At 41.5% G+C, this 115,343-nt stretch carries 93 protein-coding genes, 1 pseudogene and 1 other annotated feature (2 of these 95 cut by a window edge); of the genes and pseudogenes, 36 read left to right on the forward strand and 58 right to left on the reverse strand.

The features are described 5' to 3' along the window. Positions 1-434, forward strand: partial view of a disulfide bond formation protein DsbB gene (gene dsbB, locus MSG37_RS10135; RefSeq protein ID WP_248470555.1) — the 3' portion only. 76 nt of this gene lie to the left of the window's left edge; 434 of the gene's 510 nt are visible here — the last part of the coding sequence; the start codon falls outside the window, past its left edge; its stop codon occupies positions 432-434. A gap of 84 nt (positions 435-518) precedes the next feature. On the opposite strand, the gene MSG37_RS10140 is transcribed toward dsbB, so the two are convergent. From MSG37_RS10140 to MSG37_RS10150, 3 genes are all read right to left on the reverse strand, one after another. Further along, on the reverse strand, positions 519-959 hold the full coding sequence (locus MSG37_RS10140) for a YcgN family cysteine cluster protein (protein WP_248470556.1): 441 nt from the start codon (positions 957-959) through the stop codon (positions 519-521). Positions 960-1,188: 229 nt separating this feature from the next. Beyond that, positions 1,189-2,184 (reverse strand): lytic murein transglycosylase, encoded by a 996-nt coding sequence (locus MSG37_RS10145; protein ID WP_248470558.1) that lies wholly within the window; start codon positions 2,182-2,184, stop codon positions 1,189-1,191. 40 nt (positions 2,185-2,224) lie between these two features. Further along, a complete protein-coding gene (locus tag MSG37_RS10150; RefSeq protein ID WP_248470697.1) occupies positions 2,225-2,506 on the reverse strand; it encodes a YcgL domain-containing protein in 282 nt (93 codons plus the stop codon). 120 nt (positions 2,507-2,626) lie between these two features. Here MSG37_RS10150 and minC point away from each other — a divergent pair, with 120 nt between their 5' ends. The 3 genes from minC to minE are packed head-to-tail and all read left to right on the forward strand — an operon-like array spanning position 2,627 to position 4,394. After that, positions 2,627-3,292 (forward strand): septum site-determining protein MinC, encoded by a 666-nt coding sequence (minC, locus tag MSG37_RS10155; protein ID WP_248470559.1) that lies wholly within the window; start codon positions 2,627-2,629, stop codon positions 3,290-3,292. 29 nt (positions 3,293-3,321) lie between these two features. Next, positions 3,322-4,131, forward strand: coding sequence for a septum site-determining protein MinD (gene minD, locus MSG37_RS10160; protein WP_248470560.1), 810 nt, complete (start codon positions 3,322-3,324; stop codon positions 4,129-4,131). A gap of 2 nt (positions 4,132-4,133) precedes the next feature. Next, positions 4,134-4,394 (forward strand): cell division topological specificity factor MinE, encoded by a 261-nt coding sequence (gene minE / locus MSG37_RS10165; RefSeq protein WP_248470561.1) that lies wholly within the window; start codon positions 4,134-4,136, stop codon positions 4,392-4,394. A 68-nt stretch (positions 4,395-4,462) separates the two neighbouring features. Here the strand turns inward: minE and rnd are convergent, their stop codons facing one another. The 8 genes from rnd to MSG37_RS10205 all read right to left on the reverse strand — a co-directional run bounded on the left by rnd (position 4,463) and on the right by MSG37_RS10205 (position 13,495). After that, positions 4,463-5,572: a ribonuclease D gene (gene rnd, locus MSG37_RS10170; protein ID WP_248470563.1), complete on the reverse strand. Its 1,110-nt coding sequence runs from the start codon at positions 5,570-5,572 to the stop codon at positions 4,463-4,465. An 89-nt stretch (positions 5,573-5,661) separates the two neighbouring features. Then, positions 5,662-7,335, reverse strand: a complete 1,674-nt coding sequence (fadD, locus tag MSG37_RS10175) for a long-chain-fatty-acid--CoA ligase FadD (protein WP_248470564.1) — start codon at positions 7,333-7,335, stop codon at positions 5,662-5,664. Between the two features lie 184 nt (positions 7,336-7,519). Further along, positions 7,520-8,401, reverse strand: a complete 882-nt coding sequence (locus MSG37_RS10180) for an alpha/beta hydrolase (RefSeq protein WP_248470565.1) — start codon at positions 8,399-8,401, stop codon at positions 7,520-7,522. 8 nt (positions 8,402-8,409) lie between these two features. Next, positions 8,410-9,252 carry a methyltransferase gene (locus MSG37_RS10185; RefSeq protein WP_248470566.1) on the reverse strand — a complete coding sequence of 281 codons (843 nt, stop codon included), beginning with the start codon at positions 9,250-9,252 and terminating at the stop codon, positions 8,410-8,412. A 130-nt stretch (positions 9,253-9,382) separates the two neighbouring features. Continuing rightward, complete coding sequence (locus MSG37_RS10190; protein ID WP_248470568.1) at positions 9,383-10,081, reverse strand: M50 family metallopeptidase; 699 nt, start codon at positions 10,079-10,081, stop codon at positions 9,383-9,385. Next, positions 10,074-10,385, reverse strand: coding sequence for a hypothetical protein (locus tag MSG37_RS10195; RefSeq protein ID WP_248470569.1), 312 nt, complete (start codon positions 10,383-10,385; stop codon positions 10,074-10,076). The genes MSG37_RS10190 and MSG37_RS10195 overlap by 8 nt, the downstream gene beginning before the upstream one ends. Before the next feature lie 150 nt (positions 10,386-10,535). Then, positions 10,536-11,252, reverse strand: a complete 717-nt coding sequence (gene tsaB, locus MSG37_RS10200) for a tRNA (adenosine(37)-N6)-threonylcarbamoyltransferase complex dimerization subunit type 1 TsaB (RefSeq protein WP_248470570.1) — start codon at positions 11,250-11,252, stop codon at positions 10,536-10,538. Between the two features lie 317 nt (positions 11,253-11,569). After that, entirely contained in the window at positions 11,570-13,495 is a 1,926-nt protein-coding gene (locus tag MSG37_RS10205; RefSeq protein WP_248470571.1) for an ATP-dependent DNA helicase, read from the reverse strand. A gap of 475 nt (positions 13,496-13,970) precedes the next feature. Further along, positions 13,971-14,090: a sequence feature (His leader region), on the forward strand. Positions 14,091-14,145: 55 nt separating this feature from the next. On the opposite strand from MSG37_RS10205, the gene hisG reads away from it, so the two are divergent. The 10 genes from hisG to MSG37_RS10255 all read left to right on the forward strand — a co-directional run bounded on the left by hisG (position 14,146) and on the right by MSG37_RS10255 (position 24,126). Beyond that, positions 14,146-15,045 carry an ATP phosphoribosyltransferase gene (gene hisG / locus MSG37_RS10210; RefSeq protein ID WP_248470572.1) on the forward strand — a complete coding sequence of 300 codons (900 nt, stop codon included), beginning with the start codon at positions 14,146-14,148 and terminating at the stop codon, positions 15,043-15,045. Positions 15,046-15,048: 3 nt separating this feature from the next. After that, a complete protein-coding gene (hisD, locus tag MSG37_RS10215; protein WP_248470573.1) occupies positions 15,049-16,416 on the forward strand; it encodes a histidinol dehydrogenase in 1,368 nt (455 codons plus the stop codon). Beyond that, the gene (hisC, locus tag MSG37_RS10220) at positions 16,413-17,495 is read left to right on the forward strand and encodes a histidinol-phosphate transaminase (RefSeq protein ID WP_248470574.1); all 1,083 of its coding nucleotides are present in this window, start codon (positions 16,413-16,415) and stop codon (positions 17,493-17,495) included. The genes hisD and hisC overlap by 4 nt, the downstream gene beginning before the upstream one ends. A 79-nt stretch (positions 17,496-17,574) precedes the next feature. Further along, positions 17,575-18,666: a bifunctional histidinol-phosphatase/imidazoleglycerol-phosphate dehydratase HisB gene (hisB, locus tag MSG37_RS10225; RefSeq protein ID WP_248470575.1), complete on the forward strand. Its 1,092-nt coding sequence runs from the start codon at positions 17,575-17,577 to the stop codon at positions 18,664-18,666. Beyond that, positions 18,663-19,376, forward strand: coding sequence for an imidazole glycerol phosphate synthase subunit HisH (gene hisH, locus MSG37_RS10230; protein ID WP_248470576.1), 714 nt, complete (start codon positions 18,663-18,665; stop codon positions 19,374-19,376). Before hisB ends, hisH begins: the two co-directional genes overlap by 4 nt. Then, positions 19,373-20,110, forward strand: coding sequence for a 1-(5-phosphoribosyl)-5-[(5-phosphoribosylamino)methylideneamino]imidazole-4-carboxamide isomerase (hisA, locus tag MSG37_RS10235; RefSeq protein ID WP_248470577.1), 738 nt, complete (start codon positions 19,373-19,375; stop codon positions 20,108-20,110). Before hisH ends, hisA begins: the two co-directional genes overlap by 4 nt. After that, positions 20,092-20,865, forward strand: coding sequence for an imidazole glycerol phosphate synthase subunit HisF (gene hisF, locus MSG37_RS10240; protein WP_248470578.1), 774 nt, complete (start codon positions 20,092-20,094; stop codon positions 20,863-20,865). Before hisA ends, hisF begins: the two co-directional genes overlap by 19 nt. Before the next feature lie 37 nt (positions 20,866-20,902). Beyond that, complete coding sequence (hisIE, locus tag MSG37_RS10245) at positions 20,903-21,544, forward strand: bifunctional phosphoribosyl-AMP cyclohydrolase/phosphoribosyl-ATP diphosphatase HisIE (protein WP_248470579.1); 642 nt, start codon at positions 20,903-20,905, stop codon at positions 21,542-21,544. Between the two features lie 525 nt (positions 21,545-22,069). Next, the gene (locus tag MSG37_RS10250) at positions 22,070-22,849 is read left to right on the forward strand and encodes a transporter substrate-binding domain-containing protein (protein WP_248470580.1); all 780 of its coding nucleotides are present in this window, start codon (positions 22,070-22,072) and stop codon (positions 22,847-22,849) included. Between the two features lie 173 nt (positions 22,850-23,022). Further along, positions 23,023-24,126 (forward strand): phosphoribosylaminoimidazolesuccinocarboxamide synthase, encoded by a 1,104-nt coding sequence (locus MSG37_RS10255; protein WP_248470581.1) that lies wholly within the window; start codon positions 23,023-23,025, stop codon positions 24,124-24,126. Between the two features lie 92 nt (positions 24,127-24,218). Here MSG37_RS10255 and lpxM read toward each other — a convergent pair whose 3' ends face one another. The 4 genes from lpxM to pheS form a co-directional block, all read right to left on the reverse strand. After that, complete coding sequence (gene lpxM / locus MSG37_RS10260) at positions 24,219-25,157, reverse strand: lauroyl-Kdo(2)-lipid IV(A) myristoyltransferase (RefSeq protein WP_248470582.1); 939 nt, start codon at positions 25,155-25,157, stop codon at positions 24,219-24,221. A gap of 77 nt (positions 25,158-25,234) precedes the next feature. Next, entirely contained in the window at positions 25,235-25,531 is a 297-nt protein-coding gene (gene ihfA / locus MSG37_RS10265) for an integration host factor subunit alpha (protein ID WP_012142935.1), read from the reverse strand. Between the two features lie 4 nt (positions 25,532-25,535). Continuing rightward, positions 25,536-27,923, reverse strand: a complete 2,388-nt coding sequence (pheT, locus tag MSG37_RS10270; protein WP_248470583.1) for a phenylalanine--tRNA ligase subunit beta — start codon at positions 27,921-27,923, stop codon at positions 25,536-25,538. A gap of 16 nt (positions 27,924-27,939) precedes the next feature. Next, entirely contained in the window at positions 27,940-28,923 is a 984-nt protein-coding gene (pheS, locus tag MSG37_RS10275; protein WP_248470584.1) for a phenylalanine--tRNA ligase subunit alpha, read from the reverse strand. A 439-nt stretch (positions 28,924-29,362) separates the two neighbouring features. Between pheS and MSG37_RS10280 the strand changes: the two genes are divergently transcribed. Together MSG37_RS10280 and MSG37_RS10285 are read left to right on the forward strand one after the other, a co-directional pair. Next, entirely contained in the window at positions 29,363-30,859 is a 1,497-nt protein-coding gene (locus tag MSG37_RS10280) for a methyl-accepting chemotaxis protein (protein WP_248470585.1), read from the forward strand. Positions 30,860-31,700: 841 nt separating this feature from the next. Then, positions 31,701-34,280 carry a PAS domain-containing protein gene (locus tag MSG37_RS10285; RefSeq protein WP_248470586.1) on the forward strand — a complete coding sequence of 860 codons (2,580 nt, stop codon included), beginning with the start codon at positions 31,701-31,703 and terminating at the stop codon, positions 34,278-34,280. Between the two features lie 659 nt (positions 34,281-34,939). Here MSG37_RS10285 and MSG37_RS10290 read toward each other — a convergent pair. From MSG37_RS10290 to speA, 7 genes are all read right to left on the reverse strand, one after another. Then, on the reverse strand, positions 34,940-35,815 hold the full coding sequence (locus MSG37_RS10290; RefSeq protein WP_248470587.1) for a RimK/LysX family protein: 876 nt from the start codon (positions 35,813-35,815) through the stop codon (positions 34,940-34,942). 890 nt (positions 35,816-36,705) lie between these two features. Beyond that, positions 36,706-37,059, reverse strand: coding sequence for a DUF3802 family protein (locus tag MSG37_RS10295; protein WP_248470588.1), 354 nt, complete (start codon positions 37,057-37,059; stop codon positions 36,706-36,708). Positions 37,060-37,453: 394 nt separating this feature from the next. Next, entirely contained in the window at positions 37,454-38,029 is a 576-nt protein-coding gene (locus MSG37_RS10300; protein ID WP_248470589.1) for a YceI family protein, read from the reverse strand. A 466-nt stretch (positions 38,030-38,495) separates the two neighbouring features. Continuing rightward, positions 38,496-39,134: a pyridoxamine 5'-phosphate oxidase gene (gene pdxH, locus MSG37_RS10305; RefSeq protein WP_248470590.1), complete on the reverse strand. Its 639-nt coding sequence runs from the start codon at positions 39,132-39,134 to the stop codon at positions 38,496-38,498. Positions 39,135-39,289: 155 nt separating this feature from the next. Continuing rightward, complete coding sequence (gene speB / locus MSG37_RS10310; RefSeq protein WP_248470591.1) at positions 39,290-40,219, reverse strand: agmatinase; 930 nt, start codon at positions 40,217-40,219, stop codon at positions 39,290-39,292. A gap of 24 nt (positions 40,220-40,243) precedes the next feature. Continuing rightward, positions 40,244-41,164: an S-adenosylmethionine decarboxylase proenzyme gene (locus MSG37_RS10315; RefSeq protein WP_248470592.1), complete on the reverse strand. Its 921-nt coding sequence runs from the start codon at positions 41,162-41,164 to the stop codon at positions 40,244-40,246. 157 nt (positions 41,165-41,321) lie between these two features. Next, positions 41,322-43,235 (reverse strand): biosynthetic arginine decarboxylase, encoded by a 1,914-nt coding sequence (gene speA / locus MSG37_RS10320; protein ID WP_248470593.1) that lies wholly within the window; start codon positions 43,233-43,235, stop codon positions 41,322-41,324. A gap of 629 nt (positions 43,236-43,864) precedes the next feature. Between speA and MSG37_RS10325 the strand changes: the two genes are divergently transcribed. The 4 genes from MSG37_RS10325 to MSG37_RS10340 all read left to right on the forward strand — a co-directional run bounded on the left by MSG37_RS10325 (position 43,865) and on the right by MSG37_RS10340 (position 47,302). After that, the gene (locus tag MSG37_RS10325) at positions 43,865-44,698 is read left to right on the forward strand and encodes a S1-like domain-containing RNA-binding protein (RefSeq protein WP_248470594.1); all 834 of its coding nucleotides are present in this window, start codon (positions 43,865-43,867) and stop codon (positions 44,696-44,698) included. A gap of 115 nt (positions 44,699-44,813) precedes the next feature. Beyond that, positions 44,814-45,470, forward strand: coding sequence for a DUF480 domain-containing protein (locus tag MSG37_RS10330; protein ID WP_248470595.1), 657 nt, complete (start codon positions 44,814-44,816; stop codon positions 45,468-45,470). Between the two features lie 126 nt (positions 45,471-45,596). Further along, a complete protein-coding gene (locus MSG37_RS10335; protein ID WP_248470698.1) occupies positions 45,597-46,406 on the forward strand; it encodes an ABC transporter permease subunit in 810 nt (269 codons plus the stop codon). Further along, the gene (locus MSG37_RS10340; protein WP_248470596.1) at positions 46,403-47,302 is read left to right on the forward strand and encodes an ABC transporter ATP-binding protein; all 900 of its coding nucleotides are present in this window, start codon (positions 46,403-46,405) and stop codon (positions 47,300-47,302) included. Before MSG37_RS10335 ends, MSG37_RS10340 begins: the two co-directional genes overlap by 4 nt. Before the next feature lie 847 nt (positions 47,303-48,149). Here MSG37_RS10340 and MSG37_RS10345 read toward each other — a convergent pair. Further along, positions 48,150-48,356: a cold-shock protein gene (locus tag MSG37_RS10345; protein WP_011865413.1), complete on the reverse strand. Its 207-nt coding sequence runs from the start codon at positions 48,354-48,356 to the stop codon at positions 48,150-48,152. Positions 48,357-48,659: 303 nt separating this feature from the next. Then, a complete protein-coding gene (rlmA, locus tag MSG37_RS10350) occupies positions 48,660-49,466 on the reverse strand; it encodes a 23S rRNA (guanine(745)-N(1))-methyltransferase (protein ID WP_248470597.1) in 807 nt (268 codons plus the stop codon). 375 nt (positions 49,467-49,841) lie between these two features. On the opposite strand from rlmA, the gene sbcB reads away from it, so the two are divergent. Together sbcB and cdd are read left to right on the forward strand one after the other, a co-directional pair. Next, the gene (sbcB, locus tag MSG37_RS10355) at positions 49,842-51,254 is read left to right on the forward strand and encodes an exodeoxyribonuclease I (RefSeq protein ID WP_248470598.1); all 1,413 of its coding nucleotides are present in this window, start codon (positions 49,842-49,844) and stop codon (positions 51,252-51,254) included. A gap of 97 nt (positions 51,255-51,351) precedes the next feature. Then, complete coding sequence (cdd, locus tag MSG37_RS10360) at positions 51,352-52,242, forward strand: cytidine deaminase (protein WP_248470599.1); 891 nt, start codon at positions 51,352-51,354, stop codon at positions 52,240-52,242. Between the two features lie 132 nt (positions 52,243-52,374). Here cdd and MSG37_RS10365 read toward each other — a convergent pair whose 3' ends face one another. From MSG37_RS10365 to MSG37_RS10420, 12 genes are all read right to left on the reverse strand, one after another. Next, positions 52,375-53,250: an NAD(P)-dependent oxidoreductase gene (locus tag MSG37_RS10365; RefSeq protein WP_248470600.1), complete on the reverse strand. Its 876-nt coding sequence runs from the start codon at positions 53,248-53,250 to the stop codon at positions 52,375-52,377. 145 nt (positions 53,251-53,395) lie between these two features. Then, positions 53,396-53,896 (reverse strand): acyl-CoA thioesterase, encoded by a 501-nt coding sequence (locus tag MSG37_RS10370; protein ID WP_248470601.1) that lies wholly within the window; start codon positions 53,894-53,896, stop codon positions 53,396-53,398. A gap of 65 nt (positions 53,897-53,961) precedes the next feature. Continuing rightward, on the reverse strand, positions 53,962-54,330 hold the full coding sequence (locus MSG37_RS10375; protein WP_248470602.1) for a hypothetical protein: 369 nt from the start codon (positions 54,328-54,330) through the stop codon (positions 53,962-53,964). 240 nt (positions 54,331-54,570) lie between these two features. Further along, positions 54,571-55,809: a beta-ketoacyl-ACP synthase II gene (fabF, locus tag MSG37_RS10380; RefSeq protein ID WP_248470603.1), complete on the reverse strand. Its 1,239-nt coding sequence runs from the start codon at positions 55,807-55,809 to the stop codon at positions 54,571-54,573. A 242-nt stretch (positions 55,810-56,051) separates the two neighbouring features. After that, a complete protein-coding gene (acpP, locus tag MSG37_RS10385) occupies positions 56,052-56,285 on the reverse strand; it encodes an acyl carrier protein (RefSeq protein WP_011496723.1) in 234 nt (77 codons plus the stop codon). 159 nt (positions 56,286-56,444) lie between these two features. Next, positions 56,445-57,191 carry a 3-oxoacyl-ACP reductase FabG gene (fabG, locus tag MSG37_RS10390; protein WP_248470604.1) on the reverse strand — a complete coding sequence of 249 codons (747 nt, stop codon included), beginning with the start codon at positions 57,189-57,191 and terminating at the stop codon, positions 56,445-56,447. A gap of 9 nt (positions 57,192-57,200) precedes the next feature. Further along, the gene (fabD, locus tag MSG37_RS10395; RefSeq protein ID WP_248470605.1) at positions 57,201-58,127 is read right to left on the reverse strand and encodes an ACP S-malonyltransferase; all 927 of its coding nucleotides are present in this window, start codon (positions 58,125-58,127) and stop codon (positions 57,201-57,203) included. Positions 58,128-58,180: 53 nt separating this feature from the next. After that, complete coding sequence (locus MSG37_RS10400; RefSeq protein WP_248470606.1) at positions 58,181-59,140, reverse strand: beta-ketoacyl-ACP synthase III; 960 nt, start codon at positions 59,138-59,140, stop codon at positions 58,181-58,183. 10 nt (positions 59,141-59,150) lie between these two features. Then, entirely contained in the window at positions 59,151-60,179 is a 1,029-nt protein-coding gene (gene plsX / locus MSG37_RS10405) for a phosphate acyltransferase PlsX (RefSeq protein WP_248470607.1), read from the reverse strand. A gap of 15 nt (positions 60,180-60,194) precedes the next feature. Continuing rightward, positions 60,195-60,365: a 50S ribosomal protein L32 gene (rpmF, locus tag MSG37_RS10410; RefSeq protein ID WP_020913118.1), complete on the reverse strand. Its 171-nt coding sequence runs from the start codon at positions 60,363-60,365 to the stop codon at positions 60,195-60,197. 17 nt (positions 60,366-60,382) lie between these two features. After that, positions 60,383-60,907 (reverse strand): 23S rRNA accumulation protein YceD, encoded by a 525-nt coding sequence (yceD, locus tag MSG37_RS10415; RefSeq protein ID WP_220767556.1) that lies wholly within the window; start codon positions 60,905-60,907, stop codon positions 60,383-60,385. A 327-nt stretch (positions 60,908-61,234) separates the two neighbouring features. Continuing rightward, a complete protein-coding gene (locus tag MSG37_RS10420; RefSeq protein WP_248470608.1) occupies positions 61,235-61,426 on the reverse strand; it encodes a hypothetical protein in 192 nt (63 codons plus the stop codon). 330 nt (positions 61,427-61,756) lie between these two features. Here MSG37_RS10420 and MSG37_RS10425 point away from each other — a divergent pair, with 330 nt between their 5' ends. Both MSG37_RS10425 and MSG37_RS10430 read left to right on the forward strand, forming a co-directional pair. Then, complete coding sequence (locus MSG37_RS10425) at positions 61,757-62,338, forward strand: nucleoside triphosphate pyrophosphatase (protein ID WP_248470609.1); 582 nt, start codon at positions 61,757-61,759, stop codon at positions 62,336-62,338. A 225-nt stretch (positions 62,339-62,563) separates the two neighbouring features. Beyond that, positions 62,564-63,928: a sensor domain-containing diguanylate cyclase gene (locus MSG37_RS10430; RefSeq protein ID WP_248470610.1), complete on the forward strand. Its 1,365-nt coding sequence runs from the start codon at positions 62,564-62,566 to the stop codon at positions 63,926-63,928. Between the two features lie 405 nt (positions 63,929-64,333). On the opposite strand, the gene MSG37_RS10435 is transcribed toward MSG37_RS10430, so the two are convergent. Together MSG37_RS10435 and rluC are read right to left on the reverse strand one after the other, a co-directional pair. After that, entirely contained in the window at positions 64,334-64,981 is a 648-nt protein-coding gene (locus MSG37_RS10435) for an HAD-IA family hydrolase (RefSeq protein WP_248470611.1), read from the reverse strand. Further along, the gene (gene rluC, locus MSG37_RS10440) at positions 64,978-65,937 is read right to left on the reverse strand and encodes a 23S rRNA pseudouridine(955/2504/2580) synthase RluC (protein WP_248470612.1); all 960 of its coding nucleotides are present in this window, start codon (positions 65,935-65,937) and stop codon (positions 64,978-64,980) included. Before rluC ends, MSG37_RS10435 begins: the two co-directional genes overlap by 4 nt. Positions 65,938-66,535: 598 nt before the next feature. Here rluC and rne point away from each other — a divergent pair. After that, the gene (rne, locus tag MSG37_RS10445; protein ID WP_248470613.1) at positions 66,536-69,757 is read left to right on the forward strand and encodes a ribonuclease E; all 3,222 of its coding nucleotides are present in this window, start codon (positions 66,536-66,538) and stop codon (positions 69,755-69,757) included. Between the two features lie 130 nt (positions 69,758-69,887). Further along, positions 69,888-71,447, forward strand: a complete 1,560-nt coding sequence (locus tag MSG37_RS10450) for a SulP family inorganic anion transporter (protein WP_248470614.1) — start codon at positions 69,888-69,890, stop codon at positions 71,445-71,447. 112 nt (positions 71,448-71,559) lie between these two features. Here the strand turns inward: MSG37_RS10450 and MSG37_RS10455 are convergent, their stop codons facing one another. After that, positions 71,560-72,468, reverse strand: a complete 909-nt coding sequence (locus MSG37_RS10455; RefSeq protein WP_248470615.1) for a bifunctional methionine sulfoxide reductase B/A protein — start codon at positions 72,466-72,468, stop codon at positions 71,560-71,562. Positions 72,469-72,961: 493 nt separating this feature from the next. Between MSG37_RS10455 and MSG37_RS10460 the strand changes: the two genes are divergently transcribed. Next, positions 72,962-73,801 carry a 2OG-Fe(II) oxygenase family protein gene (locus MSG37_RS10460; protein ID WP_248470616.1) on the forward strand — a complete coding sequence of 280 codons (840 nt, stop codon included), beginning with the start codon at positions 72,962-72,964 and terminating at the stop codon, positions 73,799-73,801. A 117-nt stretch (positions 73,802-73,918) separates the two neighbouring features. After that, on the forward strand, positions 73,919-74,857 hold the full coding sequence (gene ylqF, locus MSG37_RS10465; RefSeq protein WP_248470617.1) for a ribosome biogenesis GTPase YlqF: 939 nt from the start codon (positions 73,919-73,921) through the stop codon (positions 74,855-74,857). Positions 74,858-74,993: 136 nt separating this feature from the next. On the opposite strand, the gene MSG37_RS10470 is transcribed toward ylqF, so the two are convergent. Then, complete coding sequence (locus tag MSG37_RS10470) at positions 74,994-75,482, reverse strand: low molecular weight protein-tyrosine-phosphatase (protein ID WP_248470618.1); 489 nt, start codon at positions 75,480-75,482, stop codon at positions 74,994-74,996. Positions 75,483-75,694: 212 nt separating this feature from the next. Between MSG37_RS10470 and MSG37_RS10475 the strand changes: the two genes are divergently transcribed. The 3 genes from MSG37_RS10475 (at position 75,695) to MSG37_RS10485 (ending at position 77,938) form a co-directional block, all read left to right on the forward strand. Beyond that, complete coding sequence (locus MSG37_RS10475) at positions 75,695-75,985, forward strand: hypothetical protein (RefSeq protein ID WP_248470619.1); 291 nt, start codon at positions 75,695-75,697, stop codon at positions 75,983-75,985. Between the two features lie 396 nt (positions 75,986-76,381). Next, the gene (locus tag MSG37_RS10480) at positions 76,382-76,783 is read left to right on the forward strand and encodes a hypothetical protein (RefSeq protein ID WP_248470620.1); all 402 of its coding nucleotides are present in this window, start codon (positions 76,382-76,384) and stop codon (positions 76,781-76,783) included. Between the two features lie 291 nt (positions 76,784-77,074). Further along, a complete protein-coding gene (locus tag MSG37_RS10485) occupies positions 77,075-77,938 on the forward strand; it encodes a hypothetical protein (protein ID WP_248470621.1) in 864 nt (287 codons plus the stop codon). Positions 77,939-78,081: 143 nt separating this feature from the next. On the opposite strand, the gene MSG37_RS10490 is transcribed toward MSG37_RS10485, so the two are convergent. From MSG37_RS10490 to MSG37_RS10570, 17 genes and pseudogenes are all read right to left on the reverse strand, one after another. Further along, complete coding sequence (locus MSG37_RS10490; protein ID WP_248470622.1) at positions 78,082-80,256, reverse strand: ADP-ribosylglycohydrolase family protein; 2,175 nt, start codon at positions 80,254-80,256, stop codon at positions 78,082-78,084. Between the two features lie 133 nt (positions 80,257-80,389). Beyond that, positions 80,390-81,715: an McrC family protein gene (locus MSG37_RS10495; protein WP_248470623.1), complete on the reverse strand. Its 1,326-nt coding sequence runs from the start codon at positions 81,713-81,715 to the stop codon at positions 80,390-80,392. 1 nt (position 81,716) lies between these two features. Continuing rightward, on the reverse strand, positions 81,717-84,443 hold the full coding sequence (locus tag MSG37_RS10500; protein WP_248470624.1) for an AAA family ATPase: 2,727 nt from the start codon (positions 84,441-84,443) through the stop codon (positions 81,717-81,719). 334 nt (positions 84,444-84,777) lie between these two features. Continuing rightward, entirely contained in the window at positions 84,778-85,455 is a 678-nt protein-coding gene (locus tag MSG37_RS10505) for a hypothetical protein (RefSeq protein ID WP_248470625.1), read from the reverse strand. Then, positions 85,452-86,888 (reverse strand): asparagine synthase-related protein, encoded by a 1,437-nt coding sequence (locus MSG37_RS10510; protein ID WP_248470626.1) that lies wholly within the window; start codon positions 86,886-86,888, stop codon positions 85,452-85,454. The genes MSG37_RS10505 and MSG37_RS10510 overlap by 4 nt, the downstream gene beginning before the upstream one ends. Further along, on the reverse strand, positions 86,876-87,934 hold the full coding sequence (ribA, locus tag MSG37_RS10515; protein ID WP_282446635.1) for a GTP cyclohydrolase II RibA: 1,059 nt from the start codon (positions 87,932-87,934) through the stop codon (positions 86,876-86,878). Before ribA ends, MSG37_RS10510 begins: the two co-directional genes overlap by 13 nt. Beyond that, the gene (locus tag MSG37_RS10520) at positions 87,924-91,274 is read right to left on the reverse strand and encodes a glycosyltransferase (protein ID WP_248470628.1); all 3,351 of its coding nucleotides are present in this window, start codon (positions 91,272-91,274) and stop codon (positions 87,924-87,926) included. The genes ribA and MSG37_RS10520 overlap by 11 nt, the downstream gene beginning before the upstream one ends. Positions 91,275-91,406: 132 nt before the next feature. Then, complete coding sequence (locus MSG37_RS10525) at positions 91,407-92,138, reverse strand: NYN domain-containing protein (RefSeq protein WP_248470629.1); 732 nt, start codon at positions 92,136-92,138, stop codon at positions 91,407-91,409. A gap of 184 nt (positions 92,139-92,322) precedes the next feature. Further along, positions 92,323-95,604: pseudogene (locus MSG37_RS10530) on the reverse strand (type I restriction endonuclease subunit R). 15 nt (positions 95,605-95,619) lie between these two features. Then, complete coding sequence (locus tag MSG37_RS10535; protein ID WP_248470630.1) at positions 95,620-97,071, reverse strand: hypothetical protein; 1,452 nt, start codon at positions 97,069-97,071, stop codon at positions 95,620-95,622. After that, complete coding sequence (locus MSG37_RS10540) at positions 97,071-99,893, reverse strand: AAA family ATPase (RefSeq protein WP_248470631.1); 2,823 nt, start codon at positions 99,891-99,893, stop codon at positions 97,071-97,073. Before MSG37_RS10540 ends, MSG37_RS10535 begins: the two co-directional genes overlap by 1 nt. Before the next feature lie 70 nt (positions 99,894-99,963). Next, positions 99,964-100,545, reverse strand: coding sequence for a hypothetical protein (locus MSG37_RS10545; RefSeq protein ID WP_248470632.1), 582 nt, complete (start codon positions 100,543-100,545; stop codon positions 99,964-99,966). Continuing rightward, positions 100,542-101,747: an ankyrin repeat domain-containing protein gene (locus MSG37_RS10550; protein ID WP_248470633.1), complete on the reverse strand. Its 1,206-nt coding sequence runs from the start codon at positions 101,745-101,747 to the stop codon at positions 100,542-100,544. The genes MSG37_RS10545 and MSG37_RS10550 overlap by 4 nt, the downstream gene beginning before the upstream one ends. A 302-nt stretch (positions 101,748-102,049) precedes the next feature. Continuing rightward, complete coding sequence (locus tag MSG37_RS10555) at positions 102,050-102,655, reverse strand: hypothetical protein (protein ID WP_248470634.1); 606 nt, start codon at positions 102,653-102,655, stop codon at positions 102,050-102,052. 35 nt (positions 102,656-102,690) lie between these two features. After that, a complete protein-coding gene (locus MSG37_RS10560) occupies positions 102,691-103,089 on the reverse strand; it encodes a hypothetical protein (protein ID WP_248470635.1) in 399 nt (132 codons plus the stop codon). Positions 103,090-104,093: 1,004 nt separating this feature from the next. Beyond that, a complete protein-coding gene (locus MSG37_RS10565) occupies positions 104,094-106,223 on the reverse strand; it encodes a DUF3883 domain-containing protein (RefSeq protein ID WP_248470636.1) in 2,130 nt (709 codons plus the stop codon). Continuing rightward, positions 106,199-108,190 carry a hypothetical protein gene (locus MSG37_RS10570; RefSeq protein ID WP_248470637.1) on the reverse strand — a complete coding sequence of 664 codons (1,992 nt, stop codon included), beginning with the start codon at positions 108,188-108,190 and terminating at the stop codon, positions 106,199-106,201. Before MSG37_RS10570 ends, MSG37_RS10565 begins: the two co-directional genes overlap by 25 nt. 142 nt (positions 108,191-108,332) lie before the next feature. On the opposite strand from MSG37_RS10570, the gene MSG37_RS21330 reads away from it, so the two are divergent. After that, a complete protein-coding gene (locus tag MSG37_RS21330; RefSeq protein ID WP_282446636.1) occupies positions 108,333-108,461 on the forward strand; it encodes a hypothetical protein in 129 nt (42 codons plus the stop codon). Between the two features lie 865 nt (positions 108,462-109,326). Here the strand turns inward: MSG37_RS21330 and MSG37_RS10575 are convergent. Further along, positions 109,327-110,220, reverse strand: a complete 894-nt coding sequence (locus MSG37_RS10575; RefSeq protein ID WP_248470638.1) for a hypothetical protein — start codon at positions 110,218-110,220, stop codon at positions 109,327-109,329. A gap of 783 nt (positions 110,221-111,003) precedes the next feature. Between MSG37_RS10575 and MSG37_RS10580 the strand changes: the two genes are divergently transcribed. From MSG37_RS10580 to MSG37_RS10595, 4 genes are all read left to right on the forward strand, one after another. After that, positions 111,004-111,231, forward strand: coding sequence for a hypothetical protein (locus tag MSG37_RS10580; RefSeq protein WP_248470639.1), 228 nt, complete (start codon positions 111,004-111,006; stop codon positions 111,229-111,231). Positions 111,232-111,862: 631 nt separating this feature from the next. After that, positions 111,863-112,765 carry a WYL domain-containing protein gene (locus tag MSG37_RS10585; RefSeq protein WP_248470640.1) on the forward strand — a complete coding sequence of 301 codons (903 nt, stop codon included), beginning with the start codon at positions 111,863-111,865 and terminating at the stop codon, positions 112,763-112,765. Next, positions 112,758-113,660: a dynamin family protein gene (locus tag MSG37_RS10590; protein WP_248470641.1), complete on the forward strand. Its 903-nt coding sequence runs from the start codon at positions 112,758-112,760 to the stop codon at positions 113,658-113,660. The genes MSG37_RS10585 and MSG37_RS10590 overlap by 8 nt, the downstream gene beginning before the upstream one ends. Before the next feature lie 57 nt (positions 113,661-113,717). Further along, positions 113,718-115,343, forward strand: partial view of a dynamin family protein gene (locus tag MSG37_RS10595; RefSeq protein ID WP_248470642.1) — the 5' portion only. 675 nt of this gene lie beyond the right edge of the window; the window shows 1,626 of its 2,301 coding nt (coding positions 1-1,626); it begins with the start codon at positions 113,718-113,720; the stop codon falls past the right edge of the window.

Genomic DNA, 115,343 nt, shown 5'->3' on the forward strand with positions numbered 1-115,343 from the left:
TCGCCGCCCTATTCTTTCAATACATTATGGAACTGAGTCCGTGTGTAATGTGTATCTATCAACGCGTAGCGGTATTCGGCTTAGTGTTTGCGGGATTAATTGGCGTGGTTGGCCATAAGTCTCGAATTACACGTGCTATTGGCTTAGCCACATGGGGGATCAGTGCAGGTTGGGGCCTTAAACTCGCAATTGAGTTAGTTGATATGCAAACTAACCCGTCACCTTTTGCAACCTGCTCATACTTACCAGAGTTTCCAAGCTGGCTGCAGCTGCACGAATGGCTGCCATCGGTATTTATGCCTACAGGAATGTGTACGGATATCCCTTGGGAGTTTATGGGTGTGACAATGGGGCAATATATGATTATCGCTTTCGCTGCTTATCTGTTAGCCCTACTCGTATTTATTGTTCCAGCTCTAAAAAAATCCGTTTAGCCAGCAACGTTAAATTAATCCCATAAAAAACGCCCTACCAAATAGGGCGTTTTTATATATATCTTGAGCAAAGCTCACTACAGTTTATTCAACATCTTTCATTGGCCAAAGCACAATGTGATCTTCAATATCTCGAATTTTAGTTTCGCATGTCACCTTACCCGCAACCGACATACCCGCTAAAATCATTGCTTCTTTCGAGCCTGTTTTTAAAGGGTGCCAAGTTGGTAAGTCTCTCCCAACAAATAAACGGCGGTAGGCGCAGCTGTCCGGCAACCAAGTCAAGGATTCAATATTATCAACAGTGACTTTGGTGCAGCTTGGCACAAACTTAAATCGCTCTGAGTAGTTTTGGCAATGACCGGCTTGATTATCGAGTAACTGACACGCTGCATTGGTGTAATATAGCTCTTCGGTTTCATCGTCGATAAGCTTATTCAAACAACACTTACCACAACCATCACATAATGACTCCCACTCTTGAGTATTCATCTGTGCTAAGGTTTTTTCGTTCCAAAATGCCATGTTTACGTCTTCACTCACACCAATCAATTAGCGGCGCATTATACAGGGATGGAGCAATACTGCCCAGCAGACATTACTGCGATATAGCAAGTCCAACACACCATTTTTTGATTTTGTGAGCTTGTTTGAGGTATTAACAAGCCGCTTTTGCCGCGTTAAAAATAGCGACTACCTTGGCCTACTCCAAATTAGGCAGAGTTCAATTTACCAGTAGACTAACGACTATGACTTAAATAATGGCGGGATTTTTAATACGTTCAGATAGATAAACGACTGTAATTGCAAAATAATTAGCATCATTCCAAGTGGTTAATCTGCGGTAATTATCGTAAACCAAGTATTTACGACCACTTTCACCATCAGGCATTACCATTGATATCAACATGTCATCACGCTTGGGTAAGTTTGTACCGTTAAATCGGCGCACACCAAGATTTTGCCAATCGCTAAAGCTCTTTTTAGTATCAAAGCCTGTCAACATGTACTCAAACGATGTAGGCACTTTAACTTGTCGTCCCCAAGTTTGTTCTGCATTCCAGCCTGCTTGCTGTAAAAAGTAAGCTGTTGATGCAAATGCGTCACTTGTGTTGCTCCAAGGCTGCTTTTTGCCATCGCCATCGCCATCTTGTGCGTAGGTCTGATAGTCGTTTGCTCGAAGTATTGACAGCCCCAATTCGCCTTTAGCATTACTTTTAAGATCTGCGTACTTGAGATCCTCTCGCTCAACAATTTCAAGCGCGTTAATGAACTGATCTCGATAAAAGGCTTCATCCTCACCTTTATAAGCCAATGAAGCCGATACCGATAACGCCGGATAATCTGCAGTTGATTGACCAAAGTTAGAATCTACGGCCCAAAGTGCAACGATAAAGCGTGGCTGCACACCGTAGCGCTGACTTATCTCGTTGAGTTGTTGACTGTATTTTTCATAGAAAGCGCGTGTCCAATCAACTTTCGATTGCGACACGGCTTGCGGTAGATAGGTGTCAAGCGTCACCGGGACTGCCTTTGTTTGCGGCAATTGTCCCTGAGCTTTTTTAAACATTTTTATTTTAGGGAAAACATCATCAACTACTCGTTGACTCACGCCGCGCTCAATTGCTTCTTGTTTAAGTAGAGCAATATAGTCACTAAAAGAGCTTTGACTTGGCTCTTGTGCGGTAACAGCTACTGGCATAACACTTAAACAACTAACTAATACTAGTGCTGGTTTTCCTGAAAGCATAAATATCCTTGTAAACACCTTTAATAGCTTATATCACGAATTATTCAGGATTAAAGCCGATGTCTTTTTTATGTTGTTCTAATAAATTAACAACAGGAGGCGGTAACTGTAAATAAAATCCTTTTTCTTTCAGTTCAGATCTCACTTTTTTAATATCGGCAAAGCCTAAATGGTCACGCTTTTCTATTGGCAGCATCATCACTAACTGTGGCTCACCAAACATGGCCATTAATGCTTCAGGAACGCGTTCAAAATCATTACGTTTTTCAACGAAAAGGTAACTTTCAGCCTTTCTAAGGCTTTTATACACTGCACAGATCATATACGACTCAATTTCCAAACTATTCAACTTGCCAGCTAAGGATGCACACTATACCATGGTCCGTTAGGAATATAATGGATATCGGCGTTGCGCTGAACTTTTCTAGAGAGCAATACAGGAATGCAAACACCTAGCCTAGAATTAAAAGGCTCTTCTTTTACTCTTTCTGTACTGCATATCAATAATGATGATATGGCAGTTATAGCAGCTGAGTTAGATGCAAAGCTCGCCATCGCACCTCAATTTTTTATTGGTGCACCTTTAGTGGTAAATCTTAGTGCAATACAAAACGATAATTTTGACATTTTAGGTTTAAAAGAGATTTTAACCAGTCGTCAATTAATCGTTGTGGGTATTACTAGTGCATCTGCAGCGCTAACCAAACACGCAAAAGCAATTGGTTTAGCGATTGTAAAGTCTGGAAAAGAAGCCGCTTCACAACCTCAATTACCTAAAACCACCAAAATCGTTAAGCAAAATGTCCGTTCCGGACAGCAGATTTATGCGCAAAATGCTGATTTGATCATCATAGGTGCAGTAGGTAATGGGGCCGAAGTTATCGCCGATGGCAGTATCCATATATACGGAACATTGCGTGGTAAAGCGATGGCTGGCGCCGCTGGCGACAGAAACGCAGTTATCATGGCACAAAAAATTGAAGCAGAACTGGTATCGATCGCAGGTCAATATTGGTTAACTGAAAATCTTCAGCAAAACGGAGCCGCTCCAAGCGGTTGTATTCGTCTAGAAGGCGAATCGCTTACGGTTGAATCATTGCCTCTGTAAGAGCGCAGATATTGAAAGGATTAGTATAAATGGCGCAAATTATTGTTGTCACATCGGGTAAAGGCGGCGTGGGTAAAACCACTTCTAGTGCTGCAATTGCCACAGGTCTTGCGATGAAAGGCCATAAAACCGTGGTTATCGACTTTGATATTGGTCTACGTAACTTAGACTTAATCATGGGCTGTGAGCGCCGAGTGGTGTATGACTTTGTTAACGTAATCAACGAAGAAGCCAATCTTAATCAGGCACTAATTAAAGACAAACGCACAGCAAACCTTTTCGTATTGCCAGCTTCGCAAACGCGCGACAAAGACGCTTTAACAAAAGAAGGTGTGGGCAAAGTATTAGAAGATCTTGCTAAAGAGTTTGAATACATCATTTGTGACTCACCTGCAGGTATCGAAACTGGCGCAATGATGGCGCTTTACTTTGCTGATGTTGCAATTGTAACCACAAACCCAGAAGTGAGCTCTGTGCGTGATTCAGACCGGATCTTGGGTATGTTACAAAGTAAGTCTAAGCGTGCAGAAGAAGGGTTAGAGCCAGTAAAAGAGTTTTTACTGCTAACTCGCTATTCTCCTGCTCGTGTAACAACCGGTGAAATGCTAAGTGTGCAAGATGTAGAAGAGATCTTAGCGATTCCATTAATCGGCGTGATCCCAGAATCACAAGCCGTATTAAAAGCCTCTAACTCTGGTGTACCTGTGATTATCGACCAAGAAAGCGATGCAGGTATGGCCTACAGTGATGCTGTAGAAAGGTTATTAGGCCAAGAACTGCCTTTCCGATTTCTTACGGAAGAGAAGAAAGGTTTCTTAAAACGAATTTTTGGTAGCTAAATATGTCTTTACTTGATTACTTTAAAACAAATAAAAAGCCCAGTACGGCTGTCACTGCTAAAGAGCGACTGCAAATCATTGTCGCCCACCAGCGTGGAGAGCGTGACGCGCCGGACTATTTCCCACAAATGAAGCAAGAGATCATCGAAGTGATCCGCAAGTATGTTCAAGTAGGACCAGATCAAGTTTCTGTCCAGCTTGATCAAAATGACGAAAACTTGTCAGTACTTGAGTTAAATGTCACGCTTCCAGAGCAAAACTAAAAACCTGTTTAAACTAACGTCCGTTTAAGTAAATAAAAAGCCCGCTATCGCGGGCTTTTTAATATTTATTATAGCTTTAACTTGCTCAGGGGATCAGCAACAATAGCTTCACGCCACCCAGTTAAAATCAGTGGCTTATCGCCTTGTTTACCGGCCCAGATCCACTCTAAATATTCGTGTATAAACTTCTTCGAACCTAGTAGCTCAATTGGAATATTGTTAGCTTCTGCTTGCTCTGTAATACAGTTTTTAATGCTTTTAAACGCAATTTTATAGCCAGTCTTAAGGGCTATTACATCTAACGGTTTAGGCGGGTTATCAAAACTCACATTGGCAATTATCCGGCAGATTTCTTTGCCATGAATACGCTTTTCTTGCTCTGTTAGTTCTGTCAGCTTATAGAGATCATTACTATTTTTAGGCTGCTTTTTAGCAAGACCAATTAGCGCATGATCTTTAACAACAAAGCCCAACGCTAAATCTTTTTGTAGTGCACGCTTTAAACGCCAGCTTGCAAGATCGCGTAATACAGCGAGTTGATTACTGGTTAACTGGAAGGCATTTTTAACTTTTAGGTAAGCTGTCTCAGGATCCGGTTGCTCAAGACGACCCTGCGTCATACGCACGCCCTCTTCATAAATCCAATCGAGTCTGCCCTGCTCTTCTAGTTTCTGCACTAGTTGCGGATATAGCTTATAAAGATAATAAACGTCATTAGCCGCATAGTTTAGCTGAGCCTCAGTTAACGGGCGCTTGATCCAATCTGTACGCGACTCACCTTTATCAAGGCTGACTTCTAATGTCTGCTCAACAAGTTTGGCGTAGCCTAAACCATGGCCCATACCTGCGAGGCTAGCAGCTATTTGGCTATCAAATAGGTTTGTTGGTTGGCACTGACCATAATGTGCAAACACTTCTAAGTCTTCACTGCATGAGTGCAGTAATTTGACACTGCTTTCTTTTTTAAGCAGTTGCCAAAATAGATCAAGATTACTCACAGCCAATGGATCGATTAACGCCAGTGTTTTACCGTCATAAGCTTGAATAAGACCTAATCTTGCATAATAGGTGCGAGTACGAACAAATTCTGTGTCTAGCACCAATAAATCAGCTTCTTGGTATTGCTCTACAAGGGCCGCTAAACTGGCATCATCTTCAATATATTGAAACGCTAACAAAGTTGTCTACTCCATAAATATGCAAAAGCCGGCTGTCGCCGGCTTTAGTCTAATCAAAAGTGGCATTCACCACATTATGATTCATGAGGTTAATCTTGCTTAGCCTCATCTCTCAATTCCCGACGTAAGATCTTACCTACGTTGGTTTTAGGCAGTTCATCTCTAAATTCTACCAGCTTAGGAATTTTATAGCCCGTCAAATGCACGCGACAATGCTTAATTACGTCCTCTTTGGTTAAAGATTTGTCGTTTGCAACCACAAATACCTTAACTAGCTCGCCAGAAACCTCATGCGGTACGCCAACAGCGGCCACTTCGATAACTTTAGGATGCAGAGCAACGACTTCTTCCACTTCATTCGGGAACACGTTAAAGCCAGAAACAAGGATCATGTCTTTTTTACGGTCAACAATAAAGAAGTAACCTTGCTCGTCCATGTAACCGATATCACCTGTAGCCAAATAGCCATCTTTATCAATAACATTGCTCGTTTCTTCTGGACGCTGCCAATAACCCACCATAACCTGTGGACCTTTAGCAAATAGCTCACCTGTTTCGCCTTGTGCAAGCACATTACCTTCATCGTCACGTACTTGAATATCAGTGTTGGCTACAGGGAAACCAATTGAGCCATTGTAACCATCAAGGTTGTATGGACAACAAGTCACAAGTGGCGCGGCTTCCGTTAGACCGTAACCTTCAAGTAGACGAGTTTTGGTTAAACCTTGCCACTTATCAGCAACTGCACGTTGAACCGCCATACCGCCACCGATTGAAAGCTTTAACTCGCTAAAATTAAGCTTTGCGAAATCTTCGTTATTCACTAATGCGTTAAATAACGTATTTACACCTGTTAATACTGTAAATGGGTGTTTTTCTAGCTCGCTAACAAATGCTGGTAGATCACGTGGGTTAGTGATCAATAGGTTATTCGCACCTTTATGAATAAACAGCAAGCAGTTAACCGTTAATGCAAAGATATGATAAAGCGGCAATGCCGTTACCACGAACTCTTTGCCTTGCTCTAACATTGGGCCGTATGCTGCGTCGGCTTGAAGTAGGTTACTGACCACATTGCTATGACTGAGCATCGCGCCTTTTGATACGCCGGTAGTACCACCAGTGTATTGCAGGAAGGCTAAATCATCTTTCTTAACCGTTGGTTTAACATACTGCATGCGTCGGCCTTTAGATAAAGCCTTACGCATTGAGATAGCTTGTGGCAAATGGTACTTAGGCACCATTTTCTTAATGTATTTAACAACAAAGTTAACGACTGTGCGCTTTGGTGCGCTCAGTAAGTCGCCTAAACCAGTTAAAATGACACTTTCAACAGGCGTGTCGGCAACCACTTTTTCAAGCGTATGAGCAAAGTTAGACACTACAACAATGGCTTTTGCGCCGGAATCGTTAAGCTGATGTTTGAGTTCACGTGGCGTGTATAGCGGGTTTACGTTAACGACCACCATACCTGCGCGCAAAATACCAAACAATGCGATAGGATATTGTAATAGGTTCGGCATCATAATAGCGACGCGGTCGCCTTTATTTAGCTTCAATTCATTTTGGAGGTATGCCGCAAAGGCTCTACTGCGCTCTTCTAGCTTGCGGTAGGTCAAAACAGCGCCCATGTTTACAAAGGCTGGTTGATCCGCGTTTTTAGCGACTGAGGTTTCGAACAAATCAACAAGTGATGCATATTGCTCTATATCAATCTCAGAAGGCACGTCATCTGGTAGATTATTAATCCAAAGTTGGTCCACAAAAATCTCCTAATCTCTCCACCTGCGGTAAAACACCCGCAAAGCTTGTTAGCAGCTTGCCAAGTAAGCAAGCTAAAACACTGTCTGGTCTTTATATTTTTTTAGTCAACGCCAATAAATCATACAAGCGTTTAAATTTTGATTATCATCACATAAATGACACAAAAAACCTAGCCTCTTTTTTCTAGGCGGTTAAGAAGTCTCTAATCGCCTCAGAAACTTGTGCCGCATTCCCCATATGCAGATGATGATCACCATCAAGCTCTACAGTTTGTAACCGCTCAAACCAGCGATGCGCCATCGGGATCGCCTCTCGCAACTGAGGAAAACCTCCGCTACCAGAAATTAATAGAGTATTGACTGTATGGGCTTGCATTAAGGCATCGACTTGAGAAAAAGTCAGTCTTAAAGGGGAATCTAATTTTAAGCGAGGATCACTGCGCCAGCATACCCCAGAATCAAGGTTTTGCATATTGCGCTGAGTCAATAATTCGCACCATTGCAGGTCTAGTGCGGTTAATTTGTGCCGTGCATTGGCTGCAATAGCCATATCACGATAAATACTGGCAGGTTTAGCTTGTGTTGCTAAAAATCGTCTATGTCCAGCAAAGCTATTTTGCAGGCGTGTTTTAGATTTAGACTCGCTCTCATAAAGAGGAGAAAGCGCTTCAATAAGCACCAATTTGTCAACTTTGTCGGCAAACGCTGCTGCATAAGCTGAAGCAATAATGCCGCCTAATGAGTGACCAACAAGAGCGAATGGTTTGCGCTTAACAACATGAGTTAACACTTCAATAAGCGCATCTAAGTCGTAAAGGTAATCAACCCAATGCAGCGGGTAACTACCAGGTCTATGCTGAGAGCCGCCATGACCCGGCCAATCAATAGCTAAAACTTGGTAATCGGCGAGATAGTGACTCAGTGGCTCAAAGCTATTGGCATTATCTAGCCAACCATGTAATGCCAATAACAGTGGTTTGTCCGGCGAACCCCATAATCGTCCCGCTAAGGTAATATGGGGTAACTTAAGGGTTATTTCGTTATCGGGTTCGCAGACTAAGTGCATCTATACAATTACTTTTTGATAAATTTAAGCGTCATTCTATCGCTTTCACCAATATCGAGATACTTTTGTTTATCTTGCTCATCAAGCGCTAAACGTGGTGGTAATGTCCACACCCCTTTCGGATAATCTTTAGTATCTTTTGCATTGGCATTAACTTCTGAGCTCGCAACAAAAGTAAAGCCCGCTTTTTCAGCAAGTTTAATCACTTCGGCCTGTTCCATATAACCGGTTTTAGCGTCCATTCCAGGGTTGGCTCTGTGCTCAACAATACCAAAAGTACCGCCTGACTTTAACACTTTGTAGGCTGAGTCAAACACTGGCTCTAAATACCCTTTCATCGCCCAGTTATGCAGGTTTCTAAAAGTAAGTACTGCATCGACGCTATCATCTTTACCCATAGCATAATAAGTTGGAGGATCGAATGTGACAGTGCTCGCCGCTCCGAGCTTTGCTTGATTATCTATTAGCCAAGCTTCAAACTTTTTACCTGATTTAGCGCGGTAGCCATTTTTTAGCTTTTCATCACTTGGATTGGTGTCGAAATTACCTGCAACATAGTGGCCTTCTGCAGCTAAATACGGCGCTAAGATCTCAGCGTACCAACCGCCACCAGGCCATAACTCAATCACCGTATCGGTAGGTTTAATGTCAAAAAAGCTTAATGTTTGCTGTGGATGACGATATTCATCTCGAGCGCTGTTTTTCGCTTGTCTAAAATCACTATCCACTGCGGTTTGTAATGCTGAATTACTATGTGTCTCATCACCATGAGCGCTAACTGTGGTGCTTAAAAGTGATAAACTGCAGGTGCTAGCAAGTGCAATACTTGCTGCAATAAATGTCTTTTTCATTGTCTTTCTCCCTTATATGACAGGCATCAACCTAGCAGTCGATTAACAAAAATCCAACCCATATAAACAGAGATTTACATTTTTATATAATATTACAGCTCGTTAAAATGTATTTAAAAATAACAAGGGACTATTTTTGCTTTAATGCGGCACTATCCACCCTGCGCCAACATAAAAATAGCATTGCAGCACTGGTTGCTAACCATACAAAAACCCAGAACCATGCAGGCAGCCAGCTTTCACCAGCCAGCATATTGGCATCTCCCTGCCCTTCTAAGCCTAGTAACACCATGGGGCTGGCTAATGCATTCAGTATGATCATCAGTGCCATGACTCTTAAACTACTGGCTAAAAAGCGGTTTTGCTTAAGCTTTAATGGCAGTAAAAATAATATCGCTAAACAAGCTAAAATTGCGATGGTTAAAAAGTCACGTGCCCAAAGTAATATTGTTAATACGACTACGCTGCCCAGCAAAGCAAAACTTAAGCGAATACCTTTAGGCCAAGTGGCGAACATAAAAATGAAATATCCCCAAAGCGCTGCACCAAAGTATCCAGCAAAGCCAATAACCATCGGCCAACCGCCTTGACTAAAGCATAGTCCAGCACCGTTGGGAAATAACTGAATATGACTGACCACACCGCCTGAAAACACGGTAGCTAAAGCATGTGAAAGCTCGTGAAAATAACTCTCTAACCATTTAAATGGCACACTGACAAAAGGAATTCGTGTAACGATAAAAGCGAGGAAAAGTTCAATAAGAAAGCGAGTACGGCTGGGAGCGCCAGATGTGGGTTGTGAATGAGTAACGCTGTCAGAGTTAAGCATAGGTATCTATGCCTACCATCTGCTGGATCTCCTCGCGTTTAGCAGCATGCTGATGAATGAGATACTCAGCAACTGCGCCTCTTTGCCCCGCAGTTTGATTTTCATATTCCACATGAGCGCCAAGTCTAGATTGCAAGGCTGCGGCATCTTCTTGATATGCATTAATGGTTAACGACTGAGCAGCAATCGGCAGTGACGTCTCAACGCTATCGGCAGCATTAGTACCAATATGGCTGACAGCCTTATTAACATCTACTTTAGTCGTGGAGTGAGCCGCTGTTAAATGACTCGAATTAACCTGCATTCAATTGTCCTTAATGTCGCTAAGCATAGCTTAAGGCTATGCTTTACCAGCAGATGACTTATCGTTTTATATGACTATAAGCGTTAAGTCATCGTTCATTAGTGAGCTTATTTAACTGACTTAACTAGAGTTGCTCCTCTATTTTAGTCATTACTCTCTGCCCGGCAACTTTTGCCAAGTCACGGTATCTCGAAGATACACAGGCGTTAAGTCATCAACACTTGTGCTTAGCCCCTTGTTAACACCATCTTGTGCCAAGGCTAGCATATATTTGGCTTCAGGAAACTTAGCTTTATCATTGATAGTTAACGTATCTGTCAGCGCTAGCAGTTGCGGGAAAGCATCAAAGCCTGTGCCACAAGCGGTAATTGGCTGCTCTACATCTAAGCTTAATACTATTGCTTCTGGAGCACTAACAACTTCATCGTTCACTAAGGTCGCAATACCATTAACCTCGATATATTGGCCCCAGTAAACTTCGCCCATGCGAGCGTCAATTGCAGCAAGCACTTGCTTAGCACCATCTTCAATCGCTGATTGCGCCATGGCTGCTAGCGTTGAAATACCAATAACAGGCAGCTCTTGCCCGAGAGCTAAACCTTGAGTAATGCTGGTACAAATACGGATCCCAGTAAAACTTCCAGGTCCTCTACCGTAAGCGACTACATCAACATCTTTAAGCGCTAACTCTGCTTGAGCCAACACCGACTTCACCATTGGTAATAAACGTTGGCTATGCTCACGCGGCGCATCAGCTTGCTCGCTGTAGATTACACCCTTATGACTTACCGCTGCTGAACAAGACTCTGTACAGGTATCGAGTGCAAGAATACTTAGTGAAACCGCTTCTTTGGTTGTATCTGTCATTTAATTAGTTACCAAACTTTATAATTACGCGTATTAAATCTTCAGGCGCCGATAATACTTGAGATTTTAAGCTGACTTTAGCCCCCAATAATTACCGAACTGTTAACTAGGCAGTTGCTCGCGACTCATTTGGCACGTGTAATGCTGTTGCAATATCGCCTGTTTAATATGCTACGGCCTTTGTTTCTGCGGGCTTATGGTTATAATAAACACCGCATTAAGGCAAATGAATGCCGCGATTATACCCCAACTCTTGCTCTAGCTTTAAGTGTTAATAGCCAAACTTATTAATCGAAATCCATATCTAAGATTGAAGGTTAGTTAATTTGCTCCAAAAACGCTGTGGCTTTATCTAAATCTCGTGTTCTTGCCATAGGTGGTAGAGAATTTAAAAAAGCTTGGCCATAAGGCTTATTGACGATGCGGTTATCACACAATATCAGCACACCTTTATCTTTTTCATCGCGGATCAAACGTCCCACACCTTGATTAAGGGTAATCACGGCTTGTGGCAATGAGATTTCACTAAAGGCATCTTTACCTTCTCGTTCAATCGCTTCGCTGCGTGCCCTAAATAAATTGTCATCAGGAGAGATAAACGGCAGTTTATCAATAATCACGCAGCTTAACAGTTTGCCGCGCACATCAACGCCTTCCCAAAATGCGCCGGTGCCTAGTAGTACCGCATTGCCCAGTTGCCGATACTTTTTTAATAAACTCTGCTTACCCGCCTGCCCTTGCACTAACAATGGATAATGAACCCGCCGCTGCAGTATTGGCGCAACCGCATTTAACATTCGATGACTGGTAAACAAAATAAACGTGCGGCCTTTGGCTGCATTAACTGCTTTTACGCACACATCGACAAATTGGCTTAATGCAGCATGGTGATTATTAACGCTGGCTAGATGGCGTGGCACGCAAAAAAGGGCGTTATTTTGATAATCGAAGGGACTTTCAAGCAACATCTCTTTAGATTGGCTTAAACCAAGTTGCCGAGTAAACAAACTTAAATCTCGGTTGATTTGTAATGTTGCTGAAGTAAAAATCCAAGCAACATTAGAATCAAATAATTTGCGGCACTCTTTAGCAACATCAATTGGTGCGATACGTAACACGAGATATCGATGACCGTAGTCAATACTGTAAGCAGCCTGATTGTTCTCACATAAGAAAAATGACTCTAACTTATTGGCTAATATTTCGAGTTTCTCAATCTCATCATCAAGATCATCACTGCGACCAACATGGCCTAACAATACACTTTGCAGCGCCTTGATCTCTTTAACTAAACCCCAAGAAAGCACAGACAAAGCTTTGTTTGATTGCAATCGACGCCAATCCGTATCACCAAGCTGATATAGCGCTTGCTGCCATTCGTTAAGCTGCGCTGCACAGCGAGCACTGAGCAACTCTATTTGCTTAGCATCTCTGAGCTCAAATCGATAAATATCAATAAGTTTATTAAATACATCAGCAAGCTGCCGAGTTGCGCACTGCTGACCAAAATACGTAACCGCAATATCTGGTAAAAGGTGCGCCTCGTCAAAAACCACCACATCTGAATCAGGCAATAACTCTGCAAAGCCTGTTTCTTTTAAAATTCTATCGGCCAGAAAAAGGTGATGATTGACCACGATAACGCGCGCATCTTTGGCTCTATTGCGAGCTTTACGGGTAAAGCACTCGTCATAATAATCACAGCGCTGACCAACACAAGTTTCTTTAGCGCTGACAACCAGCGGAATAGCAGGCGAGTTTTCAGATACCGCGGTTAAACCGCCAATATCACCATCTGTGGTTTGCCCTGCCCATTGGTTAATCCTGAGTAAATCATCCAGTACTTGAGTTTCCATCGAGCTTGCGCCTGACAGCTCCTTTTCCATCAAGTGCTGACACAGATAATTATTACGCCCTTTGAGCAAGGCCACCTTTGGCGTTAAGCCAAACATATCCAGTAGTGCGGGTAAATCTTTGTAAAACAACTGCTCTTGTAGATTCTTACTGCCTGTGCTCACTATCACTTGCTTGGCGCTTAACAGCGAAGGAATAAGGTAGGCAAATGTTTTACCTACACCGGTACCCGCCTCAACAACCAGATTGTTGCGGCTTTCTATCGACTCTGTGACAGCCTTCGCCATTATGACTTGCACATCACGGCAACTAAATCCTTTGATCGATCGAGCTAATGCGCCATCGGTTGAAAATGCAGATGCGACTTGTTGGAGTAATTTGCTGCTCAAGAGTGCAAGAACCTACTGTGGTAAAAGATAGCGATTAATGGACGTCAGTTTAACTTAATTCAAATCACAACATGAGCTTTTGTTTTGCAGAGCCTATTTTACGCCGATAAAAACTGCAGGCATGGCAATGTTGAAATCAAGATTAATTGTTCACGATATAAAACAAATACTGACTACAAACGACAAGAAGCAGCTTTCATGGTATTCAATGGCGCTGAATTTCACTAATATTTAGTTCAGTTATTGGCCTAAATGACATTTAGATGAAGTTTACTCATCTGCTCAAATAAGCGCTTGCAATCATTTTTAAAACTGATTAGTTTAAATAACAGGTTAGCAAATGAGCTGCTTTAAAACAGTAGCCTTGAATGTTCAGCCTTTGAATACTCATATAGCATTTAGCTGCGCATCGAAATATTAAGCAGCATTTAAACTGATAAAGAGACACGAATATGACACAGCTTCTGAACTCTATCCATCATCACCACCATATGCGGTAGCCTTCGGAAGCTTACTGCCGGAGGACTATTTCCTTCCGGCGGTTGATTTAAAAATATCAAAAACCCTTGGAAGGAATTCTAAGGGTTTTTTGGTTTTATCTTAACAAATTGTTTTATAAGAATTTTTAAATTAACTAGTAGGAACATTCCATGTCACAGTCAACAAGATTACGTATAGCGATTCAAAAATCAGGCCGCCTTTCAAAAGAGTCACAGAAGCTTTTAAAAAGCTGTGGCGTTAAATTTAACGTTAATGAACAGCGCCTTATCGCCCACTCAGACAATATGCCAATCGATTTATTACGTGTTCGCGATGATGATATTCCTGGCCTAGTGATGGACGGCGTCGTCGATTTAGGCATCATTGGCGAAAACGTATTAGAAGAGGAGCAGATTGAGCGCCAAAGCTTAGGTAAGCCAGCTGATTGCGTGAAATTACGTGAACTTGATTTCGGCGCTTGTCGGCTATCGCTAGCGGTACCCAATGAGTTTAGCTATCAAGATGCTAGCTCTTTAGAGGGCCTACGTATTGCAACCTCTTACCCCAACCTGCTACGTCGCTACATGCAAGAAAAAGGCATTAACTACCGTGATTGCATGCTAAAAGGTTCAGTAGAAGTTGCCCCTCGTGCAGGTTTATCTGACGGTATTTGTGATTTAGTATCAACAGGCGCAACACTTGAGGCGAATGGTTTATATGAGACCGAAGTGATATACCGCTCAATGGCTTGCATCATCCAATCAACACAATCACAGCCAGATGATAAACAAGCCTTAATCAACAAAATCTTATCCCGCATTAACGGTGTAGTTCGTGCCAAAGAAAGTAAATACATTTTGCTACACGCGCCAACTGAAACCTTAGATCAAATAGTTGCCTTGCTACCAGGTGCTGAAAACCCAACAGTTTTACCACTCAATGATGACACTAACCGCGTTGCCATCCACGCTGTCAGCACTGAAGATCTGTTCTGGGACACTATGGAGCAACTCACCCAACTCGGCGCTAGCTCTATCTTGGTTATGCCAATTGAAAAAATGATGGGGTAAATCATGCAGATCCTCAATTGGCAATCACTCACCCCACAAGAACAAGTTACCGCCCTTGAGCGTTCGCCGCTCATAGGCGATAACACGCTTGAACAAAGCGTTGCAAAAATCATTGATACGGTTGTTAGCGAGCGCGATGCGGCATTGCTCAACTTTAACCTCAAGTTTGATGATGTTGCCTTAGATAACTTAGCGCTATCTAAGCAGCAAATAGCACAAGCCAGCGCCAAAGTCCCAAACGAGTTAAAACAAGCTATCGCCCAGGCAAAAGCCAATATCGAAAAGTTCCACCTTGCGCAAGTACAGCAAAATATTGATGTTGAGACTCAAGCGGGGATCCGCTGCGAGCTAAGAAGCGAGCCAATTGAGCGAGTTGGGCTTTATATCCCAGGCGGCACAGCGCCATTAATTTCTACCGTACTGATGTTAGCAATGCCAGCCAAAATAGCAGGCTGTGCTAAACGCGTTCTAGTGAGCCCGCCCCCCATTAACGACGCGATTATTTACGCGGCTAAAGAATGCGGTATAGATGAAATATTTCAAGTGGGCGGCGCCCAAGCTATTGCCGCATTAGCATTTGGTACAGAGACAATCCCTCAAGTAGACAAAATATTCGGCCCTGGTAATCGTTTTGTCACTGAAGCTAAGCGAGCAATTAGCCAAGATAACCGCTGCAAAGTCAGTATCGATATGCCAGCAGGTCCATCAGAAGTGCTGGTTATCGCAGACGGTAAAGCAAACCCTGAATTCGTTGCAGCCGATCTGCTATCACAAGCTGAGCACGGTGCTGACTCGCAAGTGATGCTAGTGACCGATAGTGAGCGATTAGCTGACAAAGTAAACCAAGCGCTAACGATGCAATTGGCAAAGCTACCTCGGGCAGAGATTGCAACTGAAGCACTACAGTGTAGCCGCACCATTATTGTCGATGATATGAGTAAAGCAGCAACGGTTTCTAACTTATATGGGCCAGAGCACTTAATCATTCAAACCGAGCAGCCACGGCAGGTACTTAACAATATCCGAGCGGCAGGCTCTGTCTTTCTCGGCGCTTATACACCTGAATCTGTTGGCGATTATGCCTCAGGCACTAACCACGTATTACCCACTTATGGCTACAGTAAGACCGTATCAAGCTTGTCACTTGCTGATTTTAGTCGCCGCTTTACCGTCCAAGAGCTAAGTGCAAAAGGACTGCAGACCTTAGGGCAAAGTGTCATGACCCTAGCAGAAGCTGAGCAACTTGATGCCCACAAAAATGCCGTCGCTATTAGGCTCGAGAGCTTAAAAGCACGAGGTGATAGTTACAATGATTGTCGTGATGCCGATAATGATGGTGTTCAGCAAGTAAAGAAGCCGGAGGCGGTATGAGCAGTACAAATGCGACCAATAAAAATGTAAGTAATATGAGTTCACTTAATTTTGCTGAGCGCCTTGCAAGACCTGAACTGCTAGATCTGCAAATTTATCAATCTGCACGCCGTATTGGTGGTCAAGGTGATATTTGGATTAACGCTAATGAATCACCGTTTAATAACAGCGAGTTTGCAAACTTAAACCGCTACCCAGAATGTCAGCCGCCAGAGTTAATTAACGCTTATAGCCAATACAGTGGCGTAGAAAAAGATTGCATCATTAGTAGCCGCGGCGCAGATGAAGCTATTGAATTACTGATCAGAGCGTTTTGCATTCCGGGTAAAGACAGCATTGCCACCTTTGGCCCAACCTATGGTATGTATGCCATTAGTGCCAAGACCTTTAATGTTGGCGTAAAACCATTATTGCTCACTGAGGACTTTCAATTGCCCACTGATTATTTGGATCAGGTTACTGGCGCAAAATTGATTTTTATCTGTAATCCGAATAACCCAACTGGCAGCGTTATACCAAAAGATAAGCTGATTGAAGTGATTAACAATTGCCCCAATGCCATAGTGGTTGTTGATGAAGCTTATATTGAATTTAGCCCTGAGTACAGCGTGGCAGATTTAGTTGCAGACTCGACAAACCTTGTGGTGCTGCGAACCTTATCTAAAGCCTTTGCCTTGGCGGGTGCACGCTGCGGTTTCTTGCTTGCTAATGCCAACATTATCGAGATCTGCATGCGGGTTATCGCTCCTTATCCTGTGCCCTTGCCTGTTAGCCAAGTCGCCGTTCAGGCACTTAGTGATAACGGCCTTACCACGATGAAACTACAAGTCAGTGAAATGAAAAGCCAAGGTGCACGTTTAGCTGATGCACTGCAGCAATTTGGCGCTAAAGTCGTCACCCCTTTTGGAAATTACGTACTTGCTGAATTTGACGATATTGAAAGCGTACAGCAAATGCTTACAAATGCAGGCGTGATAGCAAGATCGTATAGCGACCCGCGTCTTAGCCAAGCAATTCGTTTTAGCTTCACGAATAAGGCGCAAACCGATTATCTAATTAAGCTGTTTTGTTCAATCTAAATTGTAACAGCTACATACAACTATAAAGAATAACAAAAGCTTGACCTAGTTGAGCAACAGTCTGGAAGGTATACCTGCAATGAAACAGAAAATTTTATTTATCGACCGCGATGGCACATTAATCGAAGAGCCTGTCACCGATAAGCAAGTCGATAGTTTAGCTAAATTGGTGTTTGAGCCCAATGTAATCCCTGCTTTACTTAAGCTACAAAATGCGGGGTATCGCTTAGTCATGGTCAGTAACCAAGATGGCTTGGGCACACCGTCATTTCCAAAAAACGACTTTGATGCACCACAAAACATGATGATGCAGCTCTTTAATAGCCAAGGTGTACTGTTTGATGACGTATTGATTTGCCCGCACTTTGATGATGAAAACTGTAGCTGCCGCAAACCTAAACTTGGCCTAGTCAAAGATTACCTGACTTCTGGCAAAATAGATTTTACTCAGTCAGCAGTGATTGGTGACCGTGAAACCGACCTAGGCCTTGCCGATTCAATGGGCATATTAGGCTTGCAATATAATCCGGAAACACTGAACTGGAACGCCATTGCCGCAAAGCTACTGAGTAAAAACCGCAGTGCAACTGTGGTACGCACCACAAAAGAGACCGATATTTGTGTTAGCGTCGATTTAGATTCCAATGCCAAAGGCGAGATCAATACCGGCATCGGCTTTTTTGACCACATGCTTGAACAAATATCTACCCACGGTAACTTTAGAATGGATGTCAAAGTTGACGGTGATTTAGAAATTGATGATCACCACAGTGTTGAAGATACCGCGCTTGCTATCGGCGATGCACTGCGCCAAGCCCTTGGCGATAAACGCGGTATTGCGCGTTTTGGCGACACACAAGATGATGTTTTTAGGCAAGCGATCCCAATGGACGAAGCCAGCGCAAGCTGCTTACTGGACCTTTCAGGCAGACCATTTATCAAATATAGCGGTGAATTTGACCGTGAATATGTCGGGCAAATGGCCACTGAAATGGTGCCACACTTCTTCCGCTCGTTTGCTGACGGTTTGCGCTGTACCTTACACATCAGCACCCAAGGTGATAATGCGCACCACAAAGTAGAAAGTCTATTTAAGGTGCTTGGTCGTACATTAAGACAAGCAGTAAAAATTGAAGGTGACGCATTACCGTCAAGTAAAGGTGTGTTATGAGCCAATTAGCGGCAAAGGCCAACCAAACAGCAATAGTAGGTAACACAGTAATTATAGATACAGGCTGCGCTAACCTAAGCTCAGTGCGTTACGCGGTTGAGCGCTTAATGACTGAACTTGAACGTGAATCCCTGTTTGTTAGTGATGACATCGACTTAATCAAAAATGCCGAACGTGTGATCTTGCCGGGTGTAGGCACTGCTGCTGCCGCTATGAATGCGCTAAAAAGTAAAGGCTTAGTTGATGTAATAAAGTCACTACAACAACCTGTGCTTGGAGTGTGTTTAGGTATGCAAATGCTCACTCGCTCTTCAAAAGAGCGCGGCGCACAATCACAAGATTGCCCTTGTCTAGATATTATCGCCACGGAGATTGAGCAACTAGATAGTAAAGGTTTGCCTCTGCCACACATGGGGTGGAATCAAATAACCCCTAGCGATCACCCTATTTTTGATGGGGTTAGCGCTGGCAGTTATGTGTATTTTGTGCACAGTTATCGCGCGCCAATCAGCGAATACACAATAGCCAGTGCGCAGCACGGTGAAACTTTTAGTGCCGCAATTGCCAAAGACAATTTTATTGGCTTGCAGTTCCACCCAGAAAAAAGCAGTCAAGCTGGTGCAAGAATGCTAAAAAACTTCCTAAATATGACAAAAGAGACGTTTGCAAATAATGCAGCGAATACTCCCTTAACTGAGGATTTATTATGATTATTCCTGCAATCGATTTAATCGACGGCCAAGTGGTTCGCCTTTATCAAGGTGACTATGCCCAGCAAACCACATTTAATTTAAGCCCATATGAGCAGCTAAAGTCCTATCAAGCACAAGGGGCCAAATTACTGCATATTGTTGACTTAACTGGCGCGAAAGATCCAACTCAACGTCAAACAGAACTAATAGCAAAGCTTGTTAATAGATTAGATACACCGATTCAAGTTGGCGGTGGTATTCGCACTGAGGCCCAGCTAAATGAGTTATTAGAAATCGGTGTCAGCCGCGTAGTCATCGGCTCGTTAGCAGTCAAAGAACCTACGCTAGTCAAAAGCTGGTTTGAAAAATATGGCGCTGATGCGATATGTCTGGCACTTGATGTCAATATCAACGACCAAGGTGAGAAGATTGTTGCGGTATCTGGCTGGCAAAGTGGTGGCGGTAAAACGCTAGAGTCCTTGGTTGAAGAGTTTAGCACTGTTGGACTTAAACACGCACTTGTTACCGACATTAGCCGTGACGGCACACTTCAAGGCGCAAATACCCAGTTGTATCAAGAGATAGCTGAATGCTACCCGGATATTTTATGGCAAGCTTCTGGCGGCATAGCCAGCTTAGATGATGTTAATGCCGTTAAACAAAGCGGCGCTAGCGGGATTATTATCGGTAAAGCTTTGCTGATTAATCAATTTGACGTTGAGGAGGCAATTACATGTTGGCCAAACGCATAGTTCCTTGCCTTGACGTTAAAGAAGGCAAAGTAGTAAAAGGAGTTCAATTTCGTAACCACGAAATTGTCGGTGATATCGTTCCCCTCGCCCAGCGTTATGCTGAAGAAGGCGCCGATGAATTGGTTTTTTATGATATTACCGCAAGCGCGCACGATAGAGTGATCGATAAGTCGTGGGTGAGCCGTGTAGCTGAACGTATTGATATTCCATTTTGCGTTGCTGGCGGCATAAGAAGCATCGAGCAAGCAAGAGAGAAGCTCGCTTTTGGCGCAGATAAAATCTCTATTAACTCGCCAGCATTAACTGACCCGAGCTTAATTGCACGCTTACAAGATGAGTTTGGTAGACAGTGCATTGTAATAGGCATTGACTCTTATTATGACGCTGCAACAGATAGCTACAAAGTAAAGCAGTTTACCGGTGATGAAGCGGCAACTAAAGATACGCAATGGTTTACTCAAGACTGGGTTAGCGAGGTGCAAAAGCAAGGTTGTGGCGAAATAGTCTTAAATGTAATGAACCAAGATGGCGTAAGACAAGGCTATGACCTTAAACAACTCTCGATGATTAGGGCTATTTGTGATGTGCCATTAATTGCCTCTGGCGGCGCTGGTAATATGGAGCATTTTAGGGATGTGTTTGCCGAGGCTAACGTTGACGCAGCCCTCGCTGCAAGTGTGTTTCATAAAGGCATTATCGATATCCAAGATTTAAAGCGCTATTTGAAAGACAATCACATTGCCGTACGCCTTTAAACTTACGCCAATATTGAATCGAATTTAAGGATGTAACATGAACAAACTTGAGCAAAATGAATCACAAGCAAGTGATCTTATTGGCCAGCTGGATTGGGATAAAACAGACGGTTTAATTCCGGCTATTGTGCAAAATCACCTAACCGGCAAAGTATTAATGCTTGGCTATATGGATAGAGCCGCGCTAGACGTAACGCTATCGAGCAAAAAAGTCACCTTTTATAGCCGCAGCAAACAAAGACTCTGGACCAAAGGTGAATCCTCCGGCAACACGGTAGATCTTATCGCAATCGACAAAGATTGCGATAATGACAGCCTATTAGTGCAAGTTAGGCCAAATGGACCAACCTGCCATAAAGGCACTGAAAGCTGTTGGAAAAATGGTAAAGCCCATAGCTTTATCGACAACTTACAAACATTGATCGCATCTCGTAAAGGCCAAGATCCTGAGTCGAGCTACACAGCTCACCTTTTTGAGCGAGGCACGAAAAGGATTGCACAAAAGGTTGGCGAAGAAGGGCTGGAAACCGCACTAGCCGCAGCAACTAATGACAAGCCTGAATTAATTGATGAGGCGTCAGATCTTATCTATCACCTACTGGTGTTACTTGAAGATCAAGAGTTAAGCATGCAAGACATCAACCTTAACTTGATGAATAGACATAATAAAGCCAAGTAAGAGCAAAATACAAGATGGAGCGTGTCACCGCGCTCCAGTTATCATTGAACGGGTTACTGACCTTGTGTTAGGTCTGAAATTAAATACATTTCCAAATGCTCTCAACCAACAAGTCTAGTGATTCAAGTCTTCTTTTTAGTATAGATAGTTACTGCCTCATGCTGTTAATTCAAACAAAGTGAAGTGGTTAAAAGTACTGATAATCCATCACTCCTATAAAATTACACCTTAAAAAACAAGTGCATTAGTACAAATAGTGCGCTAGCATAAATTTACATTTAAATCGCTATCCGCTTTGATAACGGCGTTTTTAACTAGCGAAAAAATACGGCAGATAAACACAATATATAAATTTGATTATAAAAAGCCGCAGTTATCGATTTATTTAGAGCTAATAACTTAGGCAACTTAATTGGCACGAGCTCATTAAACACAATCTAAGTGGCACAAGTAAATTGACACAAACTAAGTCATTAGCTCAAAACGCACTATTACCCTTGCTTGATTATAATCGGTGATATCGATATGAAATTCATCAATGCTGTTTTAACCGCTGCAATATTACTCGTTGGCTACAGTCCTTTCGCTACAAAAGCCTGTGAGTTGACCTATTTGGTTATTGCCAATCAAGCCGAGCCATTTCAAATTAACACTTCAAATCACCAGTCAAATTCTGGGATCATTAGTGATGTCGTTAATTTATTAGCAGCAAAAAAGCCCTTTAGCTACACCACTCACGTAATGCCCTTCAAACGTTATGTTCATGAAATAAAAAAGCAAACCTATCGCAACTGGATAAGCTACGGTTCACCAATGTGGCGCACAAATACCGATAATGGTTATCAAAATAAACGCCTATCTAAACAGCCGCTGTTTCGTGCAAGCCACTTATTAGTGCAGCGCAGCAATGACACTCAGCACTACCAACAAGTAGAAGACCTATTTGGGAAGACGGTTATTTTACTTAAGGGCTTTGATTACCCAGGGCTTGCGCCGCATATAGCAAGCGGCCAAATTAAAAAAATTGACTTTAAAAGCCACCAAAGTGCATTAAATGCGCTAAACAACCAGCGCGGAGATCTGTTTGTCGAAATGGAAAGCCGGATCCGCTACGCCATTAAACAGCACAATATTGACCCAAATGCTTTTAAATTTACTGATATAGCCCATATCACCCCCTCACTTAATATCCACTTAGCATTTGGCAACGGGGTAAAACAAACGACGGTGGATTGGATTGACGATCAAATCATAATCATGAAAGCGACTGGAAAACTAGAGGCGATAATTAATCGGTATCAATAGTTCTTAGCAGGATAATATGTCAATTTATTGATCTCATTAGCGCTCATTTTGCATTATAGGAAACACTGTTTTCAAATTGTATAAAACTGTTATTGCTAGGGTGTTGCCCCCAAGAACTTCTGTTACAATCTGCGCCACTAAAATTAAGCTTCTCAATAATAAAAGTGTGCCCTATGAATCTTGCAGATAAAGTTTTAGTCGTAAATGACAACCTTCCTATTCGTACCAACAAACCTGTGCATTCAGGTAAAGTGCGCAGTGTTTACTGGTTAACCGAAGAAGATAGTGCTCGGTTAATTAAAGACAAAGGTTACGATGTCCCAGCCGATGCTCCACTTGCGATTATGGTGATCAGTGACCGTATTTCTGCATTCGATTGTGTTTGGCAAGGTGAAAATGGTCTAAATGGCGTACCGGGTAAAGGAACAGCTCTAAATGCTATTTCTAACCACTGGTTCAAGCTTTTCAAAGACAAAGGTTTAGCCGACAGCCACATTTTAGATATTCCACACCCGTTAGTATGGATTGTCCAGAAAGCTCGTCCAGTCATGATTGAGGCGATTGCTCGTCAATACATCACTGGTTCTATGTGGCGCTCATACACTAAAGGTGAACGCGAATTCTGTGGTATTACGATTCCTGAAGGCTTAGAGAAAGATCAAAAGCTGCCAGAGTTGTTAATCACCCCGTCAACCAAAGGTGTGCTAACAGGTCTTGAAGGTGTACCAGAAGCTGATGATGTTAACGTATCGCGTAGCGATATCGAACGTCATGTAGATGGCTTTAACTTCAGTAACCTTGCTGATATTGATCTTTACGAGAAGCTGTTAAAAGAAGGCTTTGATGTGATCAGCGATGCATTAGCAGAGCATGATCAGATTTTCGTTGATACTAAGTTTGAGTTCGGCTACGTCAATGACGCTGCAGGCAACGAAAAGCTTATCTATATGGATGAGGTTGGTACACCGGATAGCTCACGCATCTGGGACGGCTCATCGCACCGTGATGGCAAGATCATTGAGCAGTCTAAAGAAGGCTTCCGTCAATGGCTATTAAACCACTTCCCAGATCCAGATATCTTGTTAAACAAGAATCGCATGGAAGAGCGCTTTGCTTTAGCTGCTGACAATAAACTACCAGAATCAGTGATGATGGAGATCTCAAATACTTATGTAGGTATTGCAGAGAAAATCATTGGTCAGAAGCTACACATTAGCGAAAATCCAAAGCAAGAAATCATCGATATCTTACGAGACGAATATCAACTAATCGTATAACAGATACTTCAGTTAAAATTGAAGAGCATTAAAAAAGCCGCAATATCTATTGCGGCTTTTTAGTTTGTATCGAACTATTAGTGATAAATCGATTAGTGGTAAATCGATGGCTCGCCTTCAGGACGTGTTTTTAGCACACGCAAGAACCACATATACTGCTCAGGGTAAGCTAAGATCACCTGCTCTACCGCTTTGTTTAACGCTATTGCTTCGTTTTCTTTACCCTGCATGGTCTCTGGGTCAATTGCAGGCATAACCGTTAAATCAAAATGACGCTTTTTCTGATCGTAACCAATCTTAACCGGCATAACTTGCGCATTACCCGCCTGAGCCAAACGCCCAACCACAGGTAGCGTTGCCTTAGTTGTACCTAAGAATGGCGCAAATACGCTTTTATCCCGACCAAGATCTTCATCCGGCAGATAAAAGAAACTGTTATCTTGTTTTAACTCACTAAGCAGCGCACGAATGCCCGCTTCTCGCATGTAGATATTGCCGCCTTGTGAGCTTCTCATGCGATTATTGAACCAGTTAAACAACCCATTTCTATGTGCCTTAGCCATAGAGACCATAGGCAAATCTAGGTTTAACCTAAGCCCTGCATATTCAATACCCCATACATGCGGCATAATAAATATCACTGGCTGGCCTGCTGCTCTTGCTTGCTCAACATGCTCAAAACCGTGCAATTGCACTCTGCGTCTCATATGAGCGCGAGATTTCAACATAAGTTCTGATTGTGCCAATAAAATCATCACAAAATTTTCAACGTTGTCTTTTACCAACGCTTCAATCTCATCTTTAGATTTTTCAGGAAAACAAGTTGTTAAGTTAGCTCGTGCAACCTTAATTGGCTTTTTAGCAATCTTCATCACCAACTTTGCTAATACTTTAGCAATGGGATCACGCAACCAAGCAGGCATTAAGCCAAATACCACCAGCACTAAAATCGCGACCCAAGTTAGCCAATATTTAGGGTGTAACAAGCTAACGTTAAAACGGCGGTCAAAATACTTTGGCTTTCTAGACAAAAGCAAACCTCTACTGCAAGTTAACAACAGAAAAAGCCACTCTATTGAGTGGCCTCTTCATTACGACACTAATGCAATTACTTCTTTGCGTTAGCCTCTTCGACGCGGCTTTTCAGCTTCTGTCCTGGACGGAACGTTACTACACGACGTGCCGAAATTGGGATATCTTCTCCCGTCTTTGGGTTCCTTCCCGGTCTTTGATTCTTGTCCCTCAGGTCAAAGTTGCCAAAGCCAGATAGCTTGACCTGCTCACCACTTTCAAGAGCTTGACGAATTTCTTCGAAAAACGTCTCTACCATCTCTTTCGCTACTCTCTTGTTGATGCCTAGCGTTTCAAAAAGATGTTCTGCCATTTCGGCTTTGGTAAGTGCCATACTTTTAGTCCCTCAACGATGCGTTGAACTCGTCTTTCAGAGCAGAAACCACTACTTCTACCATCTCCGCGATTTCTTTTTCTTCCAGTGTACGAGCGTTGTCTTGTAATAAGAGTGCTATTGCAAGGCTCTTTTTGCCTTCCTCTACACCTTTACCTCGGTATACATCGAACAAGTTTATGCCAACCAACTGATTTTCGCCAACTTTTCTTATCATTTTTACAACATCATCGGCTGAAATTGCGTCATCTACTACGATGGCGATATCACGACGGTTTGCTGGAAACTTAGATACAGTCTGGGCTAGCGGCAAATTAGCGTGCAATAAAGCATCTAATTCTAGCTCGAAAATAATTGTTTTTCCGTTTAGGCCAAATGGCTTTTCTAGGCTTGGATGAACCGTACCTATAATACCAATTACGCGATCATCTCTTAAGATTTCAGCGCATTGCCCCGGATGTAAGGCTGGGTGTGTTGCTGCTCTGAAACTAAATTCAGTATCAGCAACAGTCAAACCGATGACTGCTTCTAAGTCACCTTTCAGGTCAAAGAAATCAACTGTTTTTGACTCCATTGTCCAATGTTCATCGTTTTGATTACCTGCAATGACAGCAGCAAGCATAGGTTGCTGTGACACACCTGACTCTGCAGTTTCATTTGGTACAAAACGTAGACCTGTTTCAAACAGTCTGACACGGTTTTGTTGACGGCTTTGGTTATAACCAACTGCAGTCAAAAGACCGGTGAACATAGACAGACGCATTGCAGACATCTCAACCGAAATTGGGTTCGGTAAGATCATTGCTTCTGCACCTGGGTGAATCAACTCTTGTTGCTTAGGATCAACAAAGCTATAAGTTACAGCTTCTTGGAAACCACGAGCAACCAACATGCTGCGCACGCGCTTAATGTTGATGTTTGATTCTTTATGATCAGACATGCTTAATTGCGCAATTGGCGCAATATTTGGAATATTGTTGTAACCGTAAATACGGGCAACTTCTTCAATTAAATCTTCTTCAATTGCCATGTCAAAGCGGTAAGTTGCAGTCGTTACGTTCCACTGCCCCTCTGCGACTTCAACAACAAAGCCTAAACGCTCTAGGATTTCAGTCACATCGTTATCTTCAATGTGGTGACCTAGGGTTTTGTCTAGTTTGCTTCGACGTAGCACGATTTGTGCAGGCTTTGGTAGGTGCTCGTCAGATTTAGCTTCAACAACAGGGCCAGCTTCACCGCCACAGATATCTAGTACTAGACGGCTTGCACGGTCCATTACTTTTTGTTGCAGTTCAGGGTCAACACCACGCTCGAAACGGTGCGATGCATCAGTATGCAAACCAATCTTACGTGCTTTACCTAAAATAGCTAAAGGCGCGAAGAACGCACACTCTAACAAAATATCAGTTGTTTCAGTGGTAACGCCACTGTGCTCACCACCAAATACACCCGCAAGTGCTAATGGTTTAGTTTGGTCAGCAATAATCAACATACCTTCAGGAATGGTAATTTCGTTACCATCAAGCAGTGTTAGCTTTTCTTCGCCCTTAGGCTTACGTACTTGAATGCCACCATCTAACTTAGCTAAGTCAAATGCGTGCATTGGTTGACCAAATTCAATCAACACAAAGTTAGTGATATCAACAATTGGGTCGATAGAGCGAATACCGCTACGACGCAACTTCTCTTGCATCCATAGTGGTGTTTCAGCTTTTACGTTAACGTTTTTAATCACACGGCCCAAGTAACGACCGCACTCTTGTGGCTCTTGCACGTCAATGCTAACTTCATCAACAATAGTTGCAGCAACAGCTTGCCAGGTAGGCTCAGTCACTGACTGACGGTTTAATACGCCCACTTCACGAGCAAGACCAGCCATACCGAGACAATCTGCGCGGTTAGCCGTTAAGTCAACGTCGATTACCGCATCGTTTAGATCTAGGTATTCACGTACGTCTTGACCCACTGGTGCATCTAATGGCAATTCAATAATGCCATCGCTTTCGATATCTACGCCTAGCTCGCCAAACGAACACAGCATACCGAATGATGGTTGACCACGTAGTTTAGCTTTCTTAATTTTGAAATCGCCTGGTAGCACAGCGCCAACCATAGCAACTGCAACTTTAAGGCCTAAACGACAGTTTGAGGCGCCACATACGATGTCGATCAGCTCATCGCCGCCAACATTGATTTTGGTTACGCGCAGCTTGTCAGCATCAGGATGCTGGCCACATTCAACCACTTCACCCACTACAACGCCGCTAAAGTCTGCAGCTACTGGCTCAACGCCATCAACTTCAAGACCTGCCATGGTAATTTGGTGTGATAATTCTTCGCGGTTAACACTTGGGTTAACCCACTCACGAAGCCAAGATTCGCTAAATTTCATGCTATTACAGCTCCGTTTATTTAAATTGCTTCAGGAAGCGTAGGTCGTTTTCAAAGAAGGAACGTAAATCGTTAACGCCGTAGCGAAGCATTGATAAACGCTCTACACCCATACCGAATGCGAAACCTGAGTACTGCTCTGGATCGATACCCACGCTGCGAAGTACATTTGGATGTACCATGCCGCAACCTAATACTTCTAACCACTTACCGTTTTTACCCATTACGTCAACTTCAGCAGAAGGCTCAGTGAACGGGAAGTAAGATGGACGGAAACGCACTTCTAGATCTTCTTCAAAGAAGTTACGTAAGAAGTCGTGCAAAATACCTTTTAGCTCGGCAAAGTTAACGTTCTCAGCGACAAGCAAACCTTCAACCTGATGGAACATAGGCGTATGAGTTTGGTCGTAATCGTTACGGTATACACGGCCAGGAGAGATAATGCGTAAAGGAGGCTTTTCATGCTCCATCGTACGGATCTGCACACCTGAAGTTTGCGTACGTAGCATTACTTTAGGGTTAAAGTAGAACGTGTCGTGATCAGCACGAGCAGGATGGTGCTCAGAGATATTGAGTGCATCGAAGTTATGAAAGTCATCTTCGATTTCTGGGCCGTCTTTAACAACAAAGCCTAACTCACCAAAGAATGCTTCAATACGCTCAATTGTGCGCGTAACTGGGTGTAAACCACCATTTTCGATACGACGGCCAGGAAGACTCACATCGATGCTTTCCGCTTTTAACTGAGCTTCAAGCTCGGCAGCCTTTAAGCCATCAATGCGAATAGAAAGTTGCTGCTGAACCGTTTGCTTAGCTTGGTTCACTGCTTGACCAAACGCAGGCTTTTCTTCTGGAGGCAGTTTACCCATCATTTTCATCATGTCGGTGATTTGACCTTTCTTACCAAGGTAATCGACACGGAGGTCATCGAGAGCTTTTAAATCTGTTGCTCCTTCGATGGCGGCTAAAGCCTGTTCTACGATCTCTGTTAACTGTGACATCATCTCTTCCAGTGCAAGTAAGTCTTCGACCTACGACTTTTGGGCTAACGTATTTTCTTTGTGAAAATAGAAAAAGACTAAAATTTTACGTTAGACAGCCACATTTGACTAGGCCTAATTCACCTTTTTTGTAGCTAACTACCTATTTTGTTTAGTCCTTATACAAGGCATCGCAATCTACTTTCAACTCCATCCGCCAATAAAATTAGTTTAATAATCCATCAAAACAAGATAAATAGCTTAGTAAAACTATTAAAAGACTAGATTTTATACTCCGCAACCACACTAATCCCGAACGCAGATATCTTGATATTCAATATGTTAGCTAGCCCACTGTTTAAAAATAAGTCGTATAGCGCAAACTGCTGAAAAATTATTTAAGAATCCGCCGCAATGTCCGATAAATAGCTAGGTTGGTGATTTTAAATAAGAGAACATTATGAAAGAAGTTAAGTTCCGTTGGGTCGATAAATACCTTATTCACATGACACTTAGGGCCAAGTTTGCTGTTTTAGCAATAATCCCTATCATCACATTATTAAGCTTAGCGATATTACTTAACGCGAATTACAAGCAAAATCTAGCCGAAAGCCAGATTGCACAGACCGACGAATTTAACCAAAGGTTAAATAATTCCCTTAATACTGCCTATCAATTTGTGCCCCAAGAACAGCAACAAGCTTTCTTAAGTGCACTGCAAGGTGAGATAAGCGTCAATCATCAACAAACTGCTCCTCGTCAATTAGTCAGCATTGCAAGTAACGGCGGTAAAACACAAATCGTAGGGGAGTGGGTTGAAAGCACAAGTGATATAGGCAGTAATGGACTAATAACTACCCTCACCTCGATGCAGCAAAGTCAGACTCATAATGAGTATATGGCTTATCTCGTTTTAGCATTGTTAATTAGTATCATTCTTATCAGCAGTTATTATATTTCAACCTTTGTTGGTGGCGCGTTATACACCAACGTTATGGCGCTGAAAAAAGCGGCTGATGGGGATTTAACTGGCAGACTTAACTTTTTTGAAGTTAAAGACGAATTCAGCATCCTAGCAATTAGTATTGATACCTTAGTTGAGCGCCAACATAAGCTCGTCACAGAAATGACCAGTGCAAATCAACAGATCCGCGATGTAGTGCAAGATTTCAGAAACACCGCGACCGAAGGCCAAACTTTAGCGGTCGATCAGCGCCAACATATAGATTCATTAGCAACAGCAATGGAGCAAATGACCGCTGCAGTCACTGAAGTTGCCCGTAACGCTGAGCTATCATCAACGGAAACCCAAGAAGCGAACGTGCAAGTCGATGCTGGTTCTCGAGATATCGCCATTACTGTTGATGCAATTGGTGGGCTATCAATTGAAATAGCCGACGCTTCAGAGGCGGTAAATCATCTAAATGATAATGCAGCTAAAATTGATGAAGTGGTCACCACAATTAATGCTATTTCAGAGCAAACCAATTTGCTGGCACTAAACGCGGCCATCGAAGCTGCAAGAGCTGGTGAGCAAGGTCGTGGTTTTGCTGTGGTTGCAGATGAAGTTCGTACGCTTGCTGGCCGCACTCAAGCTGCCACCGTTGAAATCAAAACCATGATTGAAGCCCTGCAAACCGGCGCGCGTAACTTAAAGCAAGTTATGAGCCGCACAGTTGAGAAGGCTGAAGAAGGCAAAAAACATGTGCTAGATACCGGTAAAGACTTACAAGGGATCGCGCACCACAGTGCTAAGGTCTACGAGATGAGCGTGCTAATTGCAACCTCCGCAGAGGAGCAATCTGCCGTCGCCAATGAGATCGCCACTAACTTAATGGATATTCGTAGCCAGTCACAACATGTAGAGCAATCAGCTAATCAGTCTGTATCAGGCTGTGACGAACTGCATGCAACCACTGAGCAACTAGACCAGTTATTAATTGGTTTAAAAATATAGAACCGCTTTCTGTTAGCTCACTTACCAATAAAAGCAGCCTAGGCTGCTTTTATTTTTCTTTACCAAAAGTCATAAGCTGTAACCCCAAAATCCTTCTCTCTACTCATGCTGTTGTAGTTACTAACCCTGATTCAATATCAGCTTGCTTTACTAGCAAACAAATTAAAGCCTCTATAAAAAACTTGCTGCCAGCTTGATTGAGTTGTTCGCACAGTAATTTGTCATCTGTTTTATACCAATTAGTATAAAGATTTGATCGCTCAGCGAGAATTTAGCGGCACTGAGACAAGGTCATTAAGTGCTCCTCGGTAACTGCTCCTGCGTTACTCTACCTCCTATATCCATATAGTCGTGCTTTAATGACATTCGCTGCATCCATGCAGCTCGCAACGAGTGAAGAGCATAGTGAAACTAGGTTCAAGCTTCTTCTTTTTACCAAGAGTCGCAGTATCAGAGCCGCTAAAACTCGCCATTCTGGAGCGCTTTTGGCTGCCTACTTCTGTGTTGAATAACTTCACAAGGGAGCAACCATTCTTTCAATTATTCGCCTTGAATTAGTTTGCCAAAATCGCTCTGAGTAGCTCAACTTCTTATACTAATTGGTATTATATTGCTATATCAACTTGGCAAATTGTCTAATATTGTATCTTTTACAGACTTTGTTTTACAAAAAAATAACAAGAATTGTATAATTACATGACGTTTAAAGTGTTTATCTTTTATTAATAAAAATATAAATAAAAGCAAAAAGTTAAAAGCGACGTTTTTATCGATTGCTTGATAGGCCATCAACAATTGAGCAATAAAAAGCGTTAAAGCTCGTTTTAGGAGATCGACTAAGTTGACAAACTGGCGTTCAAGCTTGCCAATACAGTTTATGTTTATTCAACTGTTTGTTGCTGCGGTGATTATTGTCGCCAGCATCTGGTTTATAAAATCGATTGAGCGAGATCGATTAATTGACAACCAAACTGCCTTGAGTATCAACCTTGGTAAAACGATCACGGCTAAACTACAACAAAAAACTAATCGTATTGAAAACCTAGCCGTTTCTATAGGTGCTATCGGCGAGCTATATCAAAAGTCTCCCAACGAGCTCAATGAAATCATTCCAGCCATTTTAAACCAGTCGGGTCAACAAAATGTGATCTTGGGCGGTGGGATCTGGCTTGAGCCATATAGTGTTGACCCATCAAAAGAAAAGAATAGCTATTTTTGGTCTCGAAATTATGCTGACGAATTGATTAAAGTTAACGATTATAACTTTGACGCTACTCCGTCTTATTTTAAAGCTGACTGGTATGTGCCAGCGAGGTTTTATCCAACCGATACCACCTATTGGTCAAAGTCATATATAGACCCTTATACCAACAACGCCATGCTTACCGCGTCAGTCCCTATGTGGTCTGATCATAATTTTATCGGTGTTTCCACCGTTGATATTGCCCTTTCAAGCATTGATAACTTTTTACATACCGCGACAGCTAACCAAGGTGGCTATGTATTTGCCCTTGATCAGCAAAATCGACTGTTATCTTACCCGGAAATTGAAGACAGCAGTGGTCTTGTCAATAACCACGAATTATTTCTGCCTTTTGCAGACTTCGCCAAAAAACACCCTGACTTTAAAGCACTTCAACGTAAAGTGTCAGAGGTTGATCAGCAGTTTATTGCTCAAGCCAATACCAACAAAGCCTATGACGATGGGCAGTTAGCTAAGGTCACTGCCAATGTACCGCCCCATGAGCGTGACAAACTGGTAGCGCTTATTAATCAAAATACCAGCGATAAACTTAAACAAGTTGAGGTAATAGCTAGCCTACAACTTAGCAGTGACCCAAAACTAAAAGAACCTGTGCTGGTAACAATTTTCCTTATGCCAAGCACCTACTGGAAAATCGTGCTTGTTACGCCAATATCGGCCATCACTAACAACAATCAATCACTCGCAAGTTCTGTGGGGATCTATTTAGTCAGCATTCAAATCCTCGCACTGATGCTGTTGTTTATAATGCAAAATAAGCTTTTTATTACCCCCATTAGCCGTATGGTTCGCGCCTTAAACGACAGTAATCCAGCTAAAGTTGAGTTAGAGGCAACCCAGCGTAATGATGAAATAGGCATGCTTGCCAAAGCCTTTAGCTCGCGAACCCGCCAATTAGAAATCGCGCTAGCCAGCCTTGATGCAACCAACTTAGCACTTGAGCAACAGTTAGATGTACAGCAACAAGCGCAAGCCGAGTTAAAAGAAAAAAAAGAGCAATTAAATACGGTGCTAAACTCTGCTCATAACCTGATTTTTATCAAAAATATTAATGGTGAATTTACTCTTGTAAACGATCAGTTTTGTCAAACTCTTGGCCGAGACCGGGCTGATATATTAGGCAACAAAGATCACTTGGTCATGCCAAAAGAGATTGCCCAAGTGAATGCCAAAAATGATCAGTACGTGGTTAATACTAAGTTTGAACTCAGCTATGAGCAAACATTTCCAGCAAAAGATAAACAGCACACGTATTTAGTCACTAAGTTCCCAATCTTCGATGAGCAGCGCCAAGTCACAGCAGTTGGTACAATCGCTTTTGATATCAGCGTGACAAAAGCGTTGGAGTTAAAGAAAAAAGCCCAATTTGAAATTTTAAGGCAAGAAACCTCAGACAATATTCGCTTCATCGAAAAACTTGAGCAGACAAACCGCCGCTTGTTAGATGAGAGCAATCAAGCAAAATCTGAGTCTAATCGAGCAATAAGCTTTGAAAGAGTCAAAGTTGAAAACCAAGCACTCTATCCTTCTTTAGTCGCCGCTATTGTTAAGCCGATATTTAGGAAGCAGGATGATTTAGCTGCAAGTGCCTATCGTTTGGCAAATGGTGAACTCGACGCACTAGAGTTTAATCGTGCGTTAGCGGATCAAACCGAGCGTCTGCGCCATTTAGAATACCTATTCTCAGCCCAAGACTATCTGGCAAAACCAATCGATTTAGTATTATTACTTGAGCATATCGTTGCCCTATTACAACCTAAGCTCATCTCAAAGAATATTAACTTAACGATCCACAGCGAAAAGCGCCTAGTTGTTGATGGGATCCATTGGCACTTTTTATTAATTTTCTATCGAGCAATTAGTAACACCATTAACGATGCGTTTTATCAGCCATCTGAGCAAAACCGGATTGAAATCCATTTGGACAAAACTAACAATCAGATCACTATGGAGCTAAAAGATAACGGTCGCAGACTCACTGATGAGCAACTTGAAAAGTTACACAACACCTTAGCAACTAATGATGTTACGGGCACACTCTCAGCCCTTTCTGTCTGGTTGAAAAGTGAGTTTAATGGCGGGCTGAGTATTTCTCGTTTAGAGCAACAAGCTGGATTTAATACCTTACAAAAATACCACATTGAAGTAAGCAACTAACACCAAGCAGTATAAAACGGTTAAATATAACAGACACGAGTTACTAGCTTGATAAGCTGGTACTAAAAACTAAGGCTGTTTTTCCGAACTGATAAAGTTGAACGCCATCACAGTAAAGCGCTGTTTTTATTTTGGGTTATAACGAATACCAATCAGTATTAGAATTTGATCTACTCAGAGCGATGTTTGGCAAACTAATTCAAGGCGAATATCTGCAACAATGGTTATTCCCTTATAAAGTTAATCAACGCAGAAGTAGGCAGTTAATCAACGCAGAAGTAGGCAGCCAAAAAACGCTCCAGAATGGCGATTTTTAGCGATTCTGATGCTGCGGCTCTTATCAACATTAGGGAGCTTAACCCTAGTTCAACTATGCTCTTCACTCGTTGCGAGCTGCATGGATGCAGCGAATGCCATTAAAGCACGACTATATGGATATAGGAGGTAGAGTAACGCAGGAGCAGTTACCGAGGAGCACTTAATGACCTTGCCTCAAAACCGCTAAACTCTCGCTGAGTAACTAAATGTTTATACTGATTGGTATAAAATACTCTCAATGAAATAAAAAAGTCGCGCCGCATCATTTGATGCGGCGCGACTCGTCTAAAAAACAATAAAGCTGGTAATTAAACGCTATTGCTCAGCCGTTAAACAAAAGATTAACGAGACACATCTACAATATAGTGGCCTTGTAACCAGTTGCGGCCAATCAATAACTTATAAGACATTTTGCTTCTGTCACGTAAGTTAACTTTAACCTTGTATTCTTGGCCCGGTTCACCAATATTCAGTTCAACCATATAGCGGATCTCGCTGCCTTGCGCATTTCTAATAAGCGATGTTTCTACAATACGCGACTTAACTACGTGAGACTCACCTTTTTCATTTTCAGTAGTGAAATGAATGATTTTACCGACATTCTTTTCCATATCAGGATCTTCATTATCAATCTTCATATCAAACGCGTGAAGTGAGTTTTCAACTGCTCCCGTATCAATACGAGTCTTAAAGATTAAACCTGACTCTACGATGCTAATTGGCGCGGTCGGGCCAATAATTTTCTTTTCCGAAACATCAACAACATAGCGGTCTTTTAACCAATTACGACCGATAAGTAATTTATAGTCCATATGGCTGCGGTCTCTCAGGTTTACTCTTACCGTGCGCTCTTTCCCCTTAAAGCCCACATCTAAATCAACCATATAACGGGTTTCTGTACCTTGAGAGTTACTTACCGTAGAGGTTTTAACGATTTTGGCGGTTAGTCGTTTAGTGTCCCCTGCATTATTCTCTGTAGTAAAAGACACCATTTTACCCACATTGTCTTTCATCTTCTTAGCACTACCACCTTCAACAACAATGTCATATGCGTGCAGCGAGGTATTAACGGCTCCGGTATCAATACGTGCGGTATAGGAGAGCTCAGCATGGGCAACAGACATCTTGGCAGTTGAGCCTATCACGGCTTTCTCAGTTGCTAACACTGAGAATGAAGATGTCAGGATCAATAAACTTAAGCCTAATTTTTTAAGCATGGAAGCCCTCTAATAATTTGATGATTTATATCGTATATCTTGCCTATATGATAACAAGAATTATAGGTAAATGAAGTGGCTGACACTATTACACAGCCAAGCTGAACAAATGCTGGCACAAAATTAAACTTATGCCAAAAAGTTAGAGATAAATAGTACAAATAGACTCGCAGTACAAACACAGTGACAAAGATGCCACCAGCTTGCGTGACCATAAATCAACTGACGGCAATGACGATAAAACTGAACTCCCAGCCAAACAAGAATAAACGGCACAAAAGGTAAGGATATGACGAAAGGAAAAAAGCCCCAACCGAGATCAAATGAGTTTTGACTAAAAAGGCGTAACAAAAACCAGAAAATCAACAAACAGCAATAGATCAGCATATGCTGTCTATTCTGAGATTGATTTAGCTTACTCAGCATCGCAGTCTCCTCTATGGTTTCTGCAACACTAGGCCTTAATTCTAAAGCCGCCAAGTTATTCACGCTAAAAGACTGTAAGCAAATATAAAAGTAGCCTAAATGCTTGAGGCTTGAGTCTCGTTGATTACACTGCAAAATCGAAATATTGCAGGCTAAGTTATCTAACTTAGCCTTACCAAGAGTAAATCTAACGCTAAGAGCTAAAGTTGCGGCTCGTTAACTAAGATCACTATTCAAGCCATGATCTTCTGCCCAAAATAGCGCGTTAGTATCAAGATCGACACGAAAACATATGCAATTAAAGCAAGAGTAAAAGCAGCTTAAACCTGGGAGAATGATATTCTCTCTAAGTTCAGCACCTTTATATATCAGGCTTTGTACCGCAGACCTTCTCTCTTGGGTTTCTTATATTGTCCAGCATGTGTCATAGCTACTTTGCTACTTGCCAGTGAGATAAGCAGTTTTTATGCCGCTAATAACTTACTGATCTCTTGATCAAACAGGTTTTTGATCAAACAGGAGAACTCGGTAATAAATAGCGTTTGCTCGGCTGTTGCCTTTTGTGATGCGACCCGGGCTAGAATTTCTTCTAGATCATAAACAATTGAATCAACTTCGCGGATCACTAAGTTACGTTGAGCAAAAGTCAACGAAGGGTTCTGCCCACAAACCATAATAATTTGTGCTGCAAGTTGCTCTTCAAATAACTCCATAACGGTATCATCTGCAGCGCTTTGTTGTTGCGAGTTTGCAAATATCCCTAGATGCTCAGTTAAATATTGCACTAAGTGGATATACCCGTCTTTATCGGTAACCATATATAACCTAAAAACACGTAAAAGTGTAAATGACCAAGCCTATGTCAGCACTTAACAGTCTTATTATTAATCTCTGACCAGAATCTTATCTGAGTTTTTACTCGAATGAAATAATATATACAAAAAACCGTATTAATCAAATAAATCGTTGCTTACAATCAATTTTATTTACATAACAATCTGACTTAGCAGGCAAAAATCAGTAAATAGATACCGCCATAGTACTATCAAATGAAAATAAAAAAGGCTTTACCAAATGGCAAAGCCTTTTATAGCGCTTCAAAGCTGCAAGCTTATCTTTGATAACCTAGAAGGTTACCCCCTACCAAAGCCCAGATAGCATAATGCTTGCGAGAATAATTTATTAAAAAAGTGCCGCCTGTGACAGCGAAAATTATTTGCTCAAATTAAGAGTAAAGGTCACCGGCACCGCTTTACTTATCGCAGAGAGACCAGCAATTTCACGTAATTTCTCAACACCTGCAGTTAGTCCAAAGCTATCCGCATTAACAATTACAGGCATAACACTTGATACCAATAAATGTGAATCCGACAATTTAGCAATGCTCACGTTAAATGCCATCTTTTGCTTCTGACCATGTAAATCAACTTCTCCATCAATAGTGGTAACTTTTACAGAGCCAACGGCTAAGTCTTTTACTAAGTTGGGGTCAACTTTCGCGGTTAAGGTCAGCTTAGGGTACTTATCAACTTCAAACAGCAGCGAGCCCATACGCTCGTCTCGAATATCAACATTGGTAACCACACTTGCTAATGAAACAGAAAAGCTAAACTGGCCATTATCATCATAAGTTCCGGCCATTGATTTGAAATGATGTACCTCAGCAATATCACCTTTTTTAATCGAAATAAAATTAACATTTGAACTATCACTATCAACATTCCATGTATCCGCTGAAGCCATTAGCGATAAAGGCAGTAATAGTAAACCTGTGACAATACTCTTCATGTCCGTTCCCTCTTATTCAGATAGTGAATTATTTCAATAGTTAAGCTCACACTAATTTAACATGCTTCGACATTGTACAAAGCGATTTTTCAGATAAAAATAAATATTCATCCATTTATATTAGGGCAAGTTCATCTTTCTAGCTAAATTAATCCGCTAAAGTCCATACAATTGAACTGGCGTTTTGTTTTGACACTTATGCTTTTACCTTAGAACCCCTTAGCTATATCTTAAAGAGTTCTATCTTAAAGAACTTATCTTCAAGCGCTTATCTTAAGGACTTATCTTTACGGCTTGGCTTTGAATGCTTAACTTTGAGAACTTAGTTTCAATGGGCTGGCTTTTAAAATTCGATTGCAAAAGATAATGCGCTACAGACTATAAATATCTCTGATTCAATCTAAAAAAGCCGCATCTGAGTGCGGCTTTAATGTTGGTATTAGCATAGAGAGGCTACTAGGCAGCGCTAAGGGGCTAAACGGCTGTGTTCCCATGCCTCTGCGACCTTAGTATAGATAAAGCGGTCATGCAGACGGTGCTCTCCACCTTGCCAAAATTCAATACTACTTGGACGGACTAAATAGCCGCCCCAAAACTTAGGTAGAGGAACATCGCCATTAGCAAATTTAGCTTTCATCTCGGCAAATTTGGACTCTAATGCTTTTCGAGCGCTAATTGGGCTCGATTGCTTAGAGACCCAAGCAGCAATCTGGCTTTCTTTAGGTCGACTTATAAAGTACTTCAATACTTCTGTCTTTGATAATGGCTCAGCCACGCCAGTAACGGCCACTTGTTTTTCTAAGCTATGCCAAGGGAATAAGATGCTTACCTGCGCGTTATTAGCAATGTGCTGCGCTTTACGACTTTCAAGATTAGTGAAAAATACAAAACCATCATTATCGAAACGCTTTAACAGCACAATACGCTGGAATGGCTGACCATTCTCATCAACAGTCGCTACCGACATTGCAGTCGGATCTTGCATCTTTGAATCGCGAACCACCTCTAGCCAAGCATTAAATAGCACCATAGGATCACTTGGTACATCTTCACTGTGTAACTCGCCTAACGTGTATTCTCGTCTAATATCGCTAATCTCTGACATCCTAGATCCCTTGCAAAACGGCATAAAAAAAAAGAAGCACTGCAACAGTGCTTCTTTAATAATAACAATCTTAGGCTCATCGCGGGAGACTTTTAACTAATAGTTTATCTCATGCTAACAGCTTTAATATTACTTAGCAGATCAAATAAATAGGATTATTTGATCTTACCGTTTGATTCAGCCCAAACATGTAGCATTTCAAGACCCAATGTTGCACCAGCAAGTGCAGTGATCTCAGCGCTGTCGTATGCAGGAGCCACTTCAACCACGTCCATACCAACGATCTTCATGCCTTTAAGGCCACGAATAATCTTCATTGCTTTATCGCTTGTTAAGCCACCACAAACTGGTGTGCCTGTACCTGGTGCAAAAGCAGGATCTAAACAGTCGATGTCAAATGTTACGTATAGAGGCATGTCACCAACGCGCTTACGAATTTGCGCTACGATTTCATCGGCGGTCATTTCGTTAGCTGCAGCGGCGTCAATGACTTCAAATAAGTGGTTAGCCGTATCGTACTCAGTACGAATACCCACTTGGATTGAGTTTTCTGCAGCGATAATGCCTTCGATTGGTGCATGGTAGAACATAGTACCGTGATCGTACTTGCTACCTTGGCTGTATGTATCTGTGTGCGCATCAAAGTGTAGCAATGCCATTTGACCATGCTTCTTATAGTGAGCACGCAGCAGTGGTAAAGTCACAAAGTGATCACCACCAAAGCTTAACATTGCTTTATCTGCTTCTAGGATTTTAGTCGCAAAGTCTTCAACACGTTGTGTAAAGTCTGCAGAATCACCACAGTTGTAAACTAGATCGCCCGCGTCAACAATTTTAACGTGTTCGCTAAGTTTAAACTGATATGGCCAGCGAGTTTCTTCCCATGCAAGATTCACTGATGCGTTACGAATTGCACCAGGACCCATGCGACCACCTGAACGGCCTGTTGTAGCCATATCAAACGGTAAACCTAAAACCACTACATCCGCATCGCCTTCAAGAGGTTTAAAGTCAAGCGGTTGTCTCAAGTAACCAAATGCATTTGAATAAAGCGAATAATCTGGCTTATCTGCAATAGTGGTCATAAATACTCCATAAAATGTCTAGAGTCACAGTACTTCGGCTATTAAGGTTTCGCCTTCAGCCTGAATATAGTGATAGTAATTAAAATTATTGTGCTGGTTTAACTGTAGATCACAACTGGCAAGCCTTCTATTAGAAGGAAAGTCTAGCGGATCTATTTGTGTATTCAGCCCAATAATGTCCCAACTGCGGGGGTTCAATACTTTAAGTAACTCAGCAAAAATATTGAACGGATATTGTAAAAAGTTCACGTTTGTTTCGACACTCACATAAGAGCTTCGCTCTTGAGGGGTGATATGTATGGTCAAAAATTTATCTTCAAACAATCCATTGATTGAATATCCACACGGTTGAAACAGGTGATCGTCAAACTCAAATTGCGGCAGCAAACGATCTAAATTAAGTAATCGGCGTATATTAGCGCACGATTGTTCTGCACTGCGTAAATACTGGGCCGCCTCACCTTCAATATGGTACATCAGCAAACAAGCACTCATTTCATGCTTAATTGGCTGTGACGCGGTAAAAAGGTAATGATGGTGACTATCTAAATGGCCGATACGATAAGCCGTACCAGACACTTTAGCTTTTAGTAACGCGATATCATCTTCAAACTGGGTTGTTTGTAAATGGGGTAAAAACTCGCTTTTACGCTGATAGTTTAATCCTGATATATGGTCAGTGCCGATTTTTTCAATGATGAAAAGTACAGTATCAATTAAGCGCGTATTACCACAGGTTATCAATAGCAACTTATGTTGCCAGACAAACAAACTGGACTCACTTAATACATAGGCATCGCAATGTGAATTGCTTAGGTTCGACAAAATACTTGCATCAGCCATTGCCAGCGCCTGTTGCCAAAAATGTCGCGGATACGCTCTTAATGACTTAGCACTGGGGTCTATATGCAACTCAATTTTCTTTTCTGAACCTTCAAAAAACATCGACTCGAAGCCCTTAATCTAGATCCTTCAATATGTAACTGATACGTGTAAACAACCCATCAAAGCAATTTAAAAATAAAACCAGCTTCGAGCGAACTCAAAGCTGGTTATAACAAACCTTTGTTAGCCATGACTTAAATGGCTGCTGACAATCTACTTAAGAGAAATCTTCTAAGTAGGTGTAACCTTTAAGACCTAGTTGTAACTCTTCAAGGATATTAGCACGTTCATCTTCTGCAATATGCTTGTTTACTAGTTCTTCATAGGTTCTCATAAACGATACTGCATCTAAGTTTACGTAACGTAAAACGTCTGCAACCGTATCGCCAGCAAGTACTGATTCAACATTAGTGCGAGCATCATCGTCTAAACGCACAACTGCCGAGTTAGTATCGCCAAACAAGTTATGCATATCACCCAAGATCTCTTGGTATGCACCCACTAAGAAGAAACCAATTAAATATGGGCTCTCTTGAGTCCAAGCCGGAACAGGTAATGTGGTTTCAATACCTTGACCATCTACATACTGATCAACCGTACCGTCTGAGTCACAGGTAATATCAAGCATAACTGCACGGCTTTCTGGCTTTTTATCTAAACCTGATAGCGGCATGACTGGGAATACTTGATCGATACCCCATGCATCCGGTAATGATTGGAATAGCGAGAAGTTAACAAAGAATTTGTCTGCTAGCTTTTCGTTTAATTCATCAATAATTGGACGGTGGAAACGATACTTAGCGCTCATGCTACCTTGTAACTCGTAACATACGCGCAAATTGACCTGCTCTGCCCACGCACGCTCAGCTAAACCTAACTGGCCTACAGCAAATAATGAATGCACTTCAGTTAAATCACTTTGGCAATCATGGAAAATTTCAATTAACGCACGCTGATCAGCTTTACCGCTCACTTCAACCCAAGACTGCCACATGTTATGTAGAAGCTGCGGAGCATCATCTGCTGGCGGCAGAATATCTTCAGGCTTATAAGCTTCGGTACCGATTACGTCTGTTAATAATACCGCATGGTGCGCAGTTAAGTAACGACCCGATTCTGAGATAATTCTCGGCATCGGTTGCTCGTACTCTTTACACATGTCAGTTAATACACTAACGATATTGTTAGCATACTCAGTTAAACCGTAGTTCATTGAGTGACTGCTTTGGCTACGCGTGCCGTCGTAATCAACCGCTAAACCACCACCAACGTCAAAACACTTAACGTGAGCACCGAGCTTCATAAGTTCACAGTAGAAACGGCCTGCTTCGCTCACGCCTTGGCGGATATCACGAATATTGGCTATTTGCGAACCTAAGTGGAAGTGCAATAACTCTAATGACTCAAGCATATTTTCTTGCTTCAGCGAGTTAATCACTTGCAATACCTGAGCAGCACTTAAGCCGAATTTAGACTTTTCACCACCACTTGCTTGCCATTTGCCTTTACCTTGGAAAGCCAAACGTACACGTAAGCCTAAACGCGGTGTTACACCAAGTTCTTTAGCTTGTTCAAGTACGACCTTGAGTTCAGACATCTTCTCAAGAACGATATAAACTTTATGACCTAGCTTTTCACCAATCAAAGCAAGGCGGATATATTCTTTATCTTTGTAGCCATTACAAATGATTACAGAGCTGGCTTTTTGAGCCATTGCCAATACAGCCATCAACTCAGGCTTACTACCGGCCTCTAAACCTAGCTGCGGCACTTCTTTGGCCACTTGGCTAGCTAAGATCTCTTCAACAACCGTTTGCTGTTGGTTCACTTTAATCGGGTAAACAAGTAAGTAATCATTTTCGTATTGATACTTTTGAATCGCCTGATTAAATGCCTGACAAAGGCTGTTTACTCTATGATGCAAAATTTGCGGGAAACGCACTAATACGGGTAAAGCCACACCTGACTTAACCATATCCTTTGCCATTTCGTTCAAACCAATTTTACAGTCCGGACGACTTGGATCTGGCGACACAGTCACCTCTCCATCGTCGCTAATTCCGTAAAGTCCTTGGCTCCAGTGATTTACGTTATAACTTGCGCGTGCATCATCAATAGACCAATTGCTCATATTTGTCCTAACCTGTCTATTCTATTCAAATAAGTTACTGCAGCCTTATAGGCTCATCAACTTGCGAATGTTTAAATCAGATACGCTCTGATTTAGCTACAAAAGTACAAACTATCTTCAATTAATACTCAAAAACACATCTCGTGTCGACCGATGGAGCATTAACTTTCTAAAAAAGGCCTTACCAAATTAAAGGCGCTTTGATTTTCATGGTAACGAAAAAAGCCATGCCTTTAAACCTAGCATGTAAAACCAAGTCCATAAAAATCTAATTTGTAACTTCAACGATTGCTTAACCGCAGTACGGTGTATTCACTCAAGAATAAGCCTACAAACGAAACACTTTTCTCTCGGAATTTTTTGCGGCGCAATTAAACCTTGAGACTCAGCAGATTGCAATACAAATTAGTCCTCAAAAGGTCAATTAATCGCGAATTAATTATCACCTTATAATAGGGTGATAACAATCCGTACTCATTATCCCTAAAAACGTGATAACTCCCGCCTTTTACTTACAGAAAATTGCAGGCTTTTGCGCATTAGTTTCAACGGGCTAAAGCATATTGAAATGTTTTCCACTATAATCGCAGCTGAAATCAAACGTTACTGTTTTAAAAGTAGAGAACATCATGATCCAGATAGGTAAAACCTGTAAGCTCGAAGTCGTCAAACAAGTTGATTTTGGTGTCTATTTAGACGCTAAAGAGATGGGCCAGGTCCTCCTTCCTCGCAAAGCCGTTCCTAAAGAATGCCAAGTCGGAGATATGGTTAATGTGTTTCTTTACTTAGATTCAGAAGACATGATCATTGCAACAACTCGCAGACCATACGCACAAGTGGGCCAATTTGCTTACTTAGAAGCGAAAGCTAATGGTCCTTACGGCGCATTTTTAGATTGGGGCCTAGACAAAGATCTGTTACTGCCTTTTGGCGAGCAGCACCGTGAAATTGAAGTGGGTAAATCCTATCTAGTGTATATCTACACTAGCCACGTTGATGACCGTATTGTTGCTTCTTCAAAAGTTGAGAAATTCCTCGACTTAACTGAACCAAAGTTCCGTACTGACGAAGAAGTTAACTTAATCATTGGTGGCTCAACGGATCTTGGCTACAAAGCCATTATCAACAATACCCATTGGGGCGTGTTGTACAAAAATGAAGTTTACACTCGTTTAAGCTTTGGCCAAAAGCTCAAAGGTTTTATTAAACGCGTACGTACAGATGGCAAGATTGACCTTATCTTACAAAAAGGCGCTAAAGAAGAGCTTGATAAGCACTCAGTGACTATCATGATCAAACTTAAACAAGCTGGCGGTTTTTTACCTCTTAATGATAAAACCGATGCTGAAGTCATTTACTCACAATTATCTATGAGTAAAAAAGCCTTTAAAAAGAGCATTGGTGGTCTTTATAAGAGTAAGCAAATTACTATCTCACCAGACGGTATTCGTTTAGAAGAATAAGCGCACTGTATTGCTTGTAAAACAAGCAATTACAAGACATACCCGCGAAAAGCTTCTTTGCATTAAAGCATGGCTCTGTTATAACAAAGTCATGCTTTTTTATTAAGAGGTTAATATGGAACTCACTCCACTCGAAGCGCGTGTTATTGGTGTCCTCCTTGAAAAGGAGATCACAACACCAGAGCAATATCCCCTTTCTCTCAATAGTTTAACCTCGGGTTGCAATCAAAAAACCAGCCGAGAACCAGTGCTAAGCCTCAGTGAGTCAGAGGTACAAAACACCTTAGATAGTCTTGCTAAAAAGCGACTTATCTCCGAGCAATCAGGCTTCGGAAGCCGCGTAGTCAAATATAAGCACCGTTTTTGTAATACCGAGTTTAGCGACCTACAGCTAAAATCAGATGAGCTGGCGATTATTTGCTTATTACTACTTAGAGGACCACAAACAGCCGGAGAATTAAGAACGCGAAGCAATCGCCTACATGAGTTTAAAGATGTTGCCGAAGCAGAAGCAAGCTTACAACACCTACAACAACGTGAATCACCTCTGGTTATGTTGCTCGCCAAAGAGCCTGGTAAACGTGAAGCGCGCTACCGTCAATTATTCACACCGATTGCAGATGACGAACTGCAAGCCCCTACTGCACAAATTGCCTCGGCGAGTGCAATCAATCATCAACCTAATGACAATCAAGAACTAGCGTTAAGAGTTGAAATATTAGAGCAAGAAGTTGCTGAACTAAAAGCTCAACTTCAACAACTTCTTGAATAATTAATTATTACTAATGTTCATTCACAGGTTTAGGTTAACGCCAAGCTAAAAACGGTGTTAACCTAGTTGCACTTAATCATTCAATCGTAAGGGATTAGTTTGGAAAATAACCCTCAAACTAATAGCATGCTCAAAAACACGCTATTACTCGCTCAATTTGAAGTCAAAAAAATGCTACTTAATCCAAGAGGTTTAATTGCTCTGATAGCATTTTCAATGGTTTGGCTACTGATTTTACTTTACCCCATTAGCGGAGCATCAAGCTTTCTGGTCAACCCAGACTTTCAGGCTGTGATCGAAGGTATATTTGGCACAGATGCCGTAAGTGAACTGTTTAAATGGCCAGTAGCAGAACTTGCGGTATATTGGATTGCAGCGCTCTACCTGTTCCCTTTATTTTGTATTTTTGTTTCTGCTGATCAATTTGCCACTGATAGGTCTCGCGGTACATTTCGTTTTTTAACCTTAAGAGTTGGCAGAGACAGCTTATTCTTTGGTCGTTTTATTGGCCATATGGCATTACAAAGCCTGTTACTGAGTCTTACTGTTATTGCCACCATTTTGCTTGCTGTTAGCCGAGATCCAAATTTATTCCTGCCAGCATTATATTCAGGCTTAATTGTTACCCTAAATTTAATGATTGTTTTACTACCTTACACAGCACTAATGGCAATTTTATCGCTTTACGCTAGCTCAGCCCGCCAAGCAACTATCTATGCGATTTTAGTTTGGGCTGCGATGTCGATAAGCATTGCAATCATTAATAACTACTTACCGATTATTAGTGAACTAAAGTGGATATTACCCGGCTCACAGATCTCAATGATGATTAACACACAAGGTCTGCAAAGCTTTATGTACGCGCCTATCGCACTCATTCAAGCCGCTGTTCTTCTTGTTTTAGGTAAAGTGTATATTAATAGGAGCGCGCTATGAGCTTAGTGATTTGCAAAGGGTTATCTAAATCTTATGGCGATAAACAGGCGTTAAAGCAGGTTGATATTACGCTTAATGCCGGCAGTCCTATCGCATTAGTCGGCCCTAATGGAGCAGGTAAAACAACTTTATTTAGTTTACTATGTGGCTATATGAGCCCTACGTCAGGTAACGTAAGTTTGTTTGGTCACAAGCCGGGCTCTACAGCATTACTTGGACGTATTGCATCTTTACCTCAAGATGCCGCATTAGATCCAAACTTAGATATTATCAGCCAACTCAGCTTTTTTGCGACCCTGCAAGGCTATACAAATAAAGCCGCTAACGCTGAAGCCCTGCGTGTTCTCGCCTTGGTTGATCTCGTCGATAGTGCTAAACAAAAACCTAAAGCACTAAGCCATGGTATGGCAAAACGAGTATCAATTGCACAAGCCTTAATTGGCTCACCAGAACTTGTATTGCTCGATGAGCCTACAGCAGGGTTAGATCCTGCCAATGCCAAGAAAATTCGTGAGCTTGTAAAGTCTTTATCAGGTAGTACCACATTTATCATTAGCTCACATAATTTAGATGAGCTTGAAAAACTGTGTGATCAGGTGCTTTATTTAGAGCATGGGCAATTACAGCATTCAGTCTCAATGAATGAATCGCAGCATGAAGACTATCTCACCCTAACCATGCAGCATTGTGATCCTCAAGCCTTAATCGAAGCGGTGCTTAACTTAGCTGATATCAGCTCTATTGAAGAACGTCAAAGCAACCAGTTTTTGATTAAACACAATAGCGAGCAAGTTTATGCAATTGAAATAGCTTTACTTAACCTATTGAAAGATAAAAACTGGCAATACAAAGCGATGTTGAAAGGTAGAACGTTGGAAGAAAAGCTCTTCTCTTAAGTTTTATATTGGCATTAGTAAATATAAAAACGGCGCACTTAGCGCCGTTTTTCATGGCTCATGTTATCTCACTGCAACGTAAACCCTATTATACCAATCAGCATAAGAATTTGATCTACTCAGAGCGGTTTTTGGCAAACTAATTCAAAGCGAATAACGGCAATAATGGTTATTCCCTTATAAAGCTAATTAACGCAGAAGTAGGCAGCCAAGAAGGCTCAAGAATGGCGAGTTTTAGCGGCTTTGATGCAGTGACTCTAAATGAACAAAGAGGGAACTTAACCCTAGCTCAACTATGATCTTCACTCGTTGCAAGCTGCATGGATGCAGCGAATGTCATTAAAGCACGACTATATGGATATAGGAGGTAGAGTAACGCAGGAGCAGTTACCGAGGAGCACTTAATGACCTTGCCTCAAAACCGCTAAACTCTCGCTGAGTGACTAAATGTTTATACTGAGTTGGTATAAAACATTTCCTCCATCCTTGGAGCTCAGATATGGTGAATGTCATTCAGGCACGACTATATGGATATAGGAGGTACAAAACCAAGCATGGTCGAAGATAGAATAATACAGAAGCTATTATCGAGAGTAACGCAGGAGCCGTTACCGAGGAGCATTTAATAACCTTGCCTCAAAACCGCTAAACTCTCGCTGAGTGGCTAAATGTTTATACTGATTGGTATAAACGGCAACAAGCTATTGGCTTAATCAAACTAACGCTTTAGGTAACAAACTCGTATTGCTAGTAATTAATTACCGGAATTCAAACGAAAAAAGAGCCGTAGTAAACTACGGCTCTTCGAAATTCTGTATGATTAGCTAGTGCTAATCAAGCTGGTAACTTAGATAACAGTTACGTTCTCAGCTTGTGGGCCTTTTTGACCTTGAGTAACAGTAAACTGAACTTTTTGACCTTCGTCAAGAGTTTTGAAACCGTCAGAGTTGATAGCGCGGAAGTGTACGAATACGTCTGGACCAGACTCTTGCTCGATAAATCCGAAACCTTTATCAGAGTTGAACCACTTAACAACGCCAGTAACTTGAGACATAATATTGAATCCTGTAAATATAAATTAAAGCCTTAACGGCGGTAAAGCTGGAAAATGCCGGTTTACTTAATGTTAACAGGACGAACATTGTCGTATTGAACACATAAAAATAAGCCTAACCTTCAAGCTGCAAACACTATAAACCATTCTCATCATAAGTCAACACACATTCGTATCGGAATTTAGGGTGTTTTTACTTATATTTCTACAGCTTGCTAATTGGATCAAAAAATACACTTATGCAAACTCACAGTTAACACTCACAACCGCTTAAAAAACAACCACCAAGCTACAACCTTAGATTTACTGGGCTCTAAAGACTTCCACTTTAAAATCTAGCTCACAACTAAAACCTGATTTAGCTAGAGCTAATTTTTGTTCTTCTGTTAATTTCCAGTTATAGGGAGTCATCTTTAAAAAGTTACTGATATCGACCGGATCAGTTAACGATAGTTGTTGCAAAATACGTTCTTGATGGATGAGATCAAAGCCCTCTATCTGAGAGGAAGCTTCAGTATGCTCTTTAGGATTATCATATATCAGCTCTTTTAATGCGAAATGATGACGAGGACCCGCACAAACAGTGGTAAGAATACCGCCAGACTTAATCACACGCTTTAATTCCACATCTAAAGACGGCGCATAAATTCTCAACATAAAGTCAAAACTGCTATCTGGGAACGGCATATCGAAAGCGCTCGCAACGCTAAATGCAATTTTAGGGTAACGCTTAGCAGCATACTTAAGCGCAGATTTACTGATATCAACACCATAAAGTGCAAAACCTTGCGGCAAGCTTTCAACTAAACGGTTTGAGTAGTATCCTTCACCACAACCAATATCTAGACCACACTCGGCATCAATTGCGTACTCATTCGCTAGCAAGTTAACTTTATCACTTAATACCTGATAGTAACCTTTATTCAGAAACTCTCGTCTTGCCAGCATCATCTCTTTATTGTCACCTGGGTCATTTGACTTCTTTTTCTGTACAGGCAACAAGTTAACGTAGCCTTCTTTTGCACAGTCAAATCTATGATTGGCAGGACAACACCAAGTTTTGTCTTCTTTAGATAGCGCCTGCTGGCATAAAGGACAACGGTAAATCATGTATACATCTCCGAATGGCACATATTTGATGCGCTTGCTATTCAATCACACGCACAAATGTAGCCGGATAATAATCCGTTAGACGATGGCATAGGCTGAGAAGCTAACAGCTTAAGCACATGACCTTAATACTGGCCCAGCATAGTGATAATTTAAACCAATAAAAGTCATCTATTTTTCTTTAGAAAATAATGCTTGTCATAACGAGTCTAAAAAGGATGGCTATTCTACTGCGCTCACCTATTTTGATCCAGCGGATAAAACTGCTGCAAACTCAAGCAAAGTACTTGAGTTGTATTAAGGAAACTAAGACATTTAAACCTTGTCAGTGCTATGATGACTGCAATTATTGCTCGTGATAGCCTTTAAAATTATATGTCGACAAATAACCAACCCACCCTCTTCTGGCACGATTATGAAACCTTTGGCGCTAACCCAGCCAAAGACCGCCCTTCGCAATTTGCTGGCGTACGCACCGATATGGATCTTAACATCATCGGTGAGCCTGAAACCTTTTATTGTAAAGTGGCCAACGACTATCTACCCTCTCCTGAAGCGATTCTAATTACTGGGATAACTCCGCAACTGGCTAACCTAAAAGGTATGCCAGAAGCCGAGTTCATGAATAGAATTAACGGTTTATTTAGTCAGCCTAAAACCTGTGTGGTGGGTTATAACTCTCTGCGTTTTGATGATGAAGTGTCACGCTATGGCTTTTATCGTAACTTTATCGACCCTTATGCCCGTGAGTGGCAAAACGGCAATAGCCGCTGGGACATTATCGATCTGGTGCGTGCTTGTTATGCGTTTAGACCTGAAGGCATTAACTGGCCAGAAAAAGAAGATGGCTCACCTAGCTTTAAGCTAGAGCAACTAACTGTAGCCAATGGTTTAAGCCATGAAAAAGCGCATGATGCTATGTCTGATGTTTATGCCACCATCGACATGGCTAAGCTAATCAAGAATGTGCAGCCAAAACTATTCGACTATTACTTTAGCCTGAGGCAAAAGCAGGCCGTTTCTAAACTTATTGACGTATTAGAGATGAAGCCACTTGTGCATGTAAGCTCCAAGATCAGTGCACTAAACGGCTGCACAACCATTATTGCACCCGTTGCTTACCACTCTACCAATAAGAATGCGGTTATTTGCGTTAACCTTGCTATGGACGTTGCGCCATTATTAGAACTGAGTGTCGAAGAAATTCGTGAGCGCATGTATACCCGTCGCAGCGACTTAGCGCCTGATGAATTACCTATCGGTATTAAGCAGATCCATATTAACAAGAGTCCGTTTATTGCTGGTGCAAAAACCTTGACCGATGAAAACGCTGCTAGACTCGATATTGATAAGGACTTTGCCCGTGAGCAATATAAAATACTCAAGCAACATCCAGAGCTTAGAGAAAAGCTTGTTGCTGTATTTGATGTTGAGCATGAGTCAAAAAGTATAGATCCTGATCAGGCGCTGTATAGCGGCGGTTTTTTCAGTTCAGCTGATAAAGCCAAGATTGAAATCATCCGCAATACGCAGCCAAGTAATCTTGCTGCACTAGATCTTGATTTCGACGACGAGCGCCTTGCTGAAATGCTGTACCGATACCGCGCACGTAATTACCCCGAAACCTTAGATGATGCAGAGCAGTATCGCTGGCGAGAATTTTGTCAAACGAGACTTAATGATCCTGACTATATTATTCGCTTAGAGAACTTAATTGAAGAAACTGAACAAGATGACAATAAACAGAAGCTATTACAGGCACTGTGTCATTACCTTAGAAGTCTTTAGCAATCGTTATACAGTAAATGCGACAAACACCTCATTCTGTATGTAACAAGCTTACTAGAATGATATTCCATTAGCGTTAACTAAAAGGAAATAGCATATGCAAGACAGATTTTTAAAAAGCATAGCTAAATTACCTGAGTCACTAGCAACGGCAATTGTGCCGCTGCTTGATAAAGATTTTGCCGGCCATATTGATGCTCAACAATTAACAGAGCTTCAGGCCCAAACCCAAATGGAGCTTAATGAGTTATTGCTAGCTTTGCTACCTATTGCGGCAGCACTTGCTAGACCGCCAATTAGCGAATTCCATGTAGGCGCTATAGCAAAAGGCAAAAGCGGTGATATCTATATGGGCGCAAACATTGAGCTACCAGGTGAAGCGCTGTTTCATTCTGTACATGCCGAGCAAAGCGCAATTAGCCATGCTTGGCTAAGCGGTGAAACCATTATTGAAGACATTATTGTTAATGCATCGCCATGTGGTCATTGTCGTCAGTTTATTAACGAGCTGGTTGAAGGCAGTAAAGTAAATATACATCTACCATCGCAAGATACTGCGCCGCTTTCACATTATCTGCCTTATGCATTTGGCCCAAGCGATCTTAATATCTCTACACCGCTACTGAGTAAGCAACAACATAATCTAATCTTAGACTCGAATGATCCTATGATCATTGAAGCCTTAGATCACGCTAGTTTAAGTTATGCGCCTTACACCAAAAACTTTGCAGCTGTTGTGCTAGAAACCAAAGATGGTGCAACCTATTGCGGACGCTATGCCGAGAACGCTGCGTTTAATCCATCGATGCAACCAATGCAAATGGCGCTATCTACCATGTCTCGCCACAACAGGGACTTTAGTGAGATTAATCGTGCAGTGTTAATTGAGTCTTCAAAAGGTGTTGTATCGCTAGTTGGCGCAGCTATGGATGCACTACATAGCGTTGCACCGATTGAACTTGAGCATATTGTTGCTGAGCCTGAATAGGCTAAGCGAGCAATTAAACTTACTAAAAAAGGACCTACTAAGGTCCTTTTTACTTGGCTAAATTCACGCTAATTTAGCTTAAATTAAATTGGTTTAACTTTTGTCTAAATAGCGAAAATAAAACTGTTAACCTTAGCCTCGGTTCTTCTCGAGCTTGGCAAGTAAACTTGATGTATCCCAGCGCGAGCCACCAATTGCTTGTACTTCAGAGTAAAACTGATCGACCAAAGCTGTTAGTGGCAAATGTGAGCCATTACGGCGTGCCTCTTCAAGTGCTATCCCTAAATCTTTACGCATCCAATCAACCGCAAAACCTAAGTTATATTCGCCCTGCCACATGGTTTGATAGCGGTTTTCCATCTGCCATGACTGCGCGGCGCCTTTGCTTATCACCTCAACCACTTTTTCACCATCAAGCCCTGCGCTACGAGCAAAGTGCAGCCCTTCTGATAGCCCTTGTACTACGCCTGCAATACAAATCTGGTTAACCATTTTAGTTAACTGGCCTGCACCAACTCCTCCAAGTAACTCGACGCATCTCGCGTAAGCATCAATTACAGGCTTGGCTCTATCGAATGTAACTTGATCGCCACCGACCATCACCGTTAGCACTCCGTTTTCAGCGCCAGCTTGACCGCCTGACACTGGAGCATCCATAAATCCGATATCCAGAGCATTAGCAGCCACGGCAATTTCACGAGCAACATCAGCTGACGCGGTAGTGTGATCCACCAAAATAGTGCCCGCTTGCATACCGGCTAATATCCCTGTATCACCAAGCGTGACTTGACGTATATCGTCATCGTTACCAACGCACATAAATACGATGTCTTGCCCTTGTGCAGCTGCTTTAGGGGTAATTTCATAATAACCGCCATATTCGCTAGCCCATTGTTTAGCTTTACTTTGTGTACGGTTGTAAACGGTAACTTGATGACCATGTTTAACGAGATGCCCTGCCATGGGATAACCCATAACACCTAGACCTATAAATGCAACTTTAGCCATTATTCGTCCTATTGTAGAAATTGTAGGGGGAGATATTTTTAGATTTAGCTTATTTTAAAGACTCACCACAAAAAGAACAGTACAAAGCAGATAATAAAAAAGCTAGCCGAAAGGCTAGCTTCTGTGCGTAAACAAACTCGGCACTTTAGGGAACTTGTAACGAAGGCTGTAGATCTACATGGGCCTGCATTTCAGCACCAATCTTTTTACGCATTTCCATCAAACGTATTGCAGATTCTCGCAGTTCAATATCTGCTGGTAACTCTGGTTTCCAATCGGGCACTGCAGTGGGTGAACCTTCATCATCAACCGCTACCATCACTAACACACAGTGCGTAGTTAAGTATCTGTCTTGATCCTTAGGATCACCCGCTTTTACATCAACACCAAGGTGCATTGATGTACGACCGGTATAAATCACCTTTGCAGTCACTTCAACGATGTTGCCCACATGAATAGGCTTAACAAAACGAATACCGCCAGCATAAGCAGTAATGCAATACTTACCGCTCCAGCCGGCAGCACAAGCATATCCGGCTAAATCGATCCACTTCATCACGGCGCCGCCGTGTACTTTACCGCCAAAATTAACGTCTGCAGGCTCTGCAAGGAATCTTAATGTTAATTGTCTTTCTAAACCGGCCATATTGGACCTCAATACATTTACTTACTATTGAGTATCTTACGCCAAATTCTTTATATCAGCACCTTTTAGCCAAACTGACCGACCAAAAAGCTACCACCTAAAACCATAGGCAAGGCCAAACGGTAAACCCATAGTTGCGATGTCATTCCAAAGTACTTACCACCGTTAAACAGGGTATAAGCGGCTATACCCGCTAAAAATAACCCCATCACTTCAATACCAGCAATGACACTATTGGCATTACTGACGTCAATGGCGGTAATTAGCAATGCAAACCAAACAATACTAAACGAAGCAACTGCGGCATTGAAGGTTTTTACGCCCAATTGCAGCTCGGGTAGACGCGCTGACGATTCACCACGTATAAGCTCGTTAATATTAGCGGTGATAATGCCTAGAATAGGCATGATAGGAATAACAATTGGATTAAGCACTTTCGTGTTCCTTAGGTAAAATCTACATTGAGCTCATTGCTTGAGCTTATGCCCGCAGTATCTGCCTAAAGATCTATATTTTCTAGCGCCTTTTCAACAGATTAACTAAGGTTAATCTTGGCGTTATGCAGTGTTAATATTTGCCATAAATAGTGTGAACTTGTTCATAATTTTACTTTGCTATAGCGAATAAAAAAGCGCCTTTCGGCGCTTTAAAATAAATGTAGCTAACTGAGCTAATTATACTTTTTTGAAAAGTAGCGAGCCGTTAGTACCACCAAAACCAAATGAGTTACAAAGACCATAGTCAAATTTGTAATCACGAGCGGTGTGCGGCACAAAGTCCAAATCACAACCTTCATCAGGGTTATCTAAGTTAAGCGTTGGCGGAATAACCTGATCTTTTAGTGCAAGAATGGTAATAATTGCTTCAACAGAACCGGCTGCACCTAACAAGTGACCCGTCATAGATTTAGTTGAGCTTACGAGTAAATCGTAAGCATGATCGCCAAATACTGACTTAACCGCTGCCGCTTCAGCTTTATCCCCAGCAGGAGTTGATGTGCCGTGAGCATTGATATAACCAATCTGTTCACGGCCCACTTTAGCGTCATTAATCGCATTAACCATTGCCGCAGCTGCGCCAGCACCATCACTTGGTGGTGACGTCATATGGAATGCATCGCCGCTCATACCAAAGCCTACAAGCTCAGCATAGATAGTCGCGCCACGTGCTTTAGCATGCTCGTACTCTTCTACGACCATCACACCTGCGCCATCGCCAATAACAAAACCATCACGGTCTTTATCCCATGGGCGGCTTGCCGCTTCAGGATCGTCATTACGAGTTGATAGTGCTTTAGCAGAACCAAAGCCGCCAACAGCCAGCGGGCAAGTCACATCTTCAGCGCCGCCGGCAACCATAACATCAGCATCGCCATAAGCGATTGTACGCGCCGCAAACCCGATGTTGTGCACACCTGTAGTACAAGCAGTCGTAACAGCAAAGTTTGGACCTGTCATGCCGTATTTAATCGACAAGTGGCCAGCAATCATATTGATAATGGTACTAGGTACGAAAAATGGTGAGATCTTACGTGGTCCGCCCTTTAGCATAGCCGAATGGTTTTGCTCAATTAGCGGCATGCCGCCCATACCGGCGCCAATTGCTGTACCAACACGTGCTGGATCAAGCTTATCCATTTCAAGACCTGAGTCTTCTACAGCTTGGATCCCCGCCGCCATACCGTATTGAATAAACAAATCCATTTTACGGGCATCTTTGCGAGACATGTATTGCTCGACATCAAAATCTTTTACAGAGCCGCTAATACGGGTTGTGAATTCACTCGCATCAAATTTAGTTATCGGCGCGATACCACTCTTGCCTGAAACAAGTGCTTTCCAAGAAGAATCGACTGTATTTCCCACTGGGCTCACTAAACCTAAGCCCGTTATGACTACTCGACGTTTAGACACGCGGTCACCTTTTTACTTTCAAAATGAATAACGATGATAGCTGCAAAGAAATTGAACTACCAATACCTATCCCGCTACAACAAATACAAGGGTTGCAATGGGGAGTTGCCAGTTCTGGTTGGAGTAATACTTATCTAGGTCAATAAGTATTGGGGAAGCGAAGCTTGAAACAATAAGTCAACCAGCGGCTTTACAAACAAAAACAGGCGGCAAAAATGCCGCCTGTTTTCAAGAATTCTAGATTACTGATTCTTAGAAACGTAATCGATCGCTGCTTGAACAGTAGTGATCTTTTCAGCTTCTTCATCAGGGATCTCGGTGTCAAACTCTTCTTCTAGAGCCATAACCAACTCAACAGTGTCTAGAGAATCCGCACCTAAATCGTCAACGAAAGATGCTGCTGATTTAACGTCTTCTTCTTTAACACCTAGTTGCTCGATGATGATTTTCTTTACACGTTCTTCGATGTTGCTCATTAGTTTTCTTTCCTATTCAAATTACGCACTTGCGCAAGATTGCGAGTAGTTTATTGAATTTGGCAGACATTGCAAGCTTAACTTTCGTGGTCTAACCACAATCAAGCCTGCAGTTGATGCAGATCACCCCATGTAGGCGGTAACAGCCTGCCGTTCCCTTTAAACCATGTACATGCCGCCATTCACGTGAAGAGTTTCTCCAGTGATGTAAGCAGCAGAGTCGGACGCTAAAAAGAGGACTGCGTTTGCAATTTCCTGCGCCTGACCAAGCCTTTCCATTGGCACTTGCGACATAATAGCTTTTTGCTGGTCTTCCGTCAGCTCATCTGTCATGTCAGTCTGGATAAATCCAGGAGCAATAGCATTAACTGTAATTTGACGAGATGCAACCTCTCTTGCAAGAGATTTTGTAAATCCGATCAAACCAGCTTTAGCTGCAGAGTAGTTAGTTTGCCCTGCATTGCCCATTGTGCCTACAACAGAACCAATATTGATGATGCGTCCATTACGCTTTTTCATCATTGGTCTCATTACCGCTTTTGAGGTGCGGAACAAAGATGTTAGGTTGGTATCTAGGATATCATTCCATTCATCATCTTTCATTCGTATTAACAAATTGTCACGAGTAATACCGGCGTTATTGACTAAAATATCAACATCACCCGCTTTTTCTTTAATCGTTTCAAACAAGGCTTTTACTGAGTCGCCATCAGTCACGTTTAAAACAAGACCATGACCTTTGTCGCCTAAATAAGCTTGAATCGCTTCTGCACCGCGCTCACTTGTTGCCGTGCCAATAACCACTGCACCAGCTGAAACCAATGTTTCTGCAACTGCACGGCCAATACCACGGCTAGCGCCAGTGACTAGAGCGACTTTCCCCGTCAGATCAAAACTAATACTCATTAAATTTCCTTATGCGGTCAATGCCGTTAATGATGCTTCATCGTTTACAGCTTGCGCTGAAAGTGAGCGATTAATGCGTTTTGTTAGACCAGTTAATACTTTACCCGGTCCAATTTCAAACAAATTAGTGGTACCGTTTGACGCCATTAGCTCAACTGTTTCTGACCAGCGAACTGGGCAGTATAACTGACGAACTAGTGCGTCTTTAATCTCGTCAGCAGATGTAGGGCTTGCTACATCAACATTGTTAATCACTTTTACAGCAGGCGTATTAAACGCGATATCTGCTAATGCTTCTGCAAGTTTATCTGCTGCAGGCTTCATTAATTGACAATGTGACGGCACGCTAACTGGTAATGCAACAGCCATTTTTGCGCCGTTAGCTTTACATAAAGCAGCAGCACGCTCAACCGCGGCTTTTTCACCTGCGATAACCACTTGACCAGGGCTATTGTAGTTAACAGGGCTAACTACAGCGCCTTCTGCGGCCTCAAGGCACGCTTTAGCAATCGCGTCATTATCTAAACCGATAATGGCAAACATCGCGCCAGTTCCAGCAGGAACAGCTTGCTGCATTAATTGGCCACGCAGCTCAACAAGTTTAATTGCCGCTTCAAAATCAATCACGCCAGCACAAACTAATGCAGAGTACTCACCTAAGCTATGGCCAGCCATCACACTTGGTGCAGCTTTGCCTGATGCTAAATATGCGCGGTAAATGGCGACACTTGCAGCTAATAAAGCAGGCTGAGTCTTGTCAGTTTCATTTAATGTTTCAACTGGTCCTTCTTGAACCAATTGCCATAAATCGTAACCTAATACACTGCTTGCCTGAGCAAAGGTTTCACCGATAACTGCTTGTGAATGTGCAAGTTCGGCCAACATGCCTAATGCTTGCGAACCTTGCCCTGGGAATACAAAAGCCGTATTTTCCATATTTATCTACCTTTAAATCCGCGTCTACTTATTAAAATAAATTCGAACGTTAATTAAAAACGAACTAAAGCACTTCCCCAGGCAAATCCTGCGCCGAAGGCTTCAAGTAATAATAATTGGCCACGCTTAATACGTCCGTCTCTCACCGCTTCGTCAAGCGCAATCGGCACAGAGGCAGCAGACGTATTGCCGTGTTTAGCAAGCGTTAATACCACCTTATCTAAGCTCATATCTAGCTTTTTGGCAGTCGCTTTAATAATTCTAAAGTTCGCTTGATGCGGCACTAGCCAGTCGATTTCTGATTTTTCAACATTGTTGTGGCGCAGTGTTTCTGTCACTACATGAGATAGCTGAGTCACGGCAACTTTAAATACATCATTGCCTTTCATTGTCATATAACCAACAGCTTCCGATGTTTCACCTTTACGCGGCGGGATCGAGCACTTTAACAAATCGCCTTGACGGCCATCAGCAAAGATATGCGTTGAGATAATCCCTGGCTCTTCAGAGCGACCAACGACTGCTGCACCAGCACCGTCACCAAATAAAATGATGGTTGAGCGGTCTTCTGGCTCACATAAGCGCGACAATACGTCAGCACCAATCACAAGTACATTTCTTGCTACGCCAGACTTAACGTATTGATCAGCGACAGATAAGGCATACACAAAGCCTGAACATGCGGCTGCAATATCAAATGCAGGAATAGTGTGAATACCTAGCATGGCTTGTATTTCACATGCCGCAGCAGGAAACGCATTGCTTGCACTTGTGGTACCACAAACAATCATGTCAATCTCAGATGCGTCAATGCCTGCCATTTCAATGGCTTTAAGCGCAGCTTGGTATCCCATAGTAGCAACAGTTTCATCTGCTGCTGCGATTCGACGTTCAGAAATACCAGTACGTTCTACGATCCACTGATCAGTTGTTTCAACCATCTTTTCAAGATCGAGATTACTGCGCACTTGCACGGGTAGATAACTACCAGTACCAAGAATTTTTGTATGCATAAGGAATTTATCAGCTATTAATGTCTAAAAGAATCGACTCAAGACGATCTTCAATCATCTGTGGGAGTCGACGTTGTGCTTCGGTTACTGCCAAAGTAATTGCTTGTAAAAAAGCAGCTTCGTCTGCACACCCATGACTTTTTACTACAATTCCGCGCAATCCTATCAGACTTGCACCATTATAGTGGTCGGGGTTCATCTGATTTAACAAGGAACGTATGCGTGGCGCGATGATTTTTGAGAGAAGGCGCACAAAAAAGCCTTGGCTTAGGCTCTTTCTTAGCTGATGCACTAATAAACGTGCAATACCCTCAGAGGTTTTCAAAGTGATATTTCCAACAAAACCATCACAAACAATCACATCTACGTTGCCAGAGTAAATCTCATCACCCTCAATAAACCCGGTATAGTTTATTTGAGGAATTTGTTGCAGTAGTTGACCAGCTTGTTGAACCTGATCATTACCTTTAATTTCTTCTATGCCCACATTAAGTAAAGCGACCTTTGGCGCGACAGTTTTATCAACTGTTTCGCAAAGCACCGACCCCATGACTGCAAATTGAAATAAGGTTTCGGAGTCACAAGAAACGTTAGCACCTAAGTCTAGTAGATAAACTGGCGTATTATTTACCGCGGGTAAACAACTCACAAGTGCAGGTCGGTCAATGCCCGGTAATGTTTTAAGCAGCACTTTGGACATAGCCATTAATGCGCCTGTATTACCAGCACTTAAGCAAGCTTGAGCTTTGCCGTCACGCACTAGCTCTATGGCTAAACGCATTGAACTTTGCTTGCGGTTTCTTAAGGCGTGCACAGGTCGATCAGACATAGTCACCACTTCGGTGGTATGTTTAATCTCAATTCGGCGTGTTAATGCCGGTTCGGCAGATGCTAAATGTTCGTCTATTTGGGTTTTATCACCCACTAGTACGATTTTTAGGAGGGGGTTTAAGCGAAGTGCCTGCAAAGTTGCAGGCACTGTGATGCGGGGACCAAAGTCGCCCCCCATCGCATCTAACGCAAGCGTCAGATTTGTCATAAGGGTCTCAACAAATTACTTGTTGATAACCTTTTGACCACGGTAGAAACCGTCCGCAGTCACGTTGTGACGACGGTGAAGTTCACCACTCGTTGCATCCACAGATAATTGAGCTGTGCTCAAAGAATCGTGTGAACGACGCATTCCGCGCTTAGAACGAGATTTTTTATTCTGTTGTACAGCCATTGGCCCTGTCTCCTAGATTACTTGCTCTTCAGTTTTTCTAACACTGCAAACGGATTTGGACGCTCCTCTTGAGCGGGTTCGATCTCGCCTACAACTATGTCTTGCTTACCTAGATGACAATCTTCATTCTCATGCATGGCAATCAAAGGCATAGCAATTATCAATTCATCTTCAATCAATTGATGTAGACGAATTTCGCCAATTTCATTGCACTCAATAGGCTCATACGCATCCGGGAGCTCATCGATTTCAGCTTCAGTCTTACAAAGTCCAAAACTAAACTCGACCGTAACCTCAGTGGTAAATAGTGTCATACAACGTTGACAATCCAGAGTGAGCTCCGTCACAGCCTTCCCGTTAAGGTAGACTATCCCCTGTATATCTACGCCGCATTCAAGCGACACTGCCACGTCAGAACAGTCGCCGGCACATAATTCATTTAATCGCTTTAACTGCTTACCAGGCACCATGCCTTCATATGAAATCTGGCTACTGGCAGCGCGAACGGGATCAATTGAAACCGGTATCTTTACTGTTTGCATAAGGCGCGCATATTACCGTGAAATTCCACAAAGTCAATACCCTCATATGATTGCATTAAATTATTGCTTACTTCATCGGCTAAGTGAGTTGTTAGGTGGCCGCATTATATAAGAAAGGCGACCGTCATGACATTAATTTTCACGTACAAAATAGTCTAAGTGTTCGTAAAAGCATCGGCTTAATCGATACTTTAGAATTAATCTGCACTATTGCAGGACCAGCCCAACAGATTAACTCCATGATTAAAGATAGACCATTTACCCATTTGAGCCTGCTTTTACTGCTTATATGGCGATTAGAGACAAGATCCTAAAGGGTTAAGTTGTTCATGATTCGTCTCTTTGTATTCCAGACGCCCAGTGCACAACGACATGATCGAGCTTTGCGATAACTTCTCGAGCTAATGCCCCGAGTACCATTGCGGCTATTATAGTCGGATAAAAAGGACGACTAACATCACCGCTTAAATGCACTACAACCGACAACATAATAATGATGGCTAACCATAACTTGAACATAGATAACTCCTGTTGCAGAACGAACCTTCACAAACACAAAGACCTTGATGTGTAATCACGGCTTAAGATAGCGGAATTAGCTGTATACGAGCTTAACATGTCACGATTACATCAATTAGTATTGATAAACGATGTAATTTGACACCAGATCTAAATCTAGTTCGAATGGATTCCAGAGAACAATAGAAAAAGACTCACTGCTCCCTTGCAAGCTTTGCGCTTATTGCCCTTTTTAGCGATAATCCGCTGCGTTATAAAAACTCCGCCCATCAAAGGCGATAAACGATGGTATTGAAGCCAAGCTAACCATAAACCAATAAGGCCTATTTCATGTCCGCTCCGATTGTACTTGCATCGACCTCCCCTTTTAGACAGCAACTTCTTAAAAAACTTCAACTGCCATTTACCTGTTGTTCTCCTGAAGTTGATGAAACAGCCTTAGACAATGAGTCACCAACAGAATTAGTGTTGCGCTTAGCCAATAGTAAAGCTGCGGCTGGCCTTGAGCAGCATCCAGGGAAAGTCGTCATTGGTTCAGATCAAGTTGCTGTTATTGATGGCAAGATAATAGGTAAACCATTAAATCGTGAGACGGCAATTAAACAATTAACCGCAGCAAGTGGCAAAGCCATCACCTTTTACACCGGGCTTGCACTACACAACGGTGCTAACGGCCAACAAGATGCCATTGTCGAGCCTTTTGTAGTGCATTTTCGAACATTGACGAATAAACAGATCTGTAACTACGTTGATATGGAGCAGCCTTTTTACTGCGCTGGTAGCTTTAAAAGTGAAGGACTTGGCATTGCATTATTTGAAAAGCTTGAAGGGAAAGATCCTAATACCTTAATCGGCCTGCCTTTGATCTCACTGATTGATTTACTAAATAAGCAAGGAATTGATGTTATCTAGCAGTGGTGCAGGCTCCTCAAATTAGGAGCTTGCTGTAACAATCAAAAAATCCATTAAGCAAAAACAAAATAACCAGCAGATTAGTGCTTACTCAACTAAAATTAACCTAACAAATTTGGGGCTACGGCCACCTATGGCTGTCAGCGGGAGTATAATTCCCACGGCAAACAAAGCATTAATGCGAGTTTATCAGTTTGCCGCTGACGTAACGGTTGAGAATGGACTATGACCAACATTGAGGAAGCGTTAGCATTACTTGCTGCACCTTATACAGATGAACGCTTCTTTATCCGAGCGCTAAGCGCATTAACTTTAGTGACCCAGTGTCGCTGGGCGGGGTTTGCACGCCCATCTGAGCGTCCCGGATTTGGTGAAGTCATTGCTTTTTGTGACGGTAAAAAAAGCCTTCCTAGTTTTGAGTTTGAACTGAAAGGCTCCCCTTGCGAGCAAGTTTATTGGCAAACCGAAAAGTGCCACCTTATTTTCAGTCATGATCTACAAAATCGATTTCCAGACTTCCCGCTACTTAAGTCTCTTGACGCACATAGTTATCAAGCAGAGAAAATTGTAAACAATAATGGCAATGTACTCGGGCATATTTTCGTTTTAGATCAATTACCACAAACAGAAAATACCAAGTCAAAAGAGTTTTTCAGGCTATTAGCCCAACGTATTGGTGTTGAGTACCACCGTCATATATTGACTCAAGAACTAATACAGCATCAGGAGATGATCACCAGCTCAGAGCAATACATGTCTTTTGTCGATACTCATTACATATATAGAGTGGTTTCTAAAGGCTATGAGTCACTGTTTAACTTACCTCAAGAGCAGATAATTGGTAAGGCTGTTACAGAGTTACACGGACAGCCAGTATTTGAAGGACAAATTAAACCGTTACTCGATAGATGTTTTTTAGGAGAGCAAATAAAAACCCAAGTTTGGATCCATCCGCCCCATATTGAACAACCGATATTTCTCGATGTTCACCATAACCCTTATTATGACGCCAATGGTAAAATTAAGGGGGCTATCGTTTCGGCACATAACATTACTGAACTTGAGAATGCCAAAAGTAAAGTGGAGTTTTTAGCCAATCATGACAGCTTAACAGGGCTAGCTAATCGACGTTCATTGTTTCAACAATTTGAGCAATTACTGGCAGTAGAAAACGATAGTCCTAATAAGGTCGCCATTGCTTACATCGATATTGATGATTTTAAATCAATTAATGACAACTTCGGTCACCAGATCGGCGACTTAGTATTAAAAGAGGTTGCTAGACTACTGACTAGCATCTGTGCTCAACACGATACCGTTGCCAGAATTGGCGGAGATGAATTTGTATTGATCACAACATTTACTTGTGCGCAAACAGGCCCAAGCGGCCAAAGCTTGATCCATCGCTTACGAGAGCAATTACAACAAGCTTTATGCACCTCCTTAATTGTTGAAGGCAAGCGCATTAATGTCAGCGCCAGTATTGGCTTACATCTTGTCACCGATACTTCAGCAGAGATCTCTGCGCTAATTAGCCATGCCGACAATGAAATGTTTAAATATAAGCAAAGTAACTGCGCTCAGCGTTAGTCGCTATGATCTCAAGATTAAATTTGCGAATGCTAATTCGAGCGAAACATTGTGAGCCCATGATTAGCAACCAACTCATGCCTAAAGCGCAAATTCTTTAAGTAAAGCTAGACTAACCGAAAATGCTTTGAGTAAAAGAGCCCTAAATATAAAGTTGTCTGAATATGAATGCGCTTACTAACAGAGCTCTGACACTGAGTACAGTCAAACTAAAATCACTATTACAGCCAGTCTTTATTCAACGACAAACTCGCTGACAACTCGCTCATTCCTGCCTATCTATAGACCTGATTTAGCCAGGGTCTTAAACGAAAAAGGGCTATAACCACAGTTATAGCCCTCTAAAGATAACTAAACTCTCATGCTGAGTTGAAAACCAAAGCTAAATATCCGCTTTGTGTATAGTTAACTACAGATATTCAGCAACTGGGTCGGATGATGGATAATCGCTTTTGGTTTTGCTTGCAATAATCGAGATTCACTATGCGCACCGTAACTCACGCCTACAGAATCAACACCAGCGTTATTCGCCATATTTAAGTCATGCAACGAATCACCAACCATAAGTGCAGCCGCAGGCTTTACTTTTAGTTCTTCAAGCAATTCAAGGATCATATCAGGATTCGGTTTGCTCTTTGACTCATCTGCGCAGCGGCTCGATTCAAAGTGACGCCCAAGACCTGTTTCGTTAAGCACTCGATTTAGCCCATTACGGCCCTTACCTGTGGCAACAGCTAAACGGTAATCTCGTGCGCTCAACTCAGTTAACAACGATTCACTGCCTTCAAATAACGGGCTTGGCGTCGTGTTCAGTGTTAAGTAATGCTCTTTATACGAATTAACCATAGGTTTAAAGTCAGTAACTGGCATCAATGGATAAAGCGTTTTAAATGCTTCCTCCATAGAAAGACCAATAATATCTCTTACTGCTTGCTCAGATGGAACGTCTATCGACAGCGCATTTGCCATCTGCTGCATGCAAGTCACAATTTTACTGACAGAATCCATTAGGGTTCCATCCCAGTCAAAAATGATTAATTCGTAAGGCTTCATACTTTCTTTAACTTCTTTAAGGTTGATTCGAGTATTGGGTCAAGTGGGGCTTTAACTTGCATCACTTCTTCCGTTTCTGGATGCGTAAACTTTAATTGCGCAGCATGCAGGAATAATCGATTTAATCCCTGTGCACGCATAGAGTCGTCAAACTTCTGTTCGCTGTACTTCTCATCGCAGGCGATTGGATGGCCCGCATATTGACAATGTACACGAATTTGATGTGTTCGGCCGGTAACTGGGCTTGCCTGAACTAGCGTCGAGTCGCTGTAGCGTTGCAAGATTTTATAACGCGTCTCAGACTCTTTACCTTCTTTATTAACTCGAACAATTCGCTCACCCGATTTAAGTGTCAGCTTTAACAATGGCGCTTTAACCACTTTATCGTGAGCTTGCCACTCACCACGAACAAGCGCGACATAGTCTTTCTGCATTTTCTTATATCTAAGTTGATCATGCAGGTGACGCAAGGCACTGCGTTTTTTAGCAATCAGTAACACGCCTGAGGTTTCTTTATCTAAACGGTGAACTAGCTCTAAAAACTTTTGCTGAGTTCTTAATGAACGCATTGCTTCAATTACGCCAAACTCAACACCGCTGCCACCATGAACAGCAATACCTGAAGGCTTATTCAATACAATAAGATATTTATCTTCAAATAAGATCCGTTCTTCAAGCTGCGATACTTTAGTCAGTTTTGCTGATGGGCCCGGACGCCCTTCACTTTCGGAAACTCTTACTGGAGGCACGCGCACCACATCGCCATCGGCCAATTTGTATTCTGGCTTAATACGTTTTTTGTTTACACGTACCTCGCCTTTACGCACGATCCTATAGATCATACTTTTAGGCACGCCTTTCAGTTTGGTTAAAAGAAAATTGTCGATACGTTGTCCAACGTGGTCTTCATCAATCGTGACCATTTGAACTTGTGCTTTTGGAGATGGAGTATTCATGCTGCGCCGTTATGTATTTCGTTGCAGAGCATTGTACAACAACTCAAAAGAATTGTGCCTTTCCATTTGCTGATTTTATCTATTATTGCTATATTTCCCACGCTATCGCTGGTGTTCCATGGATAAAGTATCCTGTAGTCAGCGTTGCATGACGTTACAGCATGAGACTAAAAATGTTTATGTTTTGATAGTAAATCATTGATTTACGGGTCGTTGTATCAATAAAAAGGCCACCAATTTGCCTTCACGACTAAATCAAAGCGCAAGCCCAACTTACAACTGGTTTCTCTACTGAAAACGCCCCCAATTTCGAAGAATAATTTTAACTTGTCGTCAGACGCTACCATTTCGAATTGGCATTACCGGAAAGTATTTAAGAATTTATGGGGTTGGTTGACATTTAACAACGAATTCCTTGTTTTTTGTAAACATAAAAAAATAAGCCATAAATAGGATGCGACACGCAGCGAATGCGTCTAACAGTTATGCGCACCTTGCCTAGAGACCAGCCGTGAGGCTTCGTATTGTAATCCTAGGCCCGTAATGCAGTGAAATTTGTATCGTTTGATGACCTTATATAAAGAAGAATTACGTCATCATGAAACGGATGTTAATCAATGCGACTCAATCTGAAGAGTTGCGCGTTGCCCTTGTTGATGGGCAACAACTGTATGATTTGGATATTGAAAGCCCAGGTCATGAACAAAAGAAAGCTAATATTTATAAAGGTACCATCACACGAGTAGAGCCGTCTTTAGAAGCGGCTTTCGTTGATTACGGTGCTGAACGTCACGGCTTCCTTCCACTTAAAGAAATCGCTCGCGAATACTTTCCAAAAGGTTACTCTTTCCAAGGCCGTCCTAGCATTAAGGAAGTGGTTAAAGAAGGCCAAGAAGTTATTATTCAAATTGATAAAGAAGAACGGGGCAATAAAGGTGCCGCGCTGACTACCTTTATCAGTCTTGCAGGTTCTTACCTCGTTCTAATGCCAAATAACCCTCGCGCTGGCGGTATTTCACGTCGTATCGAAGGTGATGAGCGTACAGAACTAAAAGCTGCATTAGCAGAACTAGAAGTACCACAAGGCATGGGGCTTATCGTCCGTACCGCCGGTGTAGGTAAAGACCCAGCAGAGCTAAAGTGGGACTTAAAAGTACTGCAACACCACTGGGCCGCAATTAAAGAAGCTGCAGAAAGTGCACCAGCGCCTTTCCTTATTCACCAAGAAAGTAACGTTATTGTTCGCGCAATTCGCGACTATTTACGTCGTGATGTTGGTGAGATTTTAATTGACCACCCACGCATTTATGAACAAGCAAAAGAGCACGTTTCTCTTGTACGTCCAGACTTTGTCGAACGTATTAAGCGTTATGACGCTGAAGTGCCACTGTTTACTCATTACCAAATCGAGACTCAAATTGAGTCTGCTTTCCAACGTGAAGTGCGCCTACCATCTGGTGGCTCGATCGTTATTGATCCAACAGAAGCACTGACTTCTATCGATATTAACTCTGCCCGCGCAACTAAAGGCGGTGATATCGAAGAAACAGCCCTAAACACTAACCTAGAAGCTGCAGATGAAATTGCTCGCCAATTACGTCTACGTGACTTAGGTGGCTTAGTTGTTATCGACTTTATCGACATGACGCCTGTACGTCATCAACGTGAAGTTGAAAAACGTATGCAAGATGCCGTTCACCATGACCGTGCTCGCGTGCAGTTAGGCCGTATTTCTCGCTTTGGTTTGATGGAAATGTCTCGCCAACGTCTACGCCCTTCTCTAGAAGAATCAGCAGCTCACCTATGTCCTCGCTGTCACGGCCAAGGCACCATTCGTGGTACTGAGTCGCTAGCGCTATCTATTCTTCGTCTAATGGAAGAAGAAGCGATTAAAGAGAATACCTCGCAAATTGAAGCCGTGGTTCCTGTTGATGTTGCAGCGTTCCTATTGAACGAAAAGCGTAAAGCGATTCGTATCACTGAAAAACGTCACAATGTTGAAGTGTATGTCATTCCAGATCCAAACATGACAACACCAGACTACCGCGTAGTTCGTCACCGTAAAGATGATGAAATCAGCGAATCAAGCTACAAGTTGCTAGAAAAAGAAGAATCTAAACTTTACGAGCCACGTAAACTTGAAAGAGCAGCGTCACCTCAACCTGCACTTAAAGGATTCTCTACGCCTAAAAAAGCACTAGTAGAAGAAAGCAAACCTGCTGTCACTAAGAAAGAAGAACCAGGTTTCTTCGCTAAAATCGCTGCTGCAATTAGCTCGCTATTTACTAGCAAAGAAGAGCCAAAAGTAGAGCCAAAGAAACAAGAGAAAGACAGCCGCAATCAAGGTCGTAATAACAACCGCCGTAATAACAGCAATCGTCGCAACGATAATCGTCGTAACCGCAACGATAACGCTGAGCAAACCAAAGATAAGCGCAAGAACAACCGTAACGAAAATAATGACAACCGTTCTTCAACTGAAGAAAACAACAAGCGTCAAGCTCGTAACGAAAAGCCGCGTAAAGACAATAAAGCTGACACAACTAACGAACAGCCTAAGCAAGAAGCAGCACGTGAACGTCGTCAACGTCGTAACATGCGCCGCAAAGTTCGCGTAAACAACGAACAGCAAGAAGAAGTTAAAGCTGATGCTGTTGCAACTGAAACACAAGCACAAGCACAAGCTAAGCCATCAAATGATGACAAGCCTGCAAAACCAAAGCGTCAACCACGTAAGCCAAAGGCGAAAGTGGAACCAACTGAAGCAGCGGTAACTGAGCAAGTAGAAGTCGCTGTTGAAACTGCTACACCAGCAGTAGTTGAAACACCAAAAGCGCCTGTAGCTGAAAAGGTTGAAGCTAAAGTTGAAAAAGACACTATCGCTAATGCGGAAACAAGCGAAGAACCTGTAGGTTCAGAAGAAAACGCTCGTGAGCCACGTGATGGTCAACGCAGAAGCCGTCGTAGCCCACGTCATTTACGTGCAGCAGGCCAACGTCGCCGTCGCGATGAAGACGCACAACAAAACGATCCAAATGCGACTCCAGCATTTGAGCCAAACGTTGTTGAAGACTTCTCTGACAATACAGCTAAACCTGTAGCTGAAGAAGTTCAAGCACCTGTTGTTGTGGTTGCAGAAACTGCTGTAGAGCCAATTGAAGTTGCATCAGTGCAAATGCCAAAAGCGGAAGCACCTGTTGCTACTGAAACTGCCCAAGTAAAAGCTGAAGCACCAGTTGTGACTGAAACTACTGAAGTAAAAGCTGAAGTACCTGTTGCAACTGAAACTACTGAAGTAAAAACTGAAGCACCTGTTGCAACTGAAACAGCTGAAGTAAAAGCTGAAGCACCAGTTGTGGCTGAAACTGCTGCAGAGAAAGTTGAAGCTCCAGTTGCTACTGAAACTGTTGCAGAGAAAGTTGAAGCACCAGTTGCTACTGAAACTGTTGCAGAGAAAGCTGAAGCATCAGTTGCTACTGAAACTGTTGCAGAGAAAGCAGAAGCACCAGTTGTTACCGAAACAGTAGCCGTTGCTAAAACAGCATCTGCACCTATGGCAAGACCTGCAGCAATTGCTCCAGCCCAAGCCAAGGTAGAAGTAAAAACTGAAGCACCGGCGGAAACGCCAGTAGCAGCTAAGCCTGCAGTAAAAGCAACTAGCCGCTTTGGTTCAATGGTGATGTCAGAAACGACTAAACCAACAGTTGAAAGCAGAGAGAATATTGCAACACCTACCGGTCGCCAATATGAAGCTTCAACCGCTGAAGCAGCAAAGCCTAGAACGGCTAACACTGCAAACTCTGAAACAGTTCGTACTTAATTTAAGTTAACTGTTGCAGCTGAAAGCCATGCCTCTGGGCATGGCTTTTTTATGTTCAAACTGCCGTAATTTTGTTAGTATTCGCGGCAAATTATTATTACCACCAAAACATATATTTAACAGAGGCTAAATGTTCGATCTTATTCGTCACAAAACAGCCAGCCATAGAGCTGACTTACTTTCTGGTCTTACCGTAGCCCTTGCATTGGTTCCTGAAGCCGTCGCTTTTGCATTTGTTGCTGGCGTAGAACCTATGGTTGGCTTATACGCCGCCTTTATTATGGGCCTTATCACCGCACTAATTGGCGGTCGCCCAGGCATGATTTCAGGCGCAACTGGCGCTATGGCCGTGGTTATGGTCGCTTTAGTTGCTGAACATGGCGTGCAATATTTATTTGCAGCAGTTGTACTCGCTGGTCTTATCCAAGTTTCTGCTGGGGTATTTAAGCTAGGTAAATTTATCCGTATCGTACCCTACCCGGTGATGATAGGTTTTGTAAACGGCTTAGCGATCGTGATTTTCCTAGCGCAATTAGGTCAATTTAAAACACCTGATGCAAACGGCATCATGACTTGGTTACCACAAGATCAGCTTATTTTGATGTTAGGTTTAGTTGCCCTCACCATGGCGATTATTCAATTTTTACCTAAACTAACCACCGCGATTCCATCTTCATTAGCAGCTATTTTAACCGTAACCTTGCTAGTAACTTTTCTAAATCTTGATACCCGCACAGTGTTAGATTTTCTAAAATCAATGAGCGGTAACGACAATGCTACGATAGCAGGTAGCCTACCGACATTCTCAATCCCTGCGGTAGAGTTCAGCTTAGAAACCTTGTACATCATTCTGCCATACTCGTTAATTTTAGCTGCAGTAGGCTTAATTGAATCGTTACTAACATTAACGGTTATCGATGAAATGACAGGTACTCGTGGTCGCGGTAACAAAGAATGTATTGGTCAAGGCGTAGGTAATATCACCAGTGGCTTCTTTGGCGCTATGGGTGGCTGTGCGATGATTGGTCAATCGATGATCAACATTAACTCGGGTGGCCGCGGACGTTTATCAGGTATTACAGCGGCTGTTGCACTACTTGCCTTTATCTTATTTGGCTCTTCATTAATTGAAATGATCCCGCTAGCAGCGCTAGTCGGTGTGATGTTTATGGTTGTACTGGGCACTTTCGAGTGGGCAAGTTTCAAAGTGATGCGCAAAGTGCCTAAGCACGATGCATTTGTGATTGTACTAGTTACCATTGTGACTGTGTTTACCGACCTTGCATTTGCCGTATTTGTCGGTGTTATCGTGTCAGCACTCGTGTTTGCTTGGGAACATGCTAAGCACATCAACGTTGAAGTCAGTGAAGATCAAAACGGCTGGAAAGTATACAAGCTAAATGGTCCGTTATTCTTCGGTTCAGTTGCTGAGTTTTTAGACTTATTCCACGCCAAAACAGATCCACAAGATGTGATTGTTGATTTCCAAAACTCACGAGTTTGCGATCACTCTGCACTTGATGCAATTGATACACTTGCAGAGCGTTACGTTGGCGCAGGCAAGCGCCTGCATTTACGTCACTTAAGTAATGACTGTAAAGAACTATTAGCAAAAGCCGGTGACTTAGTTGAAGTTAACCTTATCGAAGATCCACATTACAAAGTGGCTGACGATAAGCTTGATTCTTAATCAAACAACTGTAAGACAACAAAAAAAGACAGGCTTAAGCCTGTCTTTTTTTGTTTCACGCTAATTACTGAACTGGGAAAGAGTATCCACTATCTATTCTAATAAAAAATATCTACGAGCCCTTAAGTCTATCTGCAAACAAGGCTTTTACTTTGTCGACTTTAGGTTTAACCACCATTTGGCAATATGGTTGTTCACCATTTAGCTCATAGTAATCATTATGATAAGTCTCTGCGGGAAAGAAGCCATCATAGGCAACAATCTGAGTAACAATCGGGGTTGGCCATGCCCCCACTCTGGTTAAATCGTCTATCATACTATTTGCAATCAAAGCTTGTTGCTCATTATGAATAAAAATAACTGAGCGGTATTGAGGACCAACATCATTACCTTGGCGATTCAATGTAGTTGGATCATGACTTACCCAAAACACCTCTAATAAAGATTCAAAACTGACAATACTAGGGTCAAATTCAATTTGAACAACCTCTGCATGAGCCGTATTACCACTGCAAACCGCTTTATAGTTAGCATCATTAGCCTCACCACCAGCATAACCAGATGTGACCTTGCTCACTCCTTTAATTGCAGAAAACACCGCTTCAATACACCAAAAACAGCCACCGCCAAATGTGGCTAATTCAAGCTTAGTTGTATTAGTGTCTTGCTCTAATGGCTTAAAAACCATCGAAACAGAGTTTACGCAATGGCGCACGTTTTTAGGCGTTAATAACTCGCCTTCAAACACATGGCCTAAGTGCCCTTCACACTGATTGCAAACAATTTCAACCCGTCTACCATCGGCATCTATATTACGTTTTACCGCGCCTTGAATTTCGTCATCAAAAGCTGGCCAGCCACAATGGGCATTAAACTTACTTTCAGAGCGATAAAGTGGTGCATCACATTTTTTACAGCAATAAACACCTTGGGCATCATGTTGATTATATTCGCCACTAAAAGGACGTTCTGTGCCTTTCTGTTCGATGACGTGCTTTTCAAATTCTGTCAGTTTACGCATTAAATCTCAGCCCCTTATACTATCTAGCTGCTTTACAACTATCTTAATTCTCTCAATCATCTTGGCACTGCTCAATACAGCAATGATGGTTAACATTACTTACTACTAGCAGCTACTTACCACTAGACCCAATACGTGGAGAAAAGCTTTCAAGATTACTCAATAGCTTAACTTAGTTAGCTTAAACTGTTAACTGCCGCCATAAACGCTGGTTAATACCTAAGTCTGTCATTTATCGTTAATACTAAGGCTAAAATATTTAGTCGGCGTACCAGTTACTCTGACTTAAGTGAATTACGGTGATAATTAATTGTCATTATTTTTTCGCTCACTGTTACGCCTTAAGCGATTAAATTTTATCGGCTTACTGCCTTGCCAACAAAGAGCTTTCGATAAGCGAAACAATGTTGAGTGTGATCAAGGTCACTTAGGTTTGCGCGCCGTGTTATGCACCGCTAAACTTGCCTCGGGTTTAGTAATAAGAAGAAACATAATGACACTAGAAACGATCGATTATCGCGCAAATGACGCAGCAGAAAAGTTTGTCACCTCTCTAAAAGAAACGGGCTTTGGCGTACTGACTAATCACCCTATCAACAAGCAACTTGTAGAAGATATATACCGAGAATGGCACCAATTCTTTAACTCAGATGAAAAACGCAATTATCTGTTTAAGCCAGAAACTCAAGATGGTTTCTTTCCTGCTGAAGTGTCGGAAACAGCAAAAGGCCATAGCGTTAAAGATATTAAAGAGTATTTTCATGTTTACCCTTGGGGACGTATCCCGGACTCTTTAAAAGATAATATTTTAATTTATTATGCTAGCGCCAATAGCTTAGCGGCAGAGCTTCTTGAATGGGTAGAACAATACTCCCCTGCAGACGTCAAACAAAAATTCTCAATCGCACTACCCAAAATGATTGAGAATAGTCAAAAAACATTACTACGAGTCCTGCATTATCCGCCGATGTCAGGCGATGAAGAAATGGGTGCTATCCGCGCTGCAGCCCACGAAGACATTAATCTACTTACAGTATTGCCTGCTGCAAATGAACCAGGACTACAAGTGCAGTTAAAAGATGGTACCTGGATTGACGTACCTAGCGATTTTGGCAATTTAATTATTAATATCGGTGATATGCTTCAAGAAGCATCAGGCGGTTACTTTCCGTCAACAAGCCATAGAGTCATCAACCCTGAGGGATTAGATAAAACGAAATCACGTATTTCATTGCCGCTGTTTCTGCATCCGAATCCAGAGGTTAAGCTTTCAGATAACTACACCGCCGATAGTTATTTAATGGAGCGTTTACGTGAATTAGGCGTTATTTAGCCACATTCGCACTGAATAACAGCTCAATAAGCGCCTTAGGGCGCTTTTTGTTTGTTAAACTTAAGCGTTACAAGGTAAAATCCCAGCAATTATGTAATTTGATAGTAGAGCACACACATGGCAATTCAGTGGTATCCAGGACACATGCACAAAGCACGAAAAGAGATCGAAGAGGTAATGCCTCAAGTCGATTTGGTCATCGAAGTGCTTGACGCTCGGATCCCTTACAGTAGTGAAAACCCAATGGTGCAGACGCTTCGCGGCGATAAGCCTTGTATCAAACTACTGAATAAATCTGACTTAGCCGACCCAGAAACAACCCAAGCTTGGATTGAATACCTTGAGCAAGAGCAAGGTGTTAAAGCAATGGCAATCACTACCTTGCAGGCTGGACAAGTTAAAAAAATCCCTGATTTATGCCGTAAGTTTGTGCCAAGTCGCGACAAAATTGAAAAAGATATCCGCACTATGATTATGGGGATCCCAAACGTGGGCAAATCTACCATCATCAACACCCTAGCTGGTCGAATGATTGCAAAAACCGGTAATGAGCCTGCTGTAACGAAAACTCAGCAACGTATCAACTTAAAGAACGGTATCGTACTGTCGGATACCCCAGGTATTTTGTGGCCAAAAGTTGACAACGAAAAAAGTAGCTACCGTTTAGCAGTGACTGGCGCAATTAAAGATACCGCAATGGAATATGAAGATGTTGCTATGTTTGCAGCAGAGTATTTCTTAACTGCGTATCCAGAAGCGATTGCAGAGCGTTACAAAATCAAGCAGATGCCAGGCACTGATATCGAGCTACTTGAAGCGATTGGCCGTAACCGCGGCGCATTACGCCCAGGTGGGCGCATCGACTTACATAAAGCATCAGAAGTGTTATTGCATGATTTCCGTGCAGGACGCATCGGTCAATTATCACTTGAAACGCCTGAAATGGCTGAAATAGAAAAAATTGAAGTAGCTAGATTACTGGCAGAGAAACAAGCAAAAGAAGAAGCCCGTAAAGAGCAAGAGCGCCTTAAGCGTTCGGGTAAGCGTTTTAGCTAAGGCTAGCTCATACTCTTTCAAAAAAGCGCTAATTAGCGCTTTTTTGTGTCACCGCAAAAACTAAAGGTAACAACCAACTATCCAAGCAAATGATCTGTATCTGTAATTATGGCTTTGAAACTCCAGCTGAATTAAGCTAGATACGACCTCTTTGGATCCGCTGCACTAATTGGCTACAGCTATTCTCAAGCAGATCTAACACCAGCTCAAAGCCGTCACCTTCGCCATAATAAGGGTCTGGCACTTCAGCATAAATTGCCGCGTTTTCATCAAATTCACAAAAGTCTAAAATCAAAGCTAGTTTGGACTTAAACTGTGCAGGACAAATCCGCTGTAAATCCTGAAGGTTTTGATTATCTGCTGCGAGAATTAAGTCAAAATGAGCAAAGTCTTTAAGCTCAACTTGTCTTGCTGTCATACCATCAAAATTCAAGCCGCGTTTGACACCAGTCGCAATGGAGCGTTTATCTGGTGGATTACCTTGGTGATAAGCAATGGTGCCAGCCGAATCAATCTCAATATCAAGACCAGCTTGAATCACCTTGTCTCGAAACATCGCTTCTGCAGACGGCGAGCGGCATATGTTGCCCATACATACAAATAGAACGGAGGAAATTTGTTTCATATCAGTACCCTAACCCACCTTACTGTACAAAAAATAGACCCAATAACGCAAAATAAAGACGAATAAATTCAGACGATTAAAAACTGCATTGGGGAATCCTAGGGGAATTTTGCACTAAAAAGACATAGTTTGCCATCCATGAAACTACCTATTCATTGTTACAAACAACTGAGTCAATCGACTCCCATTTACCTAATAAAATGGAGTAAACAATGAACAAGCTAAAACCAACAGCTGAAGAGCTAGATAACGAAGACATAAATTTGGACGAAAATTGCCAAATTCTGTCGCAGAAGAAAAAGAAGTTAAATAACGCACTAGCATTACTTTCTATGCTCATCGCTCAATTGCAAACCGAAGAGGATTCGCACGAGCTGGACTTTTATGAAGAGTACGAAAAACTCTACTTTGACGTTCAAAAAGGAATTTGGGCTGAGATTGATGACCCATTAGAAAGCCACATCCTCATTCACTTCGTCAGTACTTATATCGACTACATGTAATAAGATCTAATATGCAGTGAAAACTTTTCACTATTTTACAGCTAACTCAGCAAAACTCGCTTTTCTAGTTCCTACCTAGTTGTTGAACAATAAAGACAACAGGAGAACATAGATGCAAGCGAGTTTTTTAGTTCAATTAAACGCACTGGTTAGGTTACTTGATGAGGTGTCTAACAGCCTTAAAGAAGAGCTACAGTTCGCAGAACAAGACCAATTTACATTTGAGACTGAGGTGAATTTCTTAGAGTTCTCATTAAGAAAGCACCTAACCAGAACGTATATAAAACCAATACAGCAAGAACAGCTAATAACGTTTTTTCGCCAACACTTCAATAATTCGCATGCAGCAACCCTACCTACTAATGAGGACAAATCATTAGTCAATTAGGAGCCACTATGAGCGATAAGAAGTCACTTTTCATCAGAGAATATCAAAGGCAATCCAAGTCGCCCTGGAGCGACCATATCACTGTTTTGTTACTGGCTGGCCACCAAGTAACAGAAGAAGGTGATGTGGAATTAAGTTTTAGTCGATACATCTATCAACATAGAGATTCTGCTGGGAGGGTTTTGGGTATGAGTATCAGTAAATCGATACAAGAAGAACATCCAGAGCTTGATAGTCAATATCTGGAAGATTTGGATATGTACATGGTGTTACTGCTGCTCAAAGACGAAATACAAAACTTCTGCGGCTTGTTTGATGATGAATTTGAGGCGATTTTTGGATTACCACCAGAAATTTACTTCGATATCGCTGAACAACATTGGGCACAAAAATTAGAGGACAGTTTATAGCAACAACTCGCGAGCCATTGGGCTCGCTTTCTTAAGCTTTGTGGTCTTTCACTAGATTACGTAACACGGATAAAAATTAGATTAATAGACAGGCATCAATAGCATTTTGCATCGGTGTAGATAAGGCAAATCGTACATAACGACGGTCAGTGACCGAGGCTCTATTGAGCCTAAACAACAAACACTTTTACTTATTAACTATTCTGCCGTCATCACTATATATGCGGCAGTGACTTTTACGCTTGCCCAAACCGATTTGTAAGTGACGATTGCAAGTGTCTGGAACCTATTATGAACAACAAGATTAACACTGCAGTAAAGCCCCCTTATGCAAAGGAGCGACTTGAAGATACGCACCACTTAACTAAATTATCTTTAATTGAGAATGTACTCATTTTTCCAACGGGCTTAACCGTTGAGCAAGCAAAGGGCAATGCAAAAGAGCTTGAAAAGGAACAATCCCTAAGCCACACAGAGGCCATGAAGTGCATTTGTTGGGGTAATGGTATTCATAACGTGCAAAGCTTCAACGAAGCGTTGCCTCAGCTTGTAAAGTCAACGTTTGGGATTGAGCATACAGAGTTTGGTCTTTACTCAAATGACGATAGTTACACTGGCTTTTGGTGGGTTGAAGCTGGAACAACTAAATATGCAAGAGTCACGATTCCAGGTGTAGAGAATACAGAAGAAAACCTGACAGGCATGCTAGTTGATCGACTTTTACCTGTTAGAGAAGACTCCCCTAAACAAGTTAAGTTTTTACACGCCGTCAAAGACTGCCTGAATTATTTAGGGCGTGGTTACACTCTCGCTCCACATCGAAAAAGCCTTAACCAAGTTCAAGATATTTATGAAATCGACATCGATATTAAAAAGCTCATACTTGACAGCAAAGGCAATGCAGACAGGCTTTTGAGCTACGCTTTAGCTAGTTGCTATAACACACGACACACGACGGAGCTAATGATGTCACAAAGCCTTGCTGATAAAAGTGAATACCTTGAAACAACAAAGATTGACCTTGCTAACAAGTATGAACGGGAGGAGCTTGCTCGCGGTTTTCGCTACCCTCAGTTTGGCGACATGTGCATGCAACTCGATGATACGCAGAAGGACATCCTCAAGAGGCTACTCGAAAACTATCACGGCTGGTAGATAGTATTCTCAACTCTAGAAACGAAGAGGCTTGGATAAAAAACAAGCCTCATCAAATGCGCGCTTATAACAATGTGACGAATTTTAACTAACCACAACAAGGTATTAGTATGATTTAGCCCGAACTAATATGCATTAGTATCTTAGAAAACAATACCTTTTATTGCGCAAGCACAGGATTCGCACAAACCATCTCCCATATGCCAATCAGCCCAGGTTAACTTGCCGCAATGCTGACAAATGACCATAGGATTTTCTTGCTTAGCTCTGAATGACAGGTATTTAGTCACTGTCGATTTATCCACATCAGGCGCAAATGATTCAACCACCACAACTTCCATTATCGATTCATGAGGGCCAGTCCAATTGGTTCTATGTTCAAAAATGTTGATCGCGCTTTCGTCGGTCGAAACACCTAACTCATAACCCCGCCAATACATTAGATCATTAATATCATTCATCCATGGCTTAACGGTAGCTCTCTCGCTATTAGTCCCAGATGCTTCTTGCTCTAAACTCAACTGCTTAACTGCTTCTAAATACTGAGGCTCATGCCTAAATGCATCACACTTTTGCCAAGCGTTCATCATTGCCGATAAAGATTGACTTAGGTAACGAGGATCAAATGACTCTTTCTCGTAAATGGTTAAGCGCTTCTCTCCTTCCTCATTGAAGACATTAGCAAACAAGCGGATCCCTTCGCCTATTTCTAATTCAAACAAACCAGAATGTTTGCTGTGAATATTGAACTTAGTGTCAGAGTTCCAGTTTGCTTGAACCTCACCCCATAAAGGCTCTTCGTCTGTTAGGTTATGATTGTGTGGCTCTACACCATATGCACTCTTCGATTCATACCCCTGTAAAGGATGCACCACATAGAGGCGTTCCCCTGGCCTAGGTAAAGCCATTAGCGAAATGGCTTTAGATTGCAGCACTCGAGCAAAAGTCTCTAAAGACTTAATGCTACCGGTCATCCATAGCTCGCCTTGGTCAACAAGTTTCAAAATAGCCGCCAAGGGATCTATTTCAGAAGCGACAGGTTCTAGTAATGAGCTGGAAACCAACACTTCAAGTCTTCTAAGTAGTAATTCAAGCGAACCATCTTCAATACAGGCCGCAATTGTTCCATCCATACAGCGTTCAAAGCGGACAACTCTGATCAACCAACTCACACAATCACGAAATGAAGCAGTCTCTAACCAGTCACTAAAATCAGCTAGGCAGTCCAACCTAATTCTGGAAAATGGCGCTTCATAACTAATATGACTCACCATCAATCCATAGCGGTAAGCCGTGCTATACAAAGGCACATCACGGCTCTCGAGTCCGTTTATCTGTTTTCTGGTCAATTCAATAAAACTAGCAACCAATTGGTTATCAGGACGCGCTATTAACCACGATGCAGTATCTGCAATATGGCGCTGCCACGCTAGCTTATTCAACCAGCCTTTTGGAATAGCTAGTTCGCCATAAAAGGCCCCTGCTAGCTGGCCATAAATAGCCGCGGTGGTGTCAGCATCTTCTCCTAGATTTGCAGCAAGTAACGCGCCTTGTTCAAAGTTATCACTTTGACAAAAACACCACAGTGCAGCTTCGAATGCGTCAATAACAAAGCCTGTTCCACGAATGGCTTCACGGGGTTTATCAATGAAATCCCCCTCGCAAATGGCTCTGATGTCCGCATGACAATCTGGTCGATAATTTAGATAATCCCTGACCCCTTGAGTGATAAAGAAATGTTCATGAGGCAGGCATTCACTGTTCAAAATACGATGAATTAGCAAAGTCATTAGCTCGCATGCCTCGATGCAGCGCTGCTCGGCATGGGTTACCTTCGAGGACTGCGCCGCAGCCTCCATTGCTTCTGCCTCAGTGGCATTAGCATAAAATAAGGCGACGGGAGCAATACGCATTAAGCTTCCATTTCCAGCGGCATACTCAGCTGTCGAACCACTTTCAGGAACAGCACTTCTTTTGTACGACATCAAGGCATCACGAACAGTATTACCAATGTCAAAACAAGTTCCTGTACAAGAGTTCTCCCCCTCTTGATACCAACGCAAATAGCGCATGGCTTGATCCGACAAATCCAAGCTTCCCTTTTCAACCAAGCTATCGGCTAAACACAGCATCATGGCAGTATCATCTGTCCATTGCCCTGCTTTTAGCTTAAACGGCCCACCACCGACCATATCCGTTAATGGCTGATAACTGTCTTTGGGCTTGAATTCTAAAGTGGTTCCTAAAGCATCGCCACAAGCCAGCCCTAACAACGCGCCCTGAGCACGTCGCAACTTAAATTCATCGAAGGACAACATCTTAATATCCATATAGTTATGATAGAGGAGAGAACTCTCCTCCCGGTAAAGGTAAAATAGCACTCGCCAAAAGGCTGAGTACGATTACAAGCTTACGAAAAGGACTGTTCTGCTTGCCAAAAACTTACATTACTTACAGAAAGTACTTATTAGCGACAGCATTGCGAGGCAAATGAAGTTTGCTTCCCTGAAGTGTGATCTCAAATGGAACTACCCAGAGTCTAAGCTGAGCTGGCATTCCTTGCAGATTTGTGAATTCGAAAGGCAGTTCAACAGGCTCTTTCAACCCCTCGTGCATAGGATAAATCAGCAGCATCTCACCTTCACCCGATAGATAGTTATGCCCATATGCAAACATCTGATAAATATCTGACTGTGATACTCCATACTTATCAGTACCATTTGCCTTGTTATCATCAAGCGTTTTCCACTTGGTATCCATTACACATATGTGCTGCTTATCTTTTTGTATGACAATATCAGGTCTAAGCTGAAACCAGTTTTGCTCGCCATGTTTAACTAAGTGCGTTGAACGCGCCTGAGTGACAATTTGATAAGGTGGAGTAATCTGCTTATATAGCTCTGCAGCAACATAAGATTCAAATACTGCTTCCATCGGAAATAACAGCGAAGTCGCCTCATTTGCCCCTTTCATGGTTAACGGCGAATAGGCATTTAAAATTAATTTCGCCCAAGCTAAAGCTGACTCGTAATGCGCCATACCTCGCTCTAGCCTGACTCGACTAAAGTCTTGTTTATGATCAACACTGGCAGGTACTTGGTCAAAGGCAAACGTCAGCTCTTGTTGCAAACGCTGATTAGCTAGACTTCGGCTCAATTTTTTCACGCATAATAGCGCCGCATGTACTAATCGATTTTCGGCTCTATCAGGCAAAAACTCCTCAAACTCCACCTGAAATCGATGACGAATAACCAAGTTATGTTTAAGCTGCTTAGCAACTTGTAACTTGCCCTTGAGGTATAACAGGTTATCTTCACGCGCTGAGTAATCACTTCTCAAGCCACGTTTGATTAGATGGTTAACCGACGCCAAGAATTGACTAATGAACACCTCTAACAAAGGCATTTTTTGTTGGCTGATATTAGCTGATTCAGTTTTTATGTGTCTAAAGTCACCCAATGCGGCGAGCATCAGCAACAACGCCGCTCGCGCGTCATCCTGCTTTTGCTTACAATTGCCTTTGCCAATTTTAGGCAAAATCTCTATTTGAGTGCCATCTGGGGTCAAAATCACCCCTGCATAGTTTTGAGTTTGAAGCACCTCGGTATTTTCAACCATCCTCAAACGCACAAAGGCACTTTCAGACTGCTCACACAAGCAAAGCTGTTTTAAATACTGATAAGCATCTGACGAGATCCAGTTAATCTTTTCAGAGGCTTTCTTATGCGCAACATCAGCAAGAAAGCCATATTCAAAGACGGTAATATTGTTACTCATCTTACTTGTCGTCAGCCGATTGCAAAGATTTAGGCTGGTAAATTAAACGATACGACTCAGCCTTATCCCAAATGGAACCCTCAATATCAAACGAAGATAATTGATAAGTCTCCGAGGCTTTTTCGTAATTACCTAATCCATGATTGTTACCAAAAATATCTTCAAAACTGTTACTCGTAACTTCAATCAAACAGTTCTGTTCGGCTTTTTGATTATCCCCGAGTACTAAGCGAATACGATTCCAATCTTCAAAAAAGTACTCTTGTAATAGCGGTAGTACCTTATTTTTAAATACGTTTTTCAACTCAATCAGCGCTTGCTCGAGCTTATTTGCTTTAATCAACTGCGCCACAGGGATAAAAAATGCATGTCCTAGCATATGCTCACGATCATACAGCACCTCTATTCGCTGATTCATCACCTCAAGCAACTTAGCTAAATCAACTTCACCACTGTTATGCTTCAGCGTTCCATATGCCCTGAGCACATCATAATTTGGCATCATTTCCACAAAGTCAAAACGACGGCGCAGCGCGGTATCCATCAAAGCTAAAGAACGGTCGGCGGTGTTCATTGTGCCAATGATATGCAGGTTATTAGGTACTGAAAATCTATCACCCGAGTAAGGCAAGATCACTTCAAGGCTTTCAGCATGACCTAGTCTTTTTGAGGGTTCAATTAAAGTTATTAACTCGCCAAAAATTTTAGATATATTACCGCGGTTAATCTCATCGATAATCAAAACATGATTTTTTACTTCTTCCAGTTTTTGTTTTGATTCATTCAATAAAGCAGTAAGTTTCTCTCTTGATACAACAGAATCTTTTAAGTTGTATAACGTCATTTGAGATAAAGCGGTAGCAAAAAGCTCTTCTACAGGGCGCGACTCTTCAAACACCATTAACCATTTCACATCTCGCTTTTGATAATACCAATCTCGCCCATCATTAAGGTAAGCGTAGTCAGATGTGATCTCAGCAATCGCTTTAAACTTATGGTTACCGTCAGAAACGATAACCAAATCACCAATAGACATTTTATTAACTAAAGTATTAACCGCAGTCACGTTATAGTCTTGTGGTTTTAATTTGTATCCAGCCTCAATAAATTTTTGCTTAACTCTTGTAGAGCTTTTACAACCTTCAAAGTCAATATCACCACCGTAACCAAGCAAAACATAATTATTTTCGATACAGTCGCTGAATACCATTGCACCTTCATCTGTTAAGGTATTACCGAGTGACATTTTCCAAATTTTTCGTTTCTCAAGGCTATATCCTGATAGCGCTTCTACCTTGCTAACATGCTTAGCCTTAGCGCCAGTGACTGACTTTTTAAAAATCCCCGGTTCCACCTTATAATTCAGCTGCCCGTCAAGGGTTACAGCCTTCAGCCCTTCAACAAACTCTTCATAACCATAACTCTGATGAAAAGTCACAAAGCGGATCCGCTTCTCATCGACTAAGCGATCATACTCAGCTTTTAACTCATCACGGTTTTGCCAACTAAAGCTTGGCTCAGCCGCTTTTACCGCGGCTTCCACTGTATGATAAGTTTTACCCGTACCAGGAGGGCCATAAAGAATCTGGTTTAAAGCATGAGACATAATCGTTTCCTTATTTACATTTTCTAAATCAGAGTCATTATTTCGGCGATTTAAAAGTTTGGCCACATGGCTTATAATATTTTTATTTTCATTAATCCTCCAAATAATAATATTCAGTTTTAACGGGTCGACAGTTGGCAAACATAGCTTAATCTCTGCTTTTAATGATGAACTTAGTTCAAACCAATTTTTATTCTTAGTTTCAATCCCTAGAGAAAAATACTGATTAAAGAAAGCCACTAGTTTAGTCATCACTCTTTTATCAACGGGAAAGGTTAACTCATCGGAGTTATAGGCAATTGCAATTCGATTCAATACTGCATTATATATTTTTGAAAGCTTTTGTTCTTTTTTTGCCTCTTGCATCAAACCTATAGCTTGATTGTAATGAGTTAAATCACTACCGCTTTTCATCAACTTAGTAATTTGATTCAATACTGGCTTTGCCGATTGAAAATCGGTATTTGAGGTGATGCCATTTTTTATCGACGCAACCCCATCACTTTGTGATAACCAGTGTGTTTCTAGTTGTTCTTCAGTGAGTTCATCAACTCTTTGCAGCTGATAAGTAAATAGTTGATATTTTTCATACCATTTTTGATTAGCTGAATTAGAAACAAAAGTCCCTAGGTAGGCATTAATTATACCATTTAACGTCATCTCTGAGGGGGACAAGTAATAAAGAGTCAGATCCAAATGACATAAATACTCAATCAATTTACTTCTCTGAGTAAACTGACAGATCCGATAAGCGACTCGTTTAGAGCCAGCATCAACCTCATCGGTTCGTGAATAAATCTGCGCATCATCTTCTAATGTGAACTCTATAAAGTCAGGTTCTTTATCATCTTGAAACCGAAATCGTTGCGATAAATACTTATTAACCTCTTGACGGCGAATATTTCCACTAGCAGCGTAGAGTTCACTGACACGACCTTGCAACATGTCACGACTAACAAGCTCTAGTACACTTCCATTTTTATGTGCTTCGAGTTCATTAGTCAATTCTGCTAATGCCTTAAAGACAGCAATACAATTGAGTTTTGTTTGGTCTACAGGAAACTCGCTAAGTGTGGTTTTTACATATTCTTTATACAAGTCGAACTGATTATTGTAATCCATAAACTAACAGTATCTCTTAAAAGTAGCCTGTTTTATCAAAGCTAAATGCGAAACTTTGCTCTTTTTAGTTTTTTTTATGTGCCTAAATGTTATATTCTCATTCTAAAACCTGCCATCATAAGCACTTTTTAAATCTAACATTACTCAACATAAAATAAGTTGATATAAAAACACTTTTTAAACTTTTACCCTATAAATACAGTTTTCTATACTGTGCTTATAACCAATCAGACCACCAAAAGCGTTACAACTTCTTAATCTACTAGGCAGCCTGTACTTTGTTATATCTCTTAGAAAACTCAAATATACTGCGGCTTACATTTGAACACTTGTGTTAATATTGTTCAATATGCCTCTCAATAGGGCTAATATCATAATCAAAATGAGTAGCGATCTCGTACTTTAGGTTATCCAATTCAACGTTAGTTACTTCTTGGTATTCCTTATGACTATAGATTTCTAGTCGAGTACCTCGAAGAAAAAGAAACTTCTGCCCAATGATCATAGAAAAACGCAACTCATCGCCAAAAGGATAAGTGATGTTACTTGAAAACCTATTAGCAATTCCCTCATAGATTTTCGCCTCATCCTGTTGTGCAATATCGATTTCCATTTGAAGCTTTTCAACACCGCGTTTTGAGTGATAAATTTTAATAAGCCCATTTTCAACTTCACTTCTGTAACGCATTCCAAAGCATTCATAAGCAGTAGATAATTTTGCAGAAAAAAGTCGAATAGATGGCCAGCCATTCCCAATATCGGCAAAATAGCGCTGCCCGCCTATTTCTAACCTTATTAGCCTATGTTTCTCTTCGCCATCAATACGAGCAGTATGCAAATATGCTTCTAACCCCGAAGCTTTCGCCGACTCAAGATAGCTCAAGGTTTTATCTGAACACGTTCCACCATAAGCTGTAGTTACTGGGAGTGCATTTTTAAGAAGATATAGATTGTGAAAAGGTTCACTCCTAAATTTATCAACTAATATCTTCTGAGCCAATTGTACTGTCACCTATGTGCTACTCCCCGAGTTGCAATAACAGCATCAAACGTTGGATAGCTTGAAAAGTAAGGGTTGTTCACATCATAAGTAAATGCCTGCTGCCAAAGACCTCTTAGTTCGAATATTTCCATATTGCCGTTACGCGTCAAATAAGAAACAACCAACTTGCGTACTCCACTACCTACATCAAAGGACGTTTTCTTCCGATTAGCAATTTCAGCAGGCAATAAGTGTCTGAATGCTTCCCTTAGCGCCACCTTGTTACTCTCAGGTAAATAAAACTGTTGATACTCTAAATTGTCTGCAATACATTTCACTGAGCGATCAAGAAACGGACATCGCGCCTCAACACCATGAGCCATGCTACATTTATCCAGGCGCCTAAGCTCTGTAAAGCACATATCAGCAATCAACTTCTCTCGCGTTGATTGCCAATCAAGCTCAGATAAGCCCTCATGGTAGCCTCCGAATAGCTCATCAGCCCCCTCACCAGTTAGTACAACCTTTATGCCTTGCCTTTTTGCCGCCTCAGCCAGTATGTAAGTCGCCAAACCGTTGCTTATAATTGATGGGTTATAGCTTTCAGCTGCAAAAAGTACCTTAGCAATTAATGCTGGCAACTCTTGCTCCAATGGTAATGGAATGTACTTAACATTTTCTAAACCAAGATGTTGTGCGAGAATATTAACCATTAAAACATCGGCGTTTTCTGGTTCCCCAAGCACAAAATAAGTAATATCTTTACGGTATTTACTCGCTATTGTTGCAATTATCGAACTATCTAAACCTCCACTAAGGAAAATACCAAATGGCTTAGTTGGTAAACGCTTAACGACAGCTTCTTCCATAGCTAACTGTAAGCTAACCGGTCTACCCGCAGGTACACTATGCTCAGCTATTTGTAACAGTACTCCAGTAGCTAAATCTAACTTACTAATCCCAATCGGTACTTGTTCAAACCATTCAATCTGCTTTAATGCCTTAAGCTCACTTACAACAAATAAATTGTCATCTGCTCTGCCGTAAAATAGTGGCTTCTTACCCATATGGTCGCGTAACAGGTAAAGACTATTGGTATCTGACTCGTAAATAATCCCTGAATAAAACCCATCTAATTCAGCCAATATTTGACTACCTAACTTATTAAATAATGGAGCAATAACAAGCGCGTCAGACCCTGTTCCTTGTGTCAAGTTATAATGTTTAGCTAGCGATTTCGCATTGTAAACTTCACAATTAAAAGCGCCAATAAGGCCTTCAGTCCTATAGGGCTGACGACCTGCAATACTTTCATCGTTAATCGCTAAGCGAACGAAGCCAATGGCTAATTGATGACTAACTAAATAGTGTTGATCATCAGGTCCTCTATGGGAAAGCATACCCAATACCTCTGGCATACTTTTCACTGCAGTTGTACCGTAAAGTAGCGCTACTCCACACATAACAGCGGCTCTTTACAATCTCGAAGCTGACAACGTAATTCTACTAGTAACTCTCCCAAGCGGTTCAATCCCGAACCATCGCCTGCATCTCCCCAGTACGCATCATTGTTAGTATGCTCGGCTATACTTCGGTTCTTAGTTGATAGCAGTAATTCTTTGAGTTGTGGATGTTGAGTAAACTTGGCTGCAAGTGCTTGCCACATAATCAACTCTTTTACATCTTGCCAATTACTTTTGAGATACTTCGACTCTAGTTGCATAGCGACTTGTTTGGCTAGCATTGGGCTTGGGGTTGAGCGAACTCGTTCTTGCAAGGATGGGTCGTTGAATTTCTGTGCTTGATAAAAGTGCTCTGCGGTTTGCCAAATTTTCCCATCTACATAAATAGCATGTTGCGAGAAGTTGGAAAACTCTCCCCAAGTTTGATCTGAGTGGTAAAAATATATGGGTCTACTGTCAGCTAATTCTCCGCTCAACGGCAGAGAATGACCCAACTTATCATTTTTACTCTGTAAATAACTGGCATTTTCTGGACGTATTTGTGGATGAGTATTTACGACTTCTACAGCTATCCCGGTTCTCTCTAATGCTTGACACTTTCTTGGGTTATTTGACATTAACCGTACCTGTTTAATGGACAGTTTTTTTAACACTTGAATCGCAGGGGTATAATCTCGAACGTCTTGCTCTAAACCCATTACTTGAAAGGACTCTGCGGTATCCAGTGATTCAGTCTGCATTTTATGTACTGCTTGAATCTTCTTAGAGAGACCTTGACCTCGTCCTTCTTGATGCAAATGAAAAATAATACCACCACCGTTATGTGCAATAACTTTCATAGCTTCGCGTAATTGATCAGCACAATCACAATCTCTGGATTCAAAAACTTCAGAGGCCAAACAAGAGGAATGCAAACGCACTATAGGGTTACTGCCAACTTTTCTAATATCGCCAAAAGTTACGACTCTTAGCAACTCATCTCCAGTGTCATACATTCTAAATGTGCCGTGTAAAGTCGGCAGTTCGCAATAATTTTTATAAGGCATGATGTTCTATCGTCTCGACCATTTTATTATGTGCACTTGCAAAAGCAGTGCTCTGCGGCACAATCTTATTTAAAAATTCGTGAATATGCTGTTTGTTCATTTGGTTAACTTGAACTTCTAGTTTTGCAAAATTTGATGGACTAAAAGAACAAGTTAGGTTTTTGCAAAGTTCTGATAATTCAGGATACTTAGATAGTGCTTGAGCTATGCCATTGATTCGATGAAAGCTCAGCTTCAATCGTGCAAGGCGAGTATTACGTGCATTTTGAGTAGCCTTCCAAACTATTGATTTTTCGTCAGTAGTAAAAACCAAATTATGCTGTTCATTAGTGGCCAAAAACTCGAGTAGGCCAGCGTATAGCGCCGATCCCATTATTTCATCCTGTACCTTATCTATATTCAGAACTTGTCTATTGCTCACACGCCCAGAATGCTGAACTGGAAACGGAACAGCCTTTATATTTAGTCCATGATGATACTTATTGATCACAGCCCAAACCATGTCTGATCTTCGCGCCTCACGTTCATTAATTTCAGGAATTAAATTGGGAGTTGATGTTAGTGCCTTGGGGTTAAGAACAAAGGTATTCCCCCCTCGGTTAACCGTGTCTTTTGCTTGCACTAATGCTTGTTCTGAACAAACAGGTACAATACTTCTAGTGAGTGGAAAACCCGTAAGTAGAAGTGGCGCGTATGTACATAATCTTGTTCGCGCTTCCTTAACACTTTCACCTTTATAGGCTGGTTCAAGCCAAAACGGTACTTCGAGGTGAGCTGAATGTTTGCGTGATAAATCGTAATAATAATCAGGGTATTTGTTTCGTAGTTTAGTATTTTCAGCACTACGATCAGGTATTTCAGCATGAATAGGCAATTTATCTAACCAACGTAAGTTATGTAATAAATCAACCAGCTGGCCACGCAACCCATTTAGAGGTGGATTAGGAGAAGAGCCTTCATATTGCCCAATAGCAATATCTACTCCCTCTTCCTTAAGCTTTGGAAGCCAACCAAGATATTGCTGGGCCCGCCCGTCAAGTCGCATATCGTCATCCAAAATCCATGCAATAGTATTTGGGTTTGCTGCACACTCTAATCCAACGTACTTCTGCAACATACTGCGAGCATGTGCGATACCTATTTGCCTATTCGGACGGTTAGTAAAACAAGCTCCAAATAAGCCACTCTCAGCATCTATAACTTGTTGCTCTTCACTGATTATTTGCACGTTACCAGTTGGCCTAGGACTGTTTACAAGAACCTTTTCAAGACTATTAGCTGAACAATCGTTACATAAAACAATTGTTTTTATTCTTGTGATAAAGCCACAGGGAACCAGATCTGAAATGCTGCATAGTAATGGTAGTAATTTATATGGATCACTAGTAATTACACCTATGATTAGCTCAAACGCAGAAGGACGCTCTGTTAAAGAAGGTAAAGGTAATTTAACTTGCCGTGCAAGTTTTAAGTTACAGTCAATGCCTATTAGTCGTTGGCGAAATTGTTGATACCCCTGCATCTCGTTCAAATTTAAAGTTTGCAACGACTGACGCATTAAGTACTTGAGGCGAGGATGGTTTGAAAAATTAATAGATAAGAATGCTCGACGAGCCATGTGCTCAAAACCTAGCTCATTCCAAGGGCGAATATCAGAACCGTAGTCAATAAGCTTTACTTCGTTAAAAGTTTTAATCAAATTTTTAGGATGAATGTTATTGCACACAATGCCTGCTTTGCTGCAGCTGTGAATCAAATTAACCACTTGCTCGCAATAACCACCTTCATACGGGCGACTTTCTTCATAAGGATATGTCAGCACTAAGGCTTTGCCATCAGAAAGTACATTATCCAGAGCATATAATCCTGGTAAATTGTGCCATTTTGAACTTTCCAACTTTAAGAAGTTAATTTGCTCTTCAGGTATGCGAGTCTTCCAGTAATCAATACACTTAAAAACACGTTTACCATCAGTCATGACTACGGCTTCAGAACCGACTCCCAGCAGTTGCAGTTTTTCTACATTCAATAACTTTTGTATACGAGTATGAGCTTGACTTGTGCGACATAGAATTAACTCTGAGGCTAGTTCAGTGTTTTGCTCTACCTGCTCATTAATGAAGTGAGTACACAGCTGACGGGCTCCTACTTCCGTTAAAAAAGTAAATATAACATTCTCAAAAGTATCGATTGAACGATCAAAAAATGGCCTACCACTCAATACCCAAGCACTATGACCAATATTTTCCTTAGCAATTTTAGCCGTTGCTATTTCAATACTTATATCTTTCTCACATAAGTTGTAGCAAGTTATGCTCTGCTGGCTTATAAAATCAAGGAGTGTACTCAAATCCGTATCGTAGAGTTCACTACCTTTGGTTAAGACAATATTTAGCCCGACAAGGTGCTGACTGCCAAGTTCGATAAGCTTGGCAATGGTCTCTGTTATTAAACCAAAAGAAACATGCCCTAATTCAATACCTAGCGTCAATGCTACTTGAAGAGCTGGCTCTACAAGTGCTTGATGTGACTTTGGGAGGCTCCAGTTAAACAATTTCTGCGCACGAGTAACAAATGCAACTCGTTGTTCATCATTCATTCGTCCATGATATTTAAGCCAAAAAGCAGTTAGACCATTCAACTTTTCAGGTGAGCTTGGTGTACTAAGCCGTTCGCGACCAATATCTGCATAATGATTTAACAAAGGCTCATTTAAACTGTAGTAGCTGAGTCCATCTAACTCACAAAGCCTTATACATAAGTCACGATCTGTGCAGCTTGATAAGTGTTCGTCAAAACAGCCACTCAATAACATAACATCGAGGGATAAAAACAGGTTAGAGCCTTGGATTCCTGGGTTTCCTCGCAAGAAAATATCTTCATTTAATGACGTTGGCGGTAAACACTTAATTGGATCTAATCCGCTACACTCATAACGATACATACCTGTAGCAACCATATTGCTATTATTTAAGCTTGCAGTATCTAAACAACTCTCTAGATAGCTAGAGTGCCACTCATCATCGTCATCTAAAAAAGCTAAAAATAGTGAGCTAAAGCTATTTTGATACTGTCCTGTTAAATAATCTATTGCAGTGTTCCAAGCCCCGCTAGCACCAGGAGTTCGTCGATTTTTTAAATACTGAATATGGCAGTGGTTAGATGGTAACGATTCGATAATAAACTTATTCTGCTGCTGTACCTGTCCTAAGGAATCGTCTACAACAACAAGAATATTCGGTAATCTAGATTGATTAAAAACCGACTTAATCGCGCGTTTCTTTAATAGATTTGGTCTATTTTTCGTGGCTATAATTGCAGCTATTACTGGGGTGTTCAAACCGTACTCCGTTACAACTGAACAGCTAATGGCACTTTTTAAGGCATCTAGCTTTTTTATTTTTCTATAACACACTTTCTATAACGCAAAATGTTATACAGAAAGGTTAGATTAAGTGACTTAAATAAAGTCTTAGGACACCAATCTCTTAGCTTGCTGCTTCGCCCTTTTTATATCACGAACCCAAATCACAGTGTTGTTTGTGACTTTTGTTTCAAACAAATCAATCGCAGCAAAGAGATCACTTAACTTTTTAAATCCATAGTTTCGCTGGTCAAAGGATGCTTGATTAGATATGTGGGAACCTATAGGTCCGAGCATAGCCCAACCATCATCCTCTTCAACAGCCTCAATAGCCTGTCTTAGAAGGTTAATTAGCTTAGTATCACTCTTAATACTCTTAACGGGTTTAGTTACCTCTTCATCTATTTGCTCATATCCATCTAAATATAAAAAACGGGAGCAACTATTTACGAATGCGCTTGGTGCCTTGCGCTCACCAAAACCAATTAAAAACTTGCCATCAGCAAGCGCTCTAGTGACTAAAGGAGTAAAATCACAATCGGATGAAACCAAACATATAATATCTACATCTTTGGTATAAAGGGTGTCCATTGCATCGATGACTAATGCTATATCTGTAGCATTTTTACCTTTAGTAAGATCGAATTGCTGGATCGGTTGTATCGCGTATTCATGCAGTACATCTTCCCAAGGCTTGATGTTTGGGCTTTTCCAATTTCCATAAGCCTTGCGGATATTAACAACACCAAACTTTGCTAACTCTGACAAAATCACATCAATCTTTGCTACAGGAGCATTATCCGCATCAATAAAAAGAGCTATTTTTTCCTTATCTTTCACTTGTTCTCCCTAACTAACAGCCTGTTCTTCACACTTTTTACAATACCATAATAAATACAATTACACTCTTGATTTTATAATCATTAGATATTGAATATTAAGCATTATCTACAAAAGCAGTTTATTAAGAATGTGCAGAAACTCGGCCATAAAAAAGGTGAAGCTTTCGCTTCACCTTTAATCGTTACTGATACCAACCATCGGCCAGTACTTCTGCTTGTTCAAGCACTAACTTAATCGCAGCTTCTGCCGCGTCAGGTGGATACTTCCAGCGGCGCAACAGACGAACTAAATTACGCATACGTGCTCGAACGCTATCACGCTTTTGCCAGTCTACCGTAGCTGACTTACGCAGCTGTTGAGTTAACTCGATAGCTAAACCACGCAAACTATCATCACCCAATTCTCGCACTGAAGCTTCGTTCATGACCAATGCTCGATAAAAAGCAATTTCATCAGGAGATAGATTTAGACCTTCCGCCATCTCAGCATCAGCAGCCATCTCTTTCGCCCATTTGATTAGCTCTTCAATAACCTGAGCGGTTTCAATACTACGATTATGATACTTTTGCAGTGTTGTCATGATGCGCTCAGAATACTTCTTCTCCTGCACCACATCATTCTTCATGCGCGCTTTGACCTCATCACGCAGCAACTTCTCGAGTAACTCAACAGCAAGGTTCTTCTCTTTCATGTTCTTCACATCTTCTAAGAACTCTTCAGAGAGTAAACCAATATTAGGTTTATCTAACCCCACCATATTAAAGATGTCATCAACACCATCAGCAATAATTGCGTTATCTAATATCTGCTTTAATGCTGTGTTACGTTCTTCATCACTGCGCTTTTTATCAACTGTTGAGTGTTTGATAAAAGCGGTTTTAATCGCAGAGTAGAAGGCTATTTCGTTTGTATAACCTTGGGTTTCATCCATGGTATTGCATAGAGAAAACGCTTTAGTCATTGCCGCCATTACATCCAAGAAGCGCCGTTTACCATCTCGTACCTCTTCACCTTTACTATTGCGATGAGATAAACCTGATAAATGGTTTACAGCCCCAGGCAACAGACGCAATGCATTCGTTTCAAACTCAGGTCGGTAGTTAAATACGGCACCATCAACTGGCGTGGCAAACATACCTCTCACAATATCAATTTTTTCCATTAATACGGAGAATGCTTCAGCAGTATCGACCGTTGGTTGCCCTTTACCTTGGCTATTGGTATAGGTTTTAAGAGCATTTTTTAGCTCATTGGCAATACCGATATAATCAACCACTAAACCGCCCGGCTTATCTTTAAACACACGGTTTACGCGTGCAATAGCCTGCATCAAATTGTGCCCTTTCATCGGCTTATCGATATACATGGTATGACAACATGGCGCATCGAAGCCTGTTAGCCACATATCACGCACAATTACCAACTGAAGTTCGTCTTGGGTATCTTTATAGCGTTTTTCAAACAGCTTTTTGGTCTTCTTATCATGAATATGAGGCTGCATCTTCTCTTTGTCAGAAGCGCTGCCCGTCATCACGATTTTGATTGCGCCTTTATCGGGATCGGGGTGATGCCATTCAGGCTTTATTGCGACAATAGCATTGTACAGATCGACACAGATCTCACGGCTCATCGCTACAATCATAGCTTTGCCCGGGAAGGTTTCAGTACGCGTAATAAAGTGATTCACCAAGTCCTGAGCGACCTGCTGAATACGAGGCTCAGCACCAACGAGCTTTTCTAGTGTTGCCCATTGTGATTTGATTTTCTCGCGGCTCGCGGTCTCTTCTTCCTCACCAATTTCATCTTCAACTTGGTCGTTAAGTTCTTCAATCTCAGCTTGATTGATATCAAGCTTAGCTAAACGAGATTCATAATAGATTGGTACTGTGGCACCATCATCTACCGCATCTTGAATATCATAAACTGAGACATACTCGCCAAACACACCACGTGTATCTTTATCATCCATGGCAATCGGAGTGCCTGTGAAGCCAATGAATGAAGCATTAGGTAAAGCATCGCGCATGTATTTCGAGTAGCCAAATACATACTTAGAGCCGGTCACATTACCATTAGCATCTTTGACCTCAACTAACTTTGATTTATTACCATATTGGCTCCGGTGCGCTTCGTCAGACACCACTACAATGTTGGCACGCGTTGACAAGATTGGATGCTCAATTTCATCGTCTCCTTTTTCATCTTGACCTAGGGCAAACTTTTGAATGGTGGTAAAAATGATCCCACCCGATTGACGATTTAACAGTAATTGACGCAACAAATCTCGACCATCTGCCTGTTGTGGGATCTGCTTTAACGTCTCCTGAGCCATACCGAATGTATTATAAAGCTGACCGTCAAGATCATTACGGTCTGTCACCACCACAATAGTGGGGTTATTCATTGCAGGCTGTTGCAGCAGCTTACTGGCGTAGCACACCATCGAGATACTCTTACCACTGCCCTGAGTATGCCAAACCACTCCAGCCTTACCGCTACCCGCTTGAATCTTATCTAAGCCTTTCGTCGCTTGAACCTGATATTTGCCTATACTCTCAGCAACCATAGGTAAATCGCTATCTGCTTGTTTAGCTTTAACGGTTGCTTCTACCGCAGCACGTACAGCATGAAACTGGTGATAGCCAGCTATCTTCTTAATGATGATGTCATTATCAATCTCAAAGAGAATAAAGTAACGAATATAATCAAGTAGCAAATCTGGTTTGAAAAAACCACGCACCATAGTTTCTAGTTGAAACTCCAGTAAGGGTTTATCGTCTTCGCCAGTTACTGTTTTCCATGGAAGGAAACGCTCTTTATTCGCCGTCAATGAGCCAACACGGGCAGTCCAACCGTCGCTTACAATCAATGCTTCATTAAAAACAAATAGATCTGAGATTTCATCTTTATAGGTTTGCAGTTGGTTGTACGCATTCCAAATATCGGCATGTTCATCGGCCGGATTTTTTAGTTCGATAACTGCAATCGGCAAGCCATTGATAAACACCACCACATCAGGGCGACGGTTGCCCGTCTTTCCATGACGAGAAGTACCTGTAATGGTGAACTGATTAACAACAAGAAACTCATTATTATCTGGATTGCTAAAATCCATCAATCGCGCATGAGTGTGCTTAGTTTTAGTTTCCCCATCTTCATACACGCTGTACTCAACAGGAACGCCCTCAATCAAGTATTTGTGGAAAGCTCGATTGCTCTTAATCAGAACCGGTGTATCTGGTGTACTTACCGTATTCACCACCACATTCAAACTCTCTTGTGGCAGTTCAGGGTTTAACACTTCTAAGCGTTCAAGCAAACGCTGTTTCAACACCACCTGATGGTAATCATCGCGCTCAGGAGCGTCGCCATCGGGGGCGATGTCGTAACCGTTTTTGTAGAAATAGCCCTATTCGGTGAACCACCTAATACACTCTTGCTCTAACTGGTCTTCAGTAATCATCAAGCTTCATCCTTGCTAAAAAGGCATATCATCGTAATCCAATGGCACAGCGGCTTCGTTAACCAGCGTAAGCTTAATCGCTTTCCAACTATAACGAGATTTTGTTTTGTCCCAAGACATTACTTGTTGTACTAACACCTTAGACTCATTACTAATATCACCTATAACAAATGGCGGTACAAAGGTATCCTCAACAAACCCAAAGCCTTTTGGTGCAATTCTTAATGTTCCCTCTAAAAACACCACATCAGCAACCTCAGCCTTTGCACAAGGGCTAGAACTTATAACAGCTAACTCACCATTGTCATCTGAGACAACGAGTTCAACGTAATCACCAACTTGCGGTTTTTGCTTGGTCTTATGAATTCCCATGCGCACAGACAAAGACGTCGATTTATTCACAAATACATGAAAGCCTTTGCCTGATTTATGGATATTTTCAACAAGGCCAACCAGCTTCTTTGTCGGCCCTAGCAGATAATCCAACGCATCTTGAGATATTGACTTTAAATAGCCATCAAGTCGCCCTTCATCAACGCTCGCGTCATACCAAGGTTGTTGAGATAACTGCTCCAATTCAGGCTTAACTTTCCAGCCACTATTTTGATATGCCATAATCGCTTTCTTTAGGCACATAGAAGCTTCTATAGCATGTTGTTTCACTAGCAATAAAGGAATAATCCCTTGTAGCAACTTCAAACTAAAGGTGACTTCATGAGCAGAAATAATCCCCTTAGCAAAAAACTTTATTGCTAAGTCTTGGTCTTCTTTTTTATAGGTTGCCGCCAATGCGCCCCATGCCCAAGACTCAGATTGCTTCTTCTTAAGGATCGGTAGGATTAAGCTACGAGCCTGCTCATATTGTCCTGCAATGACTAAACACTTTGCTTGGTCGTAATCCAACCACATAATGTGCTTAGTATCACTGACTTGCTGACGAGTACTATTAATCAATGCCATCAACTGGTTAAAGTCTAATTGCCATTGGTCTCTAGCCCTTAACCATGCAGCAGCCACTTGCCGAACACTAGATAACATCAGACTGGGTACTTCACCTTTCTCTGCTTGAAAAGGCTGCCTGCTTTCACTGTCAAATAATGCTGATTGATGACGTAGCACGCAGTGAACCATTGTAGGAAACCATTCAAGATTCTTTTTAAACTGCACCAAAAGCATTTTATATTCCAACCCACCGGTTGGGATTTCAAACCCCATAATGGTTTGTAACAAGCTTTCTATCTGTTCAAATTCAAAGTCACTAGGGCGCCAGTTATTTGAAGATGCACCTCGTTTAGCTATTTTTGCTTGATGAAGCTTTAAATACTCATAACACACCCAAAATAGCGCGCCTTTCAAATAAGCATCTTGTGGCGAATGTTCTAGCGAAGTAAAGCCTACATTCCAAGCCTCTTGCAGGTTACCGGCTTTGCGCAGGCTATTAACGGTGCGAAAAGGTTGTTCAGACATTATATTTTACTCCACATATCAAGCAATTCAGCCAATAACGGCTTAGAGCTACTCAAATTTGGCATAGGTTGTACTTTCTTAAACTGCTGCTTACCGTTGTAATAAAAATCAATAACAGCGGTTTCATTACCTCTGCCAAACGTATATCGCTGACTCCACTGATTTTGATCTAAATGGACAATATTAATATTTCTGCAGCCAAAGACCTCAACAATACGTTGATGGAAAGCTTCTAAGTAGGTCTCTACAAACAAAAATTCAGCCGTTGCTGCCGTTTTTGTACCATCAACTAACAGCGCCCCCTGTAACGGTGCTAAGCAGTGTTGTAGGCTGATTTGTAATAAACCGGTTCCTTTAACATTTATCGACGAAACTTTATGTTTACCATTGTAATTAAACTGTACTTCTGCGGTGTTTTCTTCAGCTTTAAACACATATAACTCTTGATATTGATGATGCCTAACTTCAGTGATCTCTATCCCTGAACCAATGAGCTGTGCTTTTACCTTTTCCAATAAATGTTCCAGAGGGGTATTTAATGCGCCATCGCCTGAAACATCATTGCTATTATTATCTTCACCAGCAGCTACGTTGATAGTAGGAGTAGTTGTTTCAGTTGTTGGTAATAGATGAGTTAACCAACCTTGATCCCCAACAATAGTTGAACCACCACCAAGTGATAATTTCGGCTCATCTAATACATAAAGATTCGAAGAGGTGCGTGTAATCGCCGTATAAAGCCAACGGAAATAATCCTTAGTCAGCGTTTTATAATGAGAAGAACATTTCACGAGCACGTGCTGCCACTCACTGCCTTGGGCTTTATGACAGGTAATTGCGTAGCCAAATTTAACTTTAAAAGCATTAAAATAAACATCTTCCTTTAATGCCTTTTTAAGCGCTTCCTCAGCTCCTTTTCTTTTTAAGTGAGAATGGCGATTAAGGAAGTCAACATACAGAGCTTTAGACTCATCTGAAGTCAACGACGGCTCAGAGTTATAAAGCAAGTTTTCAACTATTTTTGCTGTAAAGCGCATAGGTTCATTAAAGTCACCTCGAAAACCAAGTTCAACATCTCTAAAGACTAACTCTACTGATACAGTTTCAACTTTACCCTCAACTTTTTTACTAAAAGTAATACGCTTGGTTTCTGGCGCAGACAAAACATTTAACACTGCACCAAATTCACCATTGGTAACCGACATATATTCACGGTAATGGTTTGCCACTGAAATGAGTTTATCACCAGTACATAATTCATTTTTTTGAGGGAAAAACACCTGTCGGCATTGTCGATTATAATCTGCAACCTGTGCATTGGATGATGCAATAATCGTGATATCTTTAGTTTTCGCAATTTGCCTGTCGCACAATTGCATATAACGTTCAATAACCTCATCAGATTGAAGAGATTCAATATCAGCTTTGCTGCAATCAAAATCCAGTTGATTAAAAACGTTATCGTCAATTGCACCTCGAAGCAGCATAGCGTTATCCATCACGCCACTACCTGATTTTTGTCGTACAACTTCATCGAGCACAGCTGTATGCACAGATAACTTAAACTCATTAGTGAGGTATTCGGCATTTAATGCAGGCGAAAAACTTGCGCCTACAGGAGGCAACTGAGCGTGATCCCCGATAAAAATAATCTTACGAGTTACCGGTTTTTCGCTGTCATCAAAGTTATCTCGACAATAATGTACAAAGTCTGTTAATAAGCGCGTAGACCCAAATTGAATACTGTCTGAACATGAAGGACTATCAGAAAACATAGACGATTCATCAATAATATAAACCGTCTCTAAGCTATCAATGTTTCGCTTTAAAGGCGCTAGTTCAACGCCATATGCATCTTGCTCTGCAAGCTTCATATTAGAAAAATCAAAAATACTCCTATGGATCGTTGCTGCCGCCTGCCCAGTCTTTTCTGAGATAACCTTTGCAGCCTTGCCCGTTGGCGCCATCAACACACAGTGTTGCCCCAAGGCATTTAAGTAATTAACAATCCCTTTAGTAATGAATGTTTTACCAGTACCAGCATAACCATTCAAAATAAAACTTTCACAATTATCAGATTTCAGAAACGCATCAATCGCGTTAACCGCCTTTTGCTGCCCAGTGGTTAATTCAACTTCGCTAAAAAACTCATTAACCGAAATGCGTTTGCGAGTTTCACCTGTCTTCATGTCAAAACTATTTGCCGCCTCACGCGCAGAATTCTCAAATTCTTGTAGCTTTTTTAACTTCACTTCTGCTGATAAGTAGGCATCGCGACTGTTTTGCAATTTACGGCGAATATTTTCAAGTTCAGTCTGTGTTTGTCGCACTTCGGAATCTCGGTTAGCGATATCCTTAAGTAACTGTTCATTGTCTTTCTGCAATGAATTAATTTCTGTATCATTTGGCGCAATATGCACAAAGTCAGGTACAAACACATAATGAGTTTGCATCGTTTGGATAAACCAGCGGCCAATAAAATAGCACTCTTGTACTAACCAAAGCGCATCCGTTACAGTAATGTCTGCTTTATTATGGACAGCATTATTTCCCTGCTTGCGTACTAAATGAAGTTTGCTCTGAATTTCATTCGGTATTGCCTGACGAAACTGTTGATTATTTAGACGCGCAAACAAATCATTACCGTCAGTTTGCTCAAAGCTTAAATAATGGTAGATATATTCAACCAACAGCTCGGTAAATGCACGAAGCTTAAAGGCACAAGTTTGTGGGTCGCTATATACATATGATTCTGCTTGCTTAGCAAGCGCAGCAAGCTTGCTGTAGTCGGAATTTAAAAATGAAAAATTTGAAATTTTCATTAAACTACATCCTTATTAAACATTAGCCACTCAACTTTACACATCAATAATTTCATACTCTAAACAACTATCAAAAAGGCAATCCAAATAACAAACCAATACCAAAACCTATTGGGCTAATAGGTAATGCGACATCAGCCACAAGTTCAGCAAGCCCCTCGCTCGCCACATCACTAGCGACATCGCCAGCAGCTTGATTCACAACTTCACCTGTTAGCGTTTCAGTAACTGCAGCATCTAACGCCTGATTATCGATTCCAGAATCAATCACCAGAGTGCTATCAAAACTCGCCGCGACTTCATTGGTAACAATAATCGGAATATCAGGGCTATCAGCAAGCGTTTCGCTAATATAAGAGGCGCTATCTGTCGCTTTAAGCTGCACTTCCGCGGCAATATCACCATCACTCATTAAGGCAATATCTGATACCGGATGGTTAGTGGCTTCAAAAAGCATGGCATCCATGCCTTGCTCATTGAGTGCAGTGACAACCTCTTGCTCAAAGACAATACCTTTGATGTTGCTGATATGCCCCGACATAGCATCGGGGTTAACATCAGCAAAGTAATCAAGAATTTCGTCGTTACTTGCAAGTTCAAGCTCGTTATAGCCACGTCGAACTGCATCAAACACTGAACTTTGAGCAATCACTGTTGACGAGTTCCTGCTAGTAGGTCAACTATCTGCTTAAAACTTGTGTTTAACATTGTGCTGTCAAGCGCAGCTCTCTTAGGCGCATTTGTTCTGGCAATTCTTTGAGCATTTCCATGCTTTTCATGCGTTAATTCAACATTGACACCTAATTTCACTAATTTTGCTGCCGCCTCAAAATAACCTTTACACGCTGCAATCATCAATGGCGACCAACCATCTTCATCTAGCAAATCAAGGTTAGCTCCGTAGCCATACAGCAGCTCAAGCGTAGATGCTTGATTATAAGTTGCAGCCCAATAAGCTGCGGTTCTTCCGGACTGACTTTGAAGATTGACACTTGATCCTTTATCTACCAGCAACGAAATCAGTTCATTTTTGCCATTTTCAGCAAGTAACGATAATGCAGGTTTTGTATTTTTAGCTCTTGCATTCGGATTCGCACCAGCAGAAACGAGTGCTTTGATCATGTCATCATCACCTTTAGTAATGGCGATAATCAGCAGCGTTTCTTTATCTTCGTTCTCGACATCAGGGTTCACACCATCGGCCAATAACTTTTCAGCAATACTAATGTGACCATTTTGATAAGCCGATAACATAGAGGCTTCTGAATACTTGGCACTAAAAACTGCCCCTCGCTCGAGTAGTTTGTCAACCACCTCTATGCGTTGTTTAAAGTAAGCGCCTGTAATCGCATTCCAGCCATCATTGTTACAAACATCAACAGCAGCGCCATGCTTAAGCAAAAAATCAACCGCTTTGACTCGGCCTTTCATTGCCGCCCAAATCAAAGGCGTCCAACCGTTGTCGTTACGAATATTAACTTCAGCGCCTTTTTCTACCATCAGCTCTGCTAGCTCGAAATATTCATTATCTAAGCAAAGCAGTAATGCACTGCTCATTTGCAGTGGTCGATAATTAGGGTTTGCACCTTTGTTTAACAGTGCTTTTGCAATATCTAAAAAACCAAGATCAATCGCCAAACGCAGAGGGTTGTGACCATGATGATTTAAATCAAAACCATCACAATCCATAATCACTTCCGCTACACCAGAAAACCCATTTTTCAATGCAAGTTCAAATGGTGTGACTTCTGGCTCGTCAAAAACGATATTAATCAGCTCAGGCTGCTGAGTCACAATATCTTTGAGACCAGCCTTATCGCCGGACTCAATAACAATCAATAATTGCTCAATCATTTAATGTAGCCTCTACATTAGCTAACTCGATTTCGCCCGCAAATGCTTTCAACTTGTGGATTGATGAGTTAAGGAAGCATTTTTGGGTTGAAGGTAAGGTTTCAATTCAGAATATAGATGACTTGTAGAAAAATTACGTTTGGGATTGATTATGATGATATCAATCCCAACTCATCACCTTAACTCGCTTTTGTCCCTAATGGCAGTGTCATATTTCAAGAACTGTGCATGTTTTCATAGAATGGGGAGATGTCGCACTGCGGACTTGAATTCGGGTATCATAAATTTTCTTCAGGTCTGAACTAATATCTAAATCTCTTATGAGGACTAATATAAACTATAGTGCCATTTTTTAGTCGACGATAATGGCCCGATACATGTTGCAATCCGGTAAGATTATCGCTGTGATCATAGTATGAGCGTTCTGGCTCATCAAAGGCTATACTTTTAACAAACTCTTCTAGATGAGTCTCTTTGACCACAAAGGATCCTTCAGTATCTCTCTTTCTAATAATATTTTCTTCTTTCGATCTTTCACTAGATGTATATTGGGATCTAATCTTTGATTCATAAGAATCTAGATACTCAAAATTTGGCCACTCAATGTAATATTTGTCTTCTTTTGATGAATCTTTATTCGCATCATCTTTTTCTATTTTCTCGAAGAAATAAGGCCAATCTATTATGTAACTTTTGCTCTTTCTGATGACAGGAACTGTCTCAGAAGAAAAGAAATCTGGCCACTCAATAATATAGCGGTCTCTACCAAGATACTGATTACTACTAGTTACAGTCGGAGAACTTATAAAGAGAGGCCAATTGATTACATAAATGTGCTTAGTTGAAGCAGAGTGTGAGGGGCTACAAAATGATTCAAAGAAGTCTGGCCACTCGATTTTATATTTCATTAACCATCACAATAAAATAACAATTTAAATATAGGCTATCTTGCGCTATTCACTTGCGCTAGCTTAATAAGGTCACTTACTGTTTTAATGAATGTATTAGACAAAAACAGTGACTCTATTAGGCGAAAAAATTCATCTTTATTTTTACATGTTAACTGAGATGCAAATATACTGTCATAGCTTTGCACGCCAACCTCTTTAGCTATAGTATTATCAAAAATGCATACAGTAACAGGATACATCGCAATACCATACTTAAACTCAACAACATCTAGTTTATATCTTGAAACAAATTTACTCTGCAAGCTGCATTTTACCATGAACTCATTTTCAAATTCAGAATGAAATACCTCGAGCGCTACATACCCTTTAGTCGCATCGCTAAATTTAGAAATAGCGTTCTCAAAGAAAACTCTTGGAAGTTCAATACTCATTGTTATATTCCAATTGGAGCCTTTAATACTGTACCTGACTCTCTATCTTAAACTATTTGAAGACTTTTGTAATCCCATTCTTGCAGGATTAGTGGCTAGTAATCATGAACTATGTCAGAGTAACCAGTAAAAAAACCGTTTAGTCAACTTAGTATACCATTGTTTGATATTAGTCATGGTAACCAAGGTATTAGATGGAATCTTACAGTTGATAACCGCAATGGATTGGTGAGATTGCGAGTTAACTTTAAAGGAAGCCAAAAAACTACTAGATAATTGATTTCGCCCTTTAACCTTCCAAACATAGATATTTACCACCTACCCTGAACGGGTTTTAGTTATACCTTTTCTGTTGACAGGTTCTTTAGAACATCTTCAACTAAACCTTTAACTCGCTTTTGTCCCAAAGCAATTTTCACTGTTCTATATTTGAACGGAGAATATTGCGTCCCAATAAAAGCGAACACTGAAAGAGCGAGTACTAGTGGGATAGTCTGAGTTGAATACAGGGCACGAAAGCGGAGAAGGTATTTGCGTTGCGAGGCATCGCTTGCAGAATTATGGGATCGGGCGCTTCGATCCCATAAGTTACTTTTGATAAAAATAGAATATAGTTGCCCTAGGCTACGAAGTTGCTTTATGGGCTTACAGTCCTATTTAAGAGAGTATCTGAAAGTTAAACAACCAATATTAATCCAAACCAGCATTCCCCCCTAGATAGAACAAAAAGAGCCCCCCCGGTTTCATTCAACTATATTGCTCAAACCAGTCTAATTGATTTACTAATTCAGATGGCATAACCACTTTACAGCCTTCAAACTCTGGCCGCATATCATCAGTCTAAATCGCAAAGTCACGTTTCGGCCATGCCAACTTAAATTCATAAATAAAACCGTAATCAGTACAGGCAAAGATCTGTTTAATCGCTTCAGTTCGCAATAGAGCTATTTGCAGTTCTCATCGAAAACCAAATCATCGATATTATCTGTCATAACATCAACAACCTATAGAGCTGTCATCTCCTCAGCTACAGCTGCCCAATTTTGATCAAAATAATATTTATCGATTTTATTAAGTGGATTTACCAGCATATGGAGTAGTGGTGTACTTGCTAGGTTTTCTACCACCACTAGCCAAAAATTATCCGTATATTGTCGACATATCGATGCTTGTGACGCAGAAAGCGCAACCCCAGTATGATTCCAAGCACCGCGTATCCCTTTAACTTCGACAAAAATGATTTCTCCAGTTAATGGATTAATTGCTTCTATATCATAACCTGGATTATTGCCGCCTAAATGCTTGGGTTGATAACCTAAATCGGCTAAAGCTTTTACCACCAGTTTCTCAGCTTCATCCCCTATCGCTTTAGCTTGCCCAGTTAACTGCGGATTATATGCGACTTCATCCGCTTTAGGATTAACATAACTAATAAACCTCATACCAGTATTACGGTTATTCTCCTCCTCTTGCTGATGCTCTTCTTGATGTGAAAGCGCATTACCAGAAATATCACGCGAAGTTATAGTCGATAACCTTGTACCTAAAGAGCGTTTATGCATGGGAGTTGCGAGTATCCCATCATTAATAGCCCTAACAGGGTTATGTTTTAAACGTGATGCGGTGTCAAACTGCGAGCCACTGCGTGGATATGACATATCGAACTCGTCACAACTTAATTGCTCTGCTGCCCGCACCTGCTGGGAATAATCCTGATTCGATGGTGACTTAACAGCCGATGACGATGTAAATGTATTAAGCGTATCAGCTGAGAGTGCATTCACCTCATTACTATTTGAGCTAATCTGCATGGTTTTACCATTATCTAACGCTATAGGTAAAACAAGTTCTTTTGCTGAGACGTTTTCAGGCTGAGAATCGGGCGCATTGAGCTCATCATCTTGCTGAGTTAACGGCATTCCCTGTAATAATCGCTGTATAAGCTTATTCTCATCTTTTACAAATTTAGCCCCCCAATCTTTACGTTGGCGAATCTGTTCTAAACGTTTATCACTACTTATTTCAAGCAGTTTAAAAATGGTATCTTCTGCTTGCTTATATTCATTAGGGAATAACAAACGCGCAAGCTCAATAGCAATGGCCTCTTTTTGGCTGTCTCTATCATTATCGGCAACGTAAATTAACTTACGTAGTTCAATATCAAAATAAGCGTGCTGAGTTAATTGCACTTTATAATCACCCACCAACGCTTGCACCAATAAACGATGTTGTGGAGCCACATTCTCATCTGCCATCAAAATAGCTTGCAGCACCCTATTATCGCTCAACCACTCCACAGACTCGTTACCACATCTAATTGCGCAATCCCTAACAAAGTATGCTAATGCATGCTTGGTGCTATTGGTTAAAAAGGAGTGACTAGGAGCTTGTAAACCTTGCTGCTTTGCTAAAGAAAGACTTACCGAACTAGATAAGCGTGGCAATGCTAACGCTTGATACAATGGCTCGTAATGGCTGTTGGACCGTCCAGACTCACGCCAGAACAGCGGCACTCCTGCATTCTTAAACACCTTGGTATTGCTCGTATCTAAGTCACCGACGTAAACTTTTCGTTTATCTAGCCATGTCCCTTGAACGGTGAAGCACTTGGCTTTATTTTTAAAGGTTAACCACCACGTCTCTGTACGTTCTTCAGAATCTGCTAAGCGAGCATAACTAATTAACTCCCTATGCAAACTCTGAAGTATTGCTCGTACAACCTCACCATCATCCTTGATGCGTAACTTTTGTAACTTTAGCCAAGCTTGTGCAAAGTGCTCAGGTTCTACACTCTCAGCAATGCCGATGTCATCAACCCAGAATTTTTTTAGTTTTTCAGAGTAAAACTGAGAAAGCCAATGGTAACTGTCATGAAAAACATCATGATGATCTTGCCAAATTGCTTGGTTGATTTGGCACCAATTATGTTTCCCCGAAGGACAATAAATCAGAGCTTTATCCGCTAGTTGCTCAGTCAAGTTAACTTGCTTATCGTCAGCTAATTTTTGATAGATTTTAATTAACAGCTTAATATCAGCTGCTTTATTTTCGTTACTCCAACTCTCCAGCATAGCAATCAGTGCTTGCGCGGAAATGTCTTTGCATAGACCTACTCGGCAAAAATTGTTTGCCATATTTCGCTACCAGACCACTTCGCGGGGGTGACGACCTGTAAATTTTTGTTTCGATAATACCAACCGCCACTGCTTAATTTTATTGGAAAGGCCTTTGAGAAGTCTGATTTAAGTTCATCGCTAAAATCCCACCAGTGCTTAAAAATAAACTCTGTTAACTGCCAAAGTGTGGTGTCAGACAAGCTAGCTATACGCTTTTTAGTAAAAGGCAAAGCCACTTGCTTAACAAACTCTGTTGGCGTGAGTGACTTGATATTTAAAATATCTTTGATAAATTCGCGACAAGCGGTATCTGCGAGCAATAACGAACGCAGTTTATTATCGAGTAAATAATAATCGGCTTGATAGCCCTCACTATCGACTAACTGCGGAAACGAAATCCGCTTGTTACTTGGTTCATAAATTAGGCAATTACCACTAACCACATTACTCTGGCTGGTTTTTATCAGTGGAGAACAAACTGCAATAGCTCTCTCATTGCGGTCATCTGTCTGTGGCCAATGGCGTTGTAACCATTGATATAAAGTTAAAAACCAGGCCGCGTTTTGTTTTCTAGCCTTATCACTATGGTTAATCAAGGTACACAGGGCAACCACATCCAATTGTTTAGCACCTAATTGCTCCAACAGATACCAAAAATTTGCTAATTGCGGTTCAAGCAAGTACTGCGCTTGGCTGTCGACAGGGTATGTTGGGCTTAACACATTAAACCAATCTTCACCGGTATCGATACGGCAATGGCTCGCTAAACGACGCTGACCATGTCGATCTGGCAATATTGGGTGCTGGCTAAGTTCACTAATAATTTGCTGAAAAATAGGTTCAAAAAATAGATTTGTGCAACGTAACTTATGTGGGATCCAAGCAAATTCATCAAATTTTCTGGTCGTAGATAAACGACCCGATAATTTGTCAGCCGCAAACTTAGCCACCTGCTCACGCAGCCACGCATTCCAAGGCAAACTTTCACGCACCGATTCACGGCTAGCAACCAGTAAGAAATCAGCATTAATTAAAAACGGTAAACCGGTTTCCATCTCCGTTGGCAAATAGGCAAATAACGGCGATGAAGTCAGTTGATGTCCAATAGGAAAAGCCAAACTAATGTCACGCTTTGTCACACCTGCACGCTTTTCCTCCTGCAGGCTTTGAGGAACATTAACTAGTAGCCTTTGCAACCAATAGTGTTGAACTAAAGTTTCGCTATTTTCAGTTCGACTTAAAGTGGTCATCGCCCCTTTTGTCGTTTTACTAAAACTGGCGTGCCGCTTTGGGGTAATTAACGTCAGTTTTTGTAATTTGTTTAAAAATAGCGTGGTTTCTGGCTTAAGCTGCAGCAATTCATCGCCAATGCGGGCAAGCACATCTTGGTGTTCCTCTTGTTTCAATGGCAATAAAATAACCGTATTAAAGCCAGCTTTAGCTGCGCAACTAGGGATATTCTCTAGCCAATATGGGATCACATAGCCAAGTCCTGCTTGCTCATCTTTCTCTTTAAAACAGATTTGATAACCATTAGAGATAATGTGCGGCTGGGGGCTTACTGCAAATACCGATTTAAAACCAATGCCCTTCTCACCGATATAACCTTTAGCTTTGGCCTTGGCTTTAGTTGAGCCACCTATACTGGAAATGGCTTTGATATTGGCAAACTCAAAACCCAATTCATTGTTATAAATGCACAAGCAACCTTTACAGCCCAGCGTATTAGTAGGGTCATCAGCCAACAACTCAATTACCAATTCAGGCACTGCGCCCTTGTCATAGATGTTATCTTCGGCGTTTTGGATAAGCTCAAAAATAAAGTGCGACTGCTTGGAGTACAAGCCTTCTGATAAATTTTGAATTGAATTGTGTAAGTCACTGCGCACCTCACTGTTTAAATTAGTACGACCTGTAGTCTCATTAATGCCATATTTACTTTGGCGGTAAGCTATAATTTGCTGTTTTGGTGACTCAGTTGGCATCGGGCTGAGTATATCCTGTGATTGTATTGCTATAGGGCTTATTTGAACTTGTGCCCAAATGTTGAGTTTTAGGAACTAGGTAATGAATTACAACACTCGCGTTTAGATTACGATTGCTCTTCTAAATAGAGTTGTCGTTCAAATGATTTTATTTATTGCTAACTCGCTGGTGCTAAGCGCTGATGACGACGTTCCACCTTCTGGTTGTATTGCTCTAGGCTACCGTTTAGCTTTGCTAACCCCAATTTCATTTCCCGAACTAACAGTATAATGAGCCCAAAGAGCACAATCATCGGTAGCGCGATATAGGTTAGAACGACCCCAACATAAGAGAAACTACATAGGGTGATAATGTATAAAATGAGAGTGTTCCAAAAAAAGTGACTTTTTCGTGCATGATGACAACTTAAAAACTATAAATAATATTAACAATTAAAAAGCCACCTAACCCGATCTTTAAGGATAAGTTGGCTGAGTTAATTAAGTGTAATCTTTTTAAGAATTACTCGGTGTTATGTTTAGAAAAACGACGTTAACACGTCACATAAGATTTAGTGATACTCTCTCTATCAACTAGTAGCGTCTCCAGCGATTAGAAAATTCGACACCACTTATTAGCAGCAAGTTTCTTAACCATATTTAGAATTGAGTATAACTCTTTGAAGTCTAAACTGTTCCAGTGGCTTGCAATACTGTGATACTTATCTACTTATCTACTTATCTACTTATACTATACATATCGCAAAGAGCTAAAGCTGAGGATGATTTTTATATGAGACAATCAGCATTTCTTATTAATCTCAAATATATTTCTATATCATTATTGATATTTCCACAGATAAGAGTTCACGGTATAAATAGGTTAAATAAAACTCAAAACATGTTTCCCCGTATCTCCCTATGATACGTCCCCCACCTCCAGCCAACACCTCATTAATAATTGCTATCTTCACTCTACAAACACCACCAATTCACTACCCCATGGACTATCTATATAATACTGGAGGACAGGGAAGCCTCAAGTCAGTGCACAGTAAATGAACCAAAGTGTTCAATTGCTTCCACAACTGTAACTATTTAAATAATAGCTCTGCCGGCGAAAGACACATTTAGTGTCTTTTGTCGTTATATCTAAACTACGAGTAGAAAGTGTTGGTCAGCTCATCACACAGTACCGTTCGGTGCACTATTCTAGCTTTGAGCAGTGCTGCATCTTCCAGACTTAGTAATACCTGCCGCGTCTTCTTATCAAACCTTGTTGGCATCTCATCAAATAGCTGGTTATGCAATCTCTTTATGTCATTGAAGATCTGCAGCGATTGCGAGAACAGCATGACCTTGTCGTAATAACCGTGCTTTAGACCATACAACCACTTTAATAGAATGGTTTGTCTTGCAGCCTTAGTCTTGAATGAGTGCTCTATCTCAATCGCTGCGATTGTGCCATCGGGCTCTAACGCTATACCGTCAACATTTCGCACATCATTGGATTTAAACAACCTCTTAAATTCTGGCTCAGTAACAAATGAATACCAGTAAGGTTTAGCTATCTTATCTTTCGTTTGATTGTGTACGCCTTTGAGCAAAACGTACTGCATCATAAGGTCGTGCATAATTGTATTTTGGTTAACTCGCAGGCCTGGCTCTCCAGCGCGAAAATACATCGCAACTGATAACAGCTCTTCAGCATATTTTGCCCCCGCATAATCGAGTACATAGACTCGCCCATCGATAGAACGATGAGTGATAACTAAGCTCAGTAATTTCTCGCTGACAAGCTTGTTTAAATGCTCTAATGCAAGCCGGTGTGGAATCCCATAAAGCCAGCTGATAATCGTTGGTGATGTTATGCCGAAACGTGCAACGATTTTCATCGTTAATACGCGTCTATCTTTGCCAATCTGATTGTTACTTGTTCCGGGTTGATAGTGCATTGGCATAGAAATGTAAGGTTGGTAAATCCGTGCTACTTCTTCAGCCATTTCGACAGTTTGATTTAGGCGTTGAATTGTACTGCTTTGCTCATTCATCTTGATATCCGTTATTACGTTGAACATGGTTATCAAGAGGTAGAAACTTAAAACACAAACAATGTCGATTCAGGTAAAAAAGTGCTGATTTTTATTCCGAGATGCTTATTTATCCCTCTCGGGATGAAAATAGCGATAGGTATCGCTACCAAGCCAGACTTTGCCTGATGAATGAATCACTTCGTGACACATCCATATGTCTTGAATCGCCCGCCAGCTCTGATGACTCGTCATCGCCACTGTCTTACGAGCTACGCTCTAGCTTTTCAAGACATCAAACGCGCATGTATCTCGCTACGCTCTGTACTAACCGCATTTTCACCGCTTACGACGAGGGGATGTGTGCCACCTCTACTCCCTCTTTCGACGCTGTGCTTTTCTGACGAAAAGGCAAATGGTTTAGCCATCAATTTGTGCCAAATGTGAGGCTAAATTTTGCTGAAGCAAAATGGAAATACGGTTAGTACAGACCAGCTGTACATGCGCGTTGCTCCTTTGAATCGATACTTTGTATCCATCCAAATACGCGAGCTGATAGCATGTTTCACATGCACTTTTGTCACAAAAACTCGTGCCGATTTTTGCTATTAAAAGCGCACTTTCGTTGGGGCGTAATGGGGAATTTTTGTGGGATTTTTGAAGAAAAAACGAAGAATAACTCGAGGTAAAACGCCAAACTTTTTGTTGCTGACAGTTCAGTCAAACAAGTTTGTAATCTAGCATTTTTTCATTAATGTGTATAGATAGTGATTAACATTTAAACTGGCAAATCAGGAGAAGATTATGAGTACAAATTCTAACAACGGACCGCAAGTTAATGTCGATGGCACACCTATGGTGGCTGATAGCGGAGTCGATATTAAAGGCAATCCGTATGGTGTAACCGAGCCATCTATAGATACAAGTTGCACGGCTATAGATAACTCATACGACGACACTTGTAGCAGTTCTTTTGACAGCTATTGTGACAGCAACTTCGACTCATTTAGCTCTGGATTTGATGACTTTTAGATGCCAAGAAAACGATTAAACCTAAACCAGACAATGAGCATCCCGCTACTAATCGGCGGGATATTATTGTTCTGGTTATTTTCTTTTTATGTTGAAACCGACGATATTCGCTATCTTGTCACCTATAGTCTAGGAACGTGCAAGCTAATTCACGGTACTTCAGCCGACCAAGCCCTTTGCACGCAAGACCCGAGCAAAGTGAGCTTATGGCGCGCCGGTTACTATGTCCTGTTTCGATTTGTTTAGACCATATATTTAGGAGAGGAAATGTACTTTTTAATACCTGCTGCAGTGTTGATTATTGGTGTTCTATACCTAATCAAGCACGCGAAATATTAAGGTGTAGAGTGCTCTTTAGCTATTAATCAGGCCTAAGTAGCCTTACACAATTACGATGCACAAATTGGTGTTAAAGCGATAAATAAAGTCGTAGAACTATGTGCACCCGCTCGACAGGCATAAGTTAAACCCAAAAACCTTAACTTACCAGTGCGTAAAGCACCTGTTTGAACAGCAAAGTGTAAAATAAACAAAAATAAATTCAAAAACATGATCTATATGGACACAACCTGTCCACACTATATTATATATTGCAGTCAGTCTTAGGAAGAGCCTGATTTAGAAGTAATTTATGAAGAGCACCATTCTTGCCAATCGTCTAGCGGATATAGTTTCGATGGCTTACAGCGATCAATCACTCAAAATCGAAAAATTGGCTGAAAAACATCATGTCAGCAGCAAAACTATCCGTAGAGATTTTGAAAGGTTAGGCTCAATTCTGGAAAGATGCTCAACCACAGGTTGCTACCATCTTTCTTCATCTTCCCGTATTGCATTCAATGAACATGATTTAGTTCGCCTAATTAGTGGTCTTGGCCTGAAAAAAGCCTTACCGAATAAAACGGCAAAGTTTCTTAAAAACCTAATCAATAACCAAACTAATGACTACTATCATTTCCAAGAGTCACCTCTCGAGTTGGAGTTCATTGATTCACAACATACATTCTTCGAACGAGCTATCAAAAACAGACAGACTGTCCAGTTTTTGTATAAAGATAAAGTGAGAAACGTACATCCCTATATGATGGTATATAGCCGAGGAAGCTGGTACTTAGCTGCGCTCGCAGATGATGTGTTAAAAGCCTACTCATTGGCAAGGATAAAATTCGTCTCAATAAACAAAGAACATTTCAATTTAGATCACCGGATTATCGCGCAAATTAAAGAACATGACTCGATCTGGTTTGGACTTCCTGCGTTCAAAATCATCCTTGAAGTAGCACCGAATGTATCTTTCTTCTTTGAGAGGAAGCCACTATTTCCTAGGCAGGAAATACTCGAACGTAAAAGTGATGGTACGCTAATCCTATCTGCCTCAGCATGGAGTTATTCCCAAATAACACCATTAATTCAAAGTTGGCTTCCAAATATAAAAGTAATTTCCCCACCAGAGCTTAACGAGCATATACGTAATAACCTGAGTCAATGGATGAGCTATACAGCAGAAATAACGGAAATACACTCTTATGAGTAAATCATCAAAAACAATCCTTATTGTGGCAACAATGAGCGCTGGTAAGTCTTCTCTCATTAATGCTCTTTTAGGCAAAGAATTACTGCATTCGGCCAATGAAGCCACAACAGCAAAGCTGACTAAAATCACCATCAGCGAAAAAGGCTCCCCAAAGGCTACAGCATACAGTTCTATTGGAATTGTTGCGGACTCGATTAATCACCTTTGCACTAACCAACTCAAAGAGTGGAATAAGTCAGAGGCTATTTCGTCAATTGATATCCACTTCCCATATTCCGAGAGTAAATCAAGTGCAAAACTGGCTGGTTATACCTTGATTGATACACCTGGTGCCAATAACAGTATGGATACGAGACACCGAGAAGCATTTATTGAGGCTATAACATTATACCCTCAGAGTACCCTACTCTACGTACTCAACGCCACTCAACAGGGAACAACCGATGACGCTGAAATGCTAAAAGTCATCAAGGATCTCAACCCATTCCAAAAAATAATTTTTGCACTTAACAAAATCGATGAACTAGATGAAGAACGAGGAGAAAGCATTAAGCATTATGTCGGTAAGGCAAAACAATATTTGTGTGAACTTGGGTTCAAAAAGCCTGTGATAGTTCCTCTCATGGCACTCCCGGCTCTTATCGCAAATAAATCATTATCAAAAGTCGAGATTGGCAGAAGAGAGCGAAATATCCTAAATAGCGAACTGATCCGCTTTCGAGATCTGCCTCATAACTTAAATCAAGCTGCAGCAATCCCTTATCGACTCAAACGTAATCTTCGCTGGAGATTGAATAAAGTAAGTAAAAACAAACAAACTCAAATGAGCGAAAAAGAGCTGAAAACCTTTGTTGAATATACAGGCCTGAGAACTCTCAAGTCACTAATATCTTAAGCTTCATAAACGATACATAAGCATCATATTAATTTATCTAGATAAGAAGAATATTGCATGAATCATATCTGTATTAAACATAACCCATTTTTAGTAGAAACCGAATTTCTCATTAATGGCAATTCGCCATCTGAAAGTTCCAACATCACTACATATTGCTCTAAACGCTTGCAACTGTGGGTAGAACAAATTTTTGATGACCTGCAGGCATTATTTAATGGCAGCAAAGACTTCTTTATTGAGTTTACAGGCATCGAATCCGACTTTAATGACATTAAAGAAGCAGCCGAGTATGCGATCCAAAAAGGCATGTGTGTTGAGCTAAAGTTTAATCCTATTACTCCGGCTGAAGAACGCCTAGAAAAAATAAAAGCGCTGATGGCTCGCGTTAGTGGGGAGTCGCCAAAGTTTGCAGACTACCTAGCTAATAGTGACAAAAAAACCAAACAAGACTTCGAAGACGCATTGAACAATGATTTTGACGCGTATGTGGTTGCCACCATGTCTTCAGGCAAATCCACCTTTATTAACGCTATGCTGGGGCAAGACTTGCTACCCGCAGCGAACGAAGCAACCACCGCGACAATTGCCCACATTTTTGACGACAAATCCCAAGGCGGCGATTTTTACGGTGAACGTTTCGACAGCAATAGCAATCTTATTGAGCATAATGACGCAGTTGATTTGACGACAATGAAGGCGTGGAACGCTGACTGTGAAACCAAAATCATCACGTTGAAAGGTGATATCCGCGCCATAAAAGAAAACACTAATGTCCGTCTCGTGCTGACCGACACCCCGGGGCCAAATAACAGTCAGGACCCTGAACACCAGCGAACGACGTTGGGATTTATTCAGGATTCGAAGCGTAATCCACTCATTATCTATGTGTTGAATGCAACACAATTGGGCACCAACGATGATGCTCAGCTGCTAAGACTTGTTGCTGACATAATGAGCAAAGGCGGTAAGCAAAGTAAGGATCGTTTCTTGTTTGTGGTGAACAAGATGGACATGTTCGACCCCCAACGTGGTGAAAACATTGGAGAAGCTCTAAATCGCGTGAAAAGCTATCTCGAAGAGAACGGCATTCACGACCCTAACCTCTACCCTATTTCCGCGCGTATGGCCTACCTTTTACGTTCGCAAAGTAAATTAACATCTAAAGAGCAGTTAGAAAAAGCCTATATGGCAGTTGCACTGTGCGAAGAAGAAGATGAAGAAGAGAGTATGGCTTTTCCTCAGTACATGTCGGTAAGCTCAACAGTAATGTCAGCCTCTCAAGATCGGGCGGAAAATGATGAAGCCTTACAAGACAAAACCATGTCGGGTGCCCTATTCAATAGTGGCCTAACCGTTGTTGAGGCGGTTATCGATGAGTACATAAATAAATACAGTTTCCCAATGCGACTAAACCGCGCTCATTTGGCCATGACTGCCGCTATCGAACGTGGGATGCAAGAAGCGGAATTAATCAAACAACTGGAGATTGATGAGCAAGCGCTTTCGATACTTCAGTCAGAAATTCACAGCCTTAAAGCGCGTCGTGATAAGGGCTTCAATACGGAGGCTTACAAAGAACAGCTCAAACAAGAAGGTCGTGACCTTCCAATGGACGTGCACAATGCTCTGAATATTTTAAAAAAGCAAGCCTATGAGCTTGTCGAGACGTTGGGTAACGCA

It is taken from the genome of Shewanella sp. 1CM18E (assembly GCF_023161665.1).
In the GTDB taxonomy this organism is placed as follows: Bacteria; Pseudomonadota; Gammaproteobacteria; order Enterobacterales; family Shewanellaceae; genus Shewanella.

What these genes read in the sequence shown, in the direction of transcription:
- MSG37_RS10325 (WP_248470594.1), top strand. Translation starts at nt 43,865, where the DNA reads ATGATCCAGATAGGTAAAACCTGTAAGCTCGAAGTCGTCAAACAAGTT.
- MSG37_RS10250 (WP_248470580.1), top strand. Translation starts at nt 22,070, where the DNA reads ATGAAATTCATCAATGCTGTTTTAACCGCTGCAATATTACTCGTTGGC.
- MSG37_RS10280 (WP_248470585.1), top strand. Translation starts at nt 29,363, where the DNA reads ATGAAAGAAGTTAAGTTCCGTTGGGTCGATAAATACCTTATTCACATG.
- MSG37_RS10475 (WP_248470619.1), top strand. Translation starts at nt 75,695, where the DNA reads ATGAACAAGCTAAAACCAACAGCTGAAGAGCTAGATAACGAAGACATA.
- MSG37_RS10330 (WP_248470595.1), top strand. Translation starts at nt 44,814, where the DNA reads ATGGAACTCACTCCACTCGAAGCGCGTGTTATTGGTGTCCTCCTTGAA.
- MSG37_RS10255 (WP_248470581.1), top strand. Translation starts at nt 23,023, where the DNA reads ATGAATCTTGCAGATAAAGTTTTAGTCGTAAATGACAACCTTCCTATT.
- cdd (WP_248470599.1), top strand. Translation starts at nt 51,352, where the DNA reads ATGCAAGACAGATTTTTAAAAAGCATAGCTAAATTACCTGAGTCACTA.
- MSG37_RS10185 (WP_248470566.1), bottom strand. Translation starts at nt 9,252, where the DNA reads ATGAAAAAGACATTTATTGCAGCAAGTATTGCACTTGCTAGCACCTGC.
- MSG37_RS10290 (WP_248470587.1), bottom strand. Translation starts at nt 35,815, where the DNA reads ATGCTTAAAAAATTAGGCTTAAGTTTATTGATCCTGACATCTTCATTC.
- MSG37_RS10400 (WP_248470606.1), bottom strand. Translation starts at nt 59,140, where the DNA reads ATGCATACAAAAATTCTTGGTACTGGTAGTTATCTACCCGTGCAAGTG.
- MSG37_RS10195 (WP_248470569.1), bottom strand. Translation starts at nt 10,385, where the DNA reads ATGCAGGTTAATTCGAGTCATTTAACAGCGGCTCACTCCACGACTAAA.
- MSG37_RS10180 (WP_248470565.1), bottom strand. Translation starts at nt 8,401, where the DNA reads ATGCACTTAGTCTGCGAACCCGATAACGAAATAACCCTTAAGTTACCC.
- MSG37_RS10150 (WP_248470697.1), bottom strand. Translation starts at nt 2,506, where the DNA reads ATGATCTGTGCAGTGTATAAAAGCCTTAGAAAGGCTGAAAGTTACCTT.
- speA (WP_248470593.1), bottom strand. Translation starts at nt 43,235, where the DNA reads ATGAGCAATTGGTCTATTGATGATGCACGCGCAAGTTATAACGTAAAT.
- rpmF (WP_020913118.1), bottom strand. Translation starts at nt 60,365, where the DNA reads ATGGCTGTACAACAGAATAAAAAATCTCGTTCTAAGCGCGGAATGCGT.
- MSG37_RS10300 (WP_248470589.1), bottom strand. Translation starts at nt 38,029, where the DNA reads ATGAAGAGTATTGTCACAGGTTTACTATTACTGCCTTTATCGCTAATG.
- MSG37_RS10315 (WP_248470592.1), bottom strand. Translation starts at nt 41,164, where the DNA reads ATGTTTTTTGAAGGTTCAGAAAAGAAAATTGAGTTGCATATAGACCCC.
- pheT (WP_248470583.1), bottom strand. Translation starts at nt 27,923, where the DNA reads ATGAAATTTAGCGAATCTTGGCTTCGTGAGTGGGTTAACCCAAGTGTT.
- pheS (WP_248470584.1), bottom strand. Translation starts at nt 28,923, where the DNA reads ATGTCACAGTTAACAGAGATCGTAGAACAGGCTTTAGCCGCCATCGAA.
- ihfA (WP_012142935.1), bottom strand. Translation starts at nt 25,531, where the DNA reads ATGGCACTTACCAAAGCCGAAATGGCAGAACATCTTTTTGAAACGCTA.
- pdxH (WP_248470590.1), bottom strand. Translation starts at nt 39,134, where the DNA reads ATGTCAGAGATTAGCGATATTAGACGAGAATACACGTTAGGCGAGTTA.
- hisB (WP_248470575.1), top strand. Translation starts at nt 17,575, where the DNA reads ATGAAACAGAAAATTTTATTTATCGACCGCGATGGCACATTAATCGAA.
- MSG37_RS10435 (WP_248470611.1), bottom strand. Translation starts at nt 64,981, where the DNA reads ATGAAGCCTTACGAATTAATCATTTTTGACTGGGATGGAACCCTAATG.
- MSG37_RS10425 (WP_248470609.1), top strand. Translation starts at nt 61,757, where the DNA reads ATGTCCGCTCCGATTGTACTTGCATCGACCTCCCCTTTTAGACAGCAA.
- fabD (WP_248470605.1), bottom strand. Translation starts at nt 58,127, where the DNA reads ATGGAAAATACGGCTTTTGTATTCCCAGGGCAAGGTTCGCAAGCATTA.
- ylqF (WP_248470617.1), top strand. Translation starts at nt 73,919, where the DNA reads ATGGCAATTCAGTGGTATCCAGGACACATGCACAAAGCACGAAAAGAG.
- minE (WP_248470561.1), top strand. Translation starts at nt 4,134, where the DNA reads ATGTCTTTACTTGATTACTTTAAAACAAATAAAAAGCCCAGTACGGCT.
- MSG37_RS10550 (WP_248470633.1), bottom strand. Translation starts at nt 101,747, where the DNA reads ATGATTGAGCAATTATTGATTGTTATTGAGTCCGGCGATAAGGCTGGT.
- hisIE (WP_248470579.1), top strand. Translation starts at nt 20,903, where the DNA reads ATGAACAAACTTGAGCAAAATGAATCACAAGCAAGTGATCTTATTGGC.
- tsaB (WP_248470570.1), bottom strand. Translation starts at nt 11,252, where the DNA reads ATGACAGATACAACCAAAGAAGCGGTTTCACTAAGTATTCTTGCACTC.
- MSG37_RS10565 (WP_248470636.1), bottom strand. Translation starts at nt 106,223, where the DNA reads ATGGCAAACAATTTTTGCCGAGTAGGTCTATGCAAAGACATTTCCGCG.
- MSG37_RS10555 (WP_248470634.1), bottom strand. Translation starts at nt 102,655, where the DNA reads ATGAAATATAAAATCGAGTGGCCAGACTTCTTTGAATCATTTTGTAGC.
- hisG (WP_248470572.1), top strand. Translation starts at nt 14,146, where the DNA reads ATGTCACAGTCAACAAGATTACGTATAGCGATTCAAAAATCAGGCCGC.
- MSG37_RS10495 (WP_248470623.1), bottom strand. Translation starts at nt 81,715, where the DNA reads ATGAGTAACAATATTACCGTCTTTGAATATGGCTTTCTTGCTGATGTT.
- MSG37_RS10145 (WP_248470558.1), bottom strand. Translation starts at nt 2,184, where the DNA reads ATGCTTTCAGGAAAACCAGCACTAGTATTAGTTAGTTGTTTAAGTGTT.
- MSG37_RS10535 (WP_248470630.1), bottom strand. Translation starts at nt 97,071, where the DNA reads ATGTCTGAACAACCTTTTCGCACCGTTAATAGCCTGCGCAAAGCCGGT.
- hisA (WP_248470577.1), top strand. Translation starts at nt 19,373, where the DNA reads ATGATTATTCCTGCAATCGATTTAATCGACGGCCAAGTGGTTCGCCTT.
- MSG37_RS10485 (WP_248470621.1), top strand. Translation starts at nt 77,075, where the DNA reads ATGAACAACAAGATTAACACTGCAGTAAAGCCCCCTTATGCAAAGGAG.
- plsX (WP_248470607.1), bottom strand. Translation starts at nt 60,179, where the DNA reads ATGACAAATCTGACGCTTGCGTTAGATGCGATGGGGGGCGACTTTGGT.
- MSG37_RS10585 (WP_248470640.1), top strand. Translation starts at nt 111,863, where the DNA reads ATGAAGAGCACCATTCTTGCCAATCGTCTAGCGGATATAGTTTCGATG.
- sbcB (WP_248470598.1), top strand. Translation starts at nt 49,842, where the DNA reads ATGTCGACAAATAACCAACCCACCCTCTTCTGGCACGATTATGAAACC.
- yceD (WP_220767556.1), bottom strand. Translation starts at nt 60,907, where the DNA reads ATGCAAACAGTAAAGATACCGGTTTCAATTGATCCCGTTCGCGCTGCC.
- fabG (WP_248470604.1), bottom strand. Translation starts at nt 57,191, where the DNA reads ATGAGTATTAGTTTTGATCTGACGGGGAAAGTCGCTCTAGTCACTGGC.
- hisC (WP_248470574.1), top strand. Translation starts at nt 16,413, where the DNA reads ATGAGCAGTACAAATGCGACCAATAAAAATGTAAGTAATATGAGTTCA.
- MSG37_RS10455 (WP_248470615.1), bottom strand. Translation starts at nt 72,468, where the DNA reads ATGCGTAAACTGACAGAATTTGAAAAGCACGTCATCGAACAGAAAGGC.
- hisF (WP_248470578.1), top strand. Translation starts at nt 20,092, where the DNA reads ATGTTGGCCAAACGCATAGTTCCTTGCCTTGACGTTAAAGAAGGCAAA.
- MSG37_RS10335 (WP_248470698.1), top strand. Translation starts at nt 45,597, where the DNA reads ATGCTCAAAAACACGCTATTACTCGCTCAATTTGAAGTCAAAAAAATG.
- MSG37_RS10500 (WP_248470624.1), bottom strand. Translation starts at nt 84,443, where the DNA reads ATGGATTACAATAATCAGTTCGACTTGTATAAAGAATATGTAAAAACC.
- MSG37_RS10560 (WP_248470635.1), bottom strand. Translation starts at nt 103,089, where the DNA reads ATGAGTATTGAACTTCCAAGAGTTTTCTTTGAGAACGCTATTTCTAAA.
- ribA (WP_282446635.1), bottom strand. Translation starts at nt 87,934, where the DNA reads ATGCCTTATAAAAATTATTGCGAACTGCCGACTTTACACGGCACATTT.
- hisH (WP_248470576.1), top strand. Translation starts at nt 18,663, where the DNA reads ATGAGCCAATTAGCGGCAAAGGCCAACCAAACAGCAATAGTAGGTAAC.
- MSG37_RS10580 (WP_248470639.1), top strand. Translation starts at nt 111,004, where the DNA reads ATGAGTACAAATTCTAACAACGGACCGCAAGTTAATGTCGATGGCACA.
- rluC (WP_248470612.1), bottom strand. Translation starts at nt 65,937, where the DNA reads ATGAATACTCCATCTCCAAAAGCACAAGTTCAAATGGTCACGATTGAT.
- MSG37_RS10140 (WP_248470556.1), bottom strand. Translation starts at nt 959, where the DNA reads ATGGCATTTTGGAACGAAAAAACCTTAGCACAGATGAATACTCAAGAG.
- MSG37_RS10420 (WP_248470608.1), bottom strand. Translation starts at nt 61,426, where the DNA reads ATGTTCAAGTTATGGTTAGCCATCATTATTATGTTGTCGGTTGTAGTG.
- MSG37_RS10450 (WP_248470614.1), top strand. Translation starts at nt 69,888, where the DNA reads ATGTTCGATCTTATTCGTCACAAAACAGCCAGCCATAGAGCTGACTTA.
- MSG37_RS10590 (WP_248470641.1), top strand. Translation starts at nt 112,758, where the DNA reads ATGAGTAAATCATCAAAAACAATCCTTATTGTGGCAACAATGAGCGCT.
- MSG37_RS10570 (WP_248470637.1), bottom strand. Translation starts at nt 108,190, where the DNA reads ATGCCAACTGAGTCACCAAAACAGCAAATTATAGCTTACCGCCAAAGT.
- MSG37_RS10430 (WP_248470610.1), top strand. Translation starts at nt 62,564, where the DNA reads ATGACCAACATTGAGGAAGCGTTAGCATTACTTGCTGCACCTTATACA.
- minD (WP_248470560.1), top strand. Translation starts at nt 3,322, where the DNA reads ATGGCGCAAATTATTGTTGTCACATCGGGTAAAGGCGGCGTGGGTAAA.
- MSG37_RS21330 (WP_282446636.1), top strand. Translation starts at nt 108,333, where the DNA reads ATGATTTTATTTATTGCTAACTCGCTGGTGCTAAGCGCTGATGACGAC.
- MSG37_RS10490 (WP_248470622.1), bottom strand. Translation starts at nt 80,256, where the DNA reads ATGTTGTCCTTCGATGAATTTAAGTTGCGACGTGCTCAGGGCGCGTTG.
- MSG37_RS10470 (WP_248470618.1), bottom strand. Translation starts at nt 75,482, where the DNA reads ATGAAACAAATTTCCTCCGTTCTATTTGTATGTATGGGCAACATATGC.
- MSG37_RS10190 (WP_248470568.1), bottom strand. Translation starts at nt 10,081, where the DNA reads ATGCTTAACTCTGACAGCGTTACTCATTCACAACCCACATCTGGCGCT.
- minC (WP_248470559.1), top strand. Translation starts at nt 2,627, where the DNA reads ATGCAAACACCTAGCCTAGAATTAAAAGGCTCTTCTTTTACTCTTTCT.
- MSG37_RS10510 (WP_248470626.1), bottom strand. Translation starts at nt 86,888, where the DNA reads ATGTGTGGAGTAGCGCTACTTTACGGTACAACTGCAGTGAAAAGTATG.
- MSG37_RS10540 (WP_248470631.1), bottom strand. Translation starts at nt 99,893, where the DNA reads ATGAAAATTTCAAATTTTTCATTTTTAAATTCCGACTACAGCAAGCTT.
- acpP (WP_011496723.1), bottom strand. Translation starts at nt 56,285, where the DNA reads ATGAGCAACATCGAAGAACGTGTAAAGAAAATCATCATCGAGCAACTA.
- rlmA (WP_248470597.1), bottom strand. Translation starts at nt 49,466, where the DNA reads ATGATTTACCGTTGTCCTTTATGCCAGCAGGCGCTATCTAAAGAAGAC.
- hisD (WP_248470573.1), top strand. Translation starts at nt 15,049, where the DNA reads ATGCAGATCCTCAATTGGCAATCACTCACCCCACAAGAACAAGTTACC.
- speB (WP_248470591.1), bottom strand. Translation starts at nt 40,219, where the DNA reads ATGACCACTATTGCAGATAAGCCAGATTATTCGCTTTATTCAAATGCA.
- MSG37_RS10370 (WP_248470601.1), bottom strand. Translation starts at nt 53,896, where the DNA reads ATGGCCGGTTTAGAAAGACAATTAACATTAAGATTCCTTGCAGAGCCT.
- MSG37_RS10365 (WP_248470600.1), bottom strand. Translation starts at nt 53,250, where the DNA reads ATGGCTAAAGTTGCATTTATAGGTCTAGGTGTTATGGGTTATCCCATG.
- MSG37_RS10295 (WP_248470588.1), bottom strand. Translation starts at nt 37,059, where the DNA reads ATGGTTACCGATAAAGACGGGTATATCCACTTAGTGCAATATTTAACT.
- MSG37_RS10575 (WP_248470638.1), bottom strand. Translation starts at nt 110,220, where the DNA reads ATGAATGAGCAAAGCAGTACAATTCAACGCCTAAATCAAACTGTCGAA.
- MSG37_RS10345 (WP_011865413.1), bottom strand. Translation starts at nt 48,356, where the DNA reads ATGTCTCAAGTTACTGGCGTTGTTAAGTGGTTCAACTCTGATAAAGGT.
- MSG37_RS10460 (WP_248470616.1), top strand. Translation starts at nt 72,962, where the DNA reads ATGACACTAGAAACGATCGATTATCGCGCAAATGACGCAGCAGAAAAG.
- MSG37_RS10340 (WP_248470596.1), top strand. Translation starts at nt 46,403, where the DNA reads ATGAGCTTAGTGATTTGCAAAGGGTTATCTAAATCTTATGGCGATAAA.
- MSG37_RS10480 (WP_248470620.1), top strand. Translation starts at nt 76,382, where the DNA reads ATGAGCGATAAGAAGTCACTTTTCATCAGAGAATATCAAAGGCAATCC.
- rne (WP_248470613.1), top strand. Translation starts at nt 66,536, where the DNA reads ATGAAACGGATGTTAATCAATGCGACTCAATCTGAAGAGTTGCGCGTT.